General features: G+C 68.2%; 80 protein-coding genes and 1 pseudogene. 48 read left to right on the top strand and 33 right to left on the bottom strand.

Annotation, left to right across the window (positions count from 1 at the left end):
- Both ON38_RS22290 and ON38_RS22285 read right to left on the bottom strand, forming a co-directional pair.
- A pseudogene (locus tag ON38_RS22290) lies at nt 1-569 on the bottom strand (transglycosylase SLT domain-containing protein); the annotation flags it as partial.
- The gene (locus ON38_RS22285) at nt 566-898 is read right to left on the bottom strand and encodes a hypothetical protein (RefSeq protein ID WP_039826863.1); all 333 of its coding nucleotides are present in this window, start codon (nt 896-898) and stop codon (nt 566-568) included. The pseudogene ON38_RS22290 and the gene ON38_RS22285, both read right to left, overlap by 4 nt.
- 251 nt (nt 899-1,149) lie before the next feature.
- Between ON38_RS22285 and ON38_RS22280 the strand changes: the two genes are divergently transcribed.
- The 7 genes from ON38_RS22280 to tuf all read left to right on the top strand — a co-directional run bounded on the left by ON38_RS22280 (nt 1,150) and on the right by tuf (nt 8,087).
- The gene (locus tag ON38_RS22280) at nt 1,150-2,124 is read left to right on the top strand and encodes an NADPH:quinone oxidoreductase family protein (protein WP_039826862.1); all 975 of its coding nucleotides are present in this window, start codon (nt 1,150-1,152) and stop codon (nt 2,122-2,124) included.
- Between the two features lie 106 nt (nt 2,125-2,230).
- Nucleotides 2,231-2,761, top strand: a complete 531-nt coding sequence (locus ON38_RS22275; protein ID WP_039826861.1) for a DUF3558 domain-containing protein — start codon at nt 2,231-2,233, stop codon at nt 2,759-2,761.
- Nucleotides 2,762-2,766: 5 nt separating this feature from the next.
- Nucleotides 2,767-3,321, top strand: a complete 555-nt coding sequence (locus tag ON38_RS22270) for a DUF3558 domain-containing protein (RefSeq protein ID WP_039826860.1) — start codon at nt 2,767-2,769, stop codon at nt 3,319-3,321.
- Nucleotides 3,322-3,730: 409 nt separating this feature from the next.
- Entirely contained in the window at nt 3,731-4,105 is a 375-nt protein-coding gene (gene rpsL / locus ON38_RS22265) for a 30S ribosomal protein S12 (RefSeq protein ID WP_030525247.1), read from the top strand.
- Between the two features lies 1 nt (nt 4,106).
- A complete protein-coding gene (gene rpsG, locus ON38_RS22260; protein WP_014353063.1) occupies nt 4,107-4,577 on the top strand; it encodes a 30S ribosomal protein S7 in 471 nt (156 codons plus the stop codon).
- A gap of 129 nt (nt 4,578-4,706) precedes the next feature.
- Nucleotides 4,707-6,809, top strand: a complete 2,103-nt coding sequence (gene fusA / locus ON38_RS22255; RefSeq protein WP_039826859.1) for an elongation factor G — start codon at nt 4,707-4,709, stop codon at nt 6,807-6,809.
- An 87-nt stretch (nt 6,810-6,896) separates the two neighbouring features.
- Entirely contained in the window at nt 6,897-8,087 is a 1,191-nt protein-coding gene (gene tuf, locus ON38_RS22250) for an elongation factor Tu (protein ID WP_039826858.1), read from the top strand.
- 100 nt (nt 8,088-8,187) lie between these two features.
- Here the strand turns inward: tuf and ON38_RS22245 are convergent, their stop codons facing one another.
- Entirely contained in the window at nt 8,188-9,432 is a 1,245-nt protein-coding gene (locus ON38_RS22245; protein ID WP_039826857.1) for an FAD-dependent oxidoreductase, read from the bottom strand.
- A 90-nt stretch (nt 9,433-9,522) separates the two neighbouring features.
- Here ON38_RS22245 and ON38_RS22240 point away from each other — a divergent pair, with 90 nt between their 5' ends.
- Complete coding sequence (locus ON38_RS22240; protein ID WP_039826856.1) at nt 9,523-10,536, top strand: helix-turn-helix transcriptional regulator; 1,014 nt, start codon at nt 9,523-9,525, stop codon at nt 10,534-10,536.
- Between the two features lie 396 nt (nt 10,537-10,932).
- Here the strand turns inward: ON38_RS22240 and ON38_RS22235 are convergent, their stop codons facing one another.
- Nucleotides 10,933-13,032 carry a hypothetical protein gene (locus ON38_RS22235; protein ID WP_039826855.1) on the bottom strand — a complete coding sequence of 700 codons (2,100 nt, stop codon included), beginning with the start codon at nt 13,030-13,032 and terminating at the stop codon, nt 10,933-10,935.
- A 322-nt stretch (nt 13,033-13,354) separates the two neighbouring features.
- Nucleotides 13,355-13,711 (bottom strand): SPW repeat domain-containing protein, encoded by a 357-nt coding sequence (locus ON38_RS22230; RefSeq protein WP_039826854.1) that lies wholly within the window; start codon nt 13,709-13,711, stop codon nt 13,355-13,357.
- 222 nt (nt 13,712-13,933) lie between these two features.
- Between ON38_RS22230 and ON38_RS22225 the strand changes: the two genes are divergently transcribed.
- Nucleotides 13,934-15,133, top strand: coding sequence for an NAD(P)/FAD-dependent oxidoreductase (locus ON38_RS22225; protein WP_039826853.1), 1,200 nt, complete (start codon nt 13,934-13,936; stop codon nt 15,131-15,133).
- A 9-nt stretch (nt 15,134-15,142) separates the two neighbouring features.
- Entirely contained in the window at nt 15,143-15,901 is a 759-nt protein-coding gene (locus ON38_RS22220) for a glutamate racemase (protein ID WP_039826852.1), read from the top strand.
- Between the two features lie 43 nt (nt 15,902-15,944).
- Here ON38_RS22220 and ON38_RS22215 read toward each other — a convergent pair whose 3' ends face one another.
- The gene (locus ON38_RS22215; RefSeq protein WP_039826851.1) at nt 15,945-16,826 is read right to left on the bottom strand and encodes a LysR family transcriptional regulator; all 882 of its coding nucleotides are present in this window, start codon (nt 16,824-16,826) and stop codon (nt 15,945-15,947) included.
- 170 nt (nt 16,827-16,996) lie between these two features.
- Between ON38_RS22215 and ON38_RS22210 the strand changes: the two genes are divergently transcribed.
- Together ON38_RS22210 and ON38_RS22205 are read left to right on the top strand one after the other, a co-directional pair.
- Nucleotides 16,997-18,268: an MFS transporter gene (locus ON38_RS22210; RefSeq protein WP_218000821.1), complete on the top strand. Its 1,272-nt coding sequence runs from the start codon at nt 16,997-16,999 to the stop codon at nt 18,266-18,268.
- A gap of 7 nt (nt 18,269-18,275) precedes the next feature.
- Complete coding sequence (locus ON38_RS22205) at nt 18,276-19,541, top strand: FAD-dependent oxidoreductase (RefSeq protein WP_039826850.1); 1,266 nt, start codon at nt 18,276-18,278, stop codon at nt 19,539-19,541.
- Between the two features lie 159 nt (nt 19,542-19,700).
- Here the strand turns inward: ON38_RS22205 and ON38_RS22200 are convergent, their stop codons facing one another.
- Together ON38_RS22200 and mftR2 are read right to left on the bottom strand one after the other, a co-directional pair.
- Nucleotides 19,701-20,756: a ferredoxin--NADP reductase gene (locus ON38_RS22200; RefSeq protein ID WP_039826849.1), complete on the bottom strand. Its 1,056-nt coding sequence runs from the start codon at nt 20,754-20,756 to the stop codon at nt 19,701-19,703.
- A gap of 67 nt (nt 20,757-20,823) precedes the next feature.
- Nucleotides 20,824-21,474: a mycofactocin system transcriptional regulator MftR2 gene (mftR2, locus tag ON38_RS22195; RefSeq protein ID WP_245564155.1), complete on the bottom strand. Its 651-nt coding sequence runs from the start codon at nt 21,472-21,474 to the stop codon at nt 20,824-20,826.
- 326 nt (nt 21,475-21,800) lie between these two features.
- Here mftR2 and mftA point away from each other — a divergent pair, with 326 nt between their 5' ends.
- From mftA to mftG, 4 genes are all read left to right on the top strand, one after another.
- Nucleotides 21,801-21,899, top strand: a complete 99-nt coding sequence (mftA, locus tag ON38_RS35065) for a mycofactocin precursor MftA (protein WP_306306692.1) — start codon at nt 21,801-21,803, stop codon at nt 21,897-21,899.
- A 16-nt stretch (nt 21,900-21,915) separates the two neighbouring features.
- Nucleotides 21,916-23,421, top strand: coding sequence for a mycofactocin radical SAM maturase (gene mftC / locus ON38_RS22190; protein ID WP_083873011.1), 1,506 nt, complete (start codon nt 21,916-21,918; stop codon nt 23,419-23,421).
- 193 nt (nt 23,422-23,614) lie between these two features.
- Nucleotides 23,615-25,015 carry a mycofactocin biosynthesis glycosyltransferase MftF gene (gene mftF / locus ON38_RS22185; RefSeq protein WP_039826848.1) on the top strand — a complete coding sequence of 467 codons (1,401 nt, stop codon included), beginning with the start codon at nt 23,615-23,617 and terminating at the stop codon, nt 25,013-25,015.
- A 19-nt stretch (nt 25,016-25,034) separates the two neighbouring features.
- Nucleotides 25,035-26,492 carry a mycofactocin dehydrogenase MftG gene (gene mftG, locus ON38_RS22180; protein ID WP_039826847.1) on the top strand — a complete coding sequence of 486 codons (1,458 nt, stop codon included), beginning with the start codon at nt 25,035-25,037 and terminating at the stop codon, nt 26,490-26,492.
- A gap of 695 nt (nt 26,493-27,187) precedes the next feature.
- Here mftG and ON38_RS22175 read toward each other — a convergent pair.
- The 4 genes from ON38_RS22175 to ON38_RS22160 form a co-directional block, all read right to left on the bottom strand.
- On the bottom strand, nt 27,188-28,621 hold the full coding sequence (locus ON38_RS22175) for an AAA family ATPase (RefSeq protein ID WP_039826846.1): 1,434 nt from the start codon (nt 28,619-28,621) through the stop codon (nt 27,188-27,190).
- A 104-nt stretch (nt 28,622-28,725) separates the two neighbouring features.
- A complete protein-coding gene (locus ON38_RS22170) occupies nt 28,726-29,568 on the bottom strand; it encodes a carbohydrate ABC transporter permease (protein WP_039826845.1) in 843 nt (280 codons plus the stop codon).
- The gene (locus ON38_RS22165; RefSeq protein ID WP_039826844.1) at nt 29,568-30,518 is read right to left on the bottom strand and encodes a carbohydrate ABC transporter permease; all 951 of its coding nucleotides are present in this window, start codon (nt 30,516-30,518) and stop codon (nt 29,568-29,570) included. Before ON38_RS22165 ends, ON38_RS22170 begins: the two co-directional genes overlap by 1 nt.
- Nucleotides 30,515-31,837: an ABC transporter substrate-binding protein gene (locus tag ON38_RS22160; protein WP_245564154.1), complete on the bottom strand. Its 1,323-nt coding sequence runs from the start codon at nt 31,835-31,837 to the stop codon at nt 30,515-30,517. Before ON38_RS22160 ends, ON38_RS22165 begins: the two co-directional genes overlap by 4 nt.
- A 192-nt stretch (nt 31,838-32,029) precedes the next feature.
- Here ON38_RS22160 and ON38_RS36180 point away from each other — a divergent pair, with 192 nt between their 5' ends.
- Nucleotides 32,030-32,542: a carboxymuconolactone decarboxylase family protein gene (locus ON38_RS36180; protein ID WP_157181842.1), complete on the top strand. Its 513-nt coding sequence runs from the start codon at nt 32,030-32,032 to the stop codon at nt 32,540-32,542.
- Nucleotides 32,539-33,429 carry a Vgb family protein gene (locus ON38_RS22150; protein ID WP_039826842.1) on the top strand — a complete coding sequence of 297 codons (891 nt, stop codon included), beginning with the start codon at nt 32,539-32,541 and terminating at the stop codon, nt 33,427-33,429. Before ON38_RS36180 ends, ON38_RS22150 begins: the two co-directional genes overlap by 4 nt.
- Nucleotides 33,430-33,438: 9 nt before the next feature.
- Here ON38_RS22150 and ON38_RS22145 read toward each other — a convergent pair whose 3' ends face one another.
- On the bottom strand, nt 33,439-34,371 hold the full coding sequence (locus ON38_RS22145) for an oxygenase MpaB family protein (RefSeq protein WP_039826841.1): 933 nt from the start codon (nt 34,369-34,371) through the stop codon (nt 33,439-33,441).
- 276 nt (nt 34,372-34,647) lie between these two features.
- On the opposite strand from ON38_RS22145, the gene ON38_RS22140 reads away from it, so the two are divergent.
- The 11 genes from ON38_RS22140 to ON38_RS36845 are packed head-to-tail and all read left to right on the top strand — an operon-like array spanning nt 34,648 to nt 44,531.
- Nucleotides 34,648-34,872, top strand: a complete 225-nt coding sequence (locus ON38_RS22140) for a hypothetical protein (RefSeq protein ID WP_039826840.1) — start codon at nt 34,648-34,650, stop codon at nt 34,870-34,872.
- Nucleotides 34,872-35,087 carry a hypothetical protein gene (locus tag ON38_RS22135; RefSeq protein WP_039826839.1) on the top strand — a complete coding sequence of 72 codons (216 nt, stop codon included), beginning with the start codon at nt 34,872-34,874 and terminating at the stop codon, nt 35,085-35,087. The genes ON38_RS22140 and ON38_RS22135 overlap by 1 nt, the downstream gene beginning before the upstream one ends.
- Complete coding sequence (locus ON38_RS22130) at nt 35,081-35,941, top strand: MlaE family ABC transporter permease (protein WP_039826838.1); 861 nt, start codon at nt 35,081-35,083, stop codon at nt 35,939-35,941. The genes ON38_RS22135 and ON38_RS22130 overlap by 7 nt, the downstream gene beginning before the upstream one ends.
- Nucleotide 35,942: 1 nt before the next feature.
- On the top strand, nt 35,943-36,806 hold the full coding sequence (locus tag ON38_RS22125) for an ABC transporter permease (RefSeq protein WP_039826837.1): 864 nt from the start codon (nt 35,943-35,945) through the stop codon (nt 36,804-36,806).
- A 7-nt stretch (nt 36,807-36,813) separates the two neighbouring features.
- Nucleotides 36,814-38,352: an MlaD family protein gene (locus ON38_RS22120; protein WP_039826836.1), complete on the top strand. Its 1,539-nt coding sequence runs from the start codon at nt 36,814-36,816 to the stop codon at nt 38,350-38,352.
- A complete protein-coding gene (locus ON38_RS22115) occupies nt 38,352-39,374 on the top strand; it encodes an MCE family protein (protein ID WP_039826835.1) in 1,023 nt (340 codons plus the stop codon). The genes ON38_RS22120 and ON38_RS22115 overlap by 1 nt, the downstream gene beginning before the upstream one ends.
- Complete coding sequence (locus ON38_RS22110) at nt 39,374-40,387, top strand: MCE family protein (protein ID WP_039826879.1); 1,014 nt, start codon at nt 39,374-39,376, stop codon at nt 40,385-40,387. Before ON38_RS22115 ends, ON38_RS22110 begins: the two co-directional genes overlap by 1 nt.
- Complete coding sequence (locus ON38_RS22105) at nt 40,384-41,484, top strand: MCE family protein (protein WP_051165058.1); 1,101 nt, start codon at nt 40,384-40,386, stop codon at nt 41,482-41,484. Before ON38_RS22110 ends, ON38_RS22105 begins: the two co-directional genes overlap by 4 nt.
- Entirely contained in the window at nt 41,481-42,599 is a 1,119-nt protein-coding gene (locus ON38_RS22100) for an MCE family protein (RefSeq protein WP_039826834.1), read from the top strand. Before ON38_RS22105 ends, ON38_RS22100 begins: the two co-directional genes overlap by 4 nt.
- Nucleotides 42,596-43,777, top strand: a complete 1,182-nt coding sequence (locus ON38_RS22095) for an MCE family protein (RefSeq protein WP_039826833.1) — start codon at nt 42,596-42,598, stop codon at nt 43,775-43,777. The genes ON38_RS22100 and ON38_RS22095 overlap by 4 nt, the downstream gene beginning before the upstream one ends.
- A 13-nt stretch (nt 43,778-43,790) precedes the next feature.
- Nucleotides 43,791-44,531 carry a hypothetical protein gene (locus tag ON38_RS36845; protein WP_051165057.1) on the top strand — a complete coding sequence of 247 codons (741 nt, stop codon included), beginning with the start codon at nt 43,791-43,793 and terminating at the stop codon, nt 44,529-44,531.
- 14 nt (nt 44,532-44,545) lie between these two features.
- On the opposite strand, the gene ON38_RS22085 is transcribed toward ON38_RS36845, so the two are convergent.
- Nucleotides 44,546-45,844: a TetR/AcrR family transcriptional regulator gene (locus ON38_RS22085; RefSeq protein WP_083873010.1), complete on the bottom strand. Its 1,299-nt coding sequence runs from the start codon at nt 45,842-45,844 to the stop codon at nt 44,546-44,548.
- Nucleotides 45,845-46,207: 363 nt separating this feature from the next.
- Between ON38_RS22085 and ON38_RS22080 the strand changes: the two genes are divergently transcribed.
- The 4 genes from ON38_RS22080 (at nt 46,208) to ON38_RS22065 (ending at nt 50,673) form a co-directional block, all read left to right on the top strand.
- Entirely contained in the window at nt 46,208-47,383 is a 1,176-nt protein-coding gene (locus tag ON38_RS22080) for a 3-ketosteroid-9-alpha-monooxygenase, oxygenase component (protein WP_039826875.1), read from the top strand.
- A gap of 58 nt (nt 47,384-47,441) precedes the next feature.
- Complete coding sequence (locus ON38_RS22075; protein ID WP_174372450.1) at nt 47,442-48,623, top strand: acyl-CoA dehydrogenase family protein; 1,182 nt, start codon at nt 47,442-47,444, stop codon at nt 48,621-48,623.
- 25 nt (nt 48,624-48,648) lie between these two features.
- Nucleotides 48,649-49,554 carry a biphenyl-2,3-diol 1,2-dioxygenase gene (gene bphC / locus ON38_RS22070; protein ID WP_039826831.1) on the top strand — a complete coding sequence of 302 codons (906 nt, stop codon included), beginning with the start codon at nt 48,649-48,651 and terminating at the stop codon, nt 49,552-49,554.
- A gap of 273 nt (nt 49,555-49,827) precedes the next feature.
- Nucleotides 49,828-50,673 (top strand): IclR family transcriptional regulator, encoded by an 846-nt coding sequence (locus ON38_RS22065; protein ID WP_039826830.1) that lies wholly within the window; start codon nt 49,828-49,830, stop codon nt 50,671-50,673.
- 22 nt (nt 50,674-50,695) lie between these two features.
- On the opposite strand, the gene ON38_RS22060 is transcribed toward ON38_RS22065, so the two are convergent.
- The gene (locus tag ON38_RS22060; protein WP_039826829.1) at nt 50,696-51,487 is read right to left on the bottom strand and encodes an SDR family oxidoreductase; all 792 of its coding nucleotides are present in this window, start codon (nt 51,485-51,487) and stop codon (nt 50,696-50,698) included.
- Between the two features lie 518 nt (nt 51,488-52,005).
- Complete coding sequence (locus ON38_RS22055) at nt 52,006-52,962, bottom strand: alpha/beta hydrolase (protein WP_051165056.1); 957 nt, start codon at nt 52,960-52,962, stop codon at nt 52,006-52,008.
- A 150-nt stretch (nt 52,963-53,112) separates the two neighbouring features.
- Here ON38_RS22055 and ON38_RS22050 point away from each other — a divergent pair, with 150 nt between their 5' ends.
- The 3 genes from ON38_RS22050 (at nt 53,113) to ON38_RS22035 (ending at nt 56,066) form a co-directional block, all read left to right on the top strand.
- Nucleotides 53,113-53,460: a hypothetical protein gene (locus ON38_RS22050; RefSeq protein WP_039826828.1), complete on the top strand. Its 348-nt coding sequence runs from the start codon at nt 53,113-53,115 to the stop codon at nt 53,458-53,460.
- Entirely contained in the window at nt 53,453-54,091 is a 639-nt protein-coding gene (locus ON38_RS22045; RefSeq protein WP_039826827.1) for a Dabb family protein, read from the top strand. Before ON38_RS22050 ends, ON38_RS22045 begins: the two co-directional genes overlap by 8 nt.
- A 661-nt stretch (nt 54,092-54,752) precedes the next feature.
- Nucleotides 54,753-56,066 carry a phosphotransferase family protein gene (locus ON38_RS22035; RefSeq protein ID WP_083873008.1) on the top strand — a complete coding sequence of 438 codons (1,314 nt, stop codon included), beginning with the start codon at nt 54,753-54,755 and terminating at the stop codon, nt 56,064-56,066.
- A gap of 57 nt (nt 56,067-56,123) precedes the next feature.
- Here the strand turns inward: ON38_RS22035 and ON38_RS22030 are convergent, their stop codons facing one another.
- Complete coding sequence (locus ON38_RS22030) at nt 56,124-56,807, bottom strand: PadR family transcriptional regulator (RefSeq protein WP_039826824.1); 684 nt, start codon at nt 56,805-56,807, stop codon at nt 56,124-56,126.
- A gap of 74 nt (nt 56,808-56,881) precedes the next feature.
- Nucleotides 56,882-58,507 (bottom strand): flavin-containing monooxygenase, encoded by a 1,626-nt coding sequence (locus ON38_RS22025; protein ID WP_039826823.1) that lies wholly within the window; start codon nt 58,505-58,507, stop codon nt 56,882-56,884.
- A gap of 206 nt (nt 58,508-58,713) precedes the next feature.
- On the opposite strand from ON38_RS22025, the gene ON38_RS22020 reads away from it, so the two are divergent.
- The 6 genes from ON38_RS22020 to ON38_RS21995 all read left to right on the top strand — a co-directional run bounded on the left by ON38_RS22020 (nt 58,714) and on the right by ON38_RS21995 (nt 64,337).
- Nucleotides 58,714-60,249 carry an FAD-binding protein gene (locus tag ON38_RS22020; RefSeq protein ID WP_039826822.1) on the top strand — a complete coding sequence of 512 codons (1,536 nt, stop codon included), beginning with the start codon at nt 58,714-58,716 and terminating at the stop codon, nt 60,247-60,249.
- Nucleotides 60,250-60,317: 68 nt separating this feature from the next.
- A complete protein-coding gene (locus tag ON38_RS22015; protein WP_039826873.1) occupies nt 60,318-60,689 on the top strand; it encodes a nuclear transport factor 2 family protein in 372 nt (123 codons plus the stop codon).
- Between the two features lie 29 nt (nt 60,690-60,718).
- A complete protein-coding gene (locus tag ON38_RS22010) occupies nt 60,719-62,383 on the top strand; it encodes an FAD-binding protein (protein ID WP_085995469.1) in 1,665 nt (554 codons plus the stop codon).
- Nucleotides 62,384-62,385: 2 nt separating this feature from the next.
- Nucleotides 62,386-62,643 (top strand): hypothetical protein, encoded by a 258-nt coding sequence (locus ON38_RS22005; protein WP_039826871.1) that lies wholly within the window; start codon nt 62,386-62,388, stop codon nt 62,641-62,643.
- 100 nt (nt 62,644-62,743) lie between these two features.
- Nucleotides 62,744-63,607, top strand: coding sequence for an alpha/beta fold hydrolase (locus tag ON38_RS22000; RefSeq protein ID WP_039826821.1), 864 nt, complete (start codon nt 62,744-62,746; stop codon nt 63,605-63,607).
- A gap of 196 nt (nt 63,608-63,803) precedes the next feature.
- Nucleotides 63,804-64,337 (top strand): NUDIX hydrolase, encoded by a 534-nt coding sequence (locus ON38_RS21995; protein WP_039826820.1) that lies wholly within the window; start codon nt 63,804-63,806, stop codon nt 64,335-64,337.
- On the opposite strand, the gene ON38_RS21990 is transcribed toward ON38_RS21995, so the two are convergent.
- Complete coding sequence (locus tag ON38_RS21990; RefSeq protein ID WP_039826819.1) at nt 64,324-65,679, bottom strand: NsdA family TPR-like regulatory protein; 1,356 nt, start codon at nt 65,677-65,679, stop codon at nt 64,324-64,326. The genes ON38_RS21995 and ON38_RS21990 overlap by 14 nt on opposite strands.
- 100 nt (nt 65,680-65,779) lie before the next feature.
- Here ON38_RS21990 and ON38_RS38230 point away from each other — a divergent pair, with 100 nt between their 5' ends.
- Both ON38_RS38230 and ON38_RS21985 read left to right on the top strand, forming a co-directional pair.
- The gene (locus ON38_RS38230) at nt 65,780-66,124 is read left to right on the top strand and encodes a MarR family transcriptional regulator (RefSeq protein ID WP_083873005.1); all 345 of its coding nucleotides are present in this window, start codon (nt 65,780-65,782) and stop codon (nt 66,122-66,124) included.
- Entirely contained in the window at nt 66,121-66,423 is a 303-nt protein-coding gene (locus tag ON38_RS21985) for a hypothetical protein (protein ID WP_039826818.1), read from the top strand. The genes ON38_RS38230 and ON38_RS21985 overlap by 4 nt, the downstream gene beginning before the upstream one ends.
- A 115-nt stretch (nt 66,424-66,538) precedes the next feature.
- Here ON38_RS21985 and ON38_RS21980 read toward each other — a convergent pair whose 3' ends face one another.
- The 5 genes from ON38_RS21980 to ON38_RS21960 all read right to left on the bottom strand — a co-directional run bounded on the left by ON38_RS21980 (nt 66,539) and on the right by ON38_RS21960 (nt 71,345).
- A complete protein-coding gene (locus ON38_RS21980) occupies nt 66,539-67,366 on the bottom strand; it encodes a mycofactocin-coupled SDR family oxidoreductase (protein WP_039826817.1) in 828 nt (275 codons plus the stop codon).
- A gap of 1 nt (nt 67,367) precedes the next feature.
- Nucleotides 67,368-68,165, bottom strand: a complete 798-nt coding sequence (locus tag ON38_RS21975) for a mycofactocin-coupled SDR family oxidoreductase (RefSeq protein WP_039826816.1) — start codon at nt 68,163-68,165, stop codon at nt 67,368-67,370.
- Between the two features lie 242 nt (nt 68,166-68,407).
- Entirely contained in the window at nt 68,408-69,448 is a 1,041-nt protein-coding gene (locus tag ON38_RS21970; RefSeq protein WP_039826815.1) for an NAD(P)-dependent alcohol dehydrogenase, read from the bottom strand.
- A 206-nt stretch (nt 69,449-69,654) separates the two neighbouring features.
- Complete coding sequence (locus ON38_RS21965; RefSeq protein ID WP_039826814.1) at nt 69,655-70,092, bottom strand: DUF6640 family protein; 438 nt, start codon at nt 70,090-70,092, stop codon at nt 69,655-69,657.
- Nucleotides 70,093-70,130: 38 nt separating this feature from the next.
- A complete protein-coding gene (locus tag ON38_RS21960) occupies nt 70,131-71,345 on the bottom strand; it encodes an FAD-dependent monooxygenase (RefSeq protein ID WP_245564153.1) in 1,215 nt (404 codons plus the stop codon).
- A 110-nt stretch (nt 71,346-71,455) separates the two neighbouring features.
- Between ON38_RS21960 and ON38_RS21955 the strand changes: the two genes are divergently transcribed.
- Nucleotides 71,456-72,181, top strand: a complete 726-nt coding sequence (locus ON38_RS21955) for a TetR/AcrR family transcriptional regulator (protein WP_039826813.1) — start codon at nt 71,456-71,458, stop codon at nt 72,179-72,181.
- 217 nt (nt 72,182-72,398) lie between these two features.
- On the opposite strand, the gene ON38_RS21950 is transcribed toward ON38_RS21955, so the two are convergent.
- The 6 genes from ON38_RS21950 to ON38_RS21925 form a co-directional block, all read right to left on the bottom strand.
- Nucleotides 72,399-74,345, bottom strand: coding sequence for an acetoacetate--CoA ligase (locus tag ON38_RS21950; protein WP_039826812.1), 1,947 nt, complete (start codon nt 74,343-74,345; stop codon nt 72,399-72,401).
- Between the two features lie 261 nt (nt 74,346-74,606).
- On the bottom strand, nt 74,607-75,437 hold the full coding sequence (locus ON38_RS21945; RefSeq protein ID WP_039826811.1) for an HpcH/HpaI aldolase/citrate lyase family protein: 831 nt from the start codon (nt 75,435-75,437) through the stop codon (nt 74,607-74,609).
- A 34-nt stretch (nt 75,438-75,471) separates the two neighbouring features.
- Entirely contained in the window at nt 75,472-76,002 is a 531-nt protein-coding gene (locus tag ON38_RS21940; protein ID WP_063131111.1) for a MaoC family dehydratase, read from the bottom strand.
- Nucleotides 75,999-77,159, bottom strand: a complete 1,161-nt coding sequence (locus tag ON38_RS21935; protein ID WP_039826810.1) for an acyl-CoA dehydrogenase family protein — start codon at nt 77,157-77,159, stop codon at nt 75,999-76,001. The genes ON38_RS21940 and ON38_RS21935 overlap by 4 nt, the downstream gene beginning before the upstream one ends.
- Before the next feature lie 37 nt (nt 77,160-77,196).
- Nucleotides 77,197-79,278: an acetyl/propionyl/methylcrotonyl-CoA carboxylase subunit alpha gene (locus ON38_RS21930; RefSeq protein ID WP_039826868.1), complete on the bottom strand. Its 2,082-nt coding sequence runs from the start codon at nt 79,276-79,278 to the stop codon at nt 77,197-77,199.
- Nucleotides 79,279-79,283: 5 nt separating this feature from the next.
- Entirely contained in the window at nt 79,284-80,903 is a 1,620-nt protein-coding gene (locus ON38_RS21925) for a carboxyl transferase domain-containing protein (RefSeq protein ID WP_039826809.1), read from the bottom strand.
- Between the two features lie 94 nt (nt 80,904-80,997).
- Between ON38_RS21925 and ON38_RS21920 the strand changes: the two genes are divergently transcribed.
- A complete protein-coding gene (locus tag ON38_RS21920) occupies nt 80,998-81,624 on the top strand; it encodes an SACE_7040 family transcriptional regulator (protein ID WP_039826867.1) in 627 nt (208 codons plus the stop codon).
- 235 nt (nt 81,625-81,859) lie between these two features.
- Here ON38_RS21920 and ON38_RS21915 read toward each other — a convergent pair whose 3' ends face one another.
- Nucleotides 81,860-82,513 (bottom strand): Uma2 family endonuclease, encoded by a 654-nt coding sequence (locus ON38_RS21915; protein WP_051165055.1) that lies wholly within the window; start codon nt 82,511-82,513, stop codon nt 81,860-81,862.
- Nucleotides 82,514-82,761: 248 nt separating this feature from the next.
- Between ON38_RS21915 and ON38_RS21910 the strand changes: the two genes are divergently transcribed.
- Nucleotides 82,762-83,565, top strand: coding sequence for an alpha/beta fold hydrolase (locus tag ON38_RS21910; RefSeq protein WP_039826865.1), 804 nt, complete (start codon nt 82,762-82,764; stop codon nt 83,563-83,565).
- A gap of 28 nt (nt 83,566-83,593) precedes the next feature.
- Nucleotides 83,594-84,400 carry a MerR family transcriptional regulator gene (locus ON38_RS21905; protein ID WP_039826808.1) on the top strand — a complete coding sequence of 269 codons (807 nt, stop codon included), beginning with the start codon at nt 83,594-83,596 and terminating at the stop codon, nt 84,398-84,400.
- A 33-nt stretch (nt 84,401-84,433) separates the two neighbouring features.
- Here ON38_RS21905 and ON38_RS21900 read toward each other — a convergent pair whose 3' ends face one another.
- Nucleotides 84,434-85,813, bottom strand: coding sequence for an MFS transporter (locus ON38_RS21900; RefSeq protein ID WP_039826807.1), 1,380 nt, complete (start codon nt 85,811-85,813; stop codon nt 84,434-84,436).
- A 48-nt stretch (nt 85,814-85,861) separates the two neighbouring features.
- Nucleotides 85,862-86,087 (bottom strand): hypothetical protein (locus ON38_RS37095; protein WP_039826806.1); only part of this gene is annotated, 226 nt, incomplete at its 5' end.

Genomic DNA, 86,087 nt, shown 5'->3' with positions numbered 1-86,087 from the left:
ATGGTGTACGCGTTCTCGAGTTCGGTGACCGCCTGCTGTACCTGGGTGGCGGCCCGGGCCGCCGTGTCCTCGGCGGTCTTCAGGGCGTTCACGATATGCCACTGATGCGAGGCCGCCACCAGTCGCTGGGCCAGTTCGGTGCGCTGCATCTCGGGCGAATCGGCGGAATCTCCGGCGGCCCGGCGCAGGTAGTCGATTCGTGCTCCGGCGCCGACGGTGCCGTCGTCGGCGACCTCGAACGCCGGCAGCGGTGGTTGCGCGGTATCGCGGGCGGTATCGCGCAGCAGCAGGACCTTGTTCCTGGCCTCGATCAGATTGGTTACTTCCGCCCGCAGCGCGGTGTCGAGCTTCAGCAGCGCCGCGCTCACCGCACCGGTGCGGGTGCGCTCGGTGTCCATGCGAGTGTTCGCGGCGGCGCCGGCGGGCCCGGACCAGTTCATCGCCCGGGTATCGGTGACCGCGGTACCGGTGAGCTGGTCGAGCCGGCCGGCCAGTGTGGTGGCGTGCGTGGCGGCCGCGGTGAGGTGATCGGTCTGCCACTGTTCGACATTGCCGATGGTGAGGGTCATACCGCGGTCTCCAACCCCACGGTGGTGAGCGCCTCGGTGACCTCCGCTTCGGTCATCTCGTAGTCGCCCGCGCCGGTGCGCAGAGTATCGGCGATGATGCTGAGTCGCTGGCCCACCCGATGCAGGCAGGACGCGGTGAGATCGGCGGCGCGCCGGGCGGGCGGTTCGAAGCCGGTGCCGGGTAGCGCGGTGGCCGCGGCGGCGAGGATCCCGGTGGCGTCGAGTGCGGTGACCGCGTCGGCCTCGGTGTCGAGCCGTCCGGCGAATCCGCGCAGGAGGCCGGGATCGACCCGGACCGTCGCGCCGGGTGCGCTCGTCTCTTCGTTCATCTGTCCCCCGAGGATTCCCGCCCGTTGCTCTCGCGGCCGAGCCTAACAAAAGCGTGTGTTCCACGAGGTGCGCTCGACCGGCGTGATCGAGCGGCGCGGCGTGGCCGCCGATGCCGGCGCGAACCGGTCCGTCCCCGGGCGGGGATGGACTCGGGCCGGTGGTGCCGATTAAGTTGATGAGGACGGGTGGATTGGTACATATCGACTGGTGCGTCTCTATAGCCGCCGGTCGCGAACAGAGAGGCCGGCATATGCGCGCAGCTCAGGTCAGCAAACTCGACGGACCGGAAGCGATCGAGATCGTCGACATCCCGGAACCGCAGCCGCTGCCCGGCGGCGTGGTGATCGATGTGCACGCCGCCGGGGTGGCCTTCCCCGACGTACTGATGACCCGTGGGCTCTACCAGATGAAGCCGCCCATGCCGTACGTGGTCGGCGGCGAGGTCGCCGGCGTGGTGCGCGAGGCACCCGAGGGGTCGCATGTGAAACCCGGTGACCGGGTCTGCGCGCTCACCATGCTCGGCAACGCCATGGCCGAGGTCACCACCACCGCCGCCGAGATGGTGTTCAAACTGCCGGACAACATCTCCTTCGAGGCCGGCGCCGGGATCCTCTTCAACGATCTCACCGTCCACTTCTGCCTGCGCAATCGCGGCCGCCTCGCCGACGGCGAAACCGTGCTGGTCCACGGGGCGGCCGGCGGAATCGGCACCTCCACCCTGCGGCTGGCGGGCGCACTGGGCGCCGGGCGGGTGATCGCGGTGGTGAGCACCGAGGAGAAGGCCGAGATCGCCCGCGCGCACGGTGCCACCGACGTCGTGCTCACCGACGGCTGGCTGGACCGGGTCAAAGAACTCACCGACAACCGCGGGGTGGATATCGTGCTCGACCCGGTCGGCGGTGACCGCTTCACCGACAGCATCCGCTCGCTGGCCCGGGGCGGCCGGCTGCTGGTGGTCGGCTTCACCGGCGGCGACATCCCGACGGTGAAGGTCAACCGCCTGCTGCTGAAGAACGTCGAGGTCGTCGGCGCGGGCTGGGGTGAATGGATGCTCTCGCACCCGGGCTACCTGGCCGAGCAGTGGGCCGAGGTCGAGCCGCTGTTCGCGGCCGGCAAGATCGCCCCGCCGCAGGCGGTGCTGTTCCCGCTGGAGCAGGCCGCGCAGGCGGTGGCCTCGCTCGAGCAGCGCGCCGCCACCGGCAAGGTCGTGGTCACAATTCGCTGAACGCGGCGCCCGGCCCGCGGCGCGCGAGCCGCGGGCCGGACCGCCGGAAACCACCGGCGACCTGCATCGCCGCCGGGGGCGATCTTTCGTCGGTATTGTGCACGGCATGCGGATCAGGTCGGCGATAGTCCTCGGGTTAACCGCGGCATTTGCTCTGACGGGCTGCGGTTCCGACCAGGGCTCCGAGGAAGCCGACGGGCCGCGCGGTCCGGCGCCGAAAGTGGCCGCGCTCGGTCCGTTCGTGGGGGAATGCGGACATGTCACCGATAACGAGGTACGAGATATAGGGGGCCTGCGGCAGATCGTCCAGTCGTACAAGAACGCGGTCGGCTGCAACTGGCAGTCGGGCGGACTGGGCGGCGCCTCGATCACTTTCGCCTCCTATCGCGGCAGCCCCCTGGAAAGGGAGAAGGCCTGGGTCACCACGCACGGCCGGCCGCCGGAACCGATCACCGTCGGGGGCCGCAACGGGTTCGCGGCACTCGATCCCACCGGTACCATCTGCGATCTCGCAGTCCAGCTCGACGACGACTTCTTCGAATGGTCGACCTCCCTGGGTTCGTTCAGCACCGACCGTGGCAACCCGTGCGATCGCAGCCGGGCGCTGGCGGAACTGACCATCGAGCGGCTGGGGTGAAGAGGATGCGACGTCTGCGAGTCCGCCACCGGCGATTGCGTACCGCCGCCGCCACACTGGTCCTGCTGGTGGTCGCGGTGCTCGGCGCCGGCTGCGGCAGTACCGTCCAAGGGACCGCGCTACCCGTCGGCGGCGGCGAATCGGTGAATACCGACCAGATCGACAAACTGCTCCGCGAATGCGATGTGGTCACCGACCAGCAGATCATCGACGCGCTGGGTGGCAACACCTATATCAGCGATTCGTTCTTCGGAGCGGTCTGCATGTGGGATATCGGTGGCGGGTCCGGAATGCTCACGCTGAACTGGTACGAGAACGGGTCGTTGCGCACCGAACAGGCGACCAACGACAAACTCGGTTACACCAGCACCAAGACCACCGTGCAGGGGACGATCGCGCTGGAGGTCCGCCGGCCGAACGACCCCAATTCGTGCGGGATGACCGCGAGTGCCGCCGACTCGGGGGTGATCGGCTGGTGGGTGAACTCCTCGGGCGGCACGGCCGACCCGTGTGCCGCCGCCAAGAAACTGCTCGAACTGACACTCAATATCGCCCGGTAGTGCGGTGCCGATTCGTGGCGCGGTATCCGCCCCGCGAAGCCGGGTGGGCCCGGGAACAAGCGGCGTTGCCCGGCGGTTGAGAAGGGAACGCGAGACTGCCCGGGAGGGGTCGAGAGCCGGAATCCGAGGGGCCGATACCGGCCCGCCATATCACAACATCACCCCGGTTTTGACCCTATTCACTACGCCCGAGTACAGTGGACCGCTGTGCCCGGAAGGATACGGGCAAGTTCGAGCGTAGACGTAGGCCAGCGAGAGCGGCTGACGATTCCAGCGTGCCTGTAAATCGGGCCCTGAACTGCGCGCGACACGCCCGACCTCGGGACGCGAGAAACGTGGTTGGACGTGCGGGTGAAAGCTCGATGAACAGCCCTGACACCGCCATAACCGATAAAAGGAAAGCCGGTATATGCCAACCATCAACCAGCTGGTCCGCAAGGGTCGCCGCGACAAGGTCGCCAAGACCAAGACCGCGGCCCTCAAGGGGAGCCCGCAGCGTCGTGGCGTGTGCACCCGCGTGTACACCACCACCCCGAAGAAGCCGAACTCCGCGCTGCGGAAGGTCGCGCGTGTGAAGCTGACCAGCGCGGTCGAGGTCACGGCTTACATCCCCGGTGAAGGCCACAACCTGCAGGAGCACTCGATGGTGCTCGTGCGCGGCGGTCGTGTGAAGGACCTCCCGGGTGTGCGTTACAAGATCATCCGCGGCTCGCTCGATACCCAGGGTGTGAAGAACCGCAAGCAGGCCCGCAGCCGTTACGGCGCCAAGAAGGAGAAGAGCTGATATGCCGCGCAAGGGCCCCGCTCCCAAGCGTCCGCTGATCAACGACCCGGTCTACGGGTCGCCGCTGGTGACGCAGCTGGTCAACAAGATCCTGCTCGACGGCAAGAAGTCCACGGCCGAACGCATCGTCTACGGTGCGCTGGAGCAGGCGCGTGAGAAGACGGGCACCGATCCCGTCGTCACGCTCAAGCGCGCGCTGGACAACGTCAAGCCGTCGCTCGAGGTCAAGCCCCGCCGCGTCGGTGGCGCCACCTACCAGGTGCCGGTCGAGGTCCGTCCCGGCCGCGCCAACACCCTGGCCCTGCGCTGGCTGGTCAACTTCTCCCGGGCCCGCCGGGAGAAGACCATGGTCGAGCGCCTGGCCAACGAACTGCTCGATGCCAGCAACGGTCTGGGTGCCTCGGTGAAACGTCGCGAGGACACTCACAAGATGGCCGAGTCCAACCGGGCCTTCGCGCACTACCGCTGGTGATGTCTGCCCGGCCCAACGCTACGGGCTCGGGAGGCGTACGGAAGCTCGGCTTCCGCCTTTGACAACAGATGACGGCCGCTACAGGTCGTCGGCGAGAATCCCAACTAGCTACGAGCGGGGAAGATTTCCGTGGCACAGGACGTGCTCACCGACCTGAACAAGGTCCGCAACATCGGCATCATGGCCCACATCGATGCGGGCAAGACCACTACCACCGAACGCATCCTCTTCTACACCGGTGTGAACTACAAGATCGGCGAAACCCATGACGGGGCGTCGACCACCGACTGGATGGAGCAGGAGCAGGAGCGCGGTATCACCATCACCTCCGCGGCGGTGACCTGCTTCTGGAACCAGAATCAGATCAATATCATCGACACCCCGGGCCACGTGGACTTCACCGTCGAGGTGGAGCGCAGCCTGCGGGTTCTCGATGGCGCCGTTGCCGTCTTCGACGGCAAGGAGGGCGTGGAACCGCAGTCCGAGCAGGTGTGGCGGCAGGCGGACAAGTACGACGTGCCGCGGATCTGTTTCGTCAACAAGATGGACAAGCTCGGTGCCGACTTCTACTTCACCGTGCAGACCATCAAGGACCGCCTCGGCGCCAAGCCGCTGGTCATCCAGCTGCCGATCGGCGCGGAGGATTCCTTCGAGGGCATCGTCGACCTGGTCGAGATGAACGCGAAGGTCTGGACCGGCGAAACCAAGCTGGGTGAGAAGTACGAGGTCCAGGAGATCCCGGCCGATCTGCAGGAGAAGGCCGAGCAGTACCGCCAGGAGCTGCTCGAGACCGTCGCCGAATCGGACGAGGCCCTGCTGGAGAAGTTCTTCGGCGGCGAGGAGCTCTCGATCGACGAGATCAAGGGCGCCATTCGCAAGCTGACGGTCAACTCCGAGCTGTACCCGGTGCTGTGTGGTTCTGCGTTCAAGAACAAGGGCGTGCAGCCCATGCTCGACGCCGTGGTGGACTACCTGCCCTCGCCGCTGGACGTCGAATCCGTGCAGGGCCACGTGCCCGGCAAGGAAGACGAGGTCATCACCCGTAAGCCGAGCGCCGACGAGCCGTTCGCGGCCCTGGCGTTCAAGATCGCGGTGCACCCGTTCTTCGGCAAGCTGACCTACGTCCGCGTCTACTCGGGCAAGGTCGACTCCGGCGCCCAGGTCATCAACGCGACCAAGGGCAAGAAGGAGCGGCTGGGCAAGCTGTTCCAGATGCACTCCAACAAGGAGAACCCGGTACCCCAGGTCAGCGCCGGCCACATCTACGCGGTCATCGGCCTGAAGGACACCACCACCGGCGACACCCTGTGCGATCCGAACAACCAGATCGTGCTGGAGTCCATGACCTTCCCGGACCCGGTCATCGAGGTCTCCATCGAGCCCAAGACCAAGTCCGACCAGGAGAAGCTGGGCACCGCGATCCAGAAGCTCGCCGAAGAGGACCCGACCTTCACGGTGAAGCTGGACCAGGAGACCGGCCAGACCGTCATCGGCGGTATGGGCGAGCTGCACCTGGACATCCTGGTCGACCGGATGAAGCGCGAATTCAAGGTCGAGGCGAACGTCGGCAAGCCGCAGGTGGCCTACCGCGAGACGATCACCAAGAAGGTGGAGAAGCTCGAATTCACCCACAAGAAGCAGACGGGTGGTTCGGGTCAGTTCGCGAAGGTCATCATCGCGCTGGAGCCGTTCGTCGGTGAAGACGGCGCCACCTACGAGTTCGAGAACAAGGTCACCGGTGGCCGCGTGCCGAAGGAATACATCCCTTCGGTCGACGCGGGCGCACAGGACGCCATGCAGTACGGTGTGCTCGCCGGTTACCCGCTGGTCAACCTGAAGGTGCTGCTGCTCGACGGTGCGTACCACGACGTCGACTCCTCGGAGATGGCGTTCAAGATCGCCGGCGCGCAGGCGCTGAAGGAAGCGGCCCGTAAGGCCGGTCCGGTGATCCTCGAACCGCTCATGGCGGTCGAGGTCACCACGCCCGAGGATTACATGGGCGATGTGATCGGCGACCTGAACTCCCGCCGTGGCCAGATCCAGGCCATGGAGGAACGCAGTGGTGCCCGTGTCGTCAAGGCGCTGGTTCCGCTCTCGGAGATGTTCGGTTACATCGGTGACCTGCGGTCGAAGACCCAGGGCCGGGCGAACTACTCCATGGTGTTCGATTCGTACGCGGAGGTTCCGGCCAACGTGTCGAAGGAGATCATCGCCAAGGCGACCGGCGAGTAATATCGCCCGGTCGTCTGCACGACCCCCTTGTAAATCAATCCGCACTGCTGCAACTGCAAGCAACAACAAGTCCAGGAGGACACCACAGTGGCGAAGGCGAAGTTCGAGCGGACGAAGCCGCACGTCAACATCGGCACCATCGGTCACGTCGACCACGGCAAGACCACGCTGACGGCTGCGATCACCAAGGTGCTGGCGGAGAAGTATCCGGATCTGAACGAGAGCTTTGCCTTCGATCAGATCGACAAGGCGCCGGAGGAGAAGGCTCGTGGTATCACGATCAACATCTCCCACGTCGAGTACCAGACCGAGAAGCGCCACTACGCCCACGTAGACGCCCCCGGTCACGCCGACTACATCAAGAACATGATCACCGGTGCGGCGCAGATGGACGGCGCCATCCTGGTGGTCGCGGCCACCGACGGCCCGATGCCGCAGACCCGTGAGCACGTGCTGCTCGCCCGTCAGGTCGGCGTGCCCTACATCCTGGTCGCGCTGAACAAGTCGGACATGGTCGACGACGAGGAAATCCTCGAGCTCGTCGAGATGGAGGTCCGCGAGCTGCTGGCTTCGCAGGAGTTCGACGAGGACGCCCCCGTGGTTCGCGTTTCCGGCCTGAAGGCGCTGGAGGGCGACGAGAAGTGGAGCGAATCCATCATCGAGCTGATGAACGCGGTCGACGAGTCCATTCCGGACCCGGTGCGTGAGACCGACAAGCCGTTCCTGATGCCGATCGAGGACGTCTTCACCATCACCGGTCGTGGCACCGTCGTCACCGGTCGTGTGGAGCGCGGTGTGGTCAACCTCAACGAGGAAGTCGAGATCGTCGGCATCCGCCCGGAGAAGACCAAGACCACCATCACCGGTATCGAAATGTTCCGCAAGATGCTGGACACCGCGCAGGCCGGTGACAACGCGGGTCTGCTGATCCGTGGCATCAAGCGCGAGGACGTGGAGCGCGGCCAGGTCGTCATCAAGCCGGGCACCACCACCCCGCACACCGAGTTCGAGGGTCAGGCCTACATCCTGTCCAAGGACGAGGGTGGCCGCCACACCCCGTTCTTCAACAACTACCGTCCGCAGTTCTACTTCCGTACGACTGACGTGACGGGCGTTGTGACCCTGCCCGAGGGCACCGAAATGGTTATGCCCGGCGACAACACCGAGATGTCGGTGAAGCTGATCCAGCCGGTCGCCATGGACGAGGGTCTGCGCTTCGCGATCCGTGAGGGTGGCCGCACCGTCGGCGCCGGTCGCGTCACGAAGATCATCAAGTGATTCACTGAATCGCTGAGAACGGCGTCGCTCCGAAAGGAGCGGCGCCGTTTTCATTTGGAGTATTTACAGCGAGCCCGGTCGGCGCTGCCGGACGGTCGGTTCAGTGCCTGCGCGTGAGCCTGTTGGCGGCGGCCAGTATCGGGGTCGCCGTCGAGGTGGCCACTGCCCCGAGCGGGGTATCGGTGGCCCGCATCCAGCGCACGGTCCGCATGGCCGCGGTGAGGGTTTCACTTCCGCGTATCCGCATCTCCGCTTCGAATCGGCTCACGGCCACGGGCAGCGTGGTCGTACCGGAAGCCACCGAGTGCAGATGCGCCACCAGACTCGCGGCATCTCGGATGGCGGCTCCGGCGCCCATACCGGCAGTGGGCGGGGTGGCGTGGACAGCGTCGCCGAGCGCTGTGACGGAGCCGGCGGCCCACGGGGCCAGGTCCTGGGCCCGGGTCGAGGCCGCGTTGAAGCGGAAGGCGGCGATACTGCCGGTCTCGGCTCGTTCGACGACCTCGAGGGTGCGCCGGCTCCAGCCGCCGCGGCCGAAAGCGGCGAGCAGCGCAGACCGCAGTGCGGTGCCGTGAAGCGTACGCATCGCCTCGGTCGTGGCGGACTCGGGAAACATCGCGCCCCAGATGTAGGTCGGTCCGGTGGTGACCGCCTCCCGGCCCTCGGGCGCGTCGAGCACGGCGTTGCCCACCGGGTCGAGGAAACCGATATACAGCGCCGTGGCGTGCGGGCCGAACGCCATACTCGAGCGCGAGCCGAGCCGCTGTCGTTCGGAACTGCCGAGGTGTTCGGCGCCGGTCCGGCCGGAGAAACCGATTATCCCGGTGGGTTCGCTGGTGGGTCCGCCCGCCAGATATCGGGCGACCGATGAGTGGGCGCCGTCCGCGCCCACCAGCAGATCACCTCGGCACGCGGGTCCGTCGGCGAATACCGCCGAGGGTTCGCCGTCCGCGGAGTGGGCGATCGCGGTGACCGTCCGGCCCAGCCGCAGGTCGGGTCCGACCGCGTCGGCCAGAATGGTCCGCAGGGTGATGCGGTCGATATCCACGCTCGGGCTGTCGCCGAGCCGCGGCCCGTACGCCAGGAGGCGCCCGCGCCGGTCCCAGAGTGCGTCTCGGTCGCGCAGCCGCAACGCCGACGCAGACCGCAAGAGCCGCTCGAAGATCTCCGGTGCGACGAGTTCCCGGAGCGCCGCCTGTGCGCGGCCGTCGAGTGTGATGTGGTATCCCCCGGTCCGTGCGACGTCGTGATCGCGATCGAAGACCGCTACCTCGAAATCGTGCCGGCGTAGTCCGGCGGCCAGCGCCAGGCCGCCGATCCCGCCTCCGACGATGATGATGCGCATTGTGTTCCGGCTCCTCGAGCTGATGTCGGTCGATTTCCGGCCCGACACTGCCATCGGTAGTGGCCGTCGAATGTCCACTACTTTGAAGCGGTGGCCGATACCTCCCGGCGCGCACTGCGCCTGCTGTCGCTGCTCGCCACCCGACGGAGCTGGTCGCTCGGTGCCCTCGCCGCCCGGCTGGAGGTCAGCGAGCGAACCGTCCGGCGGGATATCGAGACACTGCGCTCGCTCGACTATCCGGTTGTCACGCTCCGCGGGCCGGCAGGCGGCTATCGGCTCGGGGCGGGCCACATACTGCCCCCACTGCAATTCGACGAGGACCAAGCGCTCGCGGTCGCCGTAGCGCTACAGACCGCCCCGACCACGGTGTCCGGTCTCGCAGCCGACACCGAACGGGCCCTGGAGGCACTCGGGCAGGTCATGCCCGGCAGGCTACGGGCGGCCGTGGAAGCATTGCGGCTGACGAGTTTGCAGAACTACTGGGAGTTCCCGGCGCCGCCCATCGAGGCGTCGGCACTGCAGGCCGCGGGCAGTGCCGTACGCCGTCACGAGATGCTCATCGCGGAAACCCTCGGACCCGACGGCACTCGCCCCGACCCCGGTACCGCCGAGTTCGCGCCGGCCCGGCGCATCGAACCCCACCACCTGGTGGTCTGGGCGGGCCGGTGGTACCTGGTCGGCTACGACCACGCCGACGTCGGCTGGCGAGTGCACCGACTCGACCGGCTCCACCTGCACCCGCCCACGGGTATCCGGTTCACACCCCGCGAGCTGCCCGGCGGCGATCTCGCCGGCCTGGTCATGAGTACCCACAACCGCGGGGACACTCCGGCCGCGTGGGAGTGCACCGGAAGTGCGCGGCTGAATCTGCCGGCGGAGACGGTCGCGCGCTGGGCGCCCGGTGGATCGGTTGTCGAGCATCTCGATTCCGATCACTGCCGGCTCACCGTCGGCGCTTGGTCCTGGGCCGGTGTCGCGGGACTGCTCGCCACGTTCGATACCGACCTCACCGATGTCGAGCCTCCGGAACTGGTGGACGCCTGCCGTCGACTGGTACGACGGTGGCGGACCGTCGCCGGTGACACCGAACCGGCGCACCGGTGAGAGCAGAGGCGCCGTCCCTCGCAGACGGGCTCGATAATCCGTATCTCCACCCGGCGACGGGAGTCCGCGCTCCTCGGCAAGGCACGCTCGATATGGCCGTCACCGGCCGCCGCAACGTGCTGCTGGAGGTCGGGGCCGAATCGACGGACCGGTAGCCGGAATTGCGAACATGTTCCACGAAAACGGTTATCGGGTGACTATCGAATTCACCACTTCTCCGGAAGCGGATCGGCTCATGCATCTAGGTATGCGTTACCAGGCCCGCCACGGGAACTGGGGGTGTTGGCCGTCTGGTGAAGTGGCGACGCGGTGTGCGCATGCCGGCACTGCCGTGCCGCGCTTGTCCGGAGGGTGCCGCTGCCGGGCGCAGGCAACGGCACCGTCGAGAAAGCGATTTCAGTTCTCACGTGCTGCCTGGAGCAGGGCGTTGGCGAACTTCACCATCTGGGCCGGGCCGCCGTACCAGGCGGTGACCGCGGAGAGGACCGCGGCCCGGGCCTCGCGGGCCGCGCGGGCCACCTCCGCGGCCGATACCTCGCCCGTCTCCGCCTGTCCCGCGAGGACTTCGAGATCATCACTCGCGGTCAGTAAACGCATGATGAGGTGGATGTCTATGTCGGCGCCTTCCTCGCTGCGGCCGTGCCGGGATGTGGTGTCCTCCACCGGTGCCGGGCGCCGGGCCGCCGGCAGTGCCGGTACAGGTTCCGGAGCGGGGCCCGACAGCGTCGCCTCCGTGCGGTCCGGAGCGGCGGACTTGGCCGCTTCGGCCTCGGCGGCCTCCCGCGCCCGTCGGGAGCGCCGTGTTTCCAGCGGTGGCCGGGCATCGGCGCCGTCACCCGATTCCGGGGCCGGATCGTTCGCGGCGTCGGGTACGAGGGTCAGCGGCGATACGGCCGCCGCGGGGGTTTCCCGTGCCTCCTCACCCGGCTCGTCGGATCCGGCGTGCCGGGAGACGGGATCCTCGGACTCCAGGATCCGGGTGAGCAATTCGGCCACCGGTGCGCCGGATTCGTCGTGGTCGATACCGTGCGCGGGTTCGGGATCGAGCAGCCGGTCGAGGATCGGGGTGCCGTCCGGCGGTGCCAGCCGCGGCGGAGCGGTATGCGCGCCGGTCTCGTCGGCCGGATCCGCCTCCTCGGGCTGTGCCGCGAGGCGCAGGGCGGGTTGCTGATCGCCGTGGGCGCCGGGCTGTTCGTCGTCGGTGTTGTAGCGGGCCGCGGATCGCGGCAACCGACGCGGGGCCGGCAGTTCGCGGTCGTTGTCCGAGGCGTCGGACGGGTTGCCGGCCGGATCCGGAGGGCTCGCGGAGTTCGCCGGCAGCGCCTCGTGGGCGTTCGGCACCGCGTTCGGCTCCTCGGCCGGGGCGGGGGCGTGCCGGGCCGCCGACCGCGGCAGGCGCCGGGCGGGCAGCGGCGGGGCGGCGGAATCCTCTTCGGTGCCGGGCCCGGGTGCGGTGTGGCCGCGGGTGGGCAGTCCACGCGACGGCAGTTGCGGCCGGGCGACCGGATCGCCGGCTGGCTCGCGGTCCTCGTTCGGGGCTCCGGACAGCGCATGCGAATCGGTGACCGTGGCCGCGGAGTTCTCCTCGTGGCCGGGCGAATGCTGATCCTCGAACGGGTTGAAAGACTCGGCGGAGGCGCCGGATTCGGTGAGATCGACTTTGCGGCGCCGCCCGCCGGTTTCCAGCGGGTGTGGTACCGGTTCGTCCCCGATCGAACTGAGCCAGCTCGGCAGCGATCCGGTGTCCGCGGACGAATCGCCGTAGGCATCGGGTCGCTGCGGTGTCTCGGGCGGCAGCGGGTAGGCGGCCTCCATCGAGCCCGAGGTGGGCAGTTGGGTGGTCGGAACGGAGAACGGATCGGAACCGAGCCGACCGCCCGACGCGGGGACCGTGGGATCGGCGGAGGGCGCCGACTCGGCCGCGTACGGCGATCCGGGTGCGGGGATACGGGCCGAGGAGGCCAGCGCGGCCGAGTGTTCGCCGCCCTGGCCGGGACCCGGCTGCGGGATTCGCGGCAGCGCCGCGGGATCGGTCTGCCCGGGCGCGCTCGCGGGTCCGGCACCGCGCCGGGTGGACAGGGCGGCGGTATCCGGTCCGTTGGGGTCGTCGGGGGGTGCGGGGAACTGGGACGGGTCCGTCGGTGAGGTGCTGAAGCGGGAATCCGGTTCCTGATCACCGGAGGTCATGACACCGACCGCGGCGGTGTCACCGATGACCCCGGGGGTGTTCCACGCGGCGAACGGGTCCAGTGCCGCCGAACCGCCGGTGCTGTGCTGGTTCTGCGTAGGAGTGGACGGTGGTGCGGGGGTCCACGTATAACCGCGATCCGGAACGGAATCGGTTCGGTTCGTGGCGCCGTTCGTCCCATTCGCCGAATCGAATTCGTTCGATCCGAAGCCGGCGAAGCCCCTCGACTCGGAGTTCGGTTGCGCGCGGCCGTACTCCTCCTGGCGGCCGCGACGTTCGTCTCCGAGGCTGGCATTTTCGGCATCCATGGGCCCATTCTTACCCGCCGGGGTGGATATCGTTCTAGTGTGCGAAGCCCATGAATCGTGCGTGAGCCGCCGGTGGTGATCAGTATTACATCCCGGGCCGGGAGCCGCCGGTGCGCGTATCCGCGTCCGGGGCACCCGGATACGCGGCTCTGACGTGCCCGGACGGCGGGATGTGCGGAAACCGGCGCAGATGGGCCCACCGCGGACCCCTTGCGCGCCGGGTCTGTCGGGCCCCCTCGAAATTTTCCCGGTGGTGTCGATGGCGCATATGAGTCTGCCCGCCGGGCTCGGCCGGCGGGTAGCTCGTCGAGGTGGGTGCGGATCAGTGGTGCGTCGCGGCCCCGTGCATCCGGCCGGCCACTGCCGGCAGTGCTGCGACGGCGAGTACGACGGTGACGATTCCGACGACCCACGACGTCCACGACGCCCCGTTGTAGCTGGTGTAGTTCATAACCCACGGTGCGAGAAACAGCAGTGCGCCGAACAGTGCCATACCGTAGTCGGCCGCCGCCATCGCGGGCCGGTACATCTGGGCGAGTCCGGTGAGTGCGATGAGCGCTCCGAGCACGATCATCGTCCACACTGCCCGGTCGTTGGTCGCCACCCAGATCGGGGACAGGGCGGTGAAGACGCCGAGCACCACGGCCAGGAAATCCTGGGTCCGGCTTTCTGTGAACATAGTGGCCTCCTGAGACTGGAAACAGGTCCGTTGACAGGGCCTGACCTCGGTATATCGTGTCCGGACGCGACCGGTCGATATCGCAACGGACACGATTGCGCGGCGAAATGATGCGCAGCGGACGCGCTTCCGCCGGGGGCCAGGGCAAGTTAGGGTGAGCTACACGATTTTCTGTAACCTGTTCCAGGCGCGGCGCCGGGTGCCGCGGGGAGGGAGTTCGGTATGTCCGCACCGATCGTGATCGCCGGTGCCGGCCTGGCCGGGTTGCGCACCGCCGAGGAGTTGCGCCGCGCGGGGTACACGGGCGAGCTGGTGCTGCTGGGCGACGAATCGCGCGCGCCCTACGATCGTCCGCCGCTGTCCAAGCAGTTCGTCCGCGGTGAAACGACCGCGACACCGCTGCGCCCGGACGAGTTCTACGACGAGAAGAAGATCGATCTGCGCCTGGGTACGGCCGCGACCGGCGTGGACACCGCCGCCAGGCGGATACGGCTGGCCGACGGGTCCGCCCTAGCCTACGAGCACCTGGTCATCGCGACCGGGCTGCGGCCCCGGCTGCTGCCCGGCGCCGACGAGGTGACCGGGGTCCGCGTTCTGCGCAGCCACGACGACGCGGTCGCGATCCGGGAGGGGCTGCCCGGCACCACCGCGGCACTGGTGATCGGGGCCGGTTTCATCGGCTGTGAACTGGCCGCCGGCCTGCGCGCGGAGAACGTGCCGGTGGTACTGGTGGAGCCGCAACCCGCCCCGCTGGCCGGGGTGCTCGGCGCGGAGACGGGTGAACTGGTGGCCCGGTGGCACCGAGCCGAAGGCGTTGATCTGCGGTGCGGGGTCGGGGTGGCCGAGCTGCTCGCCGATCCGGCGGGCCGGGTGCGGGGCGCGCGGCTGGCCGACGGATCGGAGGTGGCCGCGGACCTGGTGGTATCGGGTATCGGCTCGTACCCGGTGACCGACTGGCTGGCCGGGTCCGGGATCGAATTGGCCGAACCGGCCGCCGGTGGCGGAGTGTTCGCCGACGAGGCCGGGCGGACCAATGTGCCCGGCGTCTGGGCGGTCGGCGATGTGGCGGCGTGGCGGACGGTGACCGGCGAACACCGCCGGATCGAGCACTGGACCAATGCCGGGGAACAGGCCAAGCTGCTGACCTGCGCGTTGCTGGGGGTGGCGGCGCCGAGTATCCCGCAGGTGCCGTACTTCTGGAGTGATCAGTACGACCTGAAGTTGCAGGCGCTGGGTACGCCGCGCGCGACCGACGATATCCGGATCCTCGCCGACGACGGTCGTAAGTTCCTCGCCTACTACTTCCGTGACGGCCGATTGTCCGGGGTGGTGGGCGCCGGGATGACAGGTCAGGTGATGAAGATGCGCGCCAAGATCGCCGCGGCCGCCCCGGTGGAGGAATTGCTGGGCGCGACTCAATAACCTGTTGGGGTGATCGTCGCGCTCATCGATTCCGGTTTCGGGCTGCTGCCCACCGCGGCGTGGCTGCGCAAGCTGCGCCCCGATGTGGATCTGCTGCTGCAGCTGGATCCCGACGGGGCGCCGTGGGGCCCCAAACCACAGGACTGGATGATCGACCGGGTGGTCTCGGCCGGCCGTGCCGCGCGTGACCTGGGTGCCGAGGTGGTCGTGCTGCCGTGTAACACCGCCAGCGTGACCGCCCTCGAACACGTCCGGGCCGATCTGGGGGCCGCGATCCCGGTGGTGGGTACGGTCCCGGCGATCAAACCGGCCGCTGCGGCCTGCCGGTCGGTGGCCGTATGGGCGACCGCGGCCACCACGGCCAGCCCCTACCAAGCGGATCTGATCGCCCGGTTCGGCGGTGAGGCGAAGGTCACCGGAGTGGCCTGCCACGGACTCGCCGAAGCGGTGGACCGCGGCGATATGGCCGGGGTGCGCGCGGCCGTGGCGGACGCGGCGTCCCGGACGCCCGCCGATGTGGAGGGCGTGGTGCTGGGCTGCACCCACTACCCGCTGATCGTGGACAGCATCCTCGCCGCGCTGCCCGACGGCGTCCGGCTGTTCGACAGCGCGCAGGCCGTGGCCGCGCAGACGGTGCGCCGGATGGAGGCGCTGGGGGGTGCGACAACCGGCGACGGGACCGTCCAGGTGTATCTGAGCGGCCGGCCCGGTGTGTTGCCGCCGGGCGCGGCGGCGTACGAGTCCGGCCGGATCCTGGGAGCTCGGTAGGGCCGCCGGCGCGGGCGGCCGGCGCCGGGCTGCTCCGCGCGTATCAGTCGATGCCGAAGGAGCCCGCGATGGTGTCCGCGACCGCGGTGACGGTGCCGCGGGCCACCGGCTGGCGCACGATCCAGGTCTGCATGGTGATCGGCGGGTCGACCAGCCGCCGCCACACCCATCCGGGCAGCAACCGGCCCGCGGTGGTGCGGCTCAGGATCGCCCCGCTCGCTCCCGTGGCGTGCAGACAGGCGCGCGCGTTCTCGGTGTAGTTGGCGAAATGCCACCGCGGCCTGATCCCGGCCTCATGGGCCGCCGACACCAGCCGGTCGTGGCCGATGGGGACCTGGTCACGGGCGTGCGCGAGCACGTCCACGCCGTCGAGGGCGCTCAGCGGGCAGATGTCGCCGGAGAATTCGCCTTCCAGCCGCGGATCGACGACGAACCCGAACGGCTCCTCCAGGACCCGGTGGCGGACCAGCTCGCCCGAGGGCGGCTCATGCACGAAGGCTATATCGAGCCGTCCGGCGCGCAGTTGCTGGAGCTGGACGGTGCTGGTGGCGTCGGTGAGCGAAAGGTATGCCTGGGGGACGGCCACCCGTACGGTGTCGATGATTTGCCCGAGCCAGGTGGGCGGTAGGCCGGGAGCCAGGCCGATCTGCACGATCTCGCGGACCGGGCCGGCTTCCCGGGCGGCGTCCTTCGCGGTGTCGGCGTAGCGGAGCAGGGTGAGGACATGCCGGTAGAGCGCGGTCCCGGCCGGGGTGGGCACGATACCGGCAGGTACCCGATCGAAGAGCGGCACGCCGCATTCGCGTTCGAGCTGCTGCACCTGGCGGGTGAGGGCCGGTTGGGAGATGAGCAGCGCCTTCGCAGCCGCGGACAGTGAGCCGCGATCGAAGACTTCGACGAAATACCGCAGCTGTCGTAGCTCCATCGTTGCTCCCCATTTCCCATACCGATCGGTATGCCATAACTTCAGGACATACCCGGGCCAGCCAAGTGGCATTGGATCACGAGCCGTCCGCGCGGTTGCATTGTGGTGGGTACCACAGCCGCCACGCCTCGCGGGCGCCGGTGCCCCAGCTTCACTCGAAAGGACCTCCGGTGACCGCGATAACCCCCGCAACACCCGACACCCGATATCGCTGGGTGGTGTTGACCCTCTGCTGGGCCGCCTTCACGATGACCTCGGTCGACCGGGCGACTTGGGGCCCCGCGGCGGGCTCGGTGGGCGAGGACCTCGGGGTGGCGGTCGCCGGCCTCGGCGTCTTCGCCACCACCTACTACATCGGCTATGTGATCTCCAACGCCATCGGCGGTTTCGTCGCCGACTGGCTCGGCGCCCGCATAACCGTCGGGGTGAGCATCCTGCTCTCCGGCGGGTTCATGCTGGCCTTCGGCGAGGCCGACAGCCATGCGCTGGGCCTGCTCTTCCAGGCCTGTATCGGTTTGTGCGCGGGTGCCGAGGTGGGCGGCGGTGTCAAGCTCCTCACCAGCTGGTTCGTCCCGCAGCGGCGCGGCTTCGCGATGGGTGTCTTCATGACCGCGACCTCGCTCGGGCTGGTGATCGCGAACGCTGTCGTGCCCCGGCTGATCGAATCGCACAGTTGGCGCACGTCCTATCACCTGTTCGGTCTCACCTCGATCGTCGTCGGTGTCCTGTGCCTGATCCTGCTGCGTCCCGGCCCGCTGGTGGAGGCGCGGGCCGGGACCGGTGGCCGCCCGAATCTGCGCCCGCTGCTGCGCAATCGCGGTCTGCTGTTGATCGCACTCGCCGGGTTCGGCGCGCTGTGGGGCACCTATGGATTCATCACCTGGTCGAACCTGCTGATGGTCAAGGGCGTCGGTATCGATCCGGTGCGGGCCGGCACCGTGGTGGTGATCTTCGGTGCGGTGGCGGTGTTCTCCAAACCGCTGGTCGGCCTGGTCGGCGACGCGCTCGGGCTGAGCCGACGGCGGCTCACGATCGCCATCCTGGCGGCCTTCGTGGCCTGCCTGATCGCCTTCAGTTTCGCCACCACCGCCACCCAGTTCCTGTGGATCGCGCCGTTCCTGGGGATCACCGCCTACATCTACAGCCCGGTCATGATGGCGATGATCCCCACCCTCTCCGGTGCCGAACTCGCCGGGACGGCGACCGGCGGGGTGAATGCCTTCTGGCAGCTCGGTAGCACCATCGTGCCCGCCGTGGTCGGCTTGGTCTTCGCCGCGAGCGGATCGTTCCAGCTGGTCTTCCTGGTTCTCGCCGCGGGCCCCTGCCTGGCGATCCTCCCTATGTTCTTCATCCGCGACGCCGACAATCGCGAATCGGCGGCCGGCGCCGCCGCACCCGGCGACGGCACCGCGCTGATCCTCGCCGCCAACGGAAAGGCTTGACCCCCGTATGACCCCGAGTAATACCCACTACGACGTCATCGTCGCGGGCGGTGGATCGGCCGGTATCGCCGCGGCGGTGGGCGCCGCCCGGACCGGGGCCCGCACCCTGCTGATCGAACGCGGTCCGTGCCTGGGCGGCGCCGCGACGCTACGCAATGTCGTCACCTACTGCGGCCTCTACACCCGCGACGACCTGCGGCAGGTCGTCTTCGGTATCGCCGACGAGGTGGTGTCGCGGCTCAAGACGCGCGGTGCGGTCGGTGAGCCGCGCCGGTTCAACGCGGTCACCGTGGTCTTCGACCCGGAGAACGTGAAGGTCGTGCTGGACGAGCTGTGCCGGGAGGCGGATGTCGACATCCGCCTGCACAGCCTGCTGATCGCCGCCCACACCGAGGGCGACAGCATCACCGCCGTCGAGGTCGCCGACCACGAGGGTGTGCACCGTTTCACCGCCGACGCGTTCGTCGACGCCACCGGGGACGCCGACCTCGCGCACCACGCGGGCGCCGAGGTCCGCTACGGCACCGACGGCTGGGTCCAGAACGGCAGCCTCGGTGTCCGGTTCGGGGGTATCGCACCCGATGCCGAGGTCACGGTGGATACCGTCGGAGCGGCCGTGCGCAGTGCCAAGGCCGCCGGTGTGAACGGTCTGCTCGCCGAGTCCGGGCTGGTCGCCCGGATGCCGGTCTCCGGTGACGTCATCATGTACCTGGTGGACGAGGGTTACGACGCCCGGTCCGCCGCCGATACCACCCGCGCCGAGATCAGCGCGCGCCGGCAGGCCCAGGCGTATCTGCCGGTGGTGCGGACGATCCCCGGCGCCGAACACGCCTATATCGTCACCACCGGCCCGGAGCTCGGCACTCGCGAATCCCGCCATATCGTCACCCGGTACCGGCTGCGCGAGGCGGAGATCCTGCACCCGGACACCACCGAGAGCGCGGTCGCGATCGGGGCCTGGCCGATGGAGTACCACCCGGGCCCGGGTATCCCGTCCACCTGGAAGTTCATCGGTGATCCCGGTTTCTACCCGATCCCGCTCGGCTGCCTGCGCAGTGTCGGCACGGACAATCTCTACGCCGCCGGGCGCACCCTCGACGGTGACCGCCAGGCCGGTGCGTCCCTGCGCGTGATGGGCACCGCCTTCGCCACCGGGCACGCGGCCGGGGTCGCGGCGGCGCAGCAGGCCCGCCACGGCGAGGTCACCACCGCGGGTGTGCGCGAGGAACTCCAGCGTCAGGGCGCCCGGCTACCCGAGCCCGTGCCCGTCTGACCGCCGGAAACGCGACCGGGAGCCCGCGGGCAACGATCGTCCGGCGGATCGTATCGAGGGGTTCGCGGGCTCCCGGTCGCCGGGAATTCCCGGATGACGGGTTCGCCTGTATCCGGTAGGTCGTACCGGACACCGGCGACCCAGGACGCACGCCGGGCGTCAGAACTGGATACGCAGATGGTCGGTGACCGGCCGGGCCTGGCAGCCCAGGATGTACCCGTTCTCTATGTCCTCGGGGTCGAGGATCTCGGCATTGTCCATCTCGACCTTGCCCTCGAGGACCGTGCAGGCGCAGGAGCCGCACTCGCCCTCCTGGCAGGAGTAGGGCACATCGATGCCCTTCGCCAGCATGATGTCGACCAGGGTCTGTTTCCGCGGCCAGCTCAGGTTGTGTGTCTCACCGTCCAGCTCGACCTCCACGGTCGCCGCTTCGGCGGCTTCCTCCGCGGAGATATCGGCCGGGGCGGTGTCGGCGAACGGGTCGCCGGCCAGCGAGTTGAAGACCTCGGCGTGGGTGCGATTGCGCGGGACGCCCAGCTGGGTGAGCGCGTCGTGCACGCCGTCCATGAAGGGCTTCGGACCGCACATGAAGGCCGCGTACTCGGTGTAGGGCCGCAGCAGTTCCGACAGCGCGGTCACGGTGGGCAGGCCCTGCAGGGTCTCCAGCCAGTGCACCACCACCAGCCGCTGCGGGTGCTTCTCGGCCAGTTCGCGCAGTTCGGTCGCGAAGATCACCGATTCGGCGTCGCGGTTGGCGTAGAGCAGCACGATCTTGCCGCTGCCCCGCGCCAGCGCGGATTTGAGGATGGACATCACCGGGGTGATACCGCTGCCGGCCGCGCAGAGCAGCAGGTCCTCGTCGAGATCCGCGGGGGTGAACACACCGGAGGGCGGCAGCACCTCGAGCTGGTCGCCCGGTTTGATGTTGTCGCACAGCCAGTTGGAGCCGTAGCCGTCCTTGGTGCGCTTCACTGTGACCTTGGGCAGGTCGTCGGTGAAGGGCGAACTCGCCAGCGAATAGCAGCGCGCCACCGATCCGGTGCGGTCGCTGGGGATACGCAGGGTGAGGAATTGGCCGGGCCGGTACGCGAACTTCTCCCGCGCCTGCTCGGGGACCTCGAAGACCAGCGAGCTCGCGTCGGTGGTTTCCGCGATGACCTGGGCGACCCGCAATACGACGGATCGCGAGCCATGGGGCACTTCGACGGTGGTCATCTCGTCCTCTCGAAACACTGGTTGCCGGTGGCTTCGAGCCTACGGCAAAACTAGAACGTGTTCCAATTTACCCTATGCCGGCGGATTGTTGGCGGACGAGCTGGCCCTCCAGGCCGGAGACCAGGACGCCCACGCCGAAATCGTAGGAATACTTGCCGCGCAGATCGGGCAGATATTCCATTGCGCGGGCCACTCGTTCCGGCATCACCACATCGGGCGGGGTGTCGAGGTTGCGTGGGTTCACCCGGCGGCGGCCGAACAGGTAGGTGTGGATAGTGGCGTAACCGGCCAGCACATTGCGGTCGTCGAACCCGGCCTCGTAGAGGATCTCCATGATCCCGGCGATCAGGTCGAGCTGTTTCCCGAGCATCTGCTCGATGAGCACATCGCCCAGGCCGGGGTGCCGGCGCAGCCGTTCGTCGATCTGGGCGAGCAGATCGACCAGGCGGTCCTGCCAGGGGCCCGAGTCGGGCGGCGGTTTGCGTACCCCGGTGAGCGCCGCGGTGGCCACCAGGTCCAGTAGCTCACGCTTGTCCGCGACGTAGTAGTACGGCGCCATGGGGGAGACGCCGAGTTCACGCGAGAGTCGTCGCATGGACAACTTCTCCACCCCGTCGGCACGTACCACCCGAAGTGCCGCCTCGACGATCTCGGTCTCCGAGAGGGTGCTGCCGTTACCGCCGCCACCCCCGCTCGTCTGCATTCGCACGACTCCCATTGCCACCTCTACACGTCGAGCGGCATCCGCTCGTCACGTTCTGTTCAGCTGCTCTGCCCCCGCAGTCTAGAGGTCGCGTTTCGGCGTGAGCGTGGACATTACCCGAAAACTGTTCCATTTTGTCAGTGGATGACGTTATGGTGTGACCGTGGTCGCACCGGGCGACCGCGGCGCCGGCATCGTGCCGGGGCTCACCGGCGGTACCCCAGCGGCGCCGCGAGCGGCGGGTCACCACGGCATCGAGCCGGCGCAGGCACCAATCTGTGGAGGTAGCCATGGCGGACAACCGTTCCTTCGGACCGGCCGGAACCGATCACCGCGGCCCGATCGCGACCGTCGACACCGACGCGGCCGACAATGCGCCGGTGATCGAGGAATCGCTGATCGAAGAGGTGTCCATCGACGGTATGTGCGGCGTCTACTGACCGGCGGGAGCCAACCATGCTCGATCTGGAAAACCGCTGGCAGTTGCACCCCCGAGTGGCGCTGCGACCGGAGCCCTTCGGTGCGCTGCTCTACCACTTCGGGACCCGCAAACTGTCGTTCCTGAAAAATCCGCGGATCGTCGAGATCGTGCGCTCCCTGCCCGGGCACAGCTCGGCCCGCGCGGCCGTCCGGGCCGCCGGGATCGAGGACTCGGCCGCCGCCCCGTACGTGCGGGCGCTGACCGAACTGGCCGATTCGCAGATGATCCAGCGGGCGCCGGAAACCGCGGTGCTCAGCGAGCCCGCGCCCTTCACCGGGGTAGGCCCGGCCGACCCGGCGGTCCGGCTGGTGGATCGTTTCGAATCGGGGCTGGCGGCGCCGATTTGCCTCACCTGGGAACTCACCTACGCGTGCAATCTCTCGTGTGTGCACTGTCTGTCCTCGTCCGGCCGGCGTGATCCCGGCGAACTCAGCACCGAACAGTGCAAGGCACTGATCGACGAATTCCAGCGGATGCAGGTGTTCTACGTGAACATCGGCGGCGGTGAACCCACCGTGCGTCCGGATTTCTGGGAACTGGTCGATTACGCGACCTCGCACCAGGTCGGGGTGAAATTCTCCACGAACGGTGTCCGGATCACGCCGGAGGTCGCGCAGCGGCTCGCCGCCAGCGATTACGTCGACGTCCAGATCTCGCTGGACGGCGCCGACGCCGAGGTGAACGACGCGGTCCGCGGACCGGGTAGCTATGCCACGGCGATCCGGGCGCTGGAAAATCTCGCGAACGCCGGGTTCCGGGACGCGAAATTGTCCGTGGTGGCCACCCGGCACAATATCGACCAGCTCGACCAGTTCAAGGAGATCGCGGACCGCTACGGCGCCACCCTGCGGCTCACCCGGCTCCGGCCGTCGGGTCGCGGCGCGGACGTCTGGGACGAACTGCATCCGCTTCCGGAACAGCAGCGCACGCTCTACGACTGGCTGGTCCGCAACGGCGAGGGTGTGCTGACCGGAGATTCGTTCTTCCACCTCTCCGCCTACGGTCAGGCGCTGCCCGGATTGAACATGTGCGGGGCCGGCCGGGTGGTGTGCCTGGTCGATCCGCTGGGTGACGTCTACGCCTGCCCGTTCGCCATCCACGAGAAATTCCATGCCGGGAACGTGGTCACCGACGGCGGTTTCGCCACGGTGTGGCGGGAATCCGCGCTGTTCGAGGAGTTGCGGGAGCCCAGCGGCGGCGGGGCCTGCGCCTCGTGCGCGCACTACGACTCCTGCCGTGGCGGGTGTATGGCGGCGAAGTTCTTCACCGGGCTGCCCGCCGACGGTCCGGACCCGGAATGCGTCCAGGGCTACGGGGAAGCGGCGCTGGCCGCCACCGGCCGGGTGATCCCGCGCCCGGCGGTGGACCATTCCCACAAGAGCACCCCGCGCCGATCGCGTTCGGGGGGTCCGGTTCCGCTGACGCTGCTGCCGCCGGCCCGGCGCCCGGCGCGTGCGTGCGACGAGAGTCCGCTCGTGTGAGGAACTTCCGGGAAGCCGCCCGGAGCGCCGATAGCCAGATCGTTGCTCCGGGCGGCTTTTCATACCCGTGCTACGGCGGTGGTGACCTATTTCATGTCCGCGCTCCCGGTGATTCCGGGAATTTCTCCGGCTCGAAACACTTTTTCCCGGACTGCTGATGTCTTGTATCGAATCGGCAGTTACCATCCGTGGAATGCGCAATGATCGCCTGCCCGACGGATTCGGGGTGCGGATCGACCCACGGGTACGCGCATACTCGGGGGGTCGAATCCTTATCGGAGGTTCACCTGCCCGGTTGCTGCGCTTGGCTCCCGAGGCCGCCGAAATGATCGGCGACGGCTATCTCGAGGTGAACAGCCCGCAATCGGCAGTGGTAGCCAGACGGCTACTGGATTCGGGGGTGGCCAATCCCCGGCCGCGGCTGCTGCCGTCGCCGGAGGATGTGACGATCATCGTCCCGCTGCACAACAACCCGGCCGGATTGGACCGGCTGCTGGCCGCGCTGCGCGGGCATACGGTCATCGTCGTCGACGACGGTTCCGACGACGAGGTGCGGATCGCCGACGAGCACACCGGTCGCTGCCGGGTGAAAGTGCTCCGGCACGAACGGCGCCGCGGCCCGGCCGCGGCCCGCAACACCGGCCTGCGGGCCGCGACGACCCAGTTCGTGGCCTTCCTCGACTCGGACGTGGTACCGCGCAGCGGCTGGCTCGAAGTGATGCTCGGCCATTTCAGCGACCCCCAGGTGGCGCTGGTGGCGCCCCGGATCGTGGCGCTGGATCCGGAGACCAATACGCTGGCCCGCTACGAGCACACCCGCTCCTCCCTGGACCTGGGCCGCCGCGAATCGGCAGTGCAATCACGCGGAGTGGTGTCCTATGTGCCCAGCGCGGCACTGCTGGTGCGCCGCTCGGTCCTGGAGGCCGAGGGCGGCTTCGACGAGACCATGCAGGTCGCCGAGGACGTGGATCTGTGCTGGCGCCTCGAACGCTCGGGCTGGCGGGCCCGCTACGAACCGGCCGCGCATGTGGCCCACGACCATCGGGTGTCGTTCCGGGACTGGTTCCGTCGCAAGATGTTCTACGGCACCGGCGCCGCGCCGCTCAGCGACCGCCACGCGGGGATGGTGTCGCCGCTGCAGGTACCGAAATGGACCGCGGCGGCGGCCCTGCTGCTGGCGACCCGGACCCGATGGGGCGTGCTCGGTGCGGGACTCACCTTGCTGCTGCCGCTGCGCCGGTTGCGTCGCGCGTTCGCCGGCGTCGACAACCCGACCGGAGTCGCGGCCATCTACGTGGCCCGCGGTTTCTTCGCCGGTCTGTGGCGCATCGCCTCGGCCATGTGCCGGCACTACTGGCCGATCACCCTGGCCGCCATGTTGTTCTCGCGCCGGATAAGGCAGATCGCACTGTCGCTGGCGCTGGCCGAGGGCGCCGTCGACTGGTACACCCATCGCGAGCCGGGCGGGCTGGATCCGCTGCGCTATATCGCGTTCCGGCGGATCGACGATATCGGCTACGGCACCGGTCTGTGGCTGGGCGCGATCCGGGCGGGTAGCCCCGCCGCCCTCAAACCGACCGCCCCGCCCCAGTAGTCCGCGCAGGTCACCCCGCATGGTGGACACGCTGATCATCGGCGCCGGCACCGCTGGATGTGTACTGGCCGCCAGGCTCAGCGAGGATCCGGGACATACCGTGCGGGTGGTGGAGGCGGGAGGCCACTGGGCGTCGGCCGACGACTTCCCCCCGGAACTCGCCGACAGTGCCGACCTGCCGCTCGGCGACCAGGCGGCCTGGCTGTGGCGGTACTCCGTGGATCTGGCGCCGGACCGGCCGGGCACCATCGTGCGCGGTCGCGGTATCGGCGGTTCGGGGTCGGTGAACGGGTCGTATTTCATCCGGGCCGCCGCGCGGGATTTCGCGGCGTGGAGCGGGGAAGTGGGTACTCGCTCATGGGATTTCGAGTCGGTGCTGCCGTATTTCCGCGCGCTGGAGAACGATCACGATTACGGCGATCACCCCGGCCACGGCCGGGCGGGACCGGTCCCAGTACGCCGGACGCATACGCCCACCCGATTGGTCGAGGAATTCGGCGCGGCCTGCCGGGCACTCGGATTCGGCGAGGTGGCGGACTGGAACGCGCTACCCGGCGGCCCCGAATCAGGTATCGGCCCGGTGCCGTGCACGGTCGGGCCGCCCGACGGTTCGGGCCGGCGTCATCGGATCGGGCCCGCGCATTCCTATCTGCTCCCGGCGCTGTCCCGGACCAATCTGACGGTGCAGGGCGAAACCTTGGTGACCCGGTTGCGTTTCCACGGCGACCGGGTGGTCGGCGCCGACTGCCTGCGTGGCGGCGAACCGGACACCATCCTGGCCGACCGGGTGGTGCTGTGCGCGGGCGCGATCGAATCGGCGGCACTGCTGCTGCGGTCCGGTATCGGACCGGCCGCAGAATCGGCGGCACTGGGTATCCCGGTGGTCGCCGACGCACCTGTCGGGCGCTGGCTCACCGACCACCCCGAAATCGGGCTCGACTACCGGCATCCGGCACCGGCGGGCCGGACAGTCCCGCTGGAATATGTCCTGGAGTTCGACGATATCGAGATCCGGCCCTATACGGTGGCGTTCACCCCGGGGGTCTGCCGGATGGGCGTGACTCTGATGCGGCCCACCAGCTCCGGCACCATCCGGCTGGCCGCGGCCGATCCGCTGGTCGCGCCGCGCATCGAGCACAGTTATCTCGGGAGCCGGGCCGATCGGACCCGGCTGCGCGAGGCGGTGGAACTGACCGCGCAGATCCTCGCCACCATGGCCGCCGAACCGGTGGGGGCCGCCGGCCCGGTCTCGGATCGGTGGCTGTACGACCGCCTCGGCACCTCGCAGCATCTCGGCGGCACCTGCCGGATGGGACGCACCGGCGATCCACGCGCGGTGGTCGACGAGCGGTTCCGGGTGCACGGCGTGAACGGGCTGTCCGTGGTGGACCTGTCCGTGGTCCCGGTACCGCTGAGCCGTGGCCCGCAGGCGACCGTGGTGCTGCTGGCGGAACGGGCCGCCGCCGAGTTGCGGTGAATGGCGACCCATCGCTCACCTGCCATCGCAGTGCCCAGCACCTTTCGTACCATCGAGCACTCGATGATGTGCTAACCGGTGGCGAACTCGCTCGGACCGACCGCCCGGCACCCCGGCAACCCTCGGAACTCCCACTGGCGCGGCCGTGGCCGGTGCGGTAGTTTCCACCGGTGCGATTCGCCGGTCGGTGATCACGACGGGCCGCTGTGGAGAGGTCCGGTCACTGCCCGGCGCCCGAGAGCGAATCGCCGCCACCGAGGTATGGCCGAACGCTATCGGCGTACCCCCACTGCCTGCGCCGGGACAACCGGTGTGGTAGGTGAGCTGTATCGGTCGGGGATACAGCTCACCGGGGTCGGTCCGGCGAAATATCAAGCGGCACCGTGCAATATTGCATCTCCATTTTCGACACCCCGGGCGGATCTCCCGGGAATCGGACCGCGAGCTTGTACTCTGGTCCCTCGGGTGGCCCGCTGCGGCAACGTGATCCGGCCACCCGGGAATCCGCACCCGGCGCCGGACACGGGGAAGGTACGGCGCCGGTGCGGAAGGCTCAGCGAACTCTCCGCGACCCGTCGGCGCCGACTTCGAGCGAACCCCGGCAGGGGTTCCTGGAATATGGTTGCGTGATCGGCCCGCGGTTACCGAACCCGGTACCCGGCCGGGATGGTCGGATGACCGACCCGTGACGGGTTTCAACTGCTCCAAGCGGACAAGATGTCGTCCGGTCCCCAGACCAGGTCGGAATCGCACCGGGCCGTTCCGGACCGCGATGCGATGACCAGGCCGGTCTTTCCTGGCTCGTAGTCCGGCATCTGCGATATCGATTTGTGCAAGGTGGCCATATCGTGGTCGTCGAACGGCGTGTCCAGCCATTTGACCGATCCCGCGAAGTACACGTTCCGGGCGATGGGCCCGCGGTCCGCGCCGACCAAGTCGATTTCGGGATCGAAGCGCCGGTTCCACCAGCCACCCACGGTCTCCACCTCCGGCCAGGGAAGTGCACCGGCGAGGGCGGCGAGCTCCAGCGACTCCCGGATCAGAGGCTCGATTGCCCGGCCGCGCCAGGTCGACCAGCGTCGCTGGATCAGCCGAAACGCGCTCTGGTACCGCCCCCGGCGGGAAAGTTCCTGCGCAGAACGCAGAACCGCCAGATAGAGCCGAAGGTTACTGTCGGCGACTCGGTACAGCGCGGGCTTGCCGGGTCTGGTGGACAGTGGCTCGTCGATGGCCAGGACTCGTTTGTCATCGGTGAGTCGTCGCAGGATCGGCGACAGGCTTCCGGATGCGATCGCGCCGGCGCGGCCGCCCGCGGTGGCCGCGATATTCGCGTGGGTTCGATCACCGCCGCCGACCGCTTCGAGTACGCGACGTGTTTGATCGGGAGATGGGAATTCGGCCAACAACGCGGATTCGGGCACGCTGAACAGTGGCGCCGCCGGATCCGCGGATTCCTGTTCCAGGAAGTCGAGGGGCGCGGTGCCGTGCGGCCAACTGCGCAGAATGCCCGGTAGGCCCCCGGTGATGAGGTGGGCGTCCAGAGCGTCCGCCGCGTCCAGCCCGGTGGCGGCGGCGATCTCGGCCGGGTCGAGCGGGCCCAGGGGCAGGTTGTCGGCGCGCCCGAAGAACGGCCGGTCATAGGCGGTGAGGCGCTCCATCATATGCAGATCGCTACCCAGGAGCAGTAGGAGCACCGGGCGCCGGGACAACAGCCGATCCCAGGCGGTTTGGAGCACGCCGTCGAAGCTCGCGTCCTGCTCCGCCAGCCAGGGCAGCTCATCGATCACCACCACCGCCGGACTCGACGGCAGCACCCCGGCCAGGATCCGGAATGCATCGGCCCACGAGCCGGCAAGTTCGGGAATCAGTGCGGGGTCGGCGACCAGCGACGACTCTCGCAATTCGAGCAGAAAGGCAGCCAGGGATTCGTTCGGTGCAGCGCCCTTGGTGGCCATGAAATAGACGTACGGCAATCTCGCGCGGTCGCAGAATTCCTGGACCAGCCGGGATTTGCCGACCTGGCGTCGGCCCCGGATGGCCACCGCGGACCCGGCGGCCGATTCGGCGACGCGCCGCAACCTGATATCGAGCGTCGCGAGCTCGTTCTGTCTGCCGACGAATCCGGACACCTGAACCGCCTCTCCGTGACTGCATCGGTAGCATTCATCTACGTAGATGTCTTCTACATAGATATTAGCTACTTGACGTCGGGTAATGGCGTGGTCCCGCCTCGTCACCGTCCCCCGAAACCCGACATGCTGATACCGCGGAGGAACGCCTTCTGGGCGACCGCGTAGACGATGACCAGCGGTAGCAGGATCAGCATGGACGCGGCCATCAACACCGGCCAATCCGAGACGTATTGGCCCTGCATCCACACCAGGCCCAGCGTGACGGTGGAGATCTCCCGGCGTTGGATCATCACCAGCGGCCACAGGAAATCGTTCCAGACACCGACCCAGGTGAGTACGGCGAGAACCATCACCGCCGGTTTGGCATTGGGCAGCAGGACCCGCCAGTAGATCTGCCACGGGGAGCAGCCGTCCAGGATGGCGGCCTCTTCGAGTTCGACGGGGAGGGTGCGGAAGAACTGCCGCATCAGGTAGGTGCCGAACGCACTGCCGAACAGTCCGGGCAGGATCAAGGCCCAGGGGGTGTCCGTCAAGCCCAGTACTCGGATGAGCAGGAACTGGGGCACCACGGTCACGGTCAGCGGGACCATGAGCGTGGCCAGATAGGCCACGAACAGGACATCGCGGCCGGGAAAGCGCAGCCGGGCGAACGCGTACCCGGCCAGTGAGCAGAAGAAGACCTGGCCGGCGGTGACACAGCCGGCGTAGAGGACGGTGTTGAGGAACATCCGGCCGAACGGCATCTCCTGGAAAACGGTGCGGTAGTTGGACCACTGCGGATCACGGGGGAGCAGGGCCGGGCTGGTCACCTCGGATTGTTTCTTCACCGAGCCCGCCAACGCCCACAGGACGGGCAGCAGAGCGCACCACGCCATCGCGATCAGCGCGAGGTAGAGCGAGGCGGCCCGGATACAGGCGCGGGTCTTCCAGCCCGGGTCCGCCATCACCGCTCCGGCGCGTTCTCGCGGGCGAACCACAATTGCCCGACGGTCAGCACCAGCAGGACCACGAAGATCAGCCAGGCGATGGCCGACGCGTAGCCGGCGTCACCGAACGCGAACGCGTTCTGGAAGATCATGATGCCGAATACATAGGTTCCTGTTTCCGGGCCGCCGTTGCCACCGGTGAGTACATAGATCTGGTCGAAGGCCTGTACCGAGTCGATGATCGAGACGACGAAGACGAAGGACAGCGCGCCCCGGGTCAGCGGCACGGTGATCGACACGAATCGCCGGACCGCACCGGCTCCGTCGATCCGCGCCGCTTCGTACAGGTCCTGCGGGACGCCCTGCATCGCGGCGAGCAGGACGACGGTGGCGAACGGAATGCTCTTCCATACGCTGACCATGCATACCGAGACCATCGCCCACCGAGGTTCGACCAGCCACGGAACAGGACCGATACCGAGCCCGCCGAGCATCGTATTGAGCAGCCCGTTGTTCGTGTCGAACACGAAACGCCAGATCACCGCCATCACCACGCTCGATATCGCCAGCGGCAGGAACATGACCGTCCGGAAGAGGCCGGTCCCCCTGACGCCCTGGTTCAGGGCCGCCGCGACGACAAGGCTTATCGACACGGTGGGGATCAGTGTGCCGAGGGTGTACACGATCGTGTTCCGCAACGCGATGGCGAACAGCGGATCCGCGGTGAGTAGCTCCCGGAAATTCCGCAGCCCGACGAACCGGAAGGGCCCGAACATATCCCACTCGTGGAAGCTCAGGTAGAGCGAGAAGCCCAGTGGAAAGATCAGGAAAACCGCCACCGCCAGCAGGTTCGGGGCGATGAACAGTCGTGCCGCCCGCGCCCGCCGCTGCGCCAGGTCCGAGCGGCGTCGCCCGGTGGCGGCCTCCGGTGCCGCCTTCTTCCCGATGCCGGTCTCGGTGGTGGTCATGGGTTGCGCAGTACCTCGTCGGCTTCGGGAGCGAGCCGGTCGGCCAAGGAGGTCGCCGGTGCGGCGCCGCGTAGGACGCGACCGATGTACCGGTCCATCAGCGCGTCGATTCGCGGCCACTGCACCGTGACCGGCAGCGGCGCGGAACGCGCCGGTCCGTCGACGAGTATGTCCAGATTGTGGATATCGCTGTGCGCCGCGGCGAACCCGGAAGATCGTACCGCGGGATTCCGGACCGGTACGAAAAGGCCGGTTTCGGCGATGACCGCCTGGCCGACGGGTCCGGCCGCGAATTTCAGGAACTCCCACGCCTGCTCCTTCCGGCGGCTGTCGGCGGAGATGGCCAGGCCCGTGGTGCCGATATTAGAGCGCGAACCGCCGCCCGCCGCCCCGGCCGGCAGGGCCGTGACATCGAAATCCAGGTCGTCGGCCTCGGAAAAGGTGCGGTACCGCCAGTGCCCGCCCATCGTCAGCGCGGCTCTGCCCTGCGTGAACAGGTCCATCGCCGAGATCGACTGCTGATCGGCCGGGCTCGGCGCCACGTGATACCTGTTGGCCAGGTCCGCATAGAACTGGACGCCTTCGATGAAGGCGTCGCCGGCGAAGTCGCATCGATCGGGGACGGTTCGCGGGCTCGCCCATTCGGCGCCGTTGTTGACGGCGAAGAGACCGGCGGAATAGTGCGGCACCCAGGTATCGACGAACCCCCACCGCCGGACTTCGCCGGACCGGTCACGTGCGGTGAGCGCGCGGCAGATATCGAGGAACTCGGTGAAGCTCCACGCGTCTTCCCACCGGCCGGGAAGCCGCAGCCCGGCCCGGTCGAACATGCGCCTGTTGCAGAACAGGAAGTTTCCCGACCACTGCTCCGGAAGCGCGTACTGCCCACCTTCGAAAGCGAAGGTGTCGTACAGCGCCGTGGTCCCGCTCGACCTCAGGTCGGCGGCGAAGGCCGGATCGCGGTCGAGCATGGTGTTCAGATCCAGCAGCACCCCCCGGTCGGCGAGACCGGCATAGGTCTGCTCCCACGCCATCAGCACATCGGGGCATTTGCCGCCCGCGCAGAAAGTCAACATCTGCTGCATCGGGTCCGGTCCGGACAGCAGGGTACGTACCCGGATATCCGGATTCCTGCGGGTGAATTCATCGATCACACGCTGCCGACCGTCGGCTTCGGCGGGATTGGCCTGGAAGAAGAATGTGAGTGCGTCACCGTCGTCGCCGCACCCTCCGAGTGCCGAAATCGCCAGCGCCGCGCCGACGCCACCGGCAGCGCGCAGGAATTCCCGCCGCCCGAGGGGTATTCCTCGCCCACTCACGCCGCCATCACCTCCCGTGTTCGCTCGCACGAAATCGTCCGAGCCCCGGACCTCGCGAATCGTGCATCGAACACCGGCTGCTGCCGCCCATTCCGTTTCCGGTGGACGACCAGGCAGGCCCGCTTCTGCGATTGTCCAACGTCGCCGTGTGAAACGACCCGAACGACTCACCCGCTTCTCGCGGGTTGTCCAGTGGCGAATTCAGACGACGCCACCTACTTCGCCGTACTCGAACGTGCCGCACTCGCCCTGGTCGAAACAGTCCTGCTGCCGGCGGTGCGGGGCGAGCGGGTACCCGGCGTGGTCTACGCCCGGGCCGCCGAGCACTACGACGACAAATCCCTGGCCAACCCCGCGATGATCATCGGCCAGGTGAACTTCTTCGTCCCTCATCGGGCAGCAACTGCCAGGCCGCGCCCCGGACGAGCAATGGGGCCCGGTGTCGGCCTGGGGAACGTAGTGGGCTGCCCGGCGGGACGAAACGTTCCATTTGTGGACGTGACGAGGACAGGGGCGCAGATCGCGGTGGTACAGATGCGCCTCCGTCGATCAGGGCAGCTCCCGGTCGCGGTGTGCGAGAGGATCCGGATCCGGCGCCGAAAAAGAGTTGCGTGGTGGCGGCTCCGGTGGGCACAGTGTCGGCTTGTGCCGGGGACCGAAGTCGGCGTGCGCCTGACCGGCGGTGCGGGAAAGGGCCATCGATGACACAGAATGCCGAAAGTCGCGTCGTCCAGGAGTTCTCGGTGGCCGACGCCGCGGCGGGGCCCTACGGCATCACCGCGGGTGCCGACGGCGCGCTCTGGATCACGCTGGTGCACAGCGGCGAGATCGCGCGCCTGACCGTCGACGGGGTGCTCGACCGCTGGTCGGCGGGCCCTACCGGATGTCGGCCGACCGTCATCGCCGCGGGCGCGGACGACGCCCTGTGGTTCGCCCGAACCGGTGACGATCACATCGGGCGTATCACCACCGGTGGGGTCGTGACAGCGTTCCGCCTATCGGAGGGCAACGGCCCGTTCGGGATCTGCGCCGGGCCGGACGAGGCCATGTGGTTCACCGAGATGAACACCGACCGCGTCGGCCGTATCACCCCCGACGGCCAGGTCACCCACGTCGACCTCCCTGTCCAGGGCGGCTTCCCGTCCATGATCACCCGCGGTCCGGACGGCGCACTGTGGTTCACCCTCAACCGAGCCAACGCCATCGGACGGATCGATCTCGACGGCAACATCACCCATTACCCGCTACCCGACCCGGGCGCACCCGTGGGCATCACCAGCGGACCCGACGCCGTCTGGTTCGTCGATATCGCCGCGGGCCGGATCGGCCGCATCGAGCCCGGTGGCGCGATGACGATGTTCCCGTTGCCCGACCCCGCGGCGAAACCCCACGCCATCACCGCGTCGGTGGCCGGTGACTGCTGGTTCACCGAATGGGGAGCCGACCGGATCGGACGGATCGATCCCGCCGGCGCCATCACCGAATACGACCTGCCCACCCCGGCATCCGAACCGCACGGCATCACCCTGGGTCCCGACGGCGCGGTGTGGACGGCACTGGAGATCGGAGCGGTCGCCCGCGTCGCGCGATGACGCGGGTGGTCAGATGAGGTTCTTCTGCTTCGCGATGCGGCGGCGGACGTCGGCCATCAGGGCGTGACTTCCGCCGTGCCGCAGGAAGCGGGGGATGAATCGGTTCACGAATCCGACGAAGAGGAAGAGGTTCTCGAATCGCCGCTGGTCGGCGTCGGTCCATTCCACCCGCATCTGCTCACGGAAGTAGGGACTCAGGAATCCGATGGTGAGGAATCGGAGCAGACCGCGGAAGGGTATGCGCAGATACCAGTGGATCATGCGCAGATTCAGCAGGTCGTCGAGGTAGGAGCGGACGAAGTCGTCGAGTACCGCCTGTTCGCAGGCGGTGTTCCAGTAGTCGTCGAATTCGGCCCGGGTGGCCGGCCACATATCCTCGGTGACCTGCAGCGTTGTGCCCAGGGAGGACGAAGACCGGTAGAACGCCTCGTTCTGTTCGGGGCTCATCCGGCCGGCGAGCAGCTGGTAGGTGTCCTCGAAGCCGATGTACAGGCAGGCCGCGACCCAGAGTTGGAGTTCGCGGTCGAAGGCGTTGTATTTCACCGGGGCGCCCGGGGCGGACCGTACCTGGCGATGGGCGCCGTTCACCGCTTCCCGGAAGGCCTTCTTCTCCTCCTCGTCGCCGAGGATGGCCACGGCCAGGTACTGGGTGGTGGTGCGGGCGCGTTTCCACGGCCGCTTCATCAGTGAACCCGATTCCACCTTGCTCTCGGCGACGCCGTAGCCGACGCCGGGACGCGCCATCTGCATGATGACGTTCGCGGCGGCGCCCGCGAACTGCCAGAAGTCCAGGGCATCGGTGAGTTTCAGCGGCCGTTTGGTGAAGGGACGATGGGTGGCGGCGATCCGGATGCGCGTCTGCTCGGTGGTCAGCCGCGGCTGATCGGCCGGCCCCGAAGCGGGTGCGGCGTCGGTTTGCCGGGAGTGTGCGGCGGCGGTCATGGGGGTCCTTCCATGGGTGTCCAGTGTGTTCTAAGTTACTCCAAATTCTTCCGACAGTCAGTTGGTATCACTGAACAGTCGCTAACTTATGTCTCATAGCCTGAGGTGTGAAACACGCCGAGAACAGGTGTCGAGCGGCGTTACCGGATCGGGAATCTTCCTCAAAAGCTTCCGTAGAGGACGGAATTCTGCGTAACATACCGGTCCGACCCGACCGTCTCAGACGTTCCCCCGCGGGGAGGGTGCGTCAGCGGCCGGTCAAGGAAGGAACGCACTATGCTCAAGCGGCTGGATCGACTGTTCAGCTACGAGATGAAGGTGTCCGAGTTTCTCGGGACCCTGATCATCCTCGGCATTCCCTACGGGCTCATCGGGATCGTCTGGACACTCACGCACACAGCGCATCTGCGTGAGATGCACGGTCTGGACGTGATCATCTCGTTCCTCGGTTCCATCGTGTGCTGGCCCGTGCTCACCTTCGCGAACGTGACGATGACCTGATGATGACGCTGGTATGGCTCATCGACATCCTGGTGATCGTCGTCAAGATCCTCGGTGGGCGGATGAAGGTGAATCCGATTCTGCGATTCGGTCTCTGGCTCGCGCTGCTCTGTGTCCTCGCCGCGGGATTCACTGTGGTGGGCGCCGGGTTCGTGCTGTTGCAGGAGTACCTGACCGGTGACCTCGAGACGAACGGCCCGGGCCTGCCATGGTGACCACCGGACCGGAGCAGCCGGCGCAGGGCACCGACCTCGAGCAGGCGGTCGACGACCTCAGAGGACTGTGGCGGCGGCATCCACAGCGTTCCCTGGAAACCCTCGGCCGGCAGGTGACCCTGGGGCGCGAGGCCGTGGTGGAGACCGTGAAAGCGATCCTGTCGAGGCGCTTCCCGTTCGAGGAGTTCGCCAAACAGTGCGCGTTCATGGCCAATGTGTCCGCCGCGCCCACCATCTTCGTCGCCATGCCCATCGCGGTGGTGGTCTCGATCCAGATCGGCGCGCTGGTGAACCAGGTCGGCGCCACCACCTTCATCGGCGCCGTGGCCGGCCTGGGCATCATCCGGCAGGGCGCGCCGCTGGTCACCTCGCTCATGATCGCGGGAGCGGTGGGTTCGGCCATCTGCGCCGATCTCGGTTCCCGCACCATCCGCGAGGAGATCGACGCCATGATGGTGATGGGGGTCAACCCTGTTCGCAGACTCGTGGCGCCACGGCTGGTGGCGGCCGTGGTGGTGAGCATGCTGTTGTGCGGGTTCATCGTGTTCGTCGGTTTCGCGACCGCCTATATGTTCAACGTCTACGCGCAGTCGGGGACGCCGGGCTCGTTCATCGGCTCGTTCGCCTCGTTCGCCGTCGCCAACGATATGGCGGTGGCGCTGGTGAAATCGGCGATCTTCGGGGTGCTGACCGCGATCATCGCCTGCGATATCGGATTACACGCCAAAGGCGGGCCCGGAGGTGTGGCCGACGCGGTGAACTCGGCGGTCGTCTCCTCGGCGCTCATGCTGTTCGCCACCAACATCATCATCACGCAGGTGTACAACACCGTCTTCCCGACGAAGGTGATCTGAGGTGGGCACTCCGTACACGCCACCGGCGCTCAAACCGGTCCGGATGGTGACCTCGGCGGCGGCGGTGCCCATCGCCGCCAACCGCCGTCTCGGTCACCAGGGCATCACTTTCGTGCAGGCGCTGGTCGCGATTCCGTTCGTGCTGAAGCACTATCGCAAGGAAGTGCTGCGGCTGACCGCCGACGTGGGCTGGGGCAACGGCTCGCTCGTCGTGGGCGGCGGAACGGTCGGGGTGGTGATCATCCTGTGTGGTTTCGGCGGGATCACCGTGGGAATGGAGGCCTTCAGCGCGTTGAACCTGCTGACCATGGGTCCGCTCACCGGGGCCATCTCCGGCTTCGCGACCACCCGGGAGTTAGCGCCGATTCTTGCCACGCTCGCGTTCGCGATCCAGGCTGGCTGCCGATTCACCGCGCAGCTGGGGTCCATGCGGATCGCCGAGGAGATCGACGCGCTGGAATCCATCGCCATCCGGCCCCTGCCGTATCTGGTGAGTACCCGGATGATCGCGGCCACCGTCACCATCATCCCGCTGTACAGCGTCGGACTGGCGGTCGCGTATCTGGCCACGAAACTGTCGGTGCTGCTGCTGGGCGGTACCTCGGCGGGTACCTACGACCACTACTTCTTCCAGTTCCTCATCGGACCGGACCTCTTCTTCTCGCTCCTCAAGGTCGTGGTGTTCGTCCTGCTGGCGACCTATATCCAGTGTTACTACGGATTCTTCGCCACCGGCGGGCCCGAAGGCGTGGGAGTGGCGGCCGGGCAGGCGATCAAGATGGTGATCGTCGTGATGGTGTTCGCGAACCTTTTCCTGACCTTGGCCATCTGGGGTATCGACCCCGGCTTCCGGATTTCGGGGTGACGCGGCGATGTTCATCGATCACAGCGGCCGCGGGCCGCGCCCGTGGCATATGACGGTGGCCGGTCTGGCGATGATCACGCTGGTGGCGGTGCTGCTGGGCCTACTCGGCCTGCGCTACACCGGCCGGTTCGAGGACCGGGTCCCGGTCGACGCCGTGCTCACCAGCACCGGTGACGGTTTGCCCGAACGTGCGGATGTGAAGTTCCGGGGCATGGTGGTGGGCGCGGTGACCGCCGTGGATGTGGTGGCCGCCGGACAACGGCAACAGGTCCGGATCGATCTGGACCCCCGGATCGCGCCGACCATTCCCGATACCGTGACCGCCCGGGTGATCCCGAACAACCTGTTCGGTGTCACCGGAATCGAACTCGTGGACAACGGTGCCGCGCCCGGCCGGCTGGCCGCGGGCGCGCAGATCCCGGAGGACACCAGCGCCGGCACGGTGCAGTTGCAGACGACACTCACCGTGCTGCGCAACGTGCTGGACAATATCCAGCCGGAGAAGCTCGGCCGGGTCCTGGCCACCTTCTCCGAAGCGCTGGACCCCGGCGCCCGGGCGCCCGGTTCGACGATCGAGCGGTTGGACAAATGGGTTACCGAGGTCCGGCATATCGAGGGGGTCGGCGATCTACTCGGTGATCTGGGCCGGGCCACCACGGCACTGAGCCAGTCCGCGCCCGAACTCGTCGGTGTGCTCTCGGAATCGGTGACCACCGCCCGCACCCTCACCGAACGCCGGGAAAACCTGATCACCATGCTCGCCAATGCCGGTGGCGCGGTGGATTCGGTGAACGAGCTGTTCGCCCGCAATCCCGACGCGGCCAAGGATCTGGTGCCCGGCCTCGACGGGCTCTTCGGGTCGCTGGCGCAGGACCCGGAGGCGATCCCCACCGCGGTGGCCAACCTCAACGCGGCCCTGGGGAAGCTCTCGGGAGCGTTCGGCTGGGGTGCGCAACGGCAGATGCGCTGGAGCCTGGACGTATCGTTCACGCCGTTCCAGCAGTACACGGCGAAGGATTGCCCGCGCTACGGCGAGATGGCCGGCCCGCGCTGTGGCGGTCCCTCGGTGCCGCAGGTCGCGCCGCCGCAGGAGTATCCGCCGACGCTGCTGCCCGGCTGGGTCGAGGGGGCGGGACCGAAACCGCAACCGCAGATTCCGGGGATACCCGCGCCGGCGCAGGCTCCCGCCGTGCCGCTGCTGCCCGGGCTCCCGGCGCTACCCGGTCTGCCCGTCATCCCAGGGATCACCACGCCGCTGTTTCCCACCGGCCCGGTGCCCGGCCAACCGGCGGTGCCCGGCCAACCGGCGGTGCCCGGCCAACCGGCGGTGCCCGGCCAACCGGCGGTGCCCGGCCAACCGGCGGTGCCCGGCCAACCGGCGGTGCCCGGCCAACCGGCTCCTGCCGGGGCGCCGATCGCGCAGTTGCGCGGTCACGCCGCCGTCGCCGCGCTGCTCGGCAGACAACCCACCGCGGCCGAACTGCTGCTGCTCACACCCGTGCTGGCGGGCGGCACGATCGATGTCTACTCCGACGGGGAGGCCTGATGCGCCTGGCGCGGACAATTGCCGGTTTCAGTATCTTCGCCGTGGTCGCGATCGTGCTGACGTTCACCATCTGGTCCACGCTGCAACGGTCGGTGCCGGGGGAGACCGAGACCTATTCGGCCACCTTCACCGATGTGATGGGGGTGCGGGTCGGTGACGACGTGCGCATGGCCGGGGTGCGGGTGGGCCGGGTCGACGCGATCGAATTCGAAGACGATTACAAGGCCCGGCTGGTCCTGCGCGTCGAGGCCAGGCAGCGGCTCACCGATACCACCAAAGCGCTGGTGCGGTACCAGAACCTGATCGGCCAGCGCTATATCGCGCTGCTGCCGGGGCAGGAGAGAGGCGCCGAGATACCGGCCGGTTCGCATATCCCGGTCGAGCGCACCGAACCGTCCTTCGATGTGTCGGCGCTGCTGTCCGGGTTCGAACCGCTGTTCAGCGTCCTCCAGCCCGACCAGGTCAATTCCCTGTCGGACACCTTGATCCAGGCCCTTCAGGGTGACGGTGTCTCGCTGAGCGCCCTGATCACCCAGGCGGCCGAACTGGCGAACACCTTCGGTCAGCGCGACGAGATCCTCGGCGCGGTGATCACCAATCTCAGCAGTGTGATCGCCGGGCTGGCCAATCGCAGCCAGGAGTTGGAGACACTGATCACCCAGACGAGAGGCCTGATGGACGCGCTGTATGCCGAGGGCGAGACGCTGAAGAGTTCGGTCGATCAGGTGGCGTACTCCACCGATTCGCTGACCGCGCTGATCGGCTCGGTCAAACCCGATATCGCCTCCGCCCAGGACCAGGCGACCACCGCGGTGGAACTGCTGCTGTTCAACGGAGCCGCCCTGGATCAGGCCGCGGTCGAACTGCCGAACGTACTCAACGGCCTGGCCCGCTTCACCGGCTACGGTGCCTACGGCAATGCCTATATCTGCAATCTGGACGTCTCGCTGTGGGGAGTTCTGCTGCCGCCGGGCCTGTTCTCCCAGATCGGTGGCGATTCGCAGACGGAGGTGTGCCGCTGATGCCCCGGTTGCGTCGTCCGGCCTTCGCGAAGAACCGGTTCCTGTGGCAGGGGTTGCTCGCCGCGGCGGCGGTGGCCGCGCTGGTCGTCGGCTCGAGTGTGCTCTCCCAACTTCGGCTCGGCGACAAGACCGTGACCGCGGAATTCGCGCAGGCGGCCGGAATGCGCGCGGGCGCGACGGTGGACGTCTCCGGGATCGAGGTCGGCGAGGTGCGTTCGGTGCGCCTGGCCGGCGACAGGGTCGAGGTCGTGATGAAGATCAGCCGCGATATCCGGGTGGCCACCGATGCGCGTGCAGCGATAAAGATGTCGACCATTCTCGGCCGCATGCATATCGAACTGGTGCCCGGTTCGGGAGAGGAATCGGCGGACGGCCGCATCCCGCTGGCCAACACTTCGGTTCCGTACAACCTGGCCAAGGTCATCCAGGATCCGAAGTACACCTCGTCGTTCGAGCGGATCGAGCGCATCGATCCGGACAAACTGCGGCAGGCGCTGGACGTCTTCTCCCAGCAGATGGGTGATTCCCCGGAACTCGCGGTGACCGCGCTGGATTCGATCGGTGCGCTGGCGAAGGTGATCAATGCCCGGCGCGACGAGGTGGACACTCTGCTGCAGAGCATGGATCAGGTCTCCCAGCTGGTCGCCGACAATCAGAACAGTGTGCTGATGCTGCTCACCCGCGGGGAGGCGATCGGTAACGCGGTGGCCCTGCGCCAGGACCTGCTGCGCCGGTTACTGGACAATGTCGCCGCGCTGTCGGGTCTGCTGCGCGATATGGGTCTGGAGAACAACGGGCAGCTCGGCCCGCTGATCCAGAATCTGAACACGATGACCCAGGGCCTGGAGAAGAACCGGGACAATCTGGACCGGCTCTACGAGATCCTGCCGGTGTCGCTGCGGCAGTTCAACAATGTGATCGGCAACGGGCCCTACGCCGATGTGTGGGCGCCCTGGTTCCTGCCGGACAACTGGCTGTGTTTCGCACAGGTCGTACAGGGGTGTGGAAAGTGAACCTACGCATATTCGCGCGGGTGCTCGCGGCCGGTGTCGCCGGACTGTGCGCGGCGGGCTGCTCGGTGCTGCCCGACAGTATCGCGGGACTACCGGAACAGTATCTGGGCGAGCACGTCCGGATCAGCGCCGATTTCGAGAACGTGGCCGGCCTGTACGCCGGGAACGAGGTCGCGGTGCTCGGGGTACCGGTCGGCCGGGTCGAGACGGTGACACCGCGCGGCAGTTACGTCGAGGTCACCATGGCCCTGGACAAGAACGTCGACGTGCCCGCCGATGCCATGGCCGCGCTCATCTCGCCGCAGCTGATCACCAACCGGCACGTCGAACTGGCTCCCGCTTACAGCGGTACCGGCCCGAAACTCGTCGACGGGGCGCATATTCCGCTGGAACGCACCCGGGTCCCGGTGGAACTGGACCGCATCCTGGACAATTTCGACCAGCTCGGCGCCGCGCTCAAAGGCGACAGCGAGGCCGGGCCGCTGGCCAGCCGGGTGCTGTTCCCACTGCTCGAGGGTAACGGCGATCGGTTGCGCGAAACCCTCGACAACCTGTCGGCCGCCTTCGAGGTGACCTTCGCCAACAAGGACCAGATCGCCAACACCATCATCGAACTGAACGAGATCACCCAGGTCGTCGCCCAGAACGATCAGACCGTGCGCGATTTCAGTGCCCGGCTGACCGAACTGCTACAGCTGATGGGGGATCAGTCGCCGGGCCTGCACGCGGTGCTGATCCAGCTGAACGATTTCGTGAACAACACCTCGACGCTGGTCGGGGAGAACCGCGACCAGCTCGCCGGGGCGTTGCAACGGTTCGTCACCATCACCGCGCAGATGCGGGCCAATGCCCGCGGCCTGACCGAACTGGTGGACGTGGGACCGCTGTTCTTCGAGAACCTCGCCAACGGCGTGAGCCACGAACACCAGGCCTTCCGGGTGCACGCGTTGCTGGACAAGGCACTGCTCGACAACGAGGTGCTGTCCACCTTCTGCGAGCGGGTGCAGATGCGCTCCGACGGTTGCCGCACCGGCCGGATCCAGGATTTCGGACCGGATTTCGGGATCACCGCCGCGCTGCTGGGGATGACGCAATGAAGAGGATGCACGCAAGGTTGGCGGTTCTGCTGACCGCGGCGGTGCTGGCGGTACCGGGGTGCGGGGCGCTGACGGTGCAGAACGTGCCGATGCCGGAACCGGGTATCGGCGGGCCGGGATACACCTTGCGTGTGCGGTTCGCCGACGCGCTCAACCTGCCCGACCGCGCTCACGTGAAGATCGGCGGCACCGATATCGGGGTGGTCACCGATATCTCCACCACCGATTTCATCGCCGATGTGGACATGCTCATCCGCGAGGACATCCGGTTACCGCGCGGGACCACCGCGGAACTGCGGCAGGGGACGCCGCTCGGCGATATCTTCGTCGCCCTGACCCTGCCCCGGGAGGAACCCGGCGCGGTGCTGCTGGGCGAAGGCGATGTGATCGATACCGATCACACCGGCGCCGGCGCCTCGGTGGAAGAACTCATGATGTCGGTATCGCTGCTGCTCAACGGTGGCGGGTTGAACCAGGCGGCGCGGATCACCGCCGAAATGGATTCGATGTTCGCCGGGCGCGCCCCGCAGCTGGGCCATCTGATCACCGAGATGACCCAGGTGCTGAGCGCGCTGAATGCCCGGACCGCCGATATCGACAGTGTGCTGCACGGGGTCGATACGCTCACCGGCGAACTCGCGGCGCGTAAACAGGAATTGGGGATGGCCGCGGACACCTTCCCCGATCTGCTGGGGCTGGTGGCGGAGAACAACCGGGACATCACCTCGCTGATCCAGAAGATCTCGGTGACCATGTCGGCGCTGGGCGATTTCAGCGATACCACCGGCCCGGAATTCGTCAGCCTGTTCGACAGCATCCGGCGGCTCATGGGTGGTTTCACGGCGATGGGCGACAATCTGCGACAGACGCTCGACGGCCTGCACGCGCTGTACCCGTCCCTGGAACAGTCCTTCGAGGGCCCGACCCTGGCCGTCGCGGCCCGGGTCTCCTACCTGAGCGTCGGCGCGCTGACCGATCCGTCGCGCAGCCGGCTGCCGGACGGGTCGGATGTGCCGGCCTTCATCGGCAGCCTCGCACAGGTGCTGCAGAAGATCCAGGGCCGGCTGGCCAGTCCGCCGCAGCCCGGTCCGGCGCCGCAGGAGGGCCCGCGATGAACATTCCGTTGTGGAACTGGCTGGTCCGGCATCGGGTCGGCGTGGCCAATCTCGGCCTGGTCGTGGTGCTGGTCGTGGGGTGCGGGTATCTGGGCGCCGAGGTGCTGCGGATCAATCTGCTGCCCGGCAGCACCTACCGGGTGACGGTCGAACTGGCCGGGTCCGGCGGGTTGCTCGCGGACAACGATGTCAATTTCCGCGGCTCCCGCGTGGGGCGGGTCGCCGATGTCCGGGTTTCGGAGACCGGGATCGAGGCCGTCGCCGAAATCGATTCCGCGGTAGATATTCCGGTGGGCGGCACCGTGGTGGTCGGGCGGCTCTCGGCGGTGGGCGAGCAGTACCTGGACTTCCGGCCCGACGCCGATACCGGCCCCTACCTGCGCGACGGTGACCGGGTCGAGGTGGCGCGCACCCGGATCCCGGTGACCACCCATTCGCTGCTGTCGAATATGAGCGCGATGATCAGCGGACTCAATCCCGAGCGGCTCACGGTGATCGTCGACGAACTGGACAAGGCGCTGGCCGGGGGACCGGACCGGTTGCGCAATATGATCTCCGGGATCAGTCGCGCCATGGCGGGGCTGGAGGGTCTGCTGCCGCAGACGCGGCAGCTCATCGAGAACCTCACCGTGATCGCCGATACCACGCAGTACGCCCAACCCGACCTCGGGACCCTGACCGGTTCCGCCGGGGCGCTTTTCCAGCAGCTCACCGCGGCCGACCAGGAAGTGCGGCGGTTGCTGGACCTCACGCCCGGGCAGCTGGCCACCCTGGGCGGGTTCGTCACCGAGACCACGGACCCGATCACGAATCTGGTCACCAACTTCGTGGCCATCACCCGGGCCGCGAAACTGCGGCAACCGGCGATCGCGGCGCTGTTCCCGGCCCTGCGGGCGGGTACCGCGGCGTTGAACGTGCCGGTACACGACGGGATCTTCCATACGCTGGTGGACATCTGGCCGCGGCCCACCTGCGAATACAACACCATTCCGCTGGTCCCGACCGAGCGCACGGCCGATACCAGGGTGCGTTTGTACAACTACTGTGTGACCGATGATCCGGCGTTGCAGGTGCGTGGTTCGGCCAACGCGCCCCGGCCGAACGTGCCCGACAACACCGCCGGACCACCGCCCGGCGTCAGCGGTGACGAACTGTCCCGCCCGATTCCGGGCCGTTGAGGAGTAGACGAGCATGAGTAAGGACAAGTCCGTGGAGAACGGCACCGGGGATACGACGGACTCCGCGGCGGTGACGGGGGACGCCGCGTCGCCCGGCACTGCGGACGCCACACCCGCCGTGGACGGGAAACCCGCCGCGGCTCCGGTGCCGGGCGGTGGTGCGGACCGGTTGCGGAAGGACGTCGGCGGGCAGTCGGCCGACGCGGGCACCGATGCGGGTACGCGGACGTCGCGCGCCGCGGTCGGGATCACCGCCCCGATGATCGCCGTTCTCGTCGCGGCCGCGATCCTGCTGCTGGGCGCGGTGGGGGTGGCCGGCTACCTGTATGTGCGGGAACAGGACAAATCCGAAACACTGGCCGCGTACGAGGACGCGCGGCAGGCGGCCTGCCGTTACGCTCCGGTGCTCGCCAACTACGACGCGAAGAATCTGGACCCGTACTTCGCGGCCGTGGCGGCGGGCGCCACCGGTGACTGGAAGAAGGAGTTCGAGACCACCACCGTGGAACTGCGGGAGGCGCTCGTCGCGGGGCAGGTGGTCTCCACCGCCGGAGATATCCAGTGCGCGGTGAAAACGGCCGACGCGGAGTCGGCCGAGACCGTGGTGGTGATCGGCCAGACCATCACCAGCCTGGGCACGCGGGGACAGCCCGCGCCGGGGCAGCTGAGCATGGTGATGCGGATGCAGAAGATCGACGGGCACTGGCTGGTCGATCAGATGATCACCCCGCTCGCCCCCGGCCCGGCCTCGTGACCGCGGGACCTGCGCTAGTGGGCGGGCCGGCCGTACAGAACCGTCTGCATGAGCAGCGCGACCCGCTCCTGGGAGGCGGTCGCGACCGTCCCGAGCGCGCGGCCCAGGTCGACGACGAGGGCGAAAGCCGCGTGGACGAGGAAACGCGCCTGCGGACCGGAGAGTTCGGGGCGCACCTGCCGGACCAGCCGCGCCCATTCCTCCACGCTCAATCGCTGCACATTGCGCAGCGCGGCCCGCTCCTCGGCGGGTACGTGCTGGAACTCGGTGTAGTAGACGAAGGTGAGTTCCCGTTCGGCGAACGAACCCTCGACGTACTGGTGGATCAGTGAATCCAGTGCCTCACGGGGTCCGGCGGCCCCGGCCACCGCGGGGCCGATCGCGCTGGACACCCGCTCGGCGGCGCGCCGGAAGGCGGCGGCCAGCAGATCGCTCTTACCACGGTAGAAGCGGTATACCGCGGACGCCGCGGACAGGCCCGCCGCGGTGGCGATGTCCTCCACGCTCACATTCGGGTACCCGCGGGCGTGGAAGAGTTCCACCCCCTTGCGGAGCAGCAGTTCATGCTTGAACGATTCCGGGATCTCCACCGGGCGGGCGGGTTCGACGTCCCCGGGCTCCGGGAGGGAGACCGCCGCCAGGTCCATGGCAGTGGAGACGAGGAGCGCGACAAGGGCTTTCGTGGGTAGCGTCGCGTGGTGATCGGCAATGCTCGTGATCACCGACAACAGGGCCACCACCAGCACCTGGCGATCCTGACCGCGCAGTTGCGGACGGTAGGCGGCGAGCTGGGTACCCAGCGCCTCCAGCACCGCGTTCTGCTGGCCGTCCCGGATCTCGCGGTCCGCCGGTTCCAGGTAGCGGCCTTCCCAGCGCACCAGCGCCACGCTGGCCCGGTTGGCCACCGTGACCGCGCTGAGTGCTTCCAGCACCGTCCGCAACCGCTGCTCGGGCGGGGCCGCCGCGGCCTCGGCGTCGAGCCGTACCGATTCGGCCATGGCCTGACCGACCCGTAGCGATTCCTCCTGGAACAGTGCGTACTTACTGGGGTAGTGGCGGTACAGGGCGGCGGAACTGATCCCGAGCCCGCCGGCGATGTCCTCCATGCTCACGCCGTGATACCCCAGCGACCCGAACGCGCTGGCCGCGGCCGCCGCGATCTGGGCGCGCCGATTCTTGGGCCGGCGCCGCACGGGACGAGCCGCCGCGGCACTCTCCTTCTCACCGGTGGCGGCGTCGCTGCCCGGATCGTCGCGACCGTTCGCGCGCACCGCCGGCGCGGACGACCGGACCCGGCGATTGTCGACGCTCATTCCGTAATCCTATCGTCGGGTAACCAGCGACAATGCCACGCACCCCGCGCAGGGCCGTTTCCGGGCGGCCGGCGCGCGGCACGGCCCGGGTTTCCGGCTCGTCACCGGGGTAGCCGCGGGGCCGGGGGCACGAGGACTCCCCCCGCGGGGAGAACACAACCATGGCACAGACCGTCGTCCCCGAGCTCCCGATACGGAGTATCGCAGTGTTCGAAGTGACCGGCGATTCCGGACCGGAGGCATAGCCGGCCCGGAGTGCGCGCCGAAACGTGTCCACTGACCGGGAACGCGACTGGGGCGACCCGGTGCCCCAGGTCACTATCGGCGCAGTCACACAACTCCGCTCCGAACATGGAGGTTCCGATGCCGGCTCTTGGACCGAACGGGCGACCCCAGCACGGTACAGACGAATACAGGCAGATCGAGGCGGCCGCGGCCCCGACCCGGTTCGCGCGCGGCTGGCACTGCCTGGGCCTGGCGAAATCGTTCCGGGACGGGCAACCGCACGAGGTCAAGGCCTTCGGTACCACGCTGGTGGTGTTCCGGTCCGAGACCGACGACACTCTGCACGTACTCGACGCGTACTGCCGGCACATGGGCGGCAATCTGGCCCACGGGTCGGTCAAAGGCGATTCCATCGCCTGCCCGTTCCACGACTGGCGCTGGGGCGGTAACGGTAAGTGCACCGGGATCCCGTACGCCCGGCGGGTACCGCCGCTGGCCCGCACCCGGGCCTGGCCCACGCTGGAACGCAACGGTCAGCTGTTCGTCTGGAACGACCCGCAGGGCAGTAAACCCACCGATGAGGTGACCATCCCGCAGATCGAGGGCTACGACACCCCGGAGTGGACCGACTGGACGTGGAACACCCTGCTGGTCGAAGGGTCGAACTGCCGCGAGATCGTGGACAACGTCGTCGATATGGCGCACTTCTTCTACGTCCACTACTCCTTCCCGCGTTACTTCAAGAACGTCTTCGAAGGGCATGTGGCGACCCAGTACATGCGGTCCACCCCGCGCGGCGATATCAATGTCGGCACCAACTACGACGATCCGGATTCCTCGCTGCGCTCGGACGCCTCGTACTTCGGCCCGTCCTACATGATCGACTGGCTGTGGAACGAGGCGCAGGGCATGACGATCGAGACGGTGCTGATCAACTGCCATTATCCCGTCACGTCGAATTCGTTCGTGCTGCAGTACGGCGCGATGGTGAAGAAACCCCAGGGCATGTCGGACGCCGATGCCGAGGCGATGGCGGCGCAGTTCGCGCGCGGTGTCGAGGTGGGTTTCGAACAGGACGTGAAGATCTGGAAGAACAAGGCGCCCATCGACAATCCGCTGCTCTCCGAGGAGGACGGGCCGGTGTACCAGCTGCGCCGCTGGTACCAGCAGTTCTACGTGGATGTCGAGGACATCACCGAGGACATGACCAAACGGTTCGAATTCGAGATCGATACCGAACGCGCCGTCACCAGCTGGGAGGCGGAGGTCGCCGACAACATCGCCCGCGGCGCGGTACTCGACACCACCACCTGACCCGAACATCCCTCGTGCGCGCCGGGTGAGTACCCGGCGCGCGTTACCTAGGAAACCCATCATGACCAGAGTTCTCGACAATCTCGCGGCGATCGCCGATCAGCTGCGCGACCAGGCGCCGGAAGCCGAACGGCTCGGCCGGCTGCCGGATTCGACCGCGAAACTGCTGAAATCGGCCGGTCCCATCCGGCTGCTGCAGCCGAAGAAGTACGGTGGATTCGAGGCCCACCCGCGGGAGTTCGCCGAATCGGTGATGTCCGCGGCGGCGCTGGACCCGGCCACCGGCTGGATCTGCGGCATCGTCGGGGTCCATCCCTGGCAGCTCGCCTTCGCCGATCCACGGGTGCAGGAAGAAGTATGGGGCGCCGACCACGACACCTGGATGGCGTCGCCCTACGCGCCCACCGGTATCGCCCGCCCGGTGGACGGCGGCTATATCTTCAACGGCCGCTGGCAGTTCAGTTCCGGCACCGATCACTGCGACTGGATCTTCCTCGGCGCCATGCTCGGCGACGCGCAGGGCGGTATCGCGGATCCGCCGACGATGCTGCACATGATCCTGCCCCGCGCCGACTACGAGATCGTCGAGGATTCGTGGAACGTGGTCGGCCTGAAGGGCACCGGTTCCAAGGACATCATCGTGAAAGACGCGTTCGTGCCGTCGTACCGGGTGATGAACGGGGATCACGTCATCGACGGCACCGCTCAGCGCGAATACGGAGTCACCGAGACGCTGTACAAGATGCCGTGGTCGACGATGTTCCCGCTGGGTATCAGCGCGGCCGTTATCGGCATCGCGGAGGGCGCGCTGGCCGCGCACCTGGACTATCAGCGCGGCCGGGTGGGCGCGCAGGGGACGGCGGTCAAGGACGACCCGTACGTGCTGTTCGCGATCAGCGAGGCCGCCGCCGATATCAATGCCGCGCGCCAGGAACTGCTGGCCAATGTGGACCGGATCTGGGGCATCGTCGAATCCGGCGGCGAAGTGGATTTCGCGCTCCGCGCGGCCGGGCGCCGCACCCAGGTGCGGGCCGCCTGGCGGGCGGTGATGGCGGTGGACCAGATCTTCGCCCGGTCGGGCGGTAACGCGCTGCGGATGGACAAACCGCTACAACGGTACTGGCGCGACGCCCACGCCGGCCTCAACCACGCCATCCACGTACCGAGCACCGTGTACCACGCCTCGGCGCTGAGCTCCATGGGATTCGATCCGGCCGAGCATCTGCGCTCGATGATCTGACCGACCGGGGACGAGAGGAACGACAATGACCGATATCAAGAGCCTCGGCTACGTACAGATCCAGACCACGGATATGGCGCGCTGGCGGCAGTTCGCCTTCGACGTGCTCGGCTTCGCGGAGGGCTCGGGACCCGACGAGAACGCGCTCTACCTGCGCATGGACGAACGAGCCGCGCGGATCGTGGTGGTCGCCGGGGAGTCCGACGAGGTGGTGCGGATCGGCTGGGAGGTCCGGGACCACGCGGCGCTGCGCCGGGTGCGGGAGACCGTGTCGAAGGCGGGCATCACGGTGGAGTCGCTGTCGCAGGCCGACGCCGACGCCCGCCGGGTGGAGGAGGCCATCACCTTCACCGACCCCACCGGCGCCACGCTGGAGGTATTCCACGGCCCGGTGCTCGACCACAGCCCGGTGGTGACCCCGTTCGGCGCCCGGTTCGTCACCGGCGCCCAAGGCCTGGGTCATGTGGTGCTGCCGACCATGGACCTGAACGGTGCGTTCGAGTTCTACACCGAGGTCCTCGGCTTCCTGCCTCGCGGCGCGTTCCGGGTGCCGGCGCCGCCGGAGTTCGGGCCGGTGCGTATCCGCTTCCTGGGTGTGAACGAACGCCACCACAGCCTGGCGCTGTGCCCCGCACCGCACGGCGGCGCCCCCGGGCTGGTGCACATCATGGTGGAGGTCGATTCGCTCGACGCGGTGGGCCAGGCGCTGGACCGGGTGGCGAAGGACGGGTTCTCGGTGTCCTCGACGCTGGGCCGGCATACCAACGACAAGATGGTGTCGTTCTATGTGCGCGCCCCCGGCGGCTGGGATATCGAGTTCGGGACCGCCGGGATGAAGGTCGACGAGAAGTACTACACCGCGGAGGAGATCACCGCGGACAGCTACTGGGGCCACGACTGGTCCGGAAGCGAACCACTGGCAGCGATGTAAGCACGGCGCCGAAAGAGCCGAGGCCCCGGACGGGCCTCGGCTCTTTGCGCGTCTTGTGAGACCGGCGAACGGAACGTCCCGGTCGGCCCTCTGTGCACACGGTTGAAGCGGCCTCCCGGGCCGGGCGTACCGCCCGGTTCGGGAGGCCGTTCGTGATTTTCGGCCAACCTTTGCGATTCGTGTGACAGCTGCCACAAGGGAATGCTACTAATAGGAATATGCCTATTCGGCATATTCGATTGGGCATCAGCTCGTAGACCCAATGGAGGGCTCATGACTATCCAGGCCGACGCCGCCGCCACCCCGAGCGCTGTGCTCGACCGCGTATCGCTGGTTCTCGACGCGTTCGAGGGACCCGGGCGTCTCACACTCGCGCAGATCGTGCGCCGCACCGGGCTACCCCGGTCCTCGGCGCACCGCATCCTGGAGCGGCTGGTCCAGCTGCGCTGGCTGCGGCGCGACGGCCGGGACTACGAACTGGGCCTGCGGCTGATGGAACTGGGCTCGCTGGCCGTGCACCAGGACCGGCTGCACCGCGCCGCCGTACCCTTCCTGCACGAACTGCACCGAACCACCGGATACGTGGTGCACCTGGCCGTGCTCGACGGCACGGACGTGGTGTACCTGGACAAGGTCGGCGGACGGCTGGCGGGCGCGGTACCGACCCGGGTCGGGGGGCGCCAGCCCGCGCATTGTACGGCGGTGGGCAAAGCCATCCTCGCCTACGCCGACGGTGAGCGCGGCAATGTGTTCGGCGCCGGACCCGTGCGGCCGAAGACGCGATACTCCATCGCCACCGCCGCGCAGCTGCGGGCCGAGCTGGCCAAGGTCCGCGCACACGGTATCGCCTTCGAACGCGAGGAATCACTGGCCGGATTCGGATGCGTGGCGGCCCCGGTCGGGGAGATCGGACAGGCGGTGGCCGCGGTATCGATCTGCGGACCGGTGGACCGGATGAGCTTCGATCACCGAGCGGCCGCGCCGGTGCGGATGACCGCGCTGGGGATCTGGCGCAATGTCGAGGACGGCCGGGTCCGGGTGCACCCCACGCTGCAACAGGCGCGTCCCCTGGGAACGGTGCCGCGGCCCCGGGCGGCGGCGGCCCTGCAGTACGTCTGACCGGTAACGGAGACGTGCCCGTTCAGCTACCGGCCTGACGGCGATCACCCAGCCTGCGCATCAGCGCGACCAGGCTCAGACCGAACGCGGGCGCCATATCGACGCCGCGAACCAGCGCACCGCGCCAGCGAGGCATCACGCGGAAGATCTGGCGGCTGTCCATCAACGCCATACCCGCGCGGGCGACGGCGTCCTCGTCCATCGGCTTCGGCCCGGCGAACAGCAGCGCCGCGCCGGGGTCCGCCGCCCTGTCGGTCACCATATGGGTGCCGACCACATCGGGGCACAGGGCGCGGACCCGGATAGGTAGCCCGGCGTGCCGGAGGTCGCCCTGTACAGAGGTCGTATAGGACAGGACGGCCGCCTTGGTCGCGGCGTACAGCGCGAGACCCGGTACCGGTGTGAGCGCCGAGAGCGACGCGATATTCAACACGACCCCGCCCGCCTGCCCCATCTGCGCGATCGCGGCCGCGGTCCCCGCCACGACACCGCGGATGTTCACGTCCAGGATGGTGGCGATCTCCTCGTCCGGATGGGTCCAGGCGTCGCCCGCGAACAGCACTCCGGCATTGTTCACCCACACCGCCGGACGCCCCAGTGCCGCGGCCTTTTCGGCGACCTCGCGGTGGGAAGCGATATCGCGGACATCCTGCCGGAACCCGACCGCACCCCGGCCGATCTCGGCGGCGGCTCGCCGCACGGCGTCACCGTCGATATCGGTCAGCACGACCAGATGGCCCGCATCGGCGAGGTGACGGGCGAAGGCGAATCCGATACCGCGGCCGGCGCCGGTGACGACTGCTGTGGTGGTCATGGGACGACGCTAAGCCGGATGCGCTGTCGACCGCCAGTGCAGCTTCGCCGCAGAGTGGTCACGGAGCGCTCTACCCCTCCGGAACCAAGTTCTTCTGCACGAAGAGGTTCTTCGACGAAAGCGCCGGCAAGGTCGTCGTCGAACACCTCGCGCGGACCCGCGCCGACGATTCCCACGCCGGAACCGACGCAGAGGGCTCGACGCTGCGCGACGGTACGTGGTACGACGCCGAAGCAAACCTGCGCTACCCCCAAGAACCAGGCGGTTGGTACGGCCCCTCCGAGGTGCTGGTCTACGACCTGCTGGGCCGCAGACCGAACAACCGCTGGCCAACGCGCCGCCAGCCGCCCCCGGCGCTACCCGATAACCATCCCTGTCCGGCCCGGGCGGGCCGGTTACGCAGCCCGGCCGGTCGACCGTGACCGAGAGGGCACGCTCACCAGTGACCGATGGCGCGGGATCCGACATTTCAGCGGCCCTGCAAGTTCTACGTGAGCGCGCTCGTCCCGGCCTGCCCCCTACCGGGACGCAAGGGTCGCGCGCACCATTTCCCAGATCTCCGTGCGCGCGGTTCGGGTGACCGCGAGGGCGGGGATCGTCAGGAACCCGTGGAACAAGCCGTCGTAGCGCCGGTGTCGCACCGCGACACCGGCTTCGGTGAGCAGGCTCGCGTAGTTGTCGCCGGAGGAGCAGGGTGGGTCGAGTTCGGCGGTGATCACCACCGCGGGCGGCAGCCCGGCCAGGGTGTCCGCGCGGGTCGGCACCAGGCGGGGGTCCGCGGTGCCGTGTGGTGCGTACTGCTGCCAGTACCAGCGCATCGCCGCGGCGGTGTTGTAGTACCCGCTGCCGTAGCGCCGGTAGGACTCGGTGTCGAAATCGTCGTCGATCACCGGGTAGAGCAGTAGTTGCGCGGCGATCGCAGGCCCGTGCTGATCGCGGGCCGCTATGGCCACGGTGGCGGCGAGATTGCCGCCGGCGCTGTCCCCGGCGACCACGAGCGCGGCGGGATCGCCACCGTATTCGGGGGCGTGTTCGGCGGCCCAGACGAGCGCGGCATACATGTCCTCGTGTGCGGCGGGCGCGGGATGTTCGGGGGCGAGCCGGTAATCCACCGACACCACTACCGCGCCTACCCCCTCTGCCATCGCGCGGCAGACCTCGTCATGGCTGTCCAGATCGCAGAATACGAACCCGCCGCCGTGCGCGAACACGATCACCGGGAGCGCCGAGGCGTCGTGCCGGGGCCGGTAGACCCGGAGGGGCAGCGGGCCGCCCGGTCCGTCGACGGTGAGGTTCGAGACGTCACTCATGGCGGGCAGCCACTGCAACGGTGCGCGGCGGGACCTGATGATCGCCCGCAGTTCGGGGGCCGACAGGGTGGTGACGTCCGGGAAGCCGCTGTCCAGGGCGGCGAGCATCGAGGCCACCTCGGGAAGCAGTCCGGGCTCCGCGTCGCGTACGGCTCCTGATTCCATCTGCGGCCTCCTCGATTCTCGTGGCCGGTAGTGCCCGGCCCTACAGTTGGTCGGGCCACCGTAGGTCGGCGAAAGCGCGGACGGAGTCGCGTCTCCCGGAGAGTGGACCGGTACCGGCCGGACTGCCGGCTACGGCCATACCGTGGCGCGATGGGTGCAGCGAAGGTCTATATCGTCGACCGGATCGAGACGATGCCCGGCCGCGCGAGGGAATTCGTGGACCGCTATCTCGCCGAGTACGTCCCCGGGGCGATCGCGCGGGGGATGGTCCTCGACCGGGTGCTGGTGGCGCCGCCGCTCTGGCTCGACGACCGGCCCAATACGGTCACCGTGACCTGGGAACTCGACGGTCCCACCGGCTGGTGGCAGATGACCTGGCGAAGCCGGCCCGACCCGGAGCCGGCCCGATGGTGGGCCGGGGTCGAGCACCTGATCGCCCGGCGGACCCGTGAGTCGGCCGCCGCGGCCGGCGATATCGAGGCGCTCGCCGATGTATGAGATCACCCGGCTGATCCATCTGGTCCCCGATGTTGCCCCGGGCGCGCTCGATAGCCTGCTCGCCGAGCTACGGGCCGCAGTCGGCGGGGCGCGGCGCGCGTTGATCGAACCGACGCTGCCCGGGGTTCGCAACGGCGGCGATATCCTGCTGCGTCTGAGCTTCGCGGAACCGGCGGTGGGGCGGTCGGCAGCGGCCCTGCTGACGGAGCTGTACGACCGGCCGGAGGTGCTGCGCGTCGCCGGGACCGACCACGGTCCCGGCGTGCACGGTGTGGCCGGGCCGAGCAGTCCGGGCACGGTGTACCGCACCCTGCTGTTGCGTGTGGACCCGGCCACGCCGCCGCAGGCGCTGGCCGAATTCGAGGCCGACCTGCTGCGAATGCCCCGATATATATCCACCATCCGCGCCTGGCGGTTGAGCCGGGCGCTCCGGGCCGAGGGCGCCGTGCAGTGGACACACATCTGGGAGCAGGAGTTCAGCGATCTCGACGGCCTGACGGGCGCCTACCTCGCGCATCCGGTGCACTGGGGTCTGGTGGACCGCTGGTTCGACCCGGAATGCCCGGAGGCCGTCGTCCGCGACCGGGTCTGCCACAGCTACTGCGTCCGTACGACACCGGTGCTGACCTGACCGGTTCCCGCCGGGTCACTCCTGCGGCCCGGTGCGGGTGCCGGCGTTCGGCGTTGTTTCCGATCGTACCGAGCCGGCCCCGCCGAGCGCGCGCCTGCGCTGCCGAGTGCCCGGTCCGCGGTGGCGGACCGGCGCCGGGCGATCGCGATCGGCGAGTAGGCCCAGCCGGGTTCGGATTTCGCGGCCGCCGCGTCCACGGCGGCGCTGCGCTCGAGCCGTTCGCGTTTACCGATTCTAGGAAACTCCGCTGATCAGCGTTGGTTTCGCCAGCACTATATTGTTTTTCGTCCGCACGCACGGTACTGAGAGTCCGGCACTGTCGCCGATCGTCTGAAGGTTTCACTTCGATCGAATAGTGCCGTATGTCGACCACGTCCCCGGAGCCAGGAGAGACCGATCGAGTTCGACACCCTATCGGCCGAACGAACGATCTCCAGCACTGCCGACTTCGCCCGGGGCATCCGTGAATCGGTCGTGGAGGCCCGGCGTCTCGCCTCGAGTCGGCCAGCAGTGCTCTCGACTCGCTTACGACGCCACACCGGCCGGACCGCGCCGGCTGCGCCGACGAACTCACCCGCCGACTCGACCCGACGCTCACCGAGGTCGGCGCTCCGGTTTCTGCCTTGCTGCCCGACAGTGTGATCAACGAGAGGAAACCTCATTGGCCGGTCTGGATCGCGGCGAGCTCAACGCGAGAATGCTGGAGGCAGCCAGACGCCTCGCCGCCGCGCTCGTCGACAGCGGCACCCCGCGGGTCAGCGAAAGACATCGTGAATACTCACACGTGATACAAGCGGGTCTCGACCGCACCACTCGCGCCGGCGAGCAGAGCACGGCGGACATCGACAGAGCTGGTTCGGCCCAGAGCGATCGCGCCGCTGTGCGCGCGGAAACCGGCGCGCATGTGCGGGAACCGGTCTCCGGGCAGGACTCGACCGCCGGGACCGGATCGACGAACACCTTCGGTGAGGATCGGACACAACCCGACGGTCGCGAGCTGTTCGAGATCTCTTCCGAGGAGGCCCGGGAGCTATATGAGAGGGTCCGGGATCGGGAACCGGATTTCGAGGGGAGCGACAACTGGGTGACTCGGGTCGAGTCGAGCGCAGGCCCGGCCGTGGTCAGATTCGAGACGGGCCGGCCCATCGAGACTTTCGTGAAGCATTGGTTGCCGGAGAGCACGGCCATGCGCTATGGAAGTGAGTGCGGTGTGCGAACCCCCAGGCTGCTCTACGCCGGCACAGACCCCGCTACCGGCAAGAATTTCATGGTCATGCAGTACGTCAGCGGCGAAACTCGTAATTTCATCGACCCCGAACTGATGAATTGGTTCCCTGATCTTCTGGATCAGGTGAAGTTGATCTCTTCGCATCCGATACCGGCGGGGATGGAAATGGATATCCCGACGTGGCAGCAACATATGATCCAGCATGCCGACAACGCATTTCACAATCTGCCACCGGAACATCGCGCGAGATTGGATCAGCTCGGACTCGGGCCGTTGTCGGATTATTTCCGGCCCGATCCCGGCCGCGCCGGTGAGCCGACCTTCTTCGGCCACAACGATCTCTATATGGGCAACCTCCAGTTCGATGCACAGGGAAAACCGTGGATTCTCGATTGGTCGTGCGCCGGGCCCAGCGATCCGCTCTACAACGCACAGTTCTTCCTCGGTCGTTCTCTGCCATTCACCGGGGAGACACTCGGTGCAGCCACCGACATGTGGCTTGATCGAGTACCACTCGGCAACCCCGATGTCGATGCCGAGGCGATCCTGCGAACGTATCGAGACATGGAAGACTGGCGAGGAATGGCACTGGTCGCTGGGAAAGTGCCACGTACAATCGCCGAGGACCCCAGCAAAATCGATCACTGGACCGACTTCTACGATCTCCGGTTGTCTCGACATTCCGAACCGCCCTGGCCCAACCTGTCACGAGATGAAGTGACCGATATGCTCCGCGGGTGGGAGTGAGGATCTCGAGCGGCAACCCATGCTCTCGCCCAGGCCCCCACACCGGACCGAGTAGCCTCAGCGCCGCCCGGGATCCTCGTCCTTGACCCGCTGCTCGACCTCGCGCCAGCGTCCCGGGGTGGGGTGCGGATAGTCGGCCGATTCGTCGCGTTCGGCCGCCACCAGCGCGGACTCGGCCGCGTCGATATCGTCGATCAGCTGCTGGGCGAGGTCGCGTTCGGAGGCGTAGTACCGCTGCGCCCACTGCAACACTATCTGCGAGTACGCCCAGCCCGGCTCGGATTTCGCGGCCGCCGCGTCCACGGCGGCACTGCGTTCGAGCCGTTCGGCGTCGGCGATATGGTCGCGCAGGATCTCCTTGAGCCGGTCCGGCGAACTCAGATGCCCGAACATGATCCGCAGCATCACATGATGTTTCAGCATCGGCGGGTCGACCGGCGCGCTGTTGGTCCAGGCGGTGACAGCGGCCCGGCCGGCCGGGGTGATCCGGTAGAGACGGCGGCCGCGCATGGCGTTGTCGGCGTCGACCCGCGAATGCGCGAACCCGTGCCGTTCCAGCTTCTTCAGCTCCGAGTAGATCTGGCTGTAGGAGGGGCTCCAGTAGAAATAGCGGATACTCCAGTCCGCCCATTTCTTCAGGTCGTACCCGGAGATCTCCTCTTCGTAGGAGAGCATGGCGAGCACCGCCCAGCTGGTCGGCGGCAGGTTGATCTGCGCCTGTTCGGGTTCGCTCGTCGTCATTCGCCGAATGCTATCAGTGGTCATATACCGGTCCGGCATATGACTACCGCCGAAGCGGCCGGACACGCCGACGCTCACCGGTCGACCAGGTCGAAACCTTTGTACTCGGCCGCCGCGACCTCGGCGATGATCTCGCCGTACACCCCGAAACCGCTCACGAACGGCATGAAGACCCGCGGTTTGCCCGGGATGTTGGCCCCCAGGTACCAGGAGTTGGCCTGGGTCATCAGGGTCCCGGACGCCCGCTCGGCGCATTCGGCGACCCAGGCCGCCGCCGCGTCCGCGCGGGCCTCGAGCGCGGCGGCTCCGCGCCCGTCGACGAACGCGATCGCCTCGGCCACCCAGTCCACGTGCAGTTCCGAGTGCAGCACCATATTGGCCAGCACCGAGGGGCTGCCCGGGCCGGTGAGGTTGAACAGATTGGGGAAGCCGGGGACACCGAGGCCCAGGTAGTTCACCGGACCCGCCGCCCACGCCTCGTTCAGGGTCTGCCCGTCGCGCCCGGTGATCGCGATCTTGGCGACCGAACCCGTCATGGCGTCGAATCCGGTGGCCAGCACCAGGGTGTCCAGCAGGAAGTACGCCTGGGTGGTGTGCAGGCCGCCCGCGTCGATCCGGGCGATCGGGGTGGCGCGCAGGTCCACCAGCTGCACGTTCTCCCGGTTGAAGGTGCGGTAGTAGTTCGTATCGGTGCAGATGCGTTTGGTGCCGATGGGGTGGTCGCGGGGGATCAGCAGCTCGGCGACCCGGGGGTCGTCGAGCTCGGCGCGGATCTTCTCCTCCCAGAACCGCCGGGCGGTCTCGTTGGCGGCGGGGTCGGTGAGCTGGTCGGGGAATGTTTTGCTGAACAGCACACCGCCCAGCTGCCAGCGCTGTTCATAGGCGGCGCGCCGCTCTTCCTCGGTCACCTCCAGCGCGGATTTCGGGTGGGCGCGGTGCGGTGAGCCGCCGCCGCTGGCCATCGACAGGCGTCGGCGCCGCGCGTAGTCGGCCTTCTGCGCGCGCCGGGTGTCGTCGTCGAGCTCGGTGTTGCCGGCGGGCACGCTGTAGTTGGCGGTGCGCTGGAAGACGTGCAGGCGCGCGGCCTGTTCGGCGAGCACGGGGATCGCCTGGATACCCGAGGAGCCGGTGCCGATCACGCCGACCCGCTGTCCGGTGAGGTCGACGCCCTCGTGCGGCCAGGCCGAGGTGTGCAGCAGTCGCCCGGCGAAGGTGTCGAGGCCCTCGATCGCCGGAGTGTTGGCATTCGACAGCGGTCCGGTGGCCAGCACCACGAACCGGGCGGTGACGCGGCTTCCGGTATCGGTGTCCACCTGCCAGGTCAGCGACGTCTCGTCGAGACGGATATCGGTCACCCGGGTACCGAATTCGATATCGCGGCGCAGATCGAAGCGGTCGGCCACATGTTCGAGATAGGCCAGGATCTCCGGTTGCGCCGCGTACTTCTCGCTCCAGTTCCATTCCTGCTGGAGGTCTTCGTCGAACGAGTAGGAGTAGTCCACGCTCTCCACATCGCAGCGGGCGCCGGGGTAGCGGTTCCAGTACCAGACTCCGCCCACGCCGTCGGCGGCCTCGAACACTCGCACCGTGAGGCCGCGGCTGCGGAACCGGTGCAGCGCGTACAACCCGGCGATACCCGCGCCGACGACCGCCACATCGACTCGGGTCCGGCCGGGTGACGAGGGTTTTCCGGGGTTCACAGTGCCTCCAACTGCTCGGGTGTCCGGTGCTCTGCAGCGACGGTAGGGACGGGCCGCGCCTGCGGGACGCTCGTCTCCCGCTGACCGGCACATTCACCGGATCGCGCCGGTTCTCCCGGTCACCGGGAGATACGTTCGCCCGCACCGGGCACCGGCCCTACCGTCGGCCTCGGCAGGAGCCGGCAGCGCGAGGAGGCGGTGGAGCAGTGGTGGACTTCGACGACGAAGTGGATGTGCTGGTGGCGGGGTCCGGCGGCGGACTCGCCGGCGCATACACCGCGGCCCGGGAGGGGTTGTCGGTCGCGGTGGTGGAAGCGACCGACAAATTCGGTGGTACCACCGCGTATTCCGGGGGCGGCGGGGTGTGGTTCCCGTGCAATCCCGTGCTGGAGCGCGCCGGTACCGACGACACCCTCGATGACGCGCTCACCTATTTCCGCGCGGTCGTGGGCGACCGCACCCCGGCCGAGCTGCAGGAAACCTATGTGCGCCGCGGTCGCGACCTCATCGAATACCTGGAAAGCGATGAGCGTTTCGAATTCCAGATGTATCCGTGGCCGGACTATTTCGGCGCGGCCCCGAAAGCGCGGACGGATGGGGAGCGCCATATCGTCCCGGTACCGCTGCCCGCCGCCGAACTCGGCGACCTGCGCGACCAGCTGCGCGGCCCGTTGGACACCGACCGGCTCGGCGCCGAACCGCCGGAACTCCTGATCGGCGGGCAGGCACTGATCGGCCGTTTCCTGCGCGCCCTGGTGGCCTATCCGGACGTCCGGCTGTATCGCAACGCGGCCCTCGCGGAGTTGATCGTCGAGGACGGCGCGGTGATCGGCGCGCGGATCGAACGACCCGACGGACCGATCGCGATCCGGGCCCGGCGCGGCGTGATCCTGGCGGCGGGCGGGTTCGAGGGCAACGACGAGATGCGACGGCACTACGGGGTGCCCGGCGCCGCCCGCGACACCATGGGCCCGCCCGGCAACCAGGGGAAGGCGCACCGGGCCGGTATCGCGGCCGGTGCCGATACCGATCTGATGGACCAGGCATGGTGGTCGCCCGGACTCACCCACCCCGACGGGCGGTCGGCCTTCGCGCTGTGGTTCACCGGTGGGATCTTCGTCGACCAGGACGGTAAGCGGTTCGTCAACGAATCCGCGCCCTACGACCGGCTCGGCCGGGCGGCCATCGAACGGCTGCGCGCCGGTGAGCTGACCCTGCCGTTCTGGATGATCTACGACGACCGGGACGGGGTCAGGCCGCCGGTGCAGGCCACCAATGTGTCCATGGTCGAGACCGAGAAGTACGAGGCCGCCGGATTGTGGCATACCGCCGGGACGCTCGACGAGCTGGCCGCGGCCATCGGTGTCCCCGCGGCGAACCTCGTCGAAACCGTGCAGCGGTACAACGCGCTGGTGGCCGCGGGCGCCGATACCGATTTCGGGCGCGGTGACGAGGCCTACGACCGGGCCTTCTCCGCGGGCGAGCTGCCGCTGGTCCCGATCGAGCGGGGACCCTTCCACGCCGCCGCCTTCGGCCTGTCCGACCTCGGGACCAAGGGCGGTCTGCGAACCGATCGCGCCGCCCGGGTGCTGGACCGCGACGCGACGCCGATCCCCGGCCTGTACGCCGCGGGTAACACCATGGCCGCGGTCAGCGGCACCGTCTACCCCGGCGGCGGCAATCCGATCGGCGCCTCGATGCTGTTCGCCCACCTCGCCGTACTCGACATCCTCGGCCGTTGACGCCGACCGCCGCGAACCGTGCCGTGCCGGCCGGACCCCGCGGCCCGAATCAGAACAGGAACGAACCGATGCCCGAACCCGAGCAGATCCGCGCGGCCGTGCACCGCTACCTCGACGCCGTGGCCACCGGGACCGCGGCCGATATCGCCGCCCTCTACGACGAGAACGCCACCCTGGAAGACCCCGTGGGCAGTCCCTCGCACACCGGCCGCGCGGCCATCGAGAAGTTCTACGGAAGCCTCGAATCCGCGCGTCGCAGTACCGAACTGCTCAGCCTGCGGGTGAGCGGCGACAGCGCCGCGTTCGGCTTCCGGGTGGTCACCGAGACCGGGGAGCAGACCATCACCGTCGAACCCATCGACGTCATGACCTTCGACGAGCACGCGCGGATCACGAGTATGCGCGCGTTCTGGTCGGCCGAGGACATCAGCTTCGGCTGAGTTCGACCGCAACGAGAAAAGAGATATCCGTGTCCCCTACCGAACAGCACTGGGATCACGAAGTGGGTTTCCTGGTCGTGGGCAGCGGCGCCGGCGGCCTGACCGGCGCCTTGGCCGCCGCGGACCGGGGCGCGGACACCCTGGTCATCGAGAAGGCCGGCTACTACGGCGGCAGCACAGCGCTGTCCGGCGGCGGGATCTGGGTACCGAACAACCCGGTGCTGCTGCGCGAGGGTCTGGGCGATTCCCGCGCCGACGTGCGCGCCTACCTGGACGCGGTGGTCGGCGACCGGGTGCCCTCGGCCAATCTGGACGCGTTCATCGACCAGGGCCCGGCCATGCTGGACTTCCTGGAGAACAGCGGCCCGCACCTGCGTTTCCAGTGGTGCACCGGATATTCCGACTACCACCCGGAAGCCCCCGGCGGGCGTCCGGCCGGCCGGTCGATCGAACCGCTGCCGGTGGACCTGCGCGCACTCGGCGACGACGAGCCCTACCTGCGCCCGGCCGCGCTCGCCACCCCGCCCGGGTTGTTCATCACTTCCAAAGATTTCGTCCAGCTGAACATGGTGACCCGCACCTGGAAGGCCCGCTGGACCGCGCTGCTCACCGGTTTACGGGCAGTGAAAGCCGTAGTGCTGCGACGGCATATGGACACTCTCGGCCGCGCCCTGATCGCCCGCCTGCGCCTCGCGCTGCGCGACGCCGGGGTCCCGCTGTGGTTGAACACCGCGATGCGGTCACTGATCACCGACGAGACAGGTGCGGTGCTGGGTGTGGTGGCCGAACGCGGCGGCCGGGAGATAAGGATCCGGGCCCGGGCCGGAGTGCTGCTCGCGACCGGCGGTTTCGAATACAACCAGGCGCTGCGCAAACAGCATCTGCCCGCCGGGGCCCGCGACAATTTCAGCGCCGCCTCCGCCGACAACACCGGGGACGGGATCGTGGCCGGGGAACGCGTCGGCGCCGCGGTCGATCTGATGGACGACGCCTGGTGGATGCCCTCGTTCCAGCGGCCCGACGGGATCAACCAGGTCCTGGTGTCGGAACGGTCCATACCCCGGTCGATCATCGTGAACGCCGCCGGCGCCCGGTTCACCAACGAGGCCGCCCCCTACGTCACCTTCGTGCACGCGCAGCTGGCCGGCGGTCACGACCCGGCGTGGCTGGTGTTCGACGGCAGAGCCAAGAACCGCTATCCGATCGGCGGGATCATGCCGGGGCAGAAGTTCCCGGCGGACTGGCTGTCCTCGGGGCTGGTGCGCAGCGCGGAAACCGTCGGCGCACTGGCGGACGCGATCGGCGTGCCCGCCGCCGCCCTGGAGGCGACCGTGCGCCGGTACAACGACGCCGCGCGCTCCGGCCGCGATACCGATCACGGGCGCGGCGAGAGCGCCTACGACAACTACTACGGCGACCCGACGCTCCCGCAGCCCACCCTCGACGTACTCGATCGCGCGCCGTTCTACGCGTTGCGAATCCGTATCGGTGACCTCGGTACCAAGGGTGGTCTGGTGTACAACGAGAACGCGCAGGTCCTGCGCGCCGACGGTTCCGTGATCACCGGCCTGTACGCGACGGGCAACACCTCCGCCGCGGTCATGGGCACCGACTATGCGGGCGCCGGCGCCACCATCGGACCCGCCATGGTGTTCGGCTACATCGCCGCCCGCCACGCCGCGACGAAGGAGTGATCGTGCAGCCCGTACAGTGCGCCAACTGCGGTAACCGAGTGCTGGTGGAGAAGTTCAGCCCCAGCCACACCAGCGTGCAATGGCTGGACGACGCCGAATCCGCCTGCCCCGAATTCGCCCGCCGGGCGGCCCTGGGCGAGCACAGCAAATGGATCCCCACCTGCCCGGCACTGCGCGATTCCATCGAACGGGCCGTCGCCGAAGGCGAACTTTCCACCGACGAACGCCGCCGGGAACCCGTACCGGGCCGCCTCGGCTGACCCGGTGACCCGGCGCCCGCTCACCGGGAATGCCGGGTGAGCGGTCGCCGCGCACCTGGCAGCGTGGTCGACGGAAGTACGCCGAGATGGAGGGTTGACGATGACATCGGTTTCCAGCACCGAGCACGAGTTGCGGGAGATACAGACCGACGCCGGGGTGCTGCGGTATTACGAAGCCGGCTCCGGGACGCCGCTGCTGCTGTTGCACGGTTCCGGCCCCGGGGTCACCGGCTGGCGGAACTTCCGCGGCAATCTCGATTTCTTCGCCGAACGGTTCCGGACACTCATCCTGGAGTTCCCCGGGTTCGGCGTCAGCGACGATTTCGGCGGGCACCCGATGATCACCGCCCTGGACGCGGTGGTCCGCTTCGTCGACGCGCTCGGACTCGACCGGGTCGATATCGTCGGCAACTCGATGGGCGGTGGGGTCGCGCTCAACTACGCGATCGCCCACCCCGACCGGGTCGGCAAGATCGTGACCATCGGCGGTATCGGCAAGAACATCTTCAGCCCCGGTCCGGGAGAGGGCATCCGGCTGCTCCAGGACTTCACCGAGAACCCCACCCGGGAACGGCTGATCGCCTGGCTGCATTCGATGGTGTACGACCCGGCCCTGGTCACCGAGGAGATGATCGAGGAACGTTGGGCCCAGGCCACCGATCCGGCCACCCTGGACAGCGCCCGCCGGATGTACAGCCGGGCCGCGTTCACCGCGATGGTGCGTGCCATGGACGCCGCGGATACTCCGCCGCCGTGGGCGCTGCTGCACAAGGTGAAAGCACCGACCCTGGTGACCTGGGGCCGTGACGACCGGGTGAGCCCCCTGGATATGGCCCTGCTGCCGATGCGCACCATCCCGCGCGCCGAATTGCATGTTTTCCCGGATTGCGGCCACTGGGCGATGATCGAGCAGAAGGCGGCCTTCGAATCCACGGTCATGGCCTTCCTGACCCGTAAGGACTGAGGCGCCGGGGGTGTCTGCGGCGAACGGAATCCGGCGGTGGAGACACGGCCGGGCGCCGGGCCGTCGGTGATCGCGTCGGTACGCGGCATCTCTTTCTCCGAGGTCAGGCGCCTGCTGCGCCCTTCGGTGAGTCGGCCGGGCCCGTTCAACGGTAGTCAGCGCATCATGCGCATACGGTTCCACTACCGTCGAGCATGTGAGCGATACCCAGTGGAAGATCCTCGGTGAGCGCTTGGTCGACGAGAACCGGCACATCAGGCTGTCGACAGCCGACATTCGTTTGCCCGATGGGGTGGAGTTCACCCAGTACGTCGCACGGATGCCGCGGTGTGCGATGACGCTGGTACTCAACGACAACCGCGAGGTACTGCTGATGTACCGCCACCGGTGGATCATCAACCAGTGGGTGTGGGAGTTGCCCGGCGGGTATGTCGATCACGCCGAAGACGTCGCCAACGCGGCAGCCCGCGAGGTCGAAGAAGAGACCGGGTGGCGTCCGCGCACAATGCAGCACCTCGTGACCTATCAACCCGCAGTCGGCACCCTCGATCATCCCCAGGAGATCTATTTCGCCCGCGGCGCCGACCTCACCGACACCCGACCGGATATCAACGAGGCCGAAACGATCGGGTGGGTACCGCTCGACGAAGCAGTGCAGATGATCGACCGTGGCGAGATCGTTGGCGCGGCGACCGTAGTGGGCGTGTACAGGGCACTCACACTGTCCTAGCGGTGGCCACCCGTCGGCGGAACTCCTCGACTGCCGGTATCTCGCGGTGCGGGGCGAGCCGCGCTCGAACGTCTCGAAGATAGGCATGTGTTCTGCGGGACTCCACCGCTCCGGCGAGTTCGAGCGCTTGTGTACCGATCCGGACCGCCTCGTGCGGATCCTCGGAAACCAGGGTCGATGCGAGTAAGCACAGGTTGAACACTTTTCCCCGCTGGTACCCGTCGCTCATGTCGAGTGATCGCCGCGCCAGCACCGCCGCACGATCGTTCTCACCGAGATCGCGGAAGCACTGTCCGGCCTTGGCCGACATGTACGCCGAGTCGAGGTAGGCCAGCCACGTAGGACGGCTGGAACCGCCGCGGTCGAAAGCACCCTCGGCCGCGTTCAACGAACTCCCACAGGACCGAGCGTCGGAACGGGCGGCGTGCCCGTGGGCTTCCACCATGTGACACCCTGCTTCCAACACGGGCAGCCCGGCCGTACGGGCTGCGATCTGCGCCGCCCGTGCGAGATCGACCGCATCGCCAGGGCGGCCGACATAGGTGGCCTGGTGACTCATCGCCGCAAGGATCTCCGCGCCCAACGCCGGGTCTCCGGCGGCGCGCGCCATCCGGAGGGACTGGATCAGATACCGCTGCGCGAGACCGTGTTCCTCGAGATCGTAGGCGGCCCAGCCCGCCAGCTTCGTCAGCTCGGCCGTCACAGTGAACAAGCGGCGGCCGACATCTTCGGTATAGCTACCGCGCAGCAGCGGAGCGACCGACGTGTGCAGGTAATGCACGACCGTTGAGCGAACTTTGCCTCCCCCGACCTGGTTGTCGAGGTCGCGGAACGCGATGGTCATGGTCCGCAGGGCATCGATATCAGCCACTCCGACACGGCGCAGGCCGGTCGATGAGACCGGATGCTCGCGACCTGGCAGAGTCAGCCAGCGCATGCTCGCAACCGGATAGACCGCGACCGCGTATGCCGCCCCCTCCAAGAACCGGCGACGCTCCACATCACTCCTCCACAACGCGGTTACCGAGGCGGTCGCCTCCGTGAGGCTCAACGCGAACTCCAGTCCCAGGTCCGCCGAATCTCCCTCGGCCATACCGCATTCGCGCGCCGTGACGCGACGACCACATAGTTCGGTGAAGACCTCCGCAATCAAGTTCGGCGCGGGTGGGGTCGGTTGCTCACCGACCAGCCATCGGCCTACCGAAGTGTGGTCATAGCGGAGTTCGACACCGATACCCAAGCCCCGCTCAATGACGCGGCGTGCCAGACCTTTACGGCTCACCCGGGCTTCGTCGAGCAACTCCGCCAACTGATGATTCGGCTGCTTGGGGTGACGTTCCATCACCGGAGTGTGGCACGGCTACTGCGCCGATGACGACGGTCGGCTCCCTCTGCACACCTCCCCTGCACACATCTGCCCGGCCCGCACGCCTTATTCGCCGATGCATTGTGCGATGAGCTGGAGCATCGAACCGACCTCTCAACACCAGGTGGCGTATATGTTCATTTCCGAGGCCCCTCGGTCTCTGCACACCCGTCAGGTGCAAATACTGGGCATCCTGCTCCGTGGCTCACAGTTGACTGTCGAGCAACTCGCCTCTGCGACTGGCATACGAGTGCATACCGTCCGCCGCGCCGTCCACACACTCGAGGCCGCCGGACTTCTGGTCGGCGGCGTCGGCCTGCGTCGCACGGCGTGGCAAACGACGCCGCTTGCCCATCGCTGGGCGCGGAAACCTCGCGGTGGAACAGCGCTGGGCATTCCTGCCGACGAAGCGGCGTCATGAACCATTCGATCGCGCTCGGCTGGATCGACTACGACATCAGTTACGCACCCGGACGGGAACGCGACCGAATACGCCATCTCGCCGAGCGACTCGGATACCACCTTGTATGGCCCAGTGAACGGTCGGTGCTACGTGTGGTCGATCAGGTGCGCAATGCCGGGGCTGATCTGGTGATTCTGCCGACACCCGAACACCTCGGCCCACTCGAACTCAACGCGGTGATGGACGTGGCCGATGTAGAAACCGTGGTCCCGCGCCTCAGCTTCGCCCGCTGGGCGTACGTGCAGGTGGCGCCGTGAACGCTGTGGTCGTGGCTGGTTTCGTGATCACGATCGGGCTACCTCTGCTGGTAATCGCGGCGACGATCTGGTGGCCCTGACTGACGGGCGCGCGGACAGGCGGTGCGCCGACCGGCTATCGCTGGGTGCTGCCCGCGTCGACCGGCAGTGTCACCGCGGTGATGTAGCGGGCCTCCTCCGACGCCAGGAACAGCGACGCGTTCGCGATATCGACCGGCTCCACCCACGGGATCGGCAGCATATTCATGGTCAGCGCGGCCTCCGCGAATTCCTCGCGGGTCGGGTTCTCCCGATCTGGGCGGAACGAGCGGCGGACCATATCGTTCTGGATCATCGGGGTGTCCACATTGGTCGGGTGTACCGAGTTCACCCGGATCCCGTGCGGCGCCAACTCCTGCGCGAGCGAGCGCATCAGTCCGACCACACCGTGTTTGGCCGCCGTGTAGTGGGCCACACCGACGAGCCCGACCAGCCCGGCGATCGAACTGGTCAGGATCATCGATCCACCGCCGCGGGCGATGAGATGCGGGGCGGTGGCCTTGCAGGTCTGCCAGACACCGGTCAGGTTGACGTCCAGCATCGTCCGCCACTGCTCCTCGGTCAGCTGCAGACCGGGTGCGCTGGAGGTGATGCCGGCCGTCGCGCACACCACGTCCAGGCCGCCGAGTTCGTCCACCGCCCGGTCGGCGGCCGCCCGCAGCGCCGCGCCGTCGCGGACATCGGCGGTGGCGGCCACAACCCGCGCCCCGGTCTTCTCGACAGCCCGCACGGTCTGCTCGAGGTCTTCCGGTGTCGCCGGGGGGATGATCACCGTCTCCACCGGACCGCACAGATCCAGCGCGACGATATCGGCGCCCTCCTCCGCCAGCCGCACCGCCTGGGCCCGCCCGATACCCCGTGCCGCGCCGGTGACCAGCGCTACTTTGCCCGAAACCCGTCCCATGTCACACCTTCTGAGTAAGTCCGGCGTCCACGACGAGCTGGGTGCCGGTGATGTACCGGGACTCGTCGGACGCGAGGAACAACACCGCGTTGCTGATATCCACCGGCTCCACCCAGGGCACCGGCAGGATCGTCCGTTCCGCCAGAACGCGCGCCGCGTCGTCGCGGGTCGGATTCGGTTGCCCGGGCAGTACTTTCGCGTAGACGTCGTCGTTCAGGATCATCGGGGTCGCCACCGAACCCGGATGCACGGTGTTCACCCGGATGCCCTGTGCGCCCAGCTCGTTGGCCAGCGTCCGCGCCAGACCCACCACCGCGTGTTTGCTCGCCGAGTAGTGCGCGGCGCCGGCGCCGCCCTTGATGCCGTTCGTCGACCCGACGATCACGATCGAAGCGCCCGCGTCCAGATGGGCGGCCCCCGCCCGGATGGTGTGCCAGACGCCGGTGAGATTGATATCGAGGGCACGCTGCCAGGCATCGTCGGCCAGTTCCCAGGACGGCGCCAGATCCGCGTACACCCCGGCATTGGCGACGATCACATCCAGCCGGCCGAGCTGGGTCACCCCGGTATTGACGGCTTCCTCGACCGCCAGCGGATCACGGACATCGGCGAAACCGGTGACGCACCGGCGACCGAGGCCCTCCACCTCCTCGGCCACCGCGACCAGGTCGGCCGTATTCTCCGCGAGATCGAGCGCGATGATATCGGCGCCCTCCTCGGCCAGCCGGCGGCAATGGGCGCGGCCCATTCCGCCCGCTGCCCCGGTCACCACCGCTACCCGGTTCTGTAGGCGCTTCATCGGGCGCCTCCGGCACATTCCGCATCCATGCGGGCGACGCTAGGTCCGCCGAATGCTCCGCGCCCGCGTTTCTCCCGGTCACCGGGCCGTGACCGAGGCAGCTCCCGCTGGGCGGGAACGGCGTCGCCCGGTATATCCGGCATCCACTATCGGGTCCGGAGCGGTGTGCCGCCCGTCTGGTCGTGGTGCGCGAGCTCCGCGCCGCCGGTCGGGATTACCGGCCTGGGGGGCCGGGGCCGATTTCAGGGTACGACGACCGCCCGGCCGCGCAGTGTCCCGGCGGCGAGCCGGCGATACGCCTCGGGTGCCTCGTCGAGGCGGAACCGTTCGGTCGCGATATCCAGGACTCCGGCGTGCGCGAGATCGATCAGTTCGATCAGTTCGGCCCGGGCACCCCAATACGGTGAGGTCGCGGTCGTTTCGTACGGGCTGACCCCGAAACCGATCCGCGCGGCCGACTTTCCGTCGCCGATACCGACGATGGTCACATCGGAATCCACCCCGGCCACCGCCATGGCGGTATCGATGGTCGGCTGGAAGCCCACGAAATCCAGGACCAGGCTCGCCCCGGCCGGGCCGGTGATCTTGCGGACGTTCTCGGCGGCCCGTTCATCGGAGAGCACGGCCTCGTGCGCACCCACCGACCTGGCGAATTCGAGTTTCTCGTCGTTCACGTCGAGGGCGATGATGCGTGTGGAGGACAGATACCGCAGCAGCTGGATGGCCACGTGGCCGAGCCCGCCACTACCGATCACCACAGTCCACGAGCCGGGGCGGATCTTGTCCAGCGACCGTTTGATCGCGTGATAGGGGGTCAGGCCGGCATCGGTGAGCGGTACGGTCGCCACCGGGTCGAGATCGCCGATCGGCACCAGATGACGGGGTGAATCGACGATCAGGTATTCGGCGATGGCGCCCGGTGAGCCGAGTCCCGGCGGCATGATGCCCAGTTCGGCGGCCCGGGAACAGTAATTCTCCATACCCTGGGCGCAGAACCAGCAGTTTCCGCAGCCCCAGGGGCCGTAGACCACGACATTCGTGCCGATATCGATACCGCGCACGCCTTCCCCCAGCGCGGTGACCTGCCCGGCGCCCTCGTGGCCCAGGGTCAGGGGCAGTTCGATACCGAACTGTTCCGGCGGGTTGTTCATGACGAAATCGTCGGAATGACAGACCCCCGCCGCGGTCACCCGCAGCAGTACCTCGCCGGGGCCCGGCTCGGGGGTCGGGATTTCGCGGACCTCCGGTTCTGCCCCGACGGTCACGTATTGCAGTGCCTTCATGCGCCTGTCCTCTCTGAGCCGAGCGACTGGGTGCGTACTGGTGGAGCGGTGAGCGAACGTGCGGATACAGCAACTGCGACCAGGCTAGCCGGGGCGCACGGAACCGGGGGCATTCGCGCCTCCGGCCGGGCCGGTCGAGCTGCTCGCCGTCCTCCGCACTGCCCCGAGCGAGGCGGTGGAGTCGGCGTCGGCGCGGGGTCCGTCGGCTACCGGGTCGAGTCCGCACCCCGCCACGACACCGCGATCGCGGCGATCAGGGCGGTGAGCAGGATCAGCGCCAGGAAGACCTGCCCGTGCACGCCGAGGACGAAAACAGTCCGATCGGCGAACTCGGGGTCATAGGTCGCGGCATCGGGGAACAGCAGCGCACCGGCCATCCCGAGCCACGGGGTGGCCACGACTGCTGCCGCGCACAGCGTGCGGCCGCGCGTGTCGCGGCCCGGGCGCAGGGTGAGCGTCAGGCCGATGATGCCGAGGAGCACCGTCATCACCATGTATTGGGCGTCGTGGAATTTCGCGTGTGGCGGCCAATTCGGATTGAAGGCGTGCTGTGCGGCCAGGTCGGGGATGATCAGGTCGGCGAGTACGGCGCCGACCATCGTGATCGTCGCTACGACGGCGACCACGAGGCGAGGCAATGACATCGATCGGACCTTTCGTCCTCGGGAGCGAGTCGGGTGAATCAGAGCGTCCAGGAATAGGCGGGCGTGATCGAACGGCCGAACAGTGCGCTGGGCAGGAGCGGGAGCGCGGTGTCGCGTAGCGCGGTCGCCAGTGCCGAGTTCCAGTGCGCGGGCGCGCCGACCCGGCGGGAGAGCCGGGCGATCATCTGGGTGCGAGGCCTGCGCAGGCGGTCGTATTCCGCCAACCCCGCGGCGATGCCGTGGGTATCCACGGCCGTGGCGAGCGTGACGGCGTCCTCGAGTGCTTGGCAGGCGCCCTGGCCGAGGTTCGGGGCCATGGCGTGTGCCGCGTCCCCGAGGATCGCGACCTTCCCGCGGATGTAGGTACGCAGATTCGGTAGCTCGTAGGTGTCGTGCTGCAGGACGGCATCCGGGTGTGCGGCATCGAGTAGTGCCGGGACGGGGTCGGGCCAGTGGGCGAACCGCTCGCGCAGCCGGTCCGGCCCGATACGTGATCCGGCCGGGGCGTTGGCCATCAGATAGCAGTAGATACGGCCGTCCGGCAGGGGGACGTAGCCGACTCGTTCGCCCCTGCCCCATATCTCGACGCTGCCATCGACAGCGTGGGGCGCGGTGAGCAGGCGCCAGGTGGTGTATCCCACGTAGCGTGGGCCGGCGGCCCGCGGCCAGAGCGCGCACCGGGTCACGCTGTGCACGCCGTCGGCGCCGATCACGAGATCCGCGGTGGCGGTGCAGCTGTCGTGGTGGACTGTGCCATCGGGTAGCACCTGCCGCACGGTGGTTCCCGGTCGCAAGGCCTGTGCGGGAAGGGCTCCGCGCAGAATCTCCACCAGGGCGGCCCGGTGCACGATCGCCCACGGGCCGAAGCGCCGTTCGAGTTCTTCGGTGTCATTGCGGATCAACCAGGCACCGTCGGCGCGGCGAATACCTCGCGGCGGTCCGGCCGCTCCGCCGGTGCGCAGGGGGTCGCCGAGGCCGAGCGTGTCCAGGGCGCGCAGCCCGTTGGGTTGAATCGACAGTCCCGCCCCGACTTCGGTGATCTCCGGCGCGCGTTCGAGCACCTCGACCTGCCAGCCACGCCGATGGAACGCCACCGCGGCCGCCAGCCCGCCGATACCGCCGCCCACGACGAGCGCCTTCATTTCCGGCCCCCGCGATCGCAGGCCGACCCGGGACCGCCCCGCGTCCTCGCGGATCTGGATCGGCGCCACCACACCGCCGTCGTGACCAGCGCACCCACCGGAAGCACCCACCACCAACGCTCCATGCCAACTCCTAGAGTCTCTAGTTTATTTAGAGGTATTAAGACAACATAGATACTCTAGGGTGTCAACGAGTCCGGTGAACCAGCAGAAGGGTGACGATGTCGGCACAGACGGGCGGCAGGCGCGAGCGGCTACGCAACGCCACTTTGAAGGAGATCCACGAGGCAGTACGCACACTGCTGGTCGAGCAGGGGCCGTCCGCGGTGACCGTCAACGCGGTAGCTCGTGCGGTCGGAATGAGCGGGCCGGCCCTCTATCACTACTACGCCGGCCACGAGGCCCTGGTCGGTGCGGTCACCGCGGACTTCTTCGACGAACTCGCCATCGCCATGGAAGCGGCCCGCGACGCGCGTACGGACGCACCGGTCGGCGAGCGCATACTCGCGGTCTGCCGTGCCATGCGCACCTGGGCCATCTCGCATCCGGCCGAATTCGGCTGGATCTTCGCCGCCCCGATCACCCCGTCGAACCGGCGACCGGATTCCGAACGTCATCGGGCCGGACAGCGGTTCGAACGGGTGCTGCTGGACCTGACGATCGAACTCTGGCAGACGCGCCCGTTCCCGGTACCCGACCCGGCAGAGCTGCCCGAGTCCTTACGCGAGCAGCTGATCGCCTACTCGGCCACAATCGGCGAACAGCTGCCGCCCGAGGCCGCGCACGTCTTCCTGTCCTGCTGGATCCGGCTGTACGGCCTGTTGTGTATGGAAGTCCTGCACCAGCTCGACTTCGCCTACTCCGACCTCGAACCGGTCTACGAAGAATGCCTCCGCGACCTCACCGGCATCCTCGGCCTGGCATCCGCCGACCAGCCGGCCCCCTGAGCATCTCCATCCCGGTATTCGACCTCGGGAGTTGCCCCGGGCGATGATCGATCCCGGAAGCCCTGCCGATAACCCCGGCGGGCCGCCGTCGACCGACACGGACCAGGTTTGCCACATGCCGGGCACGGTGGCGGTGGCGTCCTCTCCCCGTCCAGAAATCCCCGGGAACCGGGTGCGTTCGTTCGCCGATATAGCGAACGCTTCGGGGCGGGACCGCTCAGCGCCGGTCCGGTGGGCGGATCCCGGAGTACCAGTCGAGCAGGGCCGGGTCGTCGACGGCGCTGCGCTCCACCACGCGGGCCGGGTCGGCGCCCTGGAGCAGGCGTTTGATGGGGACCTCGAGTTTCTTGCCGGTCCGGGTGTGCGGGACCGCCGGGGCGAGCAGGATCTCGTCGGGGACGTGGCGCGGCGATACCTCGGTGCGGATCACCTCGTTGATGCGGCCGCGCAGTTCGTCGGTGAGTTCGGCGCCGGGAGCCAGGACCACGAACAGCGGCATCCAGTAACCGCCGTCGGCTTGTTCGGCGCCGATGACCAGGGCCTCGGCCACCTCGGGAAGACGCTCCACCGCCTGGTAGATATCGGCGCTGCCCATCCGGATACCGTGCCGGTTGAGGGTGGAATCGGAGCGGCCGTGCACGACCACACTGCCGCGGCCGGTGAGGGTGATCCAGTCACCGTGCCGCCATACGCCGGGATATGCGTCGAAATAGGCGTCGTGATAGCGGGCGCCGTCGGGGTCGCGCCAGAAACGGATCGGCATGGACGGCATGGGGGCGGTGATCACCAGCTCGCCCACCTCGCCGCGCACCGACTGCCCGACCTCGTCGTAGGCGTCGAGAGCGACACCCAGATAGGGCGCCGAGAGTTCACCCGGCCAGACCGGTACGGTGGGCGCCCCGCCGGCGAACGCCGAGACGACATCGGTGCCGCCGCTGATCGAGGCCACCGGGATGTTTCCGGCGTTGTCGCGCAGCCACAGCGCCGAGGCCGGCGGCAGGGACGAACCGGTGATGCCGATCAGCCGCAGCGCGGACAGATCGTGCTCGGCCCGTGGTACCGCGCCCGCCTTCATGCAGCCCAGCACGTACCCGGGGCTGGTCCCCAGCACGGTGGTACGGGTGCGAGCGGTGATCTCCCACAGCGTATCCGGCCGGGGATGGGCCGGGCTGCCGTCGTAGCAGACGATGGTCGCTCCGGCCAGCAACCCGGCGACCTGGAAGTTCCACATCATCCAGCTCGGGCTGGTGTACCAGAAGAAGGTGTCCGCGGGGCCGATATCCGATTGCAGGGCAACCGCTTTGAGATGCTCGAGCAGCACCCCGCCGTGACCGTGCACGATGCCCTTGGGCAGCCCGGTGGTACCGGAGGAGAACACGATCCACAGCGGATGCGCGAAATCGACGGCTTCGGTTTCCGGAAGAGGTTCGCCGCCGGCCGGATCGGCCGCGGCCGACCACGGTGTGCTGTCCGGAATCCCGACACCCAGCCGCGACACCACCACGGTGGCGCGCACGGTATCCAGACCGGCCCGCAGCGCGGCGATATCCGCGCTCTTGTCATGGGTCTTCCCGCCGTAGCGGTACCCGTCCGCGGTCACCAGGACCACGGGCTCCAACTGGCCCAGCCGATCCAGCGCCGCCTTGGCCGAATAATCCTGCCCGCAGGCGCTCCACACCGCCCCCACGGCCGCGGTACCCAGGAACGCCACCACCGTTTCGGTGATATTCGGCAGATAGCCGACCACCCGATCGCCGGGCCGGACCCCGAGCCCGCGCAGGGTCCGGGCGAACGCGGCCACTCCGGCCAGCAATTCCGCCCACGACGTCGCCACCACGTCCGCGCCGTCCTCGGTGACCTGCAGGATCGCCGGCCGGTCGGTCCGCGCCTGCGCGACCACCCGATCCACGTAGTTCAGGGTCGTCCCGGGAAACCAGCGTGTGCCGGGCATCTCCGGACAGGGCAGTACCTCACCGGCGACGGTCCCGAGTTCGAAGTACTCCCATACCGCCAGCCAGAAATCGGCGAGATTGTCCACCGACCAGCGCCAGAGCGCATGGTAGTCGGGCAGTTCCGCACCGGAACGCGCGGCGACGAAGCGGGCGAAATCGGTGACCCGGGCATCGGCGATATCTTGTTCGGTCGGTACCCACTGAGGTTCCACCGGCAAAGGACCCTTCTGTGTTGATGGCGGCGCCTCCGGCGCCGCGGGTCGAGGCCCGCCCCCGATTCTTCCCTCCTGCGCTCAGTCGCTGCGCTCCTTCGCTCCGTCGGTCCAGAATCGGGGGCGGGCCTCGACCGCGGAGGTGGACCGTCCGAGGTAGGCGGAAGGTGCGGGCTGTCGTGCGGCTGGACCGGCCTGGGGAGGCTCATGTCACTGTAAGTGCTCAATGGCCACCGGTCTCTGGACTGTCGACCGCACATCTCATTCTGGGCTGCGTTGGAGGAGTTGTTCGGCGTGACGGAGTAGGGGGGCGTCCACCATTTTGCCTTCATAGGCGAAGACGCCGCGGTGGTTCGGGGCCGCGGCCAATACGCCGCGGGCCCAGTCCAGTTCTTCGGGTGACGGGGCGTAGGCGGCGCGGATGACCGGGAGCTGGGTGGGATGGATGGCGACCTTGATATCGAAGCCCACCGCCACCGCGTCCTCCGCCTCGGCCCGCAGGCCGTCCAGATCGCGAATGTTCAGGTACACCATGTCCAGCGCCAGGCGCCGGTGGGCCTTGGCGGCCAGTAGGCCGGTGCTGCGCAACTGCCGTGCCACATCGCGATAGCTGCCGTCGGGGCGGCGGGTTCCGGTGCCACCCATGGCGGCGACCAGGTCTTCCACGCCGCACATCACGCCGCGGGTATTGGGCGCGGCGGCGATCTCCTGGATCGCCAGCGCGCCCGGCGGGGATTCGATCAGGGCGAAGACCTGGTAGTCGCCGAGACCGGTGACCTGCTGGGCGGTTTCGGTTTTCGGCAGCATGACCAGCCGGTATGCGGTGCGTCGCAGAGCTTCCAGATCGAGGTCGTGGTCGGGGGTGCCGGCCGGGTTCACCCGCACCACGGTGGTCGCCGGGTCGAGCGGGGTCGCTACGAGCGCGGTGCGGGCGGCGGGTTTGTCGGCCGGCGCCACACCGTCCTCCAGATCCAGGATCACCACATCGGCGGCGTCGGCGGCTTTGCGGTAGCGCTCGGGGCGGTCCGCGGGGCAGAACAGCCAGGCGGGGCCCGTGGATCGCCAGGTGTCCGCGCTGTACTGGTCGGTCACTGCAGGTACCCCCTCGAGGTGTTCGCGCCGCCGCTCACGGCCGCTCTTCCGACGGCCGCAACCGGATCAGCGCGTTGCGGACGGCGACCCCGACCACGGTGCCGTGCTGATTGCGGGCGACGTGGCGGAAGGTGACCACGCCCTGACCCGGACGGCTCTTCGATTCTCGCTTGTCGAGTACGACTGTCTCGGTGTACACGGTGTCGCCGTGGAACAGCGGCGCCGGGAACTTGACCTCCTCGAAGCCGAGGTTGGCGACCGTGGTGCCCTGGGTCAGATGCGCCACCGCCTGCCCGATCATGGTTCCCAGCGTGAACAGTGAGTTCACCAGCCGCTCGTGGAACGGCTCCTGGGCATCGCTGAAGGCCTTGTCGATGTGCAGGCCCTGGGTGTTCATCGTGAGGGTGCTGAACAGGACATTGTCGGTCTCGGTCATGGTGCGGCCGGGGCGGTGCTCGTACAGCACGCCGGTCTCCAGCTCCTCGAACCACAGACCGGTCTGCACCACCCGTTTCAGGCCGGAGACGTCGTGATCGACGTCCTTGGTGATCTTTTCGCCGCTCACAGGCCGAGCTCCCGTCCGATCAGCATGAGTTGGACTTCCGTGGTGCCCTCGCCGATTTCGAGGATCTTGCTGTCCCGGTAGTGCCGGGCCACCGGGTATTCGTTCATGAATCCGTAGCCGCCGAAGATCTGGGTGGCGTCGCGCGCGTTGTCCATCGCGGCCTCGCTGGCCACCAGTTTGGCGATGGAAGCCTGCTTCTTGAACGGTTTCCCGGCCAGCATGAGCGCGGCGGCGTCGTAGTAGGCGGTGCGCGCGGTATGGGCGCGCGCCTCCATCCGGGCGATCTTGAACGCGATCGCCTGGTTGCTGCCGATCGTCTTCCCGAACGCTTCGCGCTCTCCGGCGTAGCGGACACATTCGTCCACACATCCCTGGGCCGCCCCGACCGACAGCGCGGCGATGGCGATCCGGCCCTCATCGAGGATGCGCAGGAAGTTGGCGTAGCCGCGACCGCGTTCGCCGAGCAGGTTCTCCTTGGGCACCCGGACATCGTCGAAGGTGAGCGGGTGGGTGTCCGAGGCGTTCCAGCCGACCTTGTTGTAGGCGGGTTCGGCGGTGAACCCGGGAGTATCGGTGGGGACCAGGATGGTGGAGATCTCCTTCCTGTCCCCGGTCTGCCCGGTCACCGCCGTCACCGTCACCAGGGCGGTGATATCGGTGCCGGAGTTGGTGATGAACTGTTTGCTGCCATTGATAACCCAGCTGTCACCGTCTTCGACGGCGGTGGTGCGGGTGCCGCCGGCGTCGCTGCCCGCGCCCGGCTCGGTGAGCCCGAACGCGCCGAGATTCCGACCGCTCGCCAAGCGCGGCAGCCACTCCTGTTTCTGTTTCTCGTCACCGAAGCGGTAGATCGGCATGGCGCCCAGCGAGACCCCGGCCTCGAGGGTGATGGCCACGCTCTGGTCGACCTTGCCGAGTTCCTCGAGGGCCAGACAGAGGGCGAAATAGTCGCCGCCCATCCCGCCGTATTCCTCCGGGAACGGTAGGCCGAACAAGCCCATCTTCGCCATTCCGGCGACGACTTCGTACGGGAAACTGTGCTCGGCATCGTGTTTCGCCGCCACGGGGGCGACGACCTGGTTCGCGAAATCCCGGACGGTCAGCGCCAGGTCGCGGTAGTGCTCGGGCAGCGTGCCGGTGGACAGGAAATCGGTCACCAGTGCCTCTTCTCGTTCTCGGGGTGGGCCGGCCGGATCAACTCGGGGTGGGTTCGGCGGCGGTTCCGGCCGGTTCGCCGGCCTCGGGCACGGGGTCCGGATGGACCCGCGCGAGCACTTCGTCCAACCGCACCGGCGCGCCCGCCGCGACGAGTATCTCGACGGTGCCGGCCAGCGGCGCGGTCAGCGAATGCTCCATTTTCATGGCTTCGACCACCAGGATCGGGTCACCGGCGGCCACCGGCTTACCGGTTTCGGCTGTCACGGTGAGTACCGTTCCCGGCATGGGGCTGCGGATCTCGGCGTCGTGCGCGGCGGCATCGCCGGCGCGCACCGATTCTTCGGCGAGTTCCCGCAGCAGGGCCGGTCCGGACGCTCCGGCGACCCAGATCGCCGCCTCGGATTCGGCCACCCGGTAGTCGCGGCGTATCCCGTCGAGGGTGAGGGTCACCGTGTGGACCACGGTGCCGGCGGGCAGGCCGACGGCACCGTCCCGGCCGAGCGCGGCAGCGGCCTTCGCGGGTTCGCCGTCTTCGATCCGTACCTCGGCGGCTTCCGGGGTACCGGTGAGGTCGACGTGCACTACCCGGTCGCCGCCCGCCAGCCGGATCCGGATCGGCGCCGATGCCCCGAGCCGCCAGCCGTCGGGACGATCCCACGGATCCGCCGGGCCGGTCGGCCAGCGGCGCAGCCAGCGATACACGGCCGCGGCGGTGAAGATATCGTCGGTGACCGGCGGCGCGCGGAAGTCACCGGCCCGCCGGTCCAGAAGCGCGGTGTCCAGCCGGCCCGCGGTGACATCCGGGTCGGCCAGCAGGAACCGCAGGAAGTCGATATTCGACCGGACTCCGAGCAACACCGTCTCGGCGAGTGCGCGGTCCAGCGTGGCCAGGGCCGACTCCCGGTCGTGACCGTGCGCGACGACCTTGGCGAGCATCGGGTCGTAGTCGCTGCCCACCACCGTGCCGACCGCGAGCCCGGAATCCACCCGGACCCCCGGGCCGCCGGGTTCCACCAGGTCCAGCACGGTGCCCCCGGTGGGCAGGAAATCGCGGGCCGGATCCTCGGCGTACACCCGGGCCTCGACGGCGTGACCGTGCAACCGGATATCGTCCTGTTGCAGCCGGATCCGCTGCCCCGCCGCGATCCGCACCTGGCATTCCACCAGGTCGAAGCCGGTGATCAGCTCGGTGACCGGATGCTCCACCTGCAGGCGGGTGTTCATCTCCATGAAGAAGAACTCGTCGGGCCGGTCGGCGGAGACGATGAACTCCACCGTGCCCGCGCCCACATAGTCGACGCTGCGCGCGGTGGCGCAGGCGGCGGCGCCGATCCGGGCCCGGGTGGTCGGGTCCAGCAGCGGTGAAGGTGCTTCCTCGATCACCTTCTGGTGCCGGCGTTGCAGGCTGCATTCGCGTTCGCCGAGATGCAGCACGGTGCCGTGGGTGTCGGCCAGAATCTGTACCTCGATATGGCGGGGCCGGGTGACGAACCGTTCCAGGAACAGGGTGTCGTCGCTGAAGGCCGCGGTGGCCTCGCGCCGGGCGCTGACCAGCGCGGCGGGCAGTGCGGCGGGTTCGTCGACGCGCCGCATACCCTTGCCGCCGCCGCCCGCGGACGGTTTGACCAGCACCGGAAACCCGATATCGGCGGCGGCCGCGACGAGTTGCTCGTCGGTGAGGCCGGGTTCGGCGATCCCGGGAACCACCGGGACGCCGGAGGCGGCGACCGTGGTCTTCGCGGTGATCTTGTCGCCCATGATCTCGATCGCGGCGGCGGGCGGGCCCAGGAAGACGATGCCGGCGGCCTGCAGCGCGGCGGCGAAACCCGCGTTCTCGGAAAGGAATCCGTAGCCGGGATGGACCGCGCCGGCGCCGGTGCGACGGGCGGCGTCCACAACGGCGGGAATGTTGAGATAGCTGTCCCGTGCCGCCGCCGGTCCGAGCCGGACGGCTGTATCGGCTTCACGCACGTGCCGGGCACCGGTGTCGGCGTCGCTGTAGACCGCGACCGAGCGCAGGCCCATGGCCCGCAGTGTCCGGATGACGCGTACCGCGATCTCGCCGCGGTTGGCCACCAGCACCGTGTCGAAGGGCAGGGGATGATTCGAGTTCAGCATGGTGCTCACATCCGGAAGACGCCGTAGGAGACCGGTTCCAGCGGCGCCTGCGCGCACACCGAGAGCGCGAGCCCGAGGACGGTGCGGGTATCGGCGGGATCGATGACGCCGTCGTCCCAGAGCCGGGCCGTCGAATAATAGGGATTGCCCTGTTCTTCGTACTGGCGGCGGATCGGTTCCTTGAACGCCTCCTGGTCGGCTTCGCTCCACGGCTGCCCGTTGCCGTCGAGCTGGTCACCGCGCACCGTGGCCAGCACCGACGCCGCCTGCTCCCCACCCATCACCGAGATCCGGGCATTGGGCCACATCCACAGGAACCGCGGTGAGTAGGCCCGCCCGCACATCGAGTAGTTCCCGGCACCGTAGGAGCCGCCGATCACGACGGTCAGTTTGGGGACCCGCGCGCACGCCACGGCGGTGACCATCTTCGCGCCGTGTTTGGCGATACCCCCGGCCTCGTAGTCGCGGCCGACCATGAAACCGGTGATGTTCTGCAGGAACAGCAGCGGGATCTCGCGTTTGTCGCAGAGTTCGATGAAATGGGCGCCCTTCATGGCGGATTCGCTGAACAGCACGCCGTTGTTGGCCACGATGCCCACCGGATGGCCGTGGATATGGGCGAAACCGGTGACCAGGGTGGTGCCGTACTCCGCCTTGAACTCGTGGAATCCGGCGGCGCCGGATTCGTCGGCGTCGACGAGGCGGGCGATCACCTCGCGGACGTCGTAGGGGGTGCGCAGGTCCGCGGGCACGATGTCGTAGAGCTCGTCGGCGGGGGCGGCGGGTTCGCGGGCGGGCCGTACCTCCCAGACCGGGGCCGGGCGCGGACCCAGTGTCGCCACGATGCGGCGGACCGTGCGCAGGGCGTCGCGGTCGTCGTCGGCCAAGTGATCGGTGACCCCGGAAGTCCTGGAATGGAGGGCGCCGCCGCCGAGTTCCTCCGCGGTCACCACTTCACCGGTGGCCGCCTTCACCAGCGGTGGGCCGCCGAGGAAGATCGTGCCCTGGTCGCGCACGATCACCGCTTCGTCGCTCATGGCCGGCACATAGGCCCCGCCCGCGGTGCACGACCCCATGACCGCCGCGATCTGGGCGATCCCGCGGGCGCTCATGGTGGCCTGGTTGTAGAAGATGCGGCCGAAATGTTCGCGGTCGGGGAACACTTCGTCCTGTTCGGGCAGGTAGGCGCCGCCGGAATCCACCAGGTACACACACGGCAGGTTGTTGTGCAGCGCCACTTCCTGGGCACGCAGATGCTTCTTCACCGTGATCGGGTAGTAGGTGCCGCCCTTGACCGTGGCGTCGTTGGCGATGATCACGCATTCCCGGCCGGAGACCCGCCCGATCCCGGTGATGATGCCCGCGCCGGGGCAGGCGCCGCCGTACATCCCGTCGGCGGCCAGTGGGGACAGCTCCAGGAACGGGCTACCGGGATCCAGGAGCTGGTCCACCCGGTCACGGGGCAGGAGTTTGCCGCGGGAGATATGGCGCTGCCGGGCCTTCTCCGGGCCGCCGCGGGCGGTCTCGGCGAGGCGCCGGCGTAACTGATCGGCCAGGGCGAGGTTCGCGGTCCGGTTGGCGGAGCCGGACCGGGTGGCGGGCGCTGGGCTCGCGGTGCGGGTCATCGCGTCATCCTGCCGTCCGAGTTAATCGCTGATAACTGGAATTGAGGTTAATCTTGACTAACCGAGTTGTCCAGAGCTGGTGAAAGGAGTGCCGGTGACCAGTGCCGATTCTGCCACCCCGACCCGGCGCGAACTGCTGAAACAGCAGCGGCGCGGTCAGTTGCTCGCCGCCGGTGCGCGGCTCATCGCCGAACGCGGATACCTCGGGATGCGCCTGGACGATCTGGGCGCCGCGGTCGGGATCAGCGGTCCGGCGGTGTACCGGCACTTCCCCAACAAGGAGGCGCTGCTGGTCGAACTGCTGGTGGGGATCAGCCGCCGGTTGCTGGACGGCGGCAGCGCCGTCGCCGCCGACGCCGACGGACCCAGGCAGGCGCTGGCCGGGCTGGTGGAATTCCACCTCGACTTCGCACTCGGTGAACCCGAACTCATCCGGATCCAGGACCGCGACCTCGACAATGTGCCGCTACCCGCCCGCCGCGAGATCCGGCGCACCCAGCGCCGCTATCTGGAGGTGTGGGTGGGGGTGCTGTGCGAGATGACGCCCGGCCTCACCGAGGAGACCGCCCGGGTACAGGCCCACGCGGTCTTCGGCCTGCTCAACTCCACCCCGCATAGCGCCGGCCCGGCCCGGGACCGCAGCCGCGCCGTATTGCGTTCGATGGCCCTCGCCGCACTCGTCGGGCCTTCGCCGGACTGGGGCGGCGCGGGTCCGTGGTAATCGCGGGCGGCCCGGCCGTAGATTCGGCGCTGTTCGCCCCGCCGGGATCGGCCTCGGTGAGACTTACGTCGGACGGTTCCGTGGCGCCGGTGACCCGGGCGTGACCATCCGCAGACCGTCGAAGAATCCGGCGATCTGATCGCGGGTGCGGAACCAGCCGGACCCGAGCGCTTCCAGATACCGGGCCTGGCACGCCACTGCATACTCGTGCAGGTGGTCGGTGCGACCAGAGGGGTCAGAAATCCAGTTCGGACCAGGGGATAGTGATCGGGAACGGGTGGTTGATCGTAATAGACCCCGTATCGGTCGGCGACCAAGCGCCCGCCAAGATGTAGTTGGCACGATGCAGCACGGTGATGCCGGGTTCGGGAGGACGCACGTCGGGTACGAGGGTGTAGGCGTGGATATGAGCGATTTCGCTGCGCTGGGTCGCCAAGGTCACCTCCCAATACCAAGGGATTCCGGCTTTCGCGTAGCGGGCCTTCTTCGATTCCATGTCGGCATCCGAGTTCGACGGTGACAGCACTTCGCCCACCAGCACGACCCGATCGGAGCGCACATACCGGTACGGCTCACTCATGCACCGATAGACCATGAAATCCGGGGTGACGAAGTCCGACATGCCGGTCCGGCCGAAGAACACATTGGTCTCGGTGCTCACCCGCCAGCATTGCTCGGGGTCTGCCGACATCGCCGTACGCGCACATCGCCGTAGCCCGCTCCAGAGTAGGTTGGTGAACTCTTGGTGCTCATGGGGGCCGCGTCGCAACCACACCACTCGCCCGTTCCAGAGTTCGATGCGTTCGGCGATCTCCTCGGGTAGGGTCTCGAGCTCCTCCCAGGTCATGTACTCCGGGAGTTCGGGGCGCTGTACATCCGGCCGCGACATGGTGCCATGGTAGCCCAGGCATGCCTTTGGCCTGCGGGTTTGCTGAGACATGGGCTTGACGCGGCCCGTGGGATGCCTGCACCGGTCATGACCGCAATGTGTCAGGGGTCGATGGAACGCAGAACCTGCTCGGCACACCCCGAGAGGGCGCTGCCCGGGCGGACTTCGCTGGATACGGGTGGCGCCGCACTGCCTCGGTGCGGCGGGAGTTGACCTTGACGCAGGGTCAACCCCGCAGCATGGGCGGCATGGTTGCGAGAATCGATCACTGCACTGTCCGCCACGGCGATGTCACCCTCGCGATGTCCCGGGGCGGACGAGGACGACCGCTGGTCCTGTGTCCCGGGCTCCTCACGACCCAGGCCGACCTGGACGAGCTGGCCGAGTTGCTGCGGCGCGATCACGACGTGGTGACCTTCGATCTACGCGGCCACGGCCTCTCCTCGGTCGCTGCCCGATACTCCTTCGAGGCGTTTCTGGGCGATTTCTCCGCGGTGATGGCGGAGGTGGGACGTCTCGGACTGCCCGCGCAGCCCGTTCTCGTGGGCCACTCGCTGGGTGCGGATCTGGTCCTGCACTATGCCTGCGCGCATCCCGGCGCCGCAGCCGGGATAGTTCTCGTCGATGGAGCGAACCCGGTGCCCGAACCATTTGTCACCGAAGCCGACCTGCCGGAGTTCCGGGCGATGTTCGACGACTTCGCGGCATGGGCCAGGAGCCTGGAGGGCACCCCGCATCAGGTGATGCTCACCGCCGAGGAGGCGCTCGCCCTGAACATCGAGGTGGATGAGGTGCGGTCGGCGATCATCGATCGGTATCGGCAGATCGACGCCCCGATCAGCATGATCATGTCGACTTCGATGGCCGGCGCCGGCGGTGCGGGGCGCGCACCGTGGCGCAATCGGAACTGGCAAGCCGGTATCGAGCGCTTGGTCCGCGAGCGGCCCCACATTTCCGTATCGTGGCTGGATGCCGGTCACGGGCTGGTCGCCACCCACGCCGAGGAGATCGTCGGGATCATCCGGGGCACAGATGGCCGGCCGAACGGGTAACTCTCCACGGGCCGGGGAGGCCGGTTCGATGTTCACTATCGGCGAGGTCGCCACGTACGCCGGGGTGACGGTACGGGCGGTGCGGCACTACCACGCGAAAGGACTGCTGCCGGAGCCGGAGCGCGACCACTCCGGTTATCGGAGGTACGACGCCGCCGCTGTGGTCGAGCTGATCCGGATCCGGACGCTCGCCGAGGCCGGGGTCCCGCTGGCGCGCGTGCGGGAGCTCTTGGAGGCCGACGCCGCGGACTTCGCGGCGGCGGTCGCGGAAATCGACGAACGATTGCAGGCCGAGATCCGGCAGCGGCAACGGCTGCGCGACCGGGTCGCCCGCCTGGCCGCCGGCGAGAATCTTGCCCTGCCCGCGCAGTTGGTCGGGTTTCTGGACCGGTTGCGGGCTCTCGGAGTGGACGAGCGGATCGTGCAGGTCGAACGGGACGGCTGGATTCCGCTGGTCGCGCGTTCGTCGGAGCGGGCGTCGGATCGGATCACCCGCAAATGGGAACAGATCGCCGACTCCCGGCTCGTCGACTTCTATCTCACGCTGGGCGAGGCATTGGACCGGCCCGACGACCAGCGGCTCGCCCGATTGGCCGACAAGATGGCCGCGTACATCACGCAGATAGCCGATGCGCAGGGAGAGGACTATCTCAACGACCCCGAGCTCGAGCCACCGTTGGTCGACCTGCTGGACACACTGGCATTCGACACCTGGCCGCCGGCCCGGCGGCTGACCGAACTACTGGCGGAGCGGGGCTGGAGCGGCTGGACCGAGCTCCGGCGCACAGCCACGCCACCGGGCACCGAAGGCGCGGCCCGCACCGATAGCCGATAGCCCCGGTTGGAACCGCACACGGTCGAGCCGGGTTCAGTGCCGGGAGCTCAGCGCACGATCGCGGGCGGCGTCGGCCCGGTCGATATCGGCCAGGTCGAATCCTTTGGTTTCGCGAGCGACCAGCACCGCGACCGCGGTGACAGCGGCCGCCGCCGCGAGATACAGCGCGATCGGTACCGGCGAATCGAAGACCTCGAGCAGTTTCACGGCGATCACCGGAGCCAGCGAACCGGCGACGATCGAGGTCACCTGATAGCCCAGTGACACTCCGGAGTACCGCATCCGGGTCGGGAACATCTCCGCCATGACGGCGGGTTGCGGGGCATACATACCGGCGTGTGCGATCAGCCCGAGCATGATCGCCGCCGTGATGATCCAGCCGTTGCCGGTGTCCATCATGGGGAAGGCGAAGAAACCCCAGGCGCCGGCCGCGACGGTTCCGGCCAGGTAGACCGGCCGCCGCCCGATCCGGTCGGCCAGGGCGCCGGCCAGCGGAATCGCCGCGAAGTGCACCGCGTGTGCGGCGAGCAGCCACCACAGGATGTCGTCGGTGGCCAGCCCCTCGCGCACCTTCAGATAGGTGATGGTGAACGTGACGACCAGGTAGTACATGATGTTCTCGCCGAAACGCAGGCCCATCGCGGTGAACACACCCCGCGGGTACCGCTTCAGTACTTCGACGGCGCTGAACGACGAGGACCGCACCCGCTCGGCCTCGTGCTGCGCGGCGGTGAAGATCGGGGCGTCGCTCACCTTGGTGCGCACGTAATAGCCGATCAGTACGACCACCGCCGACAACCAGAACGCGATCCGCCAGCCCCACGAGAGAAAGGCGTCGTCGGACAGGGTCGCGGTGAGGGCCAGCAGCACCAGGGTGGCCAGCAGATTTCCGCCCGGCACGCCCGCCTGCGGCCAGCTCGCCCAGAAACCGCGGCTCCGGTCCGGGCTGTGCTCGGCGACCAGCAGCACCGCACCGCCCCATTCCCCGCCGACCGCGAAACCCTGCAGGAACCGCAGCACTACCAGCAGCACCGGCGCCGCGTAACCGATCTGGCCGTAGGTCGGCAGACATCCCATCAGGAAGGTCGCCGCACCCACCAGGATCAGGCTGAACTGCAGCAGGCGTTTGCGGCCGTAGCGGTCGCCGAAATGGCCGAATACGATGCCGCCGAGCGGGCGGGCGGCGAAACCGACGGCATAAGTGAGGAAGGCCTTGAGGATGGCGTCGAGTTCGCTGTCGGACTCCGGGAAGAAGATCTTGCTGAACACCAGCGTCGCGGCCGTGCCGTAGAGGAAGAACTCGTACCACTCGACCACGGTCCCCGCCATGGAGGCGGCGACCACCCGGCGCAACGCGGACCGATCCGGCGGCGAGGTTTCGTCGGCTTTCCCGGACCTGTCCACCACACTCATCGCCGACTCCTCACACGCTCGGCCCCGGCGACGGGGCCACACGGAGTATTACCCGGAGACGGTCACGGTATCGGCGGTTTCGCGGGGTTGCTTCGAGGACCGCCCGGTGGCCAGGGCTCTGCGCTGCCCGCCCGGCTCCGCGCTGCCCGGCCCGACGGTCCTGCGTGGGCAGCGGAGTATTTCGGCGGCGAGGCGGAATCGCGCGTCCACACCCGGCTTGCTTCCGCGGGCTCGCCCGACGGGCCGACCCGGGCCGGCGGTGGCCCGCCCGGCG

Origin of the sequence: Nocardia testacea NBRC 100365 (assembly GCF_000308775.1) — a bacterium.
Classification (GTDB): Bacteria; Actinomycetota; Actinomycetes; order Mycobacteriales; family Mycobacteriaceae; genus Nocardia; species Nocardia testacea.
Note: the sequence above shows the minus strand (reverse complement) of the source record. Positions and strands in the feature narration are given on the sequence as shown.

Coding starts and splice junctions, on each gene's coding strand:
- ON38_RS22245 (WP_039826857.1), bottom strand. CDS start 9,432: ATGCGCATCATCATCGTCGGAGGCGGGATCGGCGGCCTGGCGCTGGCC.
- mftR2 (WP_245564155.1), bottom strand. CDS start 21,474: ATGGGAGTCGTGCGAATGCAGACGAGCGGGGGTGGCGGCGGTAACGGC.
- mftF (WP_039826848.1), top strand. CDS start 23,615: ATGCGCAATGATCGCCTGCCCGACGGATTCGGGGTGCGGATCGACCCA.
- ON38_RS21910 (WP_039826865.1), top strand. CDS start 82,762: ATGGTTGCGAGAATCGATCACTGCACTGTCCGCCACGGCGATGTCACC.
- rpsG (WP_014353063.1), top strand. CDS start 4,107: ATGCCGCGCAAGGGCCCCGCTCCCAAGCGTCCGCTGATCAACGACCCG.
- ON38_RS21975 (WP_039826816.1), bottom strand. CDS start 68,165: ATGAAGCGCCTACAGAACCGGGTAGCGGTGGTGACCGGGGCAGCGGGC.
- ON38_RS21925 (WP_039826809.1), bottom strand. CDS start 80,903: ATGACCCGCACCGCGAGCCCAGCGCCCGCCACCCGGTCCGGCTCCGCC.
- ON38_RS22030 (WP_039826824.1), bottom strand. CDS start 56,807: ATGACGACGAGCGAACCCGAACAGGCGCAGATCAACCTGCCGCCGACC.
- ON38_RS22120 (WP_039826836.1), top strand. CDS start 36,814: ATGTTCATCGATCACAGCGGCCGCGGGCCGCGCCCGTGGCATATGACG.
- ON38_RS22285 (WP_039826863.1), bottom strand. CDS start 898: ATGAACGAAGAGACGAGCGCACCCGGCGCGACGGTCCGGGTCGATCCC.
- ON38_RS22110 (WP_039826879.1), top strand. CDS start 39,374: ATGCCCCGGTTGCGTCGTCCGGCCTTCGCGAAGAACCGGTTCCTGTGG.
- ON38_RS22060 (WP_039826829.1), bottom strand. CDS start 51,487: ATGACCACCACAGCAGTCGTCACCGGCGCCGGCCGCGGTATCGGATTC.
- ON38_RS22095 (WP_039826833.1), top strand. CDS start 42,596: ATGAACATTCCGTTGTGGAACTGGCTGGTCCGGCATCGGGTCGGCGTG.
- ON38_RS21990 (WP_039826819.1), bottom strand. CDS start 65,679: ATGGAACGTCACCCCAAGCAGCCGAATCATCAGTTGGCGGAGTTGCTC.
- rpsL (WP_030525247.1), top strand. CDS start 3,731: ATGCCAACCATCAACCAGCTGGTCCGCAAGGGTCGCCGCGACAAGGTC.
- ON38_RS22280 (WP_039826862.1), top strand. CDS start 1,150: ATGCGCGCAGCTCAGGTCAGCAAACTCGACGGACCGGAAGCGATCGAG.
- mftG (WP_039826847.1), top strand. CDS start 25,035: ATGGTGGACACGCTGATCATCGGCGCCGGCACCGCTGGATGTGTACTG.
- ON38_RS21930 (WP_039826868.1), bottom strand. CDS start 79,278: ATGCTGAACTCGAATCATCCCCTGCCCTTCGACACGGTGCTGGTGGCC.
- ON38_RS22230 (WP_039826854.1), bottom strand. CDS start 13,711: ATGTTCACAGAAAGCCGGACCCAGGATTTCCTGGCCGTGGTGCTCGGC.
- ON38_RS22200 (WP_039826849.1), bottom strand. CDS start 20,756: ATGACCACCGTCGAAGTGCCCCATGGCTCGCGATCCGTCGTATTGCGG.
- ON38_RS36845 (WP_051165057.1), top strand. CDS start 43,791: ATGAGTAAGGACAAGTCCGTGGAGAACGGCACCGGGGATACGACGGAC.
- ON38_RS22270 (WP_039826860.1), top strand. CDS start 2,767: ATGCGACGTCTGCGAGTCCGCCACCGGCGATTGCGTACCGCCGCCGCC.
- ON38_RS22275 (WP_039826861.1), top strand. CDS start 2,231: ATGCGGATCAGGTCGGCGATAGTCCTCGGGTTAACCGCGGCATTTGCT.
- ON38_RS22145 (WP_039826841.1), bottom strand. CDS start 34,371: ATGACCGCCGCCGCACACTCCCGGCAAACCGACGCCGCACCCGCTTCG.
- ON38_RS22135 (WP_039826839.1), top strand. CDS start 34,872: ATGATGACGCTGGTATGGCTCATCGACATCCTGGTGATCGTCGTCAAG.
- ON38_RS22130 (WP_039826838.1), top strand. CDS start 35,081: ATGGTGACCACCGGACCGGAGCAGCCGGCGCAGGGCACCGACCTCGAG.
- ON38_RS22000 (WP_039826821.1), top strand. CDS start 62,744: ATGACATCGGTTTCCAGCACCGAGCACGAGTTGCGGGAGATACAGACC.
- ON38_RS21900 (WP_039826807.1), bottom strand. CDS start 85,813: ATGAGTGTGGTGGACAGGTCCGGGAAAGCCGACGAAACCTCGCCGCCG.
- ON38_RS21965 (WP_039826814.1), bottom strand. CDS start 70,092: ATGTCATTGCCTCGCCTCGTGGTCGCCGTCGTAGCGACGATCACGATG.
- ON38_RS22225 (WP_039826853.1), top strand. CDS start 13,934: ATGTCCGCACCGATCGTGATCGCCGGTGCCGGCCTGGCCGGGTTGCGC.
- ON38_RS22100 (WP_039826834.1), top strand. CDS start 41,481: ATGAAGAGGATGCACGCAAGGTTGGCGGTTCTGCTGACCGCGGCGGTG.
- ON38_RS22165 (WP_039826844.1), bottom strand. CDS start 30,518: ATGACCACCACCGAGACCGGCATCGGGAAGAAGGCGGCACCGGAGGCC.
- ON38_RS21970 (WP_039826815.1), bottom strand. CDS start 69,448: ATGAAGGCACTGCAATACGTGACCGTCGGGGCAGAACCGGAGGTCCGC.
- ON38_RS22080 (WP_039826875.1), top strand. CDS start 46,208: ATGCCGGCTCTTGGACCGAACGGGCGACCCCAGCACGGTACAGACGAA.
- ON38_RS22215 (WP_039826851.1), bottom strand. CDS start 16,826: ATGGAGCTACGACAGCTGCGGTATTTCGTCGAAGTCTTCGATCGCGGC.
- ON38_RS22150 (WP_039826842.1), top strand. CDS start 32,539: ATGACACAGAATGCCGAAAGTCGCGTCGTCCAGGAGTTCTCGGTGGCC.
- ON38_RS21915 (WP_051165055.1), bottom strand. CDS start 82,513: ATGTCGCGGCCGGATGTACAGCGCCCCGAACTCCCGGAGTACATGACC.
- ON38_RS22115 (WP_039826835.1), top strand. CDS start 38,352: ATGCGCCTGGCGCGGACAATTGCCGGTTTCAGTATCTTCGCCGTGGTC.
- ON38_RS22050 (WP_039826828.1), top strand. CDS start 53,113: ATGGGTGCAGCGAAGGTCTATATCGTCGACCGGATCGAGACGATGCCC.
- ON38_RS21905 (WP_039826808.1), top strand. CDS start 83,594: ATGTTCACTATCGGCGAGGTCGCCACGTACGCCGGGGTGACGGTACGG.
- ON38_RS22235 (WP_039826855.1), bottom strand. CDS start 13,032: ATGGATGCCGAAAATGCCAGCCTCGGAGACGAACGTCGCGGCCGCCAG.
- ON38_RS22085 (WP_083873010.1), bottom strand. CDS start 45,844: ATGAGCGTCGACAATCGCCGGGTCCGGTCGTCCGCGCCGGCGGTGCGC.
- ON38_RS22055 (WP_051165056.1), bottom strand. CDS start 52,962: ATGGAATCAGGAGCCGTACGCGACGCGGAGCCCGGACTGCTTCCCGAG.
- ON38_RS21980 (WP_039826817.1), bottom strand. CDS start 67,366: ATGGGACGGGTTTCGGGCAAAGTAGCGCTGGTCACCGGCGCGGCACGG.
- ON38_RS22045 (WP_039826827.1), top strand. CDS start 53,453: ATGTATGAGATCACCCGGCTGATCCATCTGGTCCCCGATGTTGCCCCG.
- ON38_RS22065 (WP_039826830.1), top strand. CDS start 49,828: ATGACTATCCAGGCCGACGCCGCCGCCACCCCGAGCGCTGTGCTCGAC.
- ON38_RS38230 (WP_083873005.1), top strand. CDS start 65,780: ATGCATTGTGCGATGAGCTGGAGCATCGAACCGACCTCTCAACACCAG.
- ON38_RS22205 (WP_039826850.1), top strand. CDS start 18,276: ATGACCCCGAGTAATACCCACTACGACGTCATCGTCGCGGGCGGTGGA.
- ON38_RS22140 (WP_039826840.1), top strand. CDS start 34,648: ATGCTCAAGCGGCTGGATCGACTGTTCAGCTACGAGATGAAGGTGTCC.
- ON38_RS22015 (WP_039826873.1), top strand. CDS start 60,318: ATGCCCGAACCCGAGCAGATCCGCGCGGCCGTGCACCGCTACCTCGAC.
- bphC (WP_039826831.1), top strand. CDS start 48,649: ATGACCGATATCAAGAGCCTCGGCTACGTACAGATCCAGACCACGGAT.
- ON38_RS22170 (WP_039826845.1), bottom strand. CDS start 29,568: ATGGCGGACCCGGGCTGGAAGACCCGCGCCTGTATCCGGGCCGCCTCG.
- mftC (WP_083873011.1), top strand. CDS start 21,916: ATGCTCGATCTGGAAAACCGCTGGCAGTTGCACCCCCGAGTGGCGCTG.
- ON38_RS21955 (WP_039826813.1), top strand. CDS start 71,456: ATGTCGGCACAGACGGGCGGCAGGCGCGAGCGGCTACGCAACGCCACT.
- ON38_RS21985 (WP_039826818.1), top strand. CDS start 66,121: ATGAACCATTCGATCGCGCTCGGCTGGATCGACTACGACATCAGTTAC.